The 112,733-nt window shown below is 56.0% G+C and carries 81 protein-coding genes and 8 pseudogenes; 46 read left to right on the plus strand and 43 right to left on the minus strand.

Going from position 1 to position 112,733, the window contains the following annotated elements; genetic code table 11:
* The first annotated feature begins 547 nt into the window (after positions 1-547).
* From P3C29_RS23875 to P3C29_RS23895, 5 genes are read left to right on the plus strand one after another with little or no spacing between them, the layout of a single operon-like run.
* Positions 548-2,197, plus strand: coding sequence for an AMP-binding protein (locus P3C29_RS23875; protein ID WP_201124168.1), 1,650 nt, complete (start codon positions 548-550; stop codon positions 2,195-2,197).
* A gap of 21 nt (positions 2,198-2,218) precedes the next feature.
* A complete protein-coding gene (locus P3C29_RS23880; protein WP_169388520.1) occupies positions 2,219-2,986 on the plus strand; it encodes an SDR family NAD(P)-dependent oxidoreductase in 768 nt (255 codons plus the stop codon).
* Positions 2,987-2,997: 11 nt separating this feature from the next.
* On the plus strand, positions 2,998-4,182 hold the full coding sequence (locus tag P3C29_RS23885; protein ID WP_275965613.1) for an acetyl-CoA C-acyltransferase: 1,185 nt from the start codon (positions 2,998-3,000) through the stop codon (positions 4,180-4,182).
* Positions 4,183-4,191: 9 nt separating this feature from the next.
* Positions 4,192-5,319: an acyl-CoA dehydrogenase gene (locus tag P3C29_RS23890; protein WP_275965614.1), complete on the plus strand. Its 1,128-nt coding sequence runs from the start codon at positions 4,192-4,194 to the stop codon at positions 5,317-5,319.
* Positions 5,320-5,328: 9 nt separating this feature from the next.
* Positions 5,329-6,102 carry an enoyl-CoA hydratase gene (locus tag P3C29_RS23895; protein WP_010171088.1) on the plus strand — a complete coding sequence of 258 codons (774 nt, stop codon included), beginning with the start codon at positions 5,329-5,331 and terminating at the stop codon, positions 6,100-6,102.
* 51 nt (positions 6,103-6,153) lie between these two features.
* On the opposite strand, the gene P3C29_RS23900 is transcribed toward P3C29_RS23895, so the two are convergent.
* The 12 genes from P3C29_RS23900 to arnC form a co-directional block, all read right to left on the minus strand.
* Positions 6,154-7,305: an acyl-CoA dehydrogenase family protein gene (locus P3C29_RS23900; protein ID WP_201124164.1), complete on the minus strand. Its 1,152-nt coding sequence runs from the start codon at positions 7,303-7,305 to the stop codon at positions 6,154-6,156.
* A 3-nt stretch (positions 7,306-7,308) separates the two neighbouring features.
* Entirely contained in the window at positions 7,309-8,412 is a 1,104-nt protein-coding gene (locus P3C29_RS23905) for an enoyl-CoA hydratase/isomerase family protein (RefSeq protein WP_275965615.1), read from the minus strand.
* 142 nt (positions 8,413-8,554) lie between these two features.
* Entirely contained in the window at positions 8,555-9,253 is a 699-nt protein-coding gene (locus P3C29_RS23910) for an HPP family protein (protein WP_275965616.1), read from the minus strand.
* A 177-nt stretch (positions 9,254-9,430) separates the two neighbouring features.
* A complete protein-coding gene (locus tag P3C29_RS23915) occupies positions 9,431-9,610 on the minus strand; it encodes a type VI secretion system contractile sheath small subunit (protein WP_272903156.1) in 180 nt (59 codons plus the stop codon).
* A 510-nt stretch (positions 9,611-10,120) separates the two neighbouring features.
* Entirely contained in the window at positions 10,121-11,743 is a 1,623-nt protein-coding gene (locus P3C29_RS23920) for a glycosyltransferase family 39 protein (protein WP_275965617.1), read from the minus strand.
* Positions 11,744-11,746: 3 nt separating this feature from the next.
* Positions 11,747-13,126, minus strand: coding sequence for a UDP-glucose/GDP-mannose dehydrogenase family protein (locus P3C29_RS23925; protein ID WP_010171078.1), 1,380 nt, complete (start codon positions 13,124-13,126; stop codon positions 11,747-11,749).
* On the minus strand, positions 13,123-13,536 hold the full coding sequence (arnF, locus tag P3C29_RS23930) for a 4-amino-4-deoxy-L-arabinose-phosphoundecaprenol flippase subunit ArnF (protein ID WP_275965618.1): 414 nt from the start codon (positions 13,534-13,536) through the stop codon (positions 13,123-13,125). Before arnF ends, P3C29_RS23925 begins: the two co-directional genes overlap by 4 nt.
* Complete coding sequence (gene arnE / locus P3C29_RS23935) at positions 13,533-13,880, minus strand: 4-amino-4-deoxy-L-arabinose-phosphoundecaprenol flippase subunit ArnE (RefSeq protein WP_201124156.1); 348 nt, start codon at positions 13,878-13,880, stop codon at positions 13,533-13,535. Before arnE ends, arnF begins: the two co-directional genes overlap by 4 nt.
* Positions 13,877-15,532 (minus strand): lipid IV(A) 4-amino-4-deoxy-L-arabinosyltransferase, encoded by a 1,656-nt coding sequence (gene arnT / locus P3C29_RS23940; protein WP_275965619.1) that lies wholly within the window; start codon positions 15,530-15,532, stop codon positions 13,877-13,879. The genes arnE and arnT overlap by 4 nt, the downstream gene beginning before the upstream one ends.
* Positions 15,529-16,413: a 4-deoxy-4-formamido-L-arabinose-phosphoundecaprenol deformylase gene (gene arnD, locus P3C29_RS23945; RefSeq protein WP_029615914.1), complete on the minus strand. Its 885-nt coding sequence runs from the start codon at positions 16,411-16,413 to the stop codon at positions 15,529-15,531. The genes arnT and arnD overlap by 4 nt, the downstream gene beginning before the upstream one ends.
* On the minus strand, positions 16,413-18,404 hold the full coding sequence (gene arnA / locus P3C29_RS23950; RefSeq protein ID WP_010171068.1) for a bifunctional UDP-4-amino-4-deoxy-L-arabinose formyltransferase/UDP-glucuronic acid oxidase ArnA: 1,992 nt from the start codon (positions 18,402-18,404) through the stop codon (positions 16,413-16,415). Before arnA ends, arnD begins: the two co-directional genes overlap by 1 nt.
* The gene (arnC, locus tag P3C29_RS23955) at positions 18,401-19,435 is read right to left on the minus strand and encodes an undecaprenyl-phosphate 4-deoxy-4-formamido-L-arabinose transferase (RefSeq protein WP_032881941.1); all 1,035 of its coding nucleotides are present in this window, start codon (positions 19,433-19,435) and stop codon (positions 18,401-18,403) included. The genes arnA and arnC overlap by 4 nt, the downstream gene beginning before the upstream one ends.
* 469 nt (positions 19,436-19,904) lie before the next feature.
* On the opposite strand from arnC, the gene P3C29_RS23960 reads away from it, so the two are divergent.
* The 3 genes from P3C29_RS23960 (at position 19,905) to P3C29_RS23970 (ending at position 22,052) form a co-directional block, all read left to right on the plus strand.
* Positions 19,905-20,693: a hypothetical protein gene (locus P3C29_RS23960; protein WP_201124150.1), complete on the plus strand. Its 789-nt coding sequence runs from the start codon at positions 19,905-19,907 to the stop codon at positions 20,691-20,693.
* Positions 20,694-20,796: 103 nt separating this feature from the next.
* Positions 20,797-21,711 (plus strand): tyrosine-type recombinase/integrase, encoded by a 915-nt coding sequence (locus P3C29_RS23965; protein WP_201124148.1) that lies wholly within the window; start codon positions 20,797-20,799, stop codon positions 21,709-21,711.
* Positions 21,712-21,827: 116 nt separating this feature from the next.
* Positions 21,828-22,052, plus strand: a complete 225-nt coding sequence (locus P3C29_RS23970) for a DUF2188 domain-containing protein (RefSeq protein ID WP_201124147.1) — start codon at positions 21,828-21,830, stop codon at positions 22,050-22,052.
* Positions 22,053-22,110: 58 nt separating this feature from the next.
* Here the strand turns inward: P3C29_RS23970 and P3C29_RS23975 are convergent, their stop codons facing one another.
* Together P3C29_RS23975 and P3C29_RS23980 are read right to left on the minus strand one after the other, a co-directional pair.
* A complete protein-coding gene (locus P3C29_RS23975) occupies positions 22,111-22,968 on the minus strand; it encodes an SDR family oxidoreductase (protein ID WP_275965620.1) in 858 nt (285 codons plus the stop codon).
* Positions 22,969-23,067: 99 nt separating this feature from the next.
* Entirely contained in the window at positions 23,068-23,340 is a 273-nt protein-coding gene (locus P3C29_RS23980; RefSeq protein WP_010171062.1) for a DUF2790 domain-containing protein, read from the minus strand.
* Between the two features lie 276 nt (positions 23,341-23,616).
* Here P3C29_RS23980 and P3C29_RS23985 point away from each other — a divergent pair, with 276 nt between their 5' ends.
* From P3C29_RS23985 to P3C29_RS24035, 11 genes are all read left to right on the plus strand, one after another.
* Positions 23,617-24,123: a sigma-70 family RNA polymerase sigma factor gene (locus P3C29_RS23985; RefSeq protein WP_275965621.1), complete on the plus strand. Its 507-nt coding sequence runs from the start codon at positions 23,617-23,619 to the stop codon at positions 24,121-24,123.
* Positions 24,120-25,067 (plus strand): FecR family protein, encoded by a 948-nt coding sequence (locus tag P3C29_RS23990; protein ID WP_275965622.1) that lies wholly within the window; start codon positions 24,120-24,122, stop codon positions 25,065-25,067. The genes P3C29_RS23985 and P3C29_RS23990 overlap by 4 nt, the downstream gene beginning before the upstream one ends.
* 101 nt (positions 25,068-25,168) lie before the next feature.
* Positions 25,169-28,090, plus strand: a complete 2,922-nt coding sequence (locus tag P3C29_RS23995) for a TonB-dependent receptor (protein WP_275965623.1) — start codon at positions 25,169-25,171, stop codon at positions 28,088-28,090.
* Between the two features lie 172 nt (positions 28,091-28,262).
* Positions 28,263-29,024: a GntR family transcriptional regulator gene (locus P3C29_RS24000; protein ID WP_076013439.1), complete on the plus strand. Its 762-nt coding sequence runs from the start codon at positions 28,263-28,265 to the stop codon at positions 29,022-29,024.
* Positions 29,021-30,751, plus strand: a complete 1,731-nt coding sequence (locus P3C29_RS24005) for a fumarate reductase/succinate dehydrogenase flavoprotein subunit (protein WP_169388507.1) — start codon at positions 29,021-29,023, stop codon at positions 30,749-30,751. The genes P3C29_RS24000 and P3C29_RS24005 overlap by 4 nt, the downstream gene beginning before the upstream one ends.
* A 40-nt stretch (positions 30,752-30,791) precedes the next feature.
* Positions 30,792-31,037, plus strand: a complete 246-nt coding sequence (locus P3C29_RS24010) for a ferredoxin family protein (RefSeq protein WP_003217650.1) — start codon at positions 30,792-30,794, stop codon at positions 31,035-31,037.
* 122 nt (positions 31,038-31,159) lie between these two features.
* The gene (locus tag P3C29_RS24015; protein WP_275965624.1) at positions 31,160-32,566 is read left to right on the plus strand and encodes an ABC transporter substrate-binding protein; all 1,407 of its coding nucleotides are present in this window, start codon (positions 31,160-31,162) and stop codon (positions 32,564-32,566) included.
* A gap of 12 nt (positions 32,567-32,578) precedes the next feature.
* Positions 32,579-33,361: an ABC transporter permease gene (locus P3C29_RS24020; protein WP_010171047.1), complete on the plus strand. Its 783-nt coding sequence runs from the start codon at positions 32,579-32,581 to the stop codon at positions 33,359-33,361.
* Positions 33,361-34,200 (plus strand): ABC transporter ATP-binding protein, encoded by an 840-nt coding sequence (locus P3C29_RS24025; RefSeq protein WP_275965625.1) that lies wholly within the window; start codon positions 33,361-33,363, stop codon positions 34,198-34,200. Before P3C29_RS24020 ends, P3C29_RS24025 begins: the two co-directional genes overlap by 1 nt.
* On the plus strand, positions 34,197-35,150 hold the full coding sequence (locus P3C29_RS24030; protein WP_275965626.1) for a HEAT repeat domain-containing protein: 954 nt from the start codon (positions 34,197-34,199) through the stop codon (positions 35,148-35,150). The genes P3C29_RS24025 and P3C29_RS24030 overlap by 4 nt, the downstream gene beginning before the upstream one ends.
* On the plus strand, positions 35,147-35,431 hold the full coding sequence (locus P3C29_RS24035) for a gamma-butyrobetaine hydroxylase-like domain-containing protein (protein ID WP_275965627.1): 285 nt from the start codon (positions 35,147-35,149) through the stop codon (positions 35,429-35,431). The genes P3C29_RS24030 and P3C29_RS24035 overlap by 4 nt, the downstream gene beginning before the upstream one ends.
* An 8-nt stretch (positions 35,432-35,439) precedes the next feature.
* On the opposite strand, the gene P3C29_RS24040 is transcribed toward P3C29_RS24035, so the two are convergent.
* Both P3C29_RS24040 and P3C29_RS24045 read right to left on the minus strand, forming a co-directional pair.
* Complete coding sequence (locus tag P3C29_RS24040; RefSeq protein ID WP_275965628.1) at positions 35,440-36,642, minus strand: multidrug effflux MFS transporter; 1,203 nt, start codon at positions 36,640-36,642, stop codon at positions 35,440-35,442.
* A gap of 82 nt (positions 36,643-36,724) precedes the next feature.
* Positions 36,725-37,096 (minus strand): helix-turn-helix domain-containing protein, encoded by a 372-nt coding sequence (locus tag P3C29_RS24045; protein WP_275965629.1) that lies wholly within the window; start codon positions 37,094-37,096, stop codon positions 36,725-36,727.
* Between the two features lie 103 nt (positions 37,097-37,199).
* On the opposite strand from P3C29_RS24045, the gene P3C29_RS24050 reads away from it, so the two are divergent.
* Positions 37,200-37,937, plus strand: coding sequence for a glucose 1-dehydrogenase (locus P3C29_RS24050; RefSeq protein WP_201124130.1), 738 nt, complete (start codon positions 37,200-37,202; stop codon positions 37,935-37,937).
* 67 nt (positions 37,938-38,004) lie between these two features.
* Here P3C29_RS24050 and P3C29_RS24055 read toward each other — a convergent pair whose 3' ends face one another.
* Positions 38,005-38,364, minus strand: a complete 360-nt coding sequence (locus P3C29_RS24055; protein ID WP_275965630.1) for a helix-turn-helix domain-containing protein — start codon at positions 38,362-38,364, stop codon at positions 38,005-38,007.
* Positions 38,365-38,466: 102 nt separating this feature from the next.
* Between P3C29_RS24055 and P3C29_RS24060 the strand changes: the two genes are divergently transcribed.
* The 5 genes from P3C29_RS24060 (at position 38,467) to P3C29_RS24080 (ending at position 49,585) form a co-directional block, all read left to right on the plus strand.
* A complete protein-coding gene (locus tag P3C29_RS24060) occupies positions 38,467-39,216 on the plus strand; it encodes a glucose 1-dehydrogenase (protein ID WP_010171031.1) in 750 nt (249 codons plus the stop codon).
* Positions 39,217-40,609: 1,393 nt separating this feature from the next.
* On the plus strand, positions 40,610-42,616 hold the full coding sequence (locus tag P3C29_RS24065; protein ID WP_275965631.1) for a hypothetical protein: 2,007 nt from the start codon (positions 40,610-40,612) through the stop codon (positions 42,614-42,616).
* A complete protein-coding gene (locus P3C29_RS24070) occupies positions 42,616-43,581 on the plus strand; it encodes an ATP-binding protein (protein WP_275965632.1) in 966 nt (321 codons plus the stop codon). Before P3C29_RS24065 ends, P3C29_RS24070 begins: the two co-directional genes overlap by 1 nt.
* Before the next feature lie 2,410 nt (positions 43,582-45,991).
* A complete protein-coding gene (locus P3C29_RS24075) occupies positions 45,992-46,279 on the plus strand; it encodes a helix-turn-helix transcriptional regulator (RefSeq protein WP_275965633.1) in 288 nt (95 codons plus the stop codon).
* A 735-nt stretch (positions 46,280-47,014) separates the two neighbouring features.
* Positions 47,015-49,585: an AAA family ATPase gene (locus P3C29_RS24080; RefSeq protein WP_275965634.1), complete on the plus strand. Its 2,571-nt coding sequence runs from the start codon at positions 47,015-47,017 to the stop codon at positions 49,583-49,585.
* 336 nt (positions 49,586-49,921) lie between these two features.
* On the opposite strand, the gene P3C29_RS24085 is transcribed toward P3C29_RS24080, so the two are convergent.
* The 3 genes and pseudogenes from P3C29_RS24085 to P3C29_RS24095 all read right to left on the minus strand — a co-directional run.
* Positions 49,922-50,140, minus strand: coding sequence for a transposase (locus P3C29_RS24085; RefSeq protein ID WP_275965635.1), 219 nt, complete (start codon positions 50,138-50,140; stop codon positions 49,922-49,924).
* Between the two features lie 360 nt (positions 50,141-50,500).
* Positions 50,501-51,457 carry a hypothetical protein gene (locus tag P3C29_RS24090; protein WP_275965636.1) on the minus strand — a complete coding sequence of 319 codons (957 nt, stop codon included), beginning with the start codon at positions 51,455-51,457 and terminating at the stop codon, positions 50,501-50,503.
* A 406-nt stretch (positions 51,458-51,863) separates the two neighbouring features.
* Positions 51,864-52,080: pseudogene (locus P3C29_RS24095) on the minus strand (site-specific integrase); the annotation flags it as partial.
* A 163-nt stretch (positions 52,081-52,243) separates the two neighbouring features.
* Here P3C29_RS24095 and P3C29_RS24100 point away from each other — a divergent pair.
* Positions 52,244-52,429 carry an AbrB/MazE/SpoVT family DNA-binding domain-containing protein gene (locus P3C29_RS24100; RefSeq protein ID WP_275965637.1) on the plus strand — a complete coding sequence of 62 codons (186 nt, stop codon included), beginning with the start codon at positions 52,244-52,246 and terminating at the stop codon, positions 52,427-52,429.
* Positions 52,430-53,010: 581 nt separating this feature from the next.
* Here the strand turns inward: P3C29_RS24100 and P3C29_RS24105 are convergent.
* Entirely contained in the window at positions 53,011-53,406 is a 396-nt protein-coding gene (locus P3C29_RS24105) for a hypothetical protein (RefSeq protein ID WP_275965638.1), read from the minus strand.
* Between the two features lie 277 nt (positions 53,407-53,683).
* Between P3C29_RS24105 and P3C29_RS24110 the strand changes: the two genes are divergently transcribed.
* The 4 genes from P3C29_RS24110 to P3C29_RS24125 are packed head-to-tail and all read left to right on the plus strand — an operon-like array spanning position 53,684 to position 57,040.
* Positions 53,684-54,223: an AAA family ATPase gene (locus tag P3C29_RS24110; protein ID WP_275965639.1), complete on the plus strand. Its 540-nt coding sequence runs from the start codon at positions 53,684-53,686 to the stop codon at positions 54,221-54,223.
* A 3-nt stretch (positions 54,224-54,226) separates the two neighbouring features.
* On the plus strand, positions 54,227-55,900 hold the full coding sequence (locus tag P3C29_RS24115; protein WP_275965640.1) for an adenylosuccinate synthetase: 1,674 nt from the start codon (positions 54,227-54,229) through the stop codon (positions 55,898-55,900).
* 3 nt (positions 55,901-55,903) lie between these two features.
* The gene (locus P3C29_RS24120) at positions 55,904-56,554 is read left to right on the plus strand and encodes a hypothetical protein (RefSeq protein ID WP_275965641.1); all 651 of its coding nucleotides are present in this window, start codon (positions 55,904-55,906) and stop codon (positions 56,552-56,554) included.
* A 24-nt stretch (positions 56,555-56,578) separates the two neighbouring features.
* The gene (locus P3C29_RS24125) at positions 56,579-57,040 is read left to right on the plus strand and encodes an NUDIX domain-containing protein (protein ID WP_069556929.1); all 462 of its coding nucleotides are present in this window, start codon (positions 56,579-56,581) and stop codon (positions 57,038-57,040) included.
* A 178-nt stretch (positions 57,041-57,218) separates the two neighbouring features.
* Here P3C29_RS24125 and P3C29_RS24130 read toward each other — a convergent pair whose 3' ends face one another.
* Positions 57,219-57,431, minus strand: coding sequence for a hypothetical protein (locus P3C29_RS24130; protein ID WP_275965642.1), 213 nt, complete (start codon positions 57,429-57,431; stop codon positions 57,219-57,221).
* Positions 57,432-57,522: 91 nt separating this feature from the next.
* On the opposite strand from P3C29_RS24130, the gene P3C29_RS24135 reads away from it, so the two are divergent.
* Positions 57,523-57,858, plus strand: coding sequence for a hypothetical protein (locus tag P3C29_RS24135; protein WP_275965643.1), 336 nt, complete (start codon positions 57,523-57,525; stop codon positions 57,856-57,858).
* Positions 57,859-58,228: 370 nt separating this feature from the next.
* Here the strand turns inward: P3C29_RS24135 and P3C29_RS24140 are convergent, their stop codons facing one another.
* Entirely contained in the window at positions 58,229-59,380 is a 1,152-nt protein-coding gene (locus P3C29_RS24140; RefSeq protein WP_275965644.1) for a site-specific integrase, read from the minus strand.
* A gap of 78 nt (positions 59,381-59,458) precedes the next feature.
* Between P3C29_RS24140 and P3C29_RS24145 the strand changes: the two genes are divergently transcribed.
* Positions 59,459-60,337, plus strand: a complete 879-nt coding sequence (locus P3C29_RS24145; RefSeq protein ID WP_275965645.1) for a DNA-binding protein — start codon at positions 59,459-59,461, stop codon at positions 60,335-60,337.
* Positions 60,338-60,669: 332 nt separating this feature from the next.
* Positions 60,670-61,092 (plus strand): annotated as a pseudogene (locus tag P3C29_RS24150) (transposase); the annotation flags it as partial.
* Between the two features lie 227 nt (positions 61,093-61,319).
* On the opposite strand, the gene P3C29_RS24155 reads toward P3C29_RS24150, so the two are convergent.
* A complete protein-coding gene (locus tag P3C29_RS24155; protein ID WP_275965646.1) occupies positions 61,320-63,926 on the minus strand; it encodes an autotransporter outer membrane beta-barrel domain-containing protein in 2,607 nt (868 codons plus the stop codon).
* Positions 63,927-65,602: 1,676 nt separating this feature from the next.
* Here P3C29_RS24155 and P3C29_RS24160 point away from each other — a divergent pair.
* From P3C29_RS24160 to P3C29_RS24180, 5 genes and pseudogenes are all read left to right on the plus strand, one after another.
* Positions 65,603-66,817: an EAL domain-containing response regulator gene (locus tag P3C29_RS24160; RefSeq protein ID WP_275965647.1), complete on the plus strand. Its 1,215-nt coding sequence runs from the start codon at positions 65,603-65,605 to the stop codon at positions 66,815-66,817.
* Positions 66,818-68,643: 1,826 nt separating this feature from the next.
* On the plus strand, positions 68,644-69,270 hold the full coding sequence (locus tag P3C29_RS24165; RefSeq protein ID WP_275965648.1) for a response regulator transcription factor: 627 nt from the start codon (positions 68,644-68,646) through the stop codon (positions 69,268-69,270).
* The gene (locus P3C29_RS24170; protein ID WP_275965649.1) at positions 69,271-72,936 is read left to right on the plus strand and encodes a transporter substrate-binding domain-containing protein; all 3,666 of its coding nucleotides are present in this window, start codon (positions 69,271-69,273) and stop codon (positions 72,934-72,936) included. It begins immediately after the preceding gene.
* 900 nt (positions 72,937-73,836) lie between these two features.
* Complete coding sequence (locus P3C29_RS24175; RefSeq protein WP_275965650.1) at positions 73,837-74,253, plus strand: response regulator; 417 nt, start codon at positions 73,837-73,839, stop codon at positions 74,251-74,253.
* Between the two features lie 100 nt (positions 74,254-74,353).
* Positions 74,354-74,838 (plus strand): annotated as a pseudogene (locus tag P3C29_RS24180) (IS5/IS1182 family transposase); the annotation flags it as partial.
* A gap of 33 nt (positions 74,839-74,871) precedes the next feature.
* Here P3C29_RS24180 and P3C29_RS24185 read toward each other — a convergent pair.
* The 5 genes from P3C29_RS24185 to P3C29_RS24205 all read right to left on the minus strand — a co-directional run bounded on the left by P3C29_RS24185 (position 74,872) and on the right by P3C29_RS24205 (position 82,726).
* Complete coding sequence (locus tag P3C29_RS24185; RefSeq protein WP_275965651.1) at positions 74,872-75,930, minus strand: fimbrial protein; 1,059 nt, start codon at positions 75,928-75,930, stop codon at positions 74,872-74,874.
* Between the two features lie 179 nt (positions 75,931-76,109).
* Positions 76,110-78,704: a fimbria/pilus outer membrane usher protein gene (locus tag P3C29_RS24190; RefSeq protein ID WP_275965652.1), complete on the minus strand. Its 2,595-nt coding sequence runs from the start codon at positions 78,702-78,704 to the stop codon at positions 76,110-76,112.
* 35 nt (positions 78,705-78,739) lie between these two features.
* Positions 78,740-79,486, minus strand: coding sequence for a fimbria/pilus periplasmic chaperone (locus P3C29_RS24195; protein ID WP_275965653.1), 747 nt, complete (start codon positions 79,484-79,486; stop codon positions 78,740-78,742).
* Positions 79,487-79,554: 68 nt separating this feature from the next.
* Positions 79,555-80,097 carry a fimbrial protein gene (locus P3C29_RS24200; protein WP_275965654.1) on the minus strand — a complete coding sequence of 181 codons (543 nt, stop codon included), beginning with the start codon at positions 80,095-80,097 and terminating at the stop codon, positions 79,555-79,557.
* Positions 80,098-80,449: 352 nt separating this feature from the next.
* Positions 80,450-82,726, minus strand: coding sequence for a TonB-dependent siderophore receptor (locus tag P3C29_RS24205; protein WP_275965655.1), 2,277 nt, complete (start codon positions 82,724-82,726; stop codon positions 80,450-80,452).
* 258 nt (positions 82,727-82,984) lie between these two features.
* Here P3C29_RS24205 and P3C29_RS24210 point away from each other — a divergent pair, with 258 nt between their 5' ends.
* Complete coding sequence (locus P3C29_RS24210; protein ID WP_275965656.1) at positions 82,985-83,761, plus strand: helix-turn-helix transcriptional regulator; 777 nt, start codon at positions 82,985-82,987, stop codon at positions 83,759-83,761.
* Between the two features lie 151 nt (positions 83,762-83,912).
* Here P3C29_RS24210 and P3C29_RS24215 read toward each other — a convergent pair whose 3' ends face one another.
* From P3C29_RS24215 to P3C29_RS24245, 7 genes are all read right to left on the minus strand, one after another.
* Complete coding sequence (locus P3C29_RS24215) at positions 83,913-85,169, minus strand: OprD family porin (RefSeq protein WP_275965657.1); 1,257 nt, start codon at positions 85,167-85,169, stop codon at positions 83,913-83,915.
* Positions 85,170-85,265: 96 nt separating this feature from the next.
* Complete coding sequence (locus tag P3C29_RS24220) at positions 85,266-87,410, minus strand: malate synthase G (protein WP_275965658.1); 2,145 nt, start codon at positions 87,408-87,410, stop codon at positions 85,266-85,268.
* A complete protein-coding gene (locus P3C29_RS24225) occupies positions 87,403-88,548 on the minus strand; it encodes a hypothetical protein (protein WP_275965659.1) in 1,146 nt (381 codons plus the stop codon). The genes P3C29_RS24220 and P3C29_RS24225 overlap by 8 nt, the downstream gene beginning before the upstream one ends.
* Before the next feature lie 16 nt (positions 88,549-88,564).
* Positions 88,565-89,800, minus strand: a complete 1,236-nt coding sequence (locus P3C29_RS24230; protein WP_275965660.1) for an aromatic acid/H+ symport family MFS transporter — start codon at positions 89,798-89,800, stop codon at positions 88,565-88,567.
* Positions 89,801-89,880: 80 nt separating this feature from the next.
* A complete protein-coding gene (locus tag P3C29_RS24235) occupies positions 89,881-91,023 on the minus strand; it encodes a DUF5624 domain-containing protein (protein WP_275965661.1) in 1,143 nt (380 codons plus the stop codon).
* Positions 91,024-91,044: 21 nt separating this feature from the next.
* Positions 91,045-91,935 (minus strand): amidohydrolase family protein, encoded by an 891-nt coding sequence (locus tag P3C29_RS24240; protein ID WP_275965662.1) that lies wholly within the window; start codon positions 91,933-91,935, stop codon positions 91,045-91,047.
* Positions 91,928-92,761: an aldolase/citrate lyase family protein gene (locus tag P3C29_RS24245; protein ID WP_275965663.1), complete on the minus strand. Its 834-nt coding sequence runs from the start codon at positions 92,759-92,761 to the stop codon at positions 91,928-91,930. The genes P3C29_RS24240 and P3C29_RS24245 overlap by 8 nt, the downstream gene beginning before the upstream one ends.
* 101 nt (positions 92,762-92,862) lie before the next feature.
* Here P3C29_RS24245 and P3C29_RS24250 point away from each other — a divergent pair, with 101 nt between their 5' ends.
* On the plus strand, positions 92,863-93,774 hold the full coding sequence (locus tag P3C29_RS24250) for a LysR substrate-binding domain-containing protein (RefSeq protein ID WP_275965664.1): 912 nt from the start codon (positions 92,863-92,865) through the stop codon (positions 93,772-93,774).
* A gap of 75 nt (positions 93,775-93,849) precedes the next feature.
* On the opposite strand, the gene P3C29_RS24255 is transcribed toward P3C29_RS24250, so the two are convergent.
* Positions 93,850-93,984 (minus strand): hypothetical protein, encoded by a 135-nt coding sequence (locus P3C29_RS24255; protein ID WP_275965665.1) that lies wholly within the window; start codon positions 93,982-93,984, stop codon positions 93,850-93,852.
* A gap of 159 nt (positions 93,985-94,143) precedes the next feature.
* Here P3C29_RS24255 and P3C29_RS24265 point away from each other — a divergent pair.
* Positions 94,144-94,422, plus strand: a pseudogene (locus P3C29_RS24265) (transposase); the annotation flags it as partial.
* 108 nt (positions 94,423-94,530) lie between these two features.
* Here the strand turns inward: P3C29_RS24265 and P3C29_RS24270 are convergent.
* From P3C29_RS24270 to P3C29_RS24280, 3 genes and pseudogenes are all read right to left on the minus strand, one after another.
* Positions 94,531-94,740, minus strand: a pseudogene (locus tag P3C29_RS24270) (IS5/IS1182 family transposase); the annotation flags it as partial.
* A gap of 156 nt (positions 94,741-94,896) precedes the next feature.
* Positions 94,897-95,739, minus strand: a complete 843-nt coding sequence (locus P3C29_RS24275; protein ID WP_275965666.1) for a hypothetical protein — start codon at positions 95,737-95,739, stop codon at positions 94,897-94,899.
* Between the two features lie 103 nt (positions 95,740-95,842).
* Positions 95,843-101,710 (minus strand): YadA-like family protein, encoded by a 5,868-nt coding sequence (locus tag P3C29_RS24280; RefSeq protein WP_275965667.1) that lies wholly within the window; start codon positions 101,708-101,710, stop codon positions 95,843-95,845.
* A gap of 2,894 nt (positions 101,711-104,604) precedes the next feature.
* Here P3C29_RS24280 and P3C29_RS24285 point away from each other — a divergent pair.
* The 4 genes and pseudogenes from P3C29_RS24285 to P3C29_RS24300 all read left to right on the plus strand — a co-directional run.
* Positions 104,605-104,709 (plus strand): annotated as a pseudogene (locus tag P3C29_RS24285) (serine/threonine protein phosphatase); the annotation flags it as partial.
* 221 nt (positions 104,710-104,930) lie between these two features.
* Entirely contained in the window at positions 104,931-106,490 is a 1,560-nt protein-coding gene (locus P3C29_RS24290; protein ID WP_275965668.1) for a hypothetical protein, read from the plus strand.
* Between the two features lie 29 nt (positions 106,491-106,519).
* On the plus strand, positions 106,520-107,644 hold the full coding sequence (locus tag P3C29_RS24295) for a hypothetical protein (RefSeq protein WP_275965669.1): 1,125 nt from the start codon (positions 106,520-106,522) through the stop codon (positions 107,642-107,644).
* A 1,907-nt stretch (positions 107,645-109,551) separates the two neighbouring features.
* Positions 109,552-110,832 (plus strand): site-specific integrase, encoded by a 1,281-nt coding sequence (locus P3C29_RS24300; protein WP_275965670.1) that lies wholly within the window; start codon positions 109,552-109,554, stop codon positions 110,830-110,832.
* 70 nt (positions 110,833-110,902) lie between these two features.
* Here the strand turns inward: P3C29_RS24300 and P3C29_RS24305 are convergent.
* The 3 genes and pseudogenes from P3C29_RS24305 to P3C29_RS24315 form a co-directional block, all read right to left on the minus strand.
* Positions 110,903-111,163, minus strand: a pseudogene (locus P3C29_RS24305) (transposase); the annotation flags it as partial.
* A 185-nt stretch (positions 111,164-111,348) separates the two neighbouring features.
* Positions 111,349-111,525: pseudogene (locus tag P3C29_RS24310) on the minus strand (transposase domain-containing protein); the annotation flags it as partial.
* Positions 111,526-111,562: 37 nt separating this feature from the next.
* Positions 111,563-111,991, minus strand: coding sequence for an antitoxin Xre/MbcA/ParS toxin-binding domain-containing protein (locus P3C29_RS24315; RefSeq protein WP_275965671.1), 429 nt, complete (start codon positions 111,989-111,991; stop codon positions 111,563-111,565).
* Positions 111,992-112,507: 516 nt separating this feature from the next.
* Here P3C29_RS24315 and P3C29_RS24325 point away from each other — a divergent pair.
* Positions 112,508-112,733 (plus strand): transposase (locus tag P3C29_RS24325; RefSeq protein ID WP_275965672.1); only part of this gene is annotated, 226 nt, incomplete at its 3' end.

Here is a 112,733-nt window from a genome sequence, read left to right on the forward strand (position 1 = left end):
AGGCAAGAGGCAAGCCAGCTCCCACATTTGACCGTGCCCGCTGTAGATTTTGATCTTGATGTTGCCTTTGCTTCACACCACTCAAGCCGGCCTGTAGGCCGCTGTGCTGTTGATCTGCTTTTGATCTTGATCTTGGGCGCCCCGTTAAACCACGCTGGCCGAACGCAGGTAGTACGGAGCGGGTAAACCGGCAGGACGCCGGTTTAGCCGCGACGGGGCAGGGACGCCCCGTCGCGGCGGCCCGCGGAGTAGTACCGGAGAGAGGGCACACCGAGCCTGAGCGAGGTGCCGAGTGGTGGGGCAAGAGCGTTTTGCTTACTTTTGCGCTGTTCAAAAGTGAGCCGCTGTAAGAGCGGAACCATAAGTGGCCGTTACAAAAACAACGGATATGTACACCCACCCAGCCCACAAAAAAAGCCCCCCCTTTGGCCAAACCAGTCAACCAAGTTGAAAGCTTTGACCATTGCCCGCCCACCGCTCTAGAGCGACTATTTCACCGGTCTACGTACCCATCCTGAAAACAAAAAACACACAGGGATTTGAAGCGATGCGTGATTACTCGGCTGCCACCACCCAGTTCAACTACCAACACACCGTCGACGCCGCCCTGTCGGGCAACTTGCAGGCGCTCAACGCCTGCGTCGAATGCTGCGACCGCCACGCATTGCCCGGCCGCATCGCACTGTTCTGGGAGGGCAAGGACGGCCGCAGCGCCACGTCCACCTTCACCCAACTGCAAGACCAGGCCGCACGCTTCGCCAACTTCCTCCTGGCCCAGGGCGTCAAACGCGGTGACAAGGTAGCGGGCCTCCTGCCACGCACCGCCGAGTTGCTGGTGGTGGTACTCGCCACCTGGCGCATCGGCGCGGTCTATCAGCCCCTGTTCACCGCCTTCGGCCCCAAAGCCATCGAACACCGCCTGAACAGCTCCGGCGCAGCGTTGGTGGTGACTGACGCCGTCAACCGTCCCAAGCTCAATGAAGTGGCCGACTGCCCAACCATCGTCACCGTCTCCGGCCCCAACGGCGAAGGCATCGTGCGTGGCGATTTCAGCTTCTGGGCCGAGTTGCCCAACTATTCCAATGCCTGCGAGCCGGTACTGCTGGGCGCCGAAGACCCATTCCTGCTGATGTTCACCTCCGGCACCACCGGCCCGTCGAAAGCCCTGGCCGTCCCGCTCAAGGCGATCGTCGCGTTCCAGAGCTACACCCGCGATGCCGTGGACCTGCGCCCCGAGGACGCGTTCTGGAACGTCGCCGATCCGGGCTGGGCCTACGGCATCTATTTCGGCGTCACCGGCCCGTTGTCCATGGGCCACCCGATCACCTTTTACGACGGCCCGTTCACCCTCGAAAGCACCTGCCGCGTCATCAACAAATACGGGATCACCAACCTCACCGGATCGCCGACGGCCTACCGCCTGCTGATTGCTGGCGGCGAGCAGTTCGCCCAGTCGATCAAGGGCAAGCTGCGCATTGTCAGCAGCGCCGGCGAGCCGTTGAACCCGGAGGTGATTCGCTGGTTCGCCGACAACCTCGGCGTGACCATCCACGACCACTACGGCCAGACCGAACTGGGCATGGTGCTGTGCAATCACCACGGCCTGGAGCACCCGGTGCATGTCGGTTCTGCCGGTTTTGCCTCGCCGGGGCATCGCATCGTGGTGCTGGACGACGACCATCAGGAACTGCCCGCCGGCCAGCCGGGCATTCTCGCCATCGACCGCGAGCAATCGCCAATGTGCTGGTTCGCCGGCTACGACGGGGTCAAGACGAAGGCTTTCGTCGGCAAGTACTACCTCAGCGGCGACACGGTGGAGCTGAACCCCGACGGCAGTATCAGCTTCGTGGGGCGCAGTGACGATGTGATCACCACCTCCGGCTACCGGGTCGGCCCGTTCGATGTGGAAAGTGCCCTGATCGAACACCCGGCGGTGGTGGAAGCGGCGGTGGTGGGCAAGCCCTGCCCGGAACGCACCGAGATCGTCAAAGCCTTTGTAGTGCTCAGCGAGCAGTACCGCGCCGAGCCGGCCCTGGCCGAAGAGCTGCGCCAGCACGTGCGCAAGCGCCTGGCGGCCCACTCGTACCCACGGGAAATCGAATTTGTCAGCGAGCTGCCCAAGACCCCGAGCGGCAAGCTGCAACGCTTCATTTTGCGTAATCAGGAAATCGCCAAGGCCCAGGCGGCTACGGCGTAATCCCTCTTCAAGGAAACAATGATGCAGATTGAGAACAAGGTTTTTCTGGTCAGCGGCGGCGCTTCAGGCCTCGGCGCGGCAACCGCCGAGATGTTGGTAGCGGCCGGTGCCAAGGTGATGCTGGTGGACCTGAACGCCGACGCCGTCGCCGCCCAGGCGCAAAAACTCGGTGAGCAGGCGCGCAGCGTGGTCGCGGATATCAGCCAGGAAGCCGCTGCCGAGGCTGCGGTGCAGGCCACCGTTGCTGCGTTTGGTGGCTTGCACGGGCTGGTCAACTGCGCCGGCGTGGTGCGTGGCGAGAAAATCCTCGGCAAAAATGGCCCACACGCGTTGGCCAACTTTGCCCAGGTGATCAACGTCAACCTGATCGGCAGTTTCAACCTGTTGCGCCTGGCCGCAGCCGCCATCGCTGAAACCGAGGCGAATGCCGACGGCGAGCGCGGCGTGATCATCAACACCGCCTCGGTGGCGGCCTTTGACGGCCAGATCGGCCAGGCGGCGTATGCCGCCTCCAAGGGCGCGATCGCCAGCCTGACCCTGCCTGCGGCCCGCGAACTGGCGCGCTACGGGATTCGGGTGATGACTATTGCTCCGGGCATTTTCGAAACCCCGATGATGGCTGGCATGACCCCGCAAGTGCGCGAGTCCCTGGCCGCCGGTGTGCCGTTCCCGCCACGCCTGGGCAAGCCAGGCGAGTACGCCGCGCTGGTGCGGCATATCATTGAAAACAGCATGCTCAACGGCGAGGTGATCCGTCTCGACGGTGCCTTGCGCATGGCGGCCAAATAAGGAGATTTTTCATGACTGATCCAATCGTTATTGTCAGCGCGGTACGTACCCCGATGGGCGGGTTCCAGGGCGACCTCAAAGGCCTGACTGCCCCGCAACTGGGCGCTGCGGCGATTCGCTCGGCGGTCGAACGGGCCGGTATTGCCAGCGACGCCGTGGATGAGGTGTTGTTCGGCTGTGTGCTGCCCGCCGGCCTCGGCCAGGCCCCTGCGCGCCAGGCGGCCCTCGGCGCCGGCCTGGACAAATCCACCCGCTGCACCACCCTCAACAAGATGTGCGGCTCAGGCATGGAAGCCACCATCCTGGCCCATGACTCATTGCTGGCGGGCAGTGTGGACGTGGTCATCGCCGGTGGCATGGAGAGCATGTCCAACGCGCCGTACCTGCTGGACCGCGCCCGCAGCGGTTACCGCATGGGCCAAGGCCGGGTGCTCGACCACATGTTCCTCGACGGCCTCGAAGACGCCTATGACAAAGGCCGCCTGATGGGCACCTTTGCCGAGGACTGCGCCGAGCACAACGGCTTTTCCCGCGAGGCCCAGGACGCGTTTGCCATAGCGTCCCTGACCCGTGCGCAACAGGCGATCACCGACGGCAACTTCATCGCCGAAATCGTTCCGGTACAGGTCACCGTGGGCAAGGAGCAGAAAACCATCACCCACGATGAACAGCCGCCCAAAGCCAAACTGGACAAGATCGCCACCTTGAAACCGGCCTTCCGCGAAGGCGGCACGGTGACGGCCGCCAACTCCAGCTCGATCTCCGACGGTGCAGCGGCGCTGCTGCTGATGCGTGAGTCTGAAGCGCAAAAACGTGGGCTCAAGCCGTTGGCGGTGATCCATGGCCACGCAGCCTTTGCCGACGAGCCAGGCCTGTTCCCGGTCGCGCCGGTGGGGGCGATCCGCAAGCTGATGACCAAGACCGGCTGGAACCTCGACGAGGTCGACCTGTTTGAAATCAACGAAGCCTTCGCTGTGGTCAGCCTGGTGACCATGAGCAAGCTGGAAATCCCCCACAGCAAGGTCAACATCCACGGCGGCGCCTGTGCCCTGGGGCATCCGATCGGTGCGTCCGGCGCACGGATCCTGGTGACCCTGCTCTCGGCCCTGCGCCAGAAAGGCCTCAAGCGCGGCGTCGCAGCCATCTGCATCGGCGGCGGTGAAGCCACGGCCATGGCCGTTGAATGCCTGTACTAAGGAACACCTATGCTCCCGAATGACGAACAACTGCAAATCAGCGAGGCTGCCCGGCAATTTGCCCAGGAACGGCTCAAACCGTTCGCCGCCGAGTGGGACCGCGAGCATCGCTTTCCCACAGAGGCCGTCGGCGAAATGGCCGAACTGGGCTTTTTCGGCATGCTGGTCCCGGAAGAATGGGGCGGTTGCGACACCGGCTACCTGGCCTATGCGATGGCCCTGGAAGAAATCGCCGCCGGCGACGGCGCCTGCTCGACCATCATGAGCGTGCACAATTCGGTGGGCTGTGTGCCGATCCTCAAGTTCGGCAATGATCAACAGCGAGAGCAGTTCCTCAAGCCCCTGGCCAGCGGCGCGATGCTCGGCGCGTTTGCCTTGACCGAACCCCAGGCCGGCTCCGACGCCAGCGGCCTGAAAACCCGGGCCCGGCTGGAAGGCGATCACTACGTGTTGAATGGCTGCAAGCAGTTCATCACCTCCGGCCAAAACGCCGGGATCGTGATCGTGTTTGCGGTCACCGATCCGGCCGCCGGCAAGCGGGGCATCAGCGCGTTTATCGTGCCCACCGACTCGCCGGGCTACAGCGTGGCGCGGGTCGAGGACAAGCTCGGCCAGCACGCTTCCGACACCTGCCAGATCCTGTTTGAGGACGTGAAAGTGCCGATCGGCAATCGTTTGGGCGAGGAGGGTGAAGGCTACCGAATCGCCCTGGCCAACCTTGAAGGCGGGCGCGTCGGCATTGCCTCGCAAGCGGTGGGCATGGCGCGAGCGGCGTTTGAAGCGGCCCGGGATTACGCCCGTGAGCGGGAAAGCTTTGGCAAGCCGATCATCGAGCACCAGGCCGTGGCGTTCCGCCTGGCGGACATGGCCACGCAAATCGCCGTCGCCCGGCAGATGGTGCATTACGCCGCCGCGCTGCGTGACAGCGGCAAGCCGGCGCTGGTGGAAGCCTCAATGGCCAAGCTGTTTGCGTCGGAAATGGCCGAAAAGGTCTGTTCGGCGGCCTTGCAAACCCTTGGCGGTTACGGTTACCTGAGCGACTTTCCACTGGAACGGATCTACCGCGATGTGCGGGTCTGCCAGATTTACGAAGGCACCAGCGATATTCAACGCATGGTCATTTCACGCAATCTCTGAGGAGCATCTATGAGTTACGAAACCATTTTGCTGGACGTCCAGGGCCGTGTCGGGCTGATCACCCTCAATCGCCCGCAAGCGCTGAACGCCTTGAATGCTCAACTGGTCAGCGAGTTGAACCAGGCGCTGGACAGCCTGGAAGCCAATCCGGAAATCGGCTGCATCGTGCTCACCGGCTCGAAAAAAGCCTTTGCCGCCGGCGCCGACATCAAGGAAATGGCCGAGCTGACTTACCCGCAGATCTACCTGGACGACCTGTTCAGCGACAGCGACCGCGTGGCCAACCGCCGCAAGCCGATCATTGCGGCGGTCAACGGTTTTGCCCTGGGCGGCGGGTGTGAGCTGGCTTTGATGTGCGACTTCATCCTGGCCGGTGACAACGCCAAATTCGGCCAGCCGGAAATCAATCTCGGCGTACTGCCGGGCATGGGCGGCACCCAGCGCCTGACCCGCGCCGTGGGCAAGGCCAAGGCCATGGAAATGTGCCTGACCGGCCGGTTTATCGATGCGGTGGAAGCGGAGCGTTGCGGGATTGTCGCGCGGATCGTGCCGGCGGATGAGTTGCTGGATGAGGCGCTGAAAGTCGCGACCCTGATCGCCAGCAAATCGGTGCCCATCAGCATGATGGTCAAGGAAAGCGTCAACCGCGCGTTTGAAGTGAGCCTGTCTGAAGGTGTGCGCTTTGAGCGCCGGGTGTTCCATGCAGCATTTGCCACACTGGATCAGAAGGAAGGCATGGCGGCGTTTGTGGCCAAGCGTGCGCCGGAGTTCAAGGATAAGTAAGGCCAAGGTGGGAGCCTGATGGCTCCCACTGTTTCAATTTAAATCAACTGGTTACAGCTGATAGTTCTTAAGCTCTCGAGCAATCACCATCCGCTGAATCTCGCTGGTGCCCTCGTAAATCTGGGTAATTCGCGCATCCCGGTAGTAACGCTCCACCGGGTAATCCTCCAGATAGCCATACCCCCCATGAATCTGCATCGCTGAGGAGCACACCTTCTCGGCCATTTCCGAGGCAAACAACTTGGCCTGGGAAGCTTCCGACAGGCACGGCTTGCCCGCACTGCGCAGTCTGGCGGCATGCAGGATCAGCAAGCGCGCGGCGTTCAGGCGGGTCTGCATGTCGGCCAGCAGGTTGGCCACGCTCTGGTGTTCAATGATCGCCTTGTCGAACTGCACCCGGTCACGGGCATAGGCCAGCGCCGCTTCAAAGGCGGCCCGGGCGATGCCCAGCGCCTGGGCGGCAATCCCGATGCGGCCACCCTCGAGGTTGGACAGGGCGATGGCCAGGCCTTTGCCGCGTTCGCCCAGCAGGTTGGCTTCGGGCACGCTGCATTGGTTGAGGGTGACGGCGCAGGTGTCCGAGGCACGAATGCCCATCTTGTGTTCGGTACGGTCCACCACGAAGCCCGGGGTGTTGGTGGGCACCAAAAAGGCCGAGATGCCTTTCTTGCCGAGGTCCGGGTCGGTCACCGCAAACACGATCGCCAGCTTGGCGCGCTTGCCGTTGCTGACGAACTGCTTGGCGCCATTGATCACCCACTGGCCGTCCCGCAGTTCGGCACGGGTGCGCAGGTTGTGGGCTTCGGAACCGGCCTGGGGCTCTGTCAGGCAGAAGCAGCCGATGGCCTGGCCGCTGGCCAGTTCCGCCAGCCAGGTTTCCTTTTGTGCTTGTGAGCCGTAGTTGAGGATTGGCCCGCAACCGACTGAATTATGGATACTCATCAGTGCGCCGGTCGCGCCATCGCCGGCGGAGATTTCTTCCACCGCCAGGGCGTAGGCCACGTAGTCGACGTAGGTGCCGCCCCATTCCTCGGGGACCACCATGCCCAGCAACCCCAGTTCGCCCATCTTGGCGACCAGGGCATCGTCGATCCAGCCGGCTTTTTCCCAGGCCTGGGCGTGAGGCGCGATTTCGCCTCGGGCAAAGTCCCGGGCCATGTCGCGGATCATTATCTGTTCTTCAGTAAATTCAATATCTTGCATGACTTAGTTCCCGTTCTTGTCGAAGTCGCGGAAGAAGCTCTCGACATGATCAGCCTCCAACGCCTGGAGGGTCGGAGGGTTCCAGCGAGGGGTTTTGTCTTTGTCGATCAGCAGGGCGCGTACACCTTCGATCAGGTCGCCGCGGGCGAACCATTGGCGGTCCAGGTGCAATTCCAGGGCGAAGCACTGCTCCAGGGGCAGGTGGCGACCCCGGCGCAGCATCTGCAGAGTGACGGCCATGGCCAGGGGCGAGCGGGTCTGCATCAGGCTGACGGTGGTCAACGCCCAGTCGTGACTGTCGGCAACGGTGACTTGCTGCAACTGCTCAACGATGCTCGGCACGTCCGGCAAGGCAAAAAAGTGGTCGATGGCCGGGCGCAGTGCCGCCAGCGGTGCGTCGGGCAATTGCTGTACGGCCAGGCCGGCCAGCAGGCCTTGCAGGTCCTTGAGCGGCGAGTCGTGCCATTGAAGGCGGTCGAGCCGCTGATCGAGCTCGCTGAGTTTGGCGCTGTCGAGGTACCAGTCGGCAAGCCCGCAATACAGGGCGTCGGCCGCGCGAATCTGCACCCCGGTCACACCGAGGTAGATCCCCAGTTCGCCGGCAATACGCGGCAGGAAATAGCTGCCGCCCACGTCAGGGAAATAACCGATGGCCACTTCCGGCATCGCCAGGCGGCTGCGTTCGGTGACCACTCGCAGGTCGGCGCCTTGCACCAGCCCCATGCCGCCGCCGAGGACAAAGCCGTCCATCAGCGCCAGCACCGGTTTGCGGTAGTGGTGGATGGCGAGGTCGAGGGCGTATTCCTCGACGAAGAAGTCTTCGTGAAGGGTGTCGCCGTTCTTGAAGCTGTCGTACAGCGAGCGAATGTCGCCGCCGGCGCAGAAGGCTTTTTCCCCGGCACCGCGCAGCACCACGGCGTGCACCCGGGGGTCGTCCGCCCAGGCCTGCAAATGCCGGCTGAGGCTGCGGACCATGTCCAGGGTAATGGCATTCAGGCCGGCGGGGCGATTGAGCGTCAGGTGGCCTATGTGGTTGCGTACTTCAGCCAGGACCTGGTCTTGCAGAATCCCGGCGCTGCTTGCCTCGGATGAAACCTGAGCAGTCATCTCTAACTCCCTGCTTTTATTGTTCTTTATCAAGATGTTCGGGGGCGAACGCTCTCGCGATCGTACCAGTGCAAATTTGCCCAGTACAAGTCGGAATCCTGCAGGTCGTTTTTGCATTTTTGCACGATGGGCTGCATCGGCCCTAGCGTTGGAAAACCGCCCCGATAGCGCGTCGCCGGGCGTACCGTTCGCTGGCCTGGATCAGCTCTTCCAGTTCCTGTGGGGTCACGTCCAGGAACTGCTCGCGCTCGGCCAGCGCCTGCTTGAGGTCTTCTGCACTGATACCGGGGTTTTCGCTGGCGGTCAGCATAAAGCTCGGTGCCGCCGGTTCGCTGGCGCCCTTGGGGTAACGTGTGCGCGTCGCATTATTGTAGGCCAGGGCGCACGCCACCATGACGGCGGCACCCAGCATGACTGCGCCCATTTCCTGCCAACCCAGGGCGATGGAGGCGGGGTCTGCCAGCACCAGGCTCATGGCCAGCCCACCCGCCGGTGGGTGCAGGCAACGCAGCCAGCAGATCAGGATCACCGTCATCCCGGCGGCCAGGCAGGCGCTGCCCAGGGTGCGCCCCAGTACCCGGGCCACCAGCAAGGCAACGACCCCGGCGCACAGGTAGCTGCCGATGATCGACCAGGGTTGGGCCAGTGCGCCGGATGACACGGCAAACAGCAGCACCGCCGAGGCCCCGAGCGGGCCGATGAGGTGCAAGGCCACCTCCATGCCGAACACCTGGGCACACACCCAGACACTGAAGAGCGTGCCCAGGGCCATGCCGATCGCGGCACGGCTCCATTCGGCGGGGCGGGTATTGATGGCAGCGGGTAACCAGCGAGCGAGCATTGACAGACGGTCCATAAAAAGCGGGCGAAAAAAAAGGCCTGTCTGGTTTCCCGGAAAAGCCCTTCAAAAAAAGTTCCTGCATTTGGGGGAGGAACCTGCGCAGTGTGCCCATCGGGCAAAGTTGCCGCCAATGCATATTAATGCAGGTCAAGTGCAGTATTTTTGCAGTTAACCGCCTCAGCCGAAGGGTATCAGCCGCGTCGGGGGTGGCAGGGGGCTGCTGACCTTGCCCAGCACCCGGTCATTGGTTTCTTCGTTGATCAGCAGGTTCTGCACGTTTTCCCGCAGTGACGGGTTGTTGGCCAGCGGCCCCTTGAGCACCACCAGCGCATCGCGCAGCTCCATCAGTCGATCCAGCTTGGGAACCGGAACATAGCCAACGCTTGCCTGTGAAGAGGGTGTTTGAAGAGTGGTTGTAAAACCTGTCGCAGAAGAGAGGGCGGGCAATGGTTGGTCGGACACGGAGCATTCCTCTAGAGTAAATAAACGGCAGGATTAAGTGCTGTTTAAACTTGTTCATTGTTATTGCAACTCTTTCTATAACCGGGTGAGCAACGATTTGAGCTGGTTTCTTTCAAAATTGCCAGGAAGGCCCTGAGTCGAGCCTCTGGTGCTGTTTTAAATAGTGGGGAAGGTAGTAATTAATTAACTCACTTGGCAGGCGAGTCTACAGTTGGGGACTTTAAGCGGGAAGGGGAGTTGCATCGGTGGTTACGGATAGAAGCGTAGGATTTTTCTTGATAGTTACTGTCTGGAAATTTACAGAAGTTATCGGATAAAGAAGATTCTTACATACACCGGAGTTTTAAACTACGGATAGCACCGACATGGGATAAGCGGGTTGCCCGCTTATCCCATTGCCAGGTATCAAGGCTGTGGGTTTTTGACCAAATGCAGCAACACATACGGGTTCTTGTCGAACTGCCCGGTCAACACCGGCACCAGTGAGCGAAACCGTGGATCGCTCAACCCTTCAAAGTCCGCCTGGCTCATGATCAGCCAGGCAGGTGCCTGAATCGGTGCCAGCTCGGCGGTCAACTGGGTAAACAGCGGCACCCGGTCGCAATCGAGGTTGACCATGAACTTGATGGCTTTCGCATCCTTGCCCAGCGCGTGCAGCACCAGCGGCGCCCGTTCCTGCTGGATGAGCGTCTGGGCCTGGAGGGTAAAGGTGCGCGTGTCATACAGCCGGCGCTCCAGGGGTTCGACCATCACGATATAGGCGAGCCATACCGCCAGCACGGCGGTGAAGGCCGGGCCCAGGTAGCGAAGGCGCGTCTTGAACAGAAACCCCAGTGCCAGCGTCTGGAGGGCTATCAGGATCCCGAACACCGGGTTGAGGCTGCCAATCTCCCCGGGGAAGCGATGACGCGCCACGAACAAGCCAGCGATCAGCAGCCCGGGAATTGCCGTCCAAAGCGCCAGCATCAGCCAGCGCAGCCCGGCGAACAGTCGCCCCCGATCAACCTGGAACGGATACGCGGCGATGATCGCCGCCATGGGCAGCATCGGCAGTACATAGCGGGCCTTTTTCGCCTGGGGCACCGACAGGCCGATCATCACGATCAAACCTGCGGCGAGGCAGTACAGCACCAGCTTCAGCGCCGGCCCCTGGTCTTCGCGACCACCGCCAACGATCGCAATCAGCGCCAGTATGGCCAGCGGATACGCCGGAGCGTAGTTGCCCAGGGAACTGCTGAAGTAATACAGCACGCTGCCGGAGCCTTCAGTCCCGTCCATGCGGCCGAGGAACTGCATGCGGATCACGTCCTGCATGAACCCTTCGCCGCCGCTGAGCTTGGCCAGCAGCAACAGCAGGCCGACACACGCCGCCAGCAATGCCAGGGCCAACAGGCCGAAACTGAACAGCTGCCGCCACTGGCGATTGATCAGGTAGTAGCTGCACAGCATGCCGGTGGGAATCACCAGGCCGATCGGCCCACGAATCGCGAACCCTGCGATCAGCAGCGCAAACAGCCAGTGCAAGCGCTTGCCGGCGCCGAAGTGATCATGGGCATACCCCAGGTAAAATACCGCCAGGGCCACCGCGGCCAGCATCTGGTCGAGGGACACTGCGCGGGTTTCGCTGATGAAGGTGCTGCTGAGCAGCATCACCGCGATGCTCAGCAGCGCCCAGCGCCGGGAGTAGGGCGCCGTCAGGCGATAGACCAGCACCACGATCAGCGCCGACGCGATGGCCGTCGGCAACCAGGCCGTCAGGCTGGTGACCTGCCCCAGCGGCAGGGACAGCAGCCACGTCAGCAGTGTCGAGGTGGCGAGGTAGTCGGCATAAGGCTGCCCGTAGGTCGTCGGGAAGAACCCCGGCCCATGGCGCAGCATCTCCTGGGCGAACAGCACGAAGCGCGAATCAAAGCCAATGATTGCCTGGTTCCAGTTGCCCGCGATAAACAGGATGAGCGCCAGGAGCCCCAGCAACCATGAGTGTCGGCGAATCGTCGGGCTGAGCAGGGGCGGATGAGCTCTGTCCACGTCTTAGGCTTCCTCGGCCTGAGGTACCCAGTTTTGCTGGGGGATCGGCAAATTGCAGGAGTCGCCGCGGCCCATCGGGAAGTACTGGATGCCTTTGCGTGCCAGGCGTTCGCCGTCGTACAGGTTACGGCCGTCGAAGATCACCGGGGTTTTCAGGCGCTGCTGGATCAGGTCGAAGTCCGGCGCCTTGAACTGCTGCCATTCAGTGCAAATGATCAAGGCGTCGGAACCGCTCAGGGTCGATTCCGGGGTGCCCATCAGCATCAGGCGCGGGTCATCGCCATAGATGCGCTGGGTTTCCTGCATGGCTTCCGGGTCAAACGCGCGCACATTGGCGCCGGCGGCCCACAGGGCTTCCATCAGCACACGGCTTGGTGCGTCGCGCATGTCGTCGGTGTTCGGTTTGAACGCCAGGCCCCACAAGGCGAAGGTCTTGCCCTTGAGGTCGCCCTTGAAGAACGCGTTGGCGCGTTCGAACAGCTTGCTCTTCTGGCGCTGGTTGATCGCTTCCACGGCTTCCAGCAGGTCGCTGGAGCAGTTGGCGGCCTTGGCGCTGTGGATCAGGGCACGCATGTCCTTGGGGAAGCACGAGCCGCCATAACCGCAGCCCGGGTAGATAAAGTGATAACCAATGCGCGAGTCGGCACCAATGCCCAAACGCACGGCTTCGATGTCGGCGCCCAGGTGTTCGGCCAGTTCGGCGATCTGATTGATGAAGCTGATCTTGGTGGCCAGCATGCAGTTAGCGGCGTACTTGGTCAGTTCGGCGCTGCGCAGGTCCATGAAGATGATGCGGTCGTGGTTGCGGTTGAACGGTGCATACAGTTCACGCATCACCTCGCGCACTTCTTCACGCTCGCAGCCAATGACGATGCGGTCCGGGCGGCGGCAGTCGGCAACGGCCGAGCCTTCCTTGAGGAATTCCGGGTTGGAGACGATATCGAATTCCAGATGGCGGCCGGCCAGGTGCAGGGCTTTTTCCATGTGGGCGCGCAAGGTGTCGCCAGTGCCGACGGGCACGGTGGATTTTTCCACCAGGATCACCGGTTGTACCCGGTGACGGGCCACCGCATCGCCTACCGACAGCACGTATTTCAGGTCGGCCGAGCCGTCTTCATCCGAAGGCGTGCCCACGGCGATAAACAGGACTTCACCGTGCTCGACCGCGAGTTTTTCGTCATAGGTAAACGTCAGGCGCCCGCCTTCGAGGTTTTCCTTGACCATGGCCGCCAGGCCCGGCTCGAAAATGCTCACGTGGCCCTGTTGCAGTTGCTTGACCTTGTTCTCGTCAACGTCCATGCAGATGACATCGTGACCGACTTCGGCCAATACGGTGGCCTGCACCAGACCGACGTAACCACTACCAAATACACTGATTTTCATGGGGCATTCCTGGGACTTGTGGTGCTAGCACGACGAGAGTTGATAGTCAGGACTCCGAGGATGACCAAGGCCACTCCCGCAGTTTTTGAAACGGAAAAATGTTCGTTGAACACCGGCAGGCTGGCGGCCAGCAGGTACACCAGCGCGTAGCTGATGCTGAGCAGCGAATAGGCGCGCCCCAGCGGCAGGTCTTTCAGCGCGCCCAGCCAGCAGAGCATCGACAGGGCATAGGCGATGATCGCCAGGATCACCACGCCCAGTGCGCCGAGGTCGATGGCACCGGTGTTGAGCGCTGCCAGCCATTCGGCGGGCAGCGGCAGGCGCGTCATGCTCCAGCGCATGCCCAACTGGGCGCCGCTCACCAGTGCAACGCTGCCCAGGGCCAGGGCAAAACCGCGAGCGCGACTCATACCTGACGCCCCAGCAACACCACACCGGCGATCACCAGCAGCACGCCGAACCAATGGCGGCCGTCGATGTGTTCGTGGAACACAAAGCGCGCCACCAGGGTCACCAGTACAAAGTTGAGGCTGAGCATCGGGTAGGCGATGCCGACTTCCAGGCGTTGCAGCACCAGCAGCCACACCAGCAAACCCAGGCCCAGGCATATCAGCGCCGACCACAGCCACGGCGAGCGCAGCTTCAAGGCCCAACCGTCGGGCTGGTCACGCCAGCCTTCCACGGCAAACTTCTGGGACACCTGGCCCATGCAGGTCAGCAGGCACGCGCCCAACAACAGCAGCAGTGTGGTCATGGGGCACTCTGCGGGAAAATCAGAATCACGATATTGCCTTGCTCGTAGCGTTTGCCGTCTTTGGGCAGCAGCTCCACTTCCTGGCGCTCGTCGTCACCCTTGACCCGCATGACCACGCCCACCGAACCCTGTTTGCGCGCGTCGGTCATCCATTGCTGGACATGGGCGGCATCGATCTTGCGGTAAGCGGTGTCCGGGAAGGCGATGCCGTATTTCACTTCGCCAACGGTGTTGTAAAGCATCACTTCGGGACGCTGCAGGCGCCATGACAAGGCTGAGGCCGCACCCAGGTCGTTGCTCAGCAACGCGGTGGTGGGTTGCAATTCCTGGAGGTGATCGATGATGAACTGGTCCGGGGTCTTGTTATAAACCACCGAGTGCGGCAACGCGGCCGGCACCAGTGCCACCAGCAGCCAGCTACCGATCACCGGTGCAGCCCACAGGTGGAGCGGGCGGGCGGCTTGCAGCAGATTGGCGATGATCCAGCCGAACAGGAAGATGAACACCAGCACCAGGCTCAAGGTTTCCTGGCCGTGCTCATACACCGGTTTCTTCAATTGGAACCAGGTCAGGGCCAGCAGCCCCAGCACGCCGAGGATCAGGTTCAGCCAGCCGTTGATGCGCAGTACGCGGCCACGGGCCTGGGCCAACTTGTCGGCCAGGGTATGGCCCATCAACAATGCCAGCGGCAGCAGGCACGGCATGATGTACGACGGCAGCTTGCCCTTGGCCAGGCTGAAGAACGCCAACGGCATCAGCAGCCACAGCAACAGGAAGCCGATCTTGGCACTGCGCTTTTCCAGCCACGCCTGTTTGACGGTGGACGGCAGCAGCGCCATCCACGGCAGGGTGAACGCAACCAGCAACGGCAGGTAGTACCAGAAGGGTTCGGAGTGTTGGGCGTCTTCGCCGGCAAAGCGCTGGATGTGCTCGTGCCAGAAGAAGAAATTCCAGTAATCCGGTTCCTGGGCATGCACCATCAGCGCCCACGGCAGGCTGACGACAATCGCGACGACCACGGCCACCAGGCCATAGGTGAGCAGCTCACGAAAGCGTTTTTGCCAGACCATGTAGGGCAGGGCGATCAACACCGGCAGCAACCAGGCGAGGAACCCCTTGGTCATGAAGCCCATGCCGCAGGCGAACCCGAGCAAGGCCCAGGACCCCAGGCGGCCACGGGGGGTGGTGCTGTCGAAGCAGAACCACAGCGCAGCCCCGGTCAGGTTGACCCAGAAGGTGAACTGCGGATCGAGGTTGGCGTAGCCCGCCAGGAACGCGACGCTGACGAAACTCATGTACAGCACGGCGCTGACCAGGCTCTTGCGCGGGTCGTTCCACACACGCCGGGCCACGAAGTACACCAGCAGGATGCTCAGGCCGGTGCTCAAGGCCGAGGCAAAACGCACGCCGAACAGGTTCTGGCCGAAGATTGCCTGGCCCAGCGCGATCATCCAGTACCCGGCAGCCGGTTTTTCGAAGTAGCGAATTCCCATGAAGTGCGGCGACGCCCACTTGCCGGTCAGCAGCATTTCCTGGCTGATCTGCGCATAGCGGGTTTCGTCGGGAATCCACAGCCCGTGGGTGGCCAGCGGGATCAGGTAGAACACCCCGAAAGCCAACAGGAGCAGGGGCAGGGCCCAGCGCCGAATCATGCCTTTTGCACTCCGAGCCAGCCTTCACGGCCGCTCAGCACACCGCGCACCAACTGTTGCTGGGGCAGGGTGGTCACGTCGGCGGGCAACAGGTCGCCCAACGGTTTGAACGCGATGCCGCGCTGCCCTGCCTGGGCGAGCAACTGGCGAAAATCATTGGCCATCAGAATCCCTTCTACTTCTGCGTGGATCGTATAAACGTTGAGCTTCGACGGCTTGAAGCGGTCGAGGATGAACGCATTGAAATCCTTGGCAGCCACTACCGGGCCCACGACTTCGTCGAAGGTCGGCATGTCCACCGGAATTTGTGGCGTGCCGGCACTGCCATCCGCCAGGGTCGGTCGGAACAGGCTGGTACCACGGCAATCGCTGTTGTAACGGAAGTTGAACGGTTGCTTGGCTTGCACCACGCGCTCATCGGCACGCCAGCCGGCGGCGGCGGAACAGTCGATGCGCTCACCGAGGATGTCGCTCAAGGTGTCGACGCCACGGCGGATCTGCTCGACCAGCTGTTTGTCGCTCCAGCTTGCGGTGTTGGCCTGCCAGCCATGGTGATCCCAGGCGTGCAGGCCGACTTCATGCCCGGCTGCCTTGGCCTGGCGCATCAGGTGCCCCAGGTCGCGGCCAATGGGTTTGCCTGGCCAGGCGGTGCCGGCCAGCAAAATGTCCCAGCCGTACAAGCCGGCAGCATTGGAGCGCAGCATCTTCCACAGGAACTGCGGGCGGATCAGGCGCCACAAGTGGCGCCCCATGTTGTCCGGCCCGACGCTGAAGAAGAAGGTCGCCTTGACCCCGGCTTCGTCGAGCGACTCCAACAACCTTGGCACCCCTTCGCGGGTGCCTCGGTAGGTGTCGACGTCGATGCGTAGACCCGCTTGCATCAACGCTTGTCCGCGATTTCGAGCATGGCTTCACGCAGGAAGAAATCCAGGGTGTTGCCGATGGTTTCGCTCATCTCGACGGTAGGCTCCCAGTTCAGCAGGCGCTTGGCGTTTTCGATGCTTGGCTTGCGGTGTGCCACGTCCTGGTAACCGGTGCCGTAGAACGCCTTGCTCTCTACGTCGCGGAAACCGGCAAACGGAGGGAAGTTGCTGCGCAGCGGGTGAGCTTCGAACTGACGCAGCAGTTCTTCGCCCAACTGACGGATGCTGGCTTCGTTTTCCGGGTTGCCGATGTTGATGATCTGGCCGTTGCAGTTATCGTTGTCGTTATCAATGATGCGGGCGAGGGCTTCGATGCCGTCGGCGATGTCAGTGAAGCAACGCTTCTGCTCGCCACCGTCGAACAGACGGATTGGCGTGCCTTCCACCAGGTTCAGGATCAGCTGGGTGATGGCGCGGGAGCTGCCGATACGGGCCGAGTCCAGGCGGTCGAGGCGCGGGCCCATCCAGTTGAATGGACGGAACAGGGTGAACTTCAGGCCTTTGTCGCCGTAAGCCCAGATCACGCGGTCCAGCAGTTGCTTGGAGACCGAGTAGATCCAGCGCTGCTTGTTGACCGGGCCCACCACCAGGTTGGAGGTGTCTTCGTCGAAGTACTGGTCCTGGCACATGCCATACACTTCGGAGGTCGACGGGAAGATCACGCGCTTGTTGTACTTCACGCAGTAGCGAACCAGTTTCAGGTTCTCTTCGAAGTCCAGTTCAAATACGCGCAGCGGGTTGCGGGTGTATTCGATCGGGGTGGCGATGGCCACCAGCGGCAGGACCACGTCGCACTTCTTGATGTGGTACTCGATCCACTCGGAGTGAATGCTGATGTCGCCTTCCACGTAGTGGAAGTTCGGGTGGCTGCGCAGGCGCTCGATGGCGTCGGAACCGATGTCCAGGCCGTAGATTTCGTAACGGTCGTCACGCAGCAGGCGCTCGGACAGGTGGTTACCGATAAAGCCGTTCACACCCAGGATCAATACGCGGGTACGGCGTGGCTTGCGGCCGGACTCGGCGCCGCGCAGCACGGAACCGTCCACTAGGCCCAGCTCATCCGCCAGGGACGGGCCGGCCAGGTACAGGCCGTTTTCGTTGCGCTGGCCGAACTTGACCACCAAGGAGTCTTCACCGCAGGCGATGCGCAGCGGGTTGACGCTGATCACGCGGCCTGGCGCCAGGCCTTCGTTGCCCTTGACGACTTCAGCGCTCCAGACGATCAGCTTGTGCTCGCCCACGGCGCAGAAGGCGCCCGGGTAAGGCTGGGTCACGGCACGCACCAGGTTGAACAGCTCTTCAGCCGGTTTTTTCCAGTCCAGCTTGCCGTCTGCTGCGGTGCGGCGACCGAAGTAGGTGGCCTGGCTTTCGTCTTGTGCGGTTTCAGCCAGCTTGCCTTGAGCCAGTTGCGGCAGGGCGTCGCGCAGCAGGTTGGTGGCCGCCTCACGCAGTTTGGCGTGCAGGGTCAGGCCGGTGTCGGTGCGGTCGATCACGACTTTCTGCTGGGCCAGGATCGCGCCGGCATCGGCACGCTTGACCATGCGGTGCAGGGTCACGCCGGTTTCGGTTTCGCCGTTGACCAGCACCCAGTTGGCCGGTGCACGGCCACGGTACTTAGGCAGCAGGGAGCCGTGCAGGTTGAACGCGCCTTTTTTGGCGGTGGCCAGCAGGGCTTCGCTCAGCAGGTTGCGGTAGTAGAACGAGAAGATGTAGTCCGGGTTCAGCTTGGCGATGCGCTCGATCCACAGCGGGTGGTTGGCGTCTTCCGGGGCGTGCACCGGGATGCCATTGCGGGCGCACAGTTGGGCGACGGAACCGTAGAAATTGTTTTCCTTGGGGTCATCGGCATGGGTGAACACGGCAGCAATTTCGTAACCCGCATTGAGCAGGGCTTCGATGCCTGCACAGCCAATATCGTGGTAAGCGAAGACAACAGCTTTTGAATTCATGACGAAACCTGATCGGAAGGAGAAGTAGAGGTGTGGGAAGACGTCAGGCCATCGACCGTAAAGGTCTCGGCCGGTGCTGCCGGTTGGTTGCGCAGCACTTTTTCAATAAAGAACCGTGGGCGGGCCCGCACATCGCTGTACATGCGGCCCAGGTATTCACCCAAGAGGCCCATGCCGATGAACTGGCCACCGGTGAACACGAACAGCACGGCGAACAGCACGAACATGCCGTCGCCGGCCCAGCCAGAGCCGAAGGCCAGGCGCAACACAATCAGTGCGACCGCAAACAGCATGCCCAGCGCCGCCAGGCTGAAACCGACGATGCTCAACAGGCGCAGTGGCGTGGTGGTCATGCAGGTCAGCAGGTCGAACATCAGGCTGATCAGGCGCATCGGGCTGTACTTGGACTCGCCGTGTTCACGCTCGGCGTGATGCACCAGGATTTCCGTGGTGTGGCGCGCAAAGCTGTTGGCCAGGATCGGGATAAAGGTGCTGCGCTCGCGGCAGGCCAGCATGGCGTCGACGATGGTGCGGCGATAAGCGCGCAGCATGCAGCCGTAGTCGCTCATGGCCACGCCGGTGGAGCGTTGCACGGCGAGGTTGATCAGCCGCGACGGCCAGCGGCGGAAGGCCGAGTCCTGGCGATTGTTGCGCACGGTGGCAACCACGTCGTAGCCCAGGGCGGCCTGTTCGACCAGGCGCGGGATTTCTTCCGGCGGGTTCTGCAGGTCGGCGTCGAGGGTGATCACCACGTCGCCCCGGCAATGCTCGAAGCCGGCCATGATCGCGGCGTGCTGGCCGTAGTTGCGGTTGAGGATCACCGCGACCACGTTGCTGCCTTCGAGCGCGGCGGCGTCTTCCAGCAATTGCGCAGAGTTGTCGCGGCTGCCGTCATCCACCAGGATGATTTCGTATTCGTAAGCCAGCTGCTTGCAGGCGGCCATGGTGCGGCGCAGCAATTCAGGCAGGCTTTCTTGTTCGTTGTAGACCGGGATAACGATCGACACGCAATGAATTGGATAGGGTTTCAAAGATTCATTACCTCGGGGGTTAGAGCAACTTGGAGCGTAAACACAGCAGTAATCACAAGCCTGGAACAGCAGGCGCCTGATTAAAAATAACGTGGATTCATGGCATTCATTCGGTAGTCCTGACAGGTCACAGTGGGTCTTCCTTGGCTTACGTGAGTAAAGACCAAAATGCTCAAAGGTAAAGCGGAATCAACGAGTTAACCTGCAAAGTACGGTTCGCTCTCAAGTCGTGCCGCCAAGATTAAGCGCAAAAATGTTCAACGAATATGAAACGCAGATGAAAAAGTCGTTTTTTTGGCAGGTAGACAGCTAGTGTTCAGCTAAACAGCAGGAACACGGACAATGCCGTCCTGGCCGCGCGTAGACAAGGATTGGACTTTTTCTGAGTGTTATTTCGCTCCTGAAGAATCTTCTCTGCATTGCCGCGCAAGTGCCGGTAAAGTAAGCCATCTCTTGCCAGGGCAGTCGGATGAATAGCGTGCAGCGTTTACGGCCAATGTTGATGGTGTTGTTGATGTCGGTGGCGTGGGCCACGGTGGTGCGGGCCGATAACGGTGTGGCACTGACGGCCATCGACCCGGTGCCCGATGGCGTGGAAGTGCGGGGTAAACAGGTCGGGGCCTACACCTGGAGCGATAAACAGGGCAAAAACCTGTTGGTGCTGGCGGAACAGGTCAGCGAGCGCGACGACGACGGCGCCCAGTCGGCCTTTGTCTATGCCGCCCAGTACCTGCTCGACGGCGACCGGCCCAAGCGGGTGTGGATGCTCTACGACGACGTGCAGCACTGTGAATTTGACGCTGGCGCGCACTTCAACACCGACGCCACCCAGGTCACCGACCTGCTGGGCGATGGCATCAGCCAGGTCACGGTGGGCTATAGCCGCACCTGCACCAGTGATGTCAGCCCCAATGACTTCAAGCTGATCATGCACATCGGCAAGTCGCAGAAGTACCGCCTGCGGGGCATCGACCGCTATGGGGCCAGTTGGTGGGATGAAGACGCCGGCGCCCTGCAAGGCATGCCGTTGCCCAAGGATTGCAGCGTTGCTGCGCAACAGGCACTGGTCAGCCAGTACAAGGAGCAGGGCACCGAGCTGCCGTTGCCGGGCTGTTATGGCGACGAGCAGGACTTCGCCAAGGCGCCCAAACCCTACCTGGATTTCATGCGCCAGCACTGGTTTGCGTTGATGCAGAAGCAGGACACCGACTGGAGCCAGCAGCAGACGCCGGCCCCGGCAGAGGACGATCAGGAATAGCCCCGAGGATTGACCTGCGCTAGACTTCGCGCTCGCCAATTCACTAAATAGATCGATTAATCAGATGGTTAGTCGATCTATTTAATCCAAAGGCTGATCTACCTTGACTGAGTCTACCCGCAACCCGCTGACCCTCTACCTCACCCGCCTGGCGCCCTCCAGCCAGCTGACCATGCGCTACGTGCTGCAAGACGCCGCCGACCGCCTGGGCTTTGAAGACATCAACCTCGAAGACATCGACTGGCACCTGTTGCAGCCCGAGCAGGTCATGGCGCTGGTGGCCGTACTGCGTGAAGACGGTTACGCGCCGAATACCTCTTCGCTGTACGTCAACGCAGTGCGCGGGGTGATGAATGAAGCCTGGCGCATAAGCCTGATCAGCCAGGATCACCTGCTGAAGATGCGCTCGGTCAAGGCCATGGCCGGCACCCGGCTGAGCCAGGGGCGCAACCTGCGGCGTACGTTGATTCGTGAGTTGATGGAAGTCTGTGCCGCCGACCCACGGCCCCAGGGGCTGCGGGACGCGGCGGTGATCGGGATCCTGTATGGCTCGGGCATGCGCAAGTCGGAGTCGGTGAACATCGAGCTGAACCAGGTCAGCTTTGCCGAGCGCAGCCTGCAGGTCACCGGCAAGGGCAACAAACAACTGATCAAGTACGCGCCGGCCTGGGCCTTTGCCAAGCTGGAGGCGTGGCTGGAGTTTCGTCGCAGCCAGTTGAAAGAGGGCGAGCAGGACGACACGTTCCTGTTCAACCGCATCCGCCGGGGCAGCCATATCACCCGGGAACGCATCACCAAGCACGCGATTTACTACATCGCCCGCCAGCGCGGGGAACAGGTCGGGGTCAAGATCATGCCCCATGATTTCCGGCGTTCGTTTATCACCCGGGTAATCGAAGAGTACGACCTGTCCATCGCCCAGAAGCTGGCGCATCACACCAATATCCAGACCACCGCCACCTACGACGTGCGCGACGACAATGAGCGGCGCCGGGCGGTGGATCGGTTTGACCTGTAGGGCCGCCTGTAACCTGGGCGGCCAACTGCCTTGAACTCTGCCAGGCGCCTGCGCTCGCAATAACTAGGGCGCGGGTTTTGCCCCGTGCCGTGTTCATTCAGTCAAGGGAGCAGACCATGGATACCTACAACATCAACAAGACCGGCACCGGTTGGGCGTTGACCAAGCAGGGCTCGGCACGGCCGTCGAAAACAGCGGAGACCAAGGAGGCGATCGTCGAGTTGGCAAGGGAGTTTCTCAGCGACAAGACGGCGTCGCTGAGAATTCACAGCATGGATGGGCGGATTCAGGAGGAAAGAACCTATCCGCGCAAGGCTGATCCGACTCGATCTCCAGGTTAACCGAGTCACACATGTGGGAGCGAGCAAGCCCGCTCCCACCCTGGATTTGCATCCGACCCTAGAGAATCGGCTTGCCACCTGTCACGGCATACCGCGAGCCGGAGATGTAACTCGCCTCATCCGACGCCAGCAGCACGTAGATCGGTGCCACTTCCACCGGCTGGCCGGGGCGGCCCAGTGGGGTCTCGCTGCCAAAGCTGTTCACGTCCTCATCCGGCATGGTCGAGACAATCAGCGGCGTCCAGATCGGCCCAGGCGCTACGCTGTTCACCCGGATGCCCTTGTTGCCCAGCAATTGCGCCAGGCCACCGGTAAAGTTGGCAATCGCGCCCTTGGTGGCGGCATACGCCAGCAACGTCGGCTTGGGCATGTCGGAATTCACCGAACTGGTATTGATGATCGACCCGCCGGCCTTCATATGTGGGAGCGCCGCCTTGCAGAGGCGAAACATCGCGGTGATGTTGATATCGAAGGTCTTGACCCATTCCTCGTCGGGGATGTCTTCCAGGGTCTCGTGGGTCATCTGGAAGGCTGCGTTATTGACCAGCACATCGATCCGGCCGAACTGCTCCACGGTCTGGTCGACAATCGCCTGGCAGGTGGCCTTTTGCGCGAGGTCCCCGGGCAGCAGCAGGCACTGGCGGCCGGCTTCCTCCACCCAGCGAGCGGTCTCCTTGGCGTCCTCGTGTTCATCCAGGTAGGCGAGGGCCACATCGGCACCTTCGCGGGCGAAGGCAATCGCCACGGCGCGGCCGATACCGCTGTCGGCGCCGGTGATCAGGGCGATCTTGTTGGCCAGGCGACCAGAGCCGGTGTAGCTCTTCTCGCCGCAGTCGGGGTAGGGGTCCATCTTCTTCTGTGAACCGGGAACGGATTGGGCCTGGCTGGCGAAAGGTGGGCGTGGGTAGTCAGTCATCTCAATCTCCATAGATCACAACGGGTTCTATGGATTAGTGATTTTCAGCGGCCCAATAGTTGTAATCGATGCCGGTCAGGCCCGACGAATGGTGTGCGATCAACCATGCTGGCAGGCATCGCCCAGGCGCATGTAGTCCAGTTCGTGACGTACGCCATGGCTATCGATATAGACCATGTGGCCCTTGACCGGACCGCACTCGGTGGAAGACTCGGTACTGACGCGCACCACCTTGGCGATATCCAGGTCCTGGGAGTAGTCGTAAGTCTCGTTGGCGGGGGCGCTGGCACTCACAGCGGGCGCCGTGGTTTCGCCCTGGGCGACGGCAAGTGTGCTGAACAGGCCCAGCACGGCGATAAGCAGATAACGCATGGGAACCTCCGGCACCACGAAGGTGGTGAGTTGACTGTGGGGCTCATTCTACAAAGCGCTTGCTGCGGGGATGAACGCCTGCGGGGCAATAGAAGACATCAGCCAAATCGATGACTGCGGCCCTTATATTCATTTGAAAGTTAAAGCGGATTTTTAATTACTTCCAAAGCTCCGCACCTCTGCTGCACAGTCGCTCCCTTTATTCCAAGCCACTTACAGGGTGGTGTTGGCGGATGATTTTCGAGGCAGGTGAAATGCCTCGTAAGGGAGCAAGGCATGGGTGTCAGTCAACCCCTCGGTTACCCATTGATTGGGCAGATGTTCCAAAAGGATTACCAGTGGTTGTGCGGTTCGGTCAGGCGAACGTTGGGGTGTCATCACAGCGCGCAGGACATTGCCTCGGAAACGTTCCTGCGGGTGCTGTCGCTACCGGACCCGGCCGCCATTCGCGAACCCCGCGCACTGCTGACGACCATCGCCCGGCGCCTGGTGTACGAGGGCTGGCGCCGGCAGGATCTGGAGCGCGCCTACTTTGAAAGCCTGGCGCATGCGCCGGTGCATCCGTCACCCGAAGAGCGGGTGTTGGTCATCGAGGCGTTACTGGCCGTGGATCGCCTGCTTGACGGGCTGTCTGCCAAGGCCAAGGCCGCATTTCTCTACCACCAACTGGACGGCCTGACCTACAGCCAGATCGGCGAGCGCTTGCAGGTCTCCACCAGCCGTGTGCAGCAATACATGGCCGATGCCTTCAAGCGCTGCTACCTGGCGATGGCGCAACCATGAGCCTTTTACGCCCGGAAGATGCAGTGGTGGAGGAGGCTGCGCGCTGGATGGCGCTCCTGCAATCGGAGCAGGCCAGCGTTCAGGAACGGCAGGCATTCGAGGCGTGGTGCGCGGAGGACATTCGTCACCGCCAGGTGATTGATCAAATGAGCGGTGGCATACGGCTGTTGCGCAGTCAGACGTTGCACGGGGTACCCAGTGAGCGCCTGTTGCACAGCCTGAAAGCGCCGTCCAGCCGCCGGCGGTTTGTCGCCGGCAGCCTGGGTGTCGTCGCGCTGGCCGCGCTGTTTCTCGGGCGTCGCCAGGGCTGGCTGGGCGATACCGGGGAGCTGTATACCGGCACCGGTGAGCGCAAGCACCTCACGCTGGAGGATGGCAGCTTGCTGACACTGAACGCACAGACTCGGGTAATGGCGCGCTTCGACGCCCACCAGCGCGTGCTGGAGCTGAGGGACGGCGAATTGCTGGTGGATGTAGCCAAGGACCCGACACGGCCTTTCGTGGTGCAAACCCGGCATGGCCAGATTCGTGCCCTGGGCACCCGGTTCCTGGTACAGCATGACGAAGCGTCCACCCGCCTGGCGATGCTGCATTCGCGGGTGGAAGTGGTCACCCGGGACGGCGCGCGCCAAATTGTGGAGGCAGGGCAGAGCCTGCGTTTCGATGAGCAGCACACCTTCGGCACTGGCCCGCTCAAGGGCGATGAAGCGGGCTGGACCCAGGGACGCCTGGAAGTCCACGACCGCGCCTTGAGCGAAGTGATCGATAGCCTGCGCAGCTATCGTCGCGGGATTCTGCGCTTGAGCCCGGACGTCGCCCGGTTGCGCCTGAGCGGCATCTATTCCCTGGACGATACGGATCGAACCCTGCAATTGCTGCAGAACTCATTGCCGATTCGCGTGACTTACCACAGCGCTTACTGGGTGAGCATCGAGTCGCGTTAAACCGGTTATAAACTCATAGCTTCTTTGCCTAAACGCCGCCCTATAAAAATCCGCAGGCTGCTGCTCATCCCCTGTAGACACATTCAACAGGGAGATCCTCGATGTTCTTATTCAAACAACAATTACCACGACTGACGCTGGCGGCGGCGTTGGCGATGGGTGTCTGCACAACATCGGTGATGGCCCAGGAAGCGGCCGCCCAGGTGTTCAGCCTTGATATCGCCGGCGGCCCACTCGATACGGTGCTGCTGGATATCTCCCGGCAGACCGGGGTGATGATTTCGTTCAGTCAACAATTGGTCCAGGGCAAACGCAGCGCCGCCATTCGGGGAAATTTGGGCAGCCTGCAAGCGGTGGACAAAGCGTTGCAGGGCAGCGGCCTGCAAGTGAGTGACAGCGAGCAGGGCCTGACCGTACAGGCGGCGCCCGTGGTGCCCACCCAGGCAGCCCCGGCAGCAGGAAAAAGCACCGACTACCGCCTCGAAAAAGTCACCGTGACCGGCTCGGCGATTCGCCGGGTGGACGCTGAAACAGCCGTGCCGGTGACTATCCTGCGGGTCGAGCAACTGCGCGAACAGGGTGTGAGCACCACCGAAGAGTTGATCAACCGCATCTCTGCCAATCAGTCCTCCGTTGGCTCCGGGCGCTCGGTGGGTTCCAGCAGCGGCGGTGCGGCCTTTGCCGATTTGCGCGGGATTGGCGCGAACAAAACCCTGGTGTTGCTCAACGGCCGACGCCTGAGCAATAACGCGGTCAACACCACCAACGGCTCCGGGGTGGATTTGAACACCATCCCGTTCGCTGCCATCGACCGTGTGGAAGTCCTGCGCGATGGCGCGTCGGCGCTGTACGGCACCGACGCGATTGGCGGGGTGATCAACTTCATCACCAAGACCAGCCTGACCGGCGGCCAGCTGTCGACCAATTACGACTCGCCGACGCGCTCCGGCGGCGGCGACAGCCATAACTTCAGCGGCAGCTACGGTTTCGGCGACCTTGAAGAGGACCGCTTCAACGTGTTCGGCGTGGTCAGCTATGACAAGCAGACGCGCCTGGCGGCCAAGGACCGGGACTTCACCTACAACTATCAGCCCGGTCGCGGCCTGGATTTCACCTCCGGCACCGCCGCGCCGGCTAACTGGAGCCAGGGCAGCAACGCGACCAACCCGCTGGCCGGCTCCGGCTGCCACTCGCCGGGGCTGTTGTCACGCAATGGCATCTGCCGCCAAAGCCTGTGGAGTTACCTGGACCTGGTGCCTGAAACCGAAAAAACCTCGGCCTTTGCCAAGGCCACCGGCAAGCTGGCCGATGACCATAACGTCAGCCTTGAGTACTTCTGGGCGCGCAACGAAAACCGGACGCAGATTGGCCCGGGCACCCTGATGGGCGCCCAGGTCAATCCGGGTACGCCTTTCTATCCTGGCAACGGCATCACCCCGGGCCCTACGGGGTTCGCCCTGGACCCGACACAGCCGGTGGACGTGAACTGGCGCGAATCCGATGCCGGCGCGCGCAAACACGAAGATGACAACACCAGCCAGCGCCTGCTGCTGAGTTTCGAAGGCAACGTGGCGAGTTGGGACTACAACGTCGGCGCGTCCTACAACCAGAACAAAGTGGTGCAAACCATTCTCGACGGTTATGTGAACGACCAGACCATCAGCCAGGGTATCGCCAGCGGCGTGATCAACCCGTTCGGCCCGCAGAGTGAAGCGGGCAGGGCGTTGCTGGCGTCCAGCCGCGTCGATGGCGACTACGCCACCGCCGTTGGCCGGGTGAAGAGTATCGACGGGCGCGTGAGCCGTGAAATCGGCGACTGGTTTGGTGCAGGCCCCACGGGCCTGGCGCTGGGAGGTGAATACCGCAAGGAAGATTTTCACCAGGATTTCGCCCAGTTTGCCGAGACCGTGCAGAGCCTCGGCGTAGACCCCAATGGCGCGGTGCGCGGCAATCGCAGCGTCTCGGCCGAGTACGCCGAGGTCAACGTACCGGTGCTCGAAAGCCTGGAGCTTTCCGCCGCAGTGCGGCATGACAAATACAGCGACTTTGGCAGCACCACCAACCCGAAATACTCGTTCCGTTTCCAGCCGTTCAAGGAGTTGGTGGTTCGTGGCGCCTACAGCGAAGGGTTCCGTGCACCGTCGCTGTATGAGTTGTACAACCCGACCTACACCAGCTACACCGTGGCCAACTACAACGACCCGCGCTTGTGCCCGGGCGGCACCCCGGCCAATGGCGGGATCGGCAACCGCGACTGCGCCCAGCAGTTCCGCCGGCAGACCGGCGGCAACGGCAGCCTGAGCCCGGAGACCGCCCGTAACGTGACCTTTGGTTTCGTATTCCAACCCATTGAACGCTTGAGCGCCGGCCTGGATTTCTGGTGGATCACCATCGCCAACCAGATCGCCGAGTTCCCGGAGTCGTCGGTCTTCGACGACCCGGACGCCTATGGCGACCGCTTGATTCGCAAGGCTGACGGCTCCATCGATCACATCGTTACCGGCCTGGCCAACCTGGGTAAAACCAAAACCAACGGCGTCGACGTGAGTTTTGACTACCGCTTCCCGAGCACCGCCATCGGTGACTTCGGCATCGGCCTGCAAGGCACCTACGTCAACGAATACAAATACCAGCAGGAGCTCAAGGGCGCCTACATCGACAAACTCGGTGATTTCCGTGGCGGCGAGTTCTCCACCGCGGGCGCCGTTGCGCGCTGGCGCCACAGCCTGACCGGTACCTGGGCGCGGGGACCACTGGGCGTTAGCCTGACCAACCGCTACACCAGTGGTTATCACGACTCGGACCCCGAAACCCACGACGCCGTGGGCTCCTACAACGTCTGGGACCTGGCGGGCACCTACAACTGGAGCAAGTCCCTGGCCGTCACCCTGGGCGCGAAAAACCTGTTTGACCGGGCGCCGCCTTTCAGCAACCAGACCTACGCCTTTCAGAGCGGGTACGACCCGAAATACGCCGACCCGTTTGGTCGGATCCTGTATACCCGAGTCAGCTACAACTTCTGATTTTTATAATCATCCAGTCTAACGCTGCTCTATAAAACAGGCTGATCCACTGCACATACCGGGTAGGTGCAGCGGATCAGCCTGTCCATAACCTTATTCCAAAACGGTATTTCCACGTCTTTCATAAGACTCCTTATGATCACGTCATAACTCGTTATGACAAGTGGTCCTGATGAACGAATCAACCGTCGCCTTATCCCCTCTGTCCAGCGTTCCGCTGCATGCCCAGCTGCGGGATCTGCTGCGCAGCCGCATCCTCGATGGTGAATACGCACCAAACACCCAGATGCCTTCCGAAAGCGAACTGGGTGCGCGCTTCAAGGTCAGCCGCATCACCGTGCGCCAGGCGCTGGGTGATCTGCAAAAGGAAGGCCTGATCTACAAGATCCACGGCAAAGGCACCTTCGTCTCCAAACCCAAGGCTTATCAGAACGTCAGCACCCTGCAGGGGTTGGGCGAGTCCATGACCGAGCGCGGCTATGAAGTGATCAACCGCCTGCGCAGCTACCGCTTTGTGCCCGCCGACAAGCTGGTTGCCGAGCGCCTGGGTGTGGAGGAGGGCACCACGGTCACGCAGATCAAGCGCGTACGGCTGATCAACCGCGAACCGGTGTCGCTGGAAATCACCTACCTCAGCCAGGCCCTGGGCGAACGCCTGGAAAACGCCGACCTGGTGACCCGCGACATCTTCCTGATCCTGGAGAACGACTGCGGCTTGCAACTGGGCCACGCCGACGTGGCGATTGACGCGGTACTCGCCGACAGCGAGCTGACCCAGGCGCTGAACGTCGAGGCCGGTTCGCCGATCATGCGCATCGAACGCCTGACCCACACCGCCGACGGCCAGCCGGTGGACTTTGAACACCTGTATTACCGCGGCGATGCCTTCCAGTATCGACTGCGTATCGACCGTCAGCGAGGTAGCCGCCCGTGAGCCGCAAAACCCTGGAACTGGAATACGACATCGTGGTGATCGGCGGCGGTACTGCCGGCCCCATGGCGGCGATCAAGGCCAAGGAGGCCAACCGTGACCTGCGCGTGTTGTTGATCGACAAGGCCAACGTCAAGCGCAGCGGCGCCATCAGCATGGGCATGGACGGGCTGAACAACGCGATTATCCCCGGCCACTCCACGCCGGAGCAGTACACCAAGGAAATCACGATTGCCAACGACGGCATCGTCAACCAGGCGGCGGTGTATGCCTACGCGACCCACAGCTTTGAAACCATCGAGCAACTGGACCGCTGGGGCGTGAAGTTCGAGAAGGACGAAACCGGCGATTATGCGGTGAAGAAAGTCCACCACATGGGCGCCTACGTATTGCCGATGCCGGAAGGGCACGACATCAAGAAGGTGCTGTATCGCCAGCTCAAGCGGGCCCGGGTCACGATCACCAACCGTCTGGTGTGCACCCGTTTGCTGACCGACAGCGACGGCGCGGTAAATGGCGTGATGGGGTTTGATTGCCGCACTGCGGACTTCCAGGTGATCAAGGCCAAGGCCGTGATCCTGTGCTGCGGCGCGGCTGGCCGCCTGGGCTTGCCGTCGTCGGGTTACCTGATGGGCACCTATGAAAACCCGACCAACGCCGGCGACGGCTACGCCATGGCCTACCACGCCGGTGCCGAGCTGGCGAACCTGGAGTGCTTCCAGATCAACCCCCTGATCAAGGATTACAACGGCCCGGCCTGCGCCTATGTCACCGGGCCCCTGGGCGGCTACACCGCGAACAACAAGGGCGAGCGCTTCATCGAGTGTGACTACTGGAGCGGGCAGATGATGTGGGAGTTCCACCAGGAGCTGGAAAGCGGCAACGGGCCGGTGTTCCTCAAGCTCGATCACCTGGCCGAGGAAACCATCCAGAACATCGAACAGATCCTGCACAGCAACGAGCGCCCCAGCCGTGGCCAGTTCCACGCCAACCGGGGCACTGATTACCGCAGCCAGATGGTCGAAATGCACATCTCCGAGATCGGCTTTTGCAGCGGGCATTCGGCGTCGGGTGTGTGGGTCAACGAGCGCGCCGAGACCTCGGTCAAGGGCCTGTATTCGGCGGGCGACATGGCCGCCGTGCCGCATAACTACATGCTGGGTGCGTTCACCTATGGCTGGTTCGCCGGCACCAACGCCGCCAGCTTTGTGGCCGGGCGCGAATTCAGCGCTGTGGATGCCGGGCAAGTGGCCGCCGAACAGGCCCGGGTGTACGCCCCGCTGGACCGCGAAACCGGCCTGCCGCCGGCCCAGGTCGAGTACAAGCTGCGGCGTTTCGTCAACGATTACCTGCAACCGCCCAAGGTCACCCGCAAGATGGAAATCGGCTTGCAACGCTTCGCCGACATCGAGCGCGACCTGGACCAGATGAAGGCCCACAACCCCCACGAGTTGATGCGTGCCATGGAAACCAGCGTGATCCGCGACTGCGCCGAGATGGCCGCCCGCGCCTCGCTGTACCGTGCCGAAAGCCGTTGGGGCCTGTACCACCACCGGGTCGATCACCCACAGCGCAACGACGCCGACTGGTTCTGCCATTGCCACCTGAAAAAGGGCGACGACGGGCAAATGGTCAGCTTCAAGAAACCCGTCGAGCCCTATGTGATCCCACTGGACGCCGAAGAGATGCAGGCTTACGACCGCCTGCGCGTAGGGGCTGACGCCGCCTGAATGTGCCTCCCCAAGCTCGCTCACCACAGGACACCGTGAAATGGCCTATCAGCCCCAGGAAATATTCTTCCGCTCCAACGCCCCGGTGACGGTGGACGAAGACAAGTGCATCGCCGAAAAAGGCTGCACGGTCTGCGTCGACGTGTGCCCGATGGACCTGCTGGCGATCAACCCGGCAACGCAGAAAGCGTACATGGCGTTCGATGAGTGCTGGTACTGCATGCCCTGCGAAAAAGATTGCCCCACGGGCGCAGTCAAGGTCGAGATCCCGTATCTGCTGCGCTGAGATCTGCCGCAAAAGCCATCCGCCAACCCCGGACGCCGCCCGAGCAACACCCCCTCGTTTCCCACCACGCCAGACCGTGGCGGAGACGACTCTTTTAACCATGATTCGAGGGGAAATACCCAATGTTATTGCGCGCAACGTTGGCCGGCCTGGTGCTGGCTTCCTTGAGCCTGTCGGCTCAGGCACAAACGATCCGGGTGGCCATCGGCACCCAGGACACCACCATCAACTGCGCGGCCGGCGGCTTGCTGATCCGCGAGCTGGGGCTGTTGGACAAGTACCTGCCGCACGACGGCAAGTACAAGGACGCCACCTACGACGTCCAGTGGAAAAACTTCACCAGTGGCGCGCCGCTGACCAATGAAATGGTCGCCGGCAAACTGGACTTTGGCGCAATGGCCGACTTCCCCGGCGCCTTCAACGGCGTGGCGTTTGAGGCCGCAGGCAAGCACAGCCTGTTTATCAGCGTGCTGTCGGGCAATATCAAGGGCAGCGGCAACGGCATCGTGGTGCCGGTCGCTTCCAGCGCCCAGTCGTTGGCGGACCTCAAGGGCAAGACGATTTCCGTGCCGTTCGCCTCGACGGCCCATGGCATGTTGCTGCGCGCCGTAGCGGCCCAGGGTTGGGACCCGCTCAAGGACGTCAACATCATTGCCCAGGCCCCCGAAGTGGCGGGCTCGGCGTTGCAGGCCAACAAGATCGACGCCCACGCCGACTTTGTGCCGTTTGGCGAGTTGTTCCCCAACCGTGGTTTCGCCCGCAAGATCTACGACGGTTCGCAATCCAACACCCCGACATTCCACGGCGCACTGGTGGACGAGAACTACGCCAAACAGTACCCGGAAGTCGTCGTTGCCTACCTGCGTGCGAGCATCGAGGCCAATCAGTTGCTGGCCGCAGAGCCGGAGAAGTACAGCGAGCTGATCGAAAAAGTCACCGGCGTTGAAGCCGAGGTCAACTACCTGTTCCATGGCCCGCTGGGCGTGCAAACCCGCGACTTGAGCTGGAAGCCCGAGTACCGCCAGGCCGTCGGCACCGCCATCGACACCCTCAAGTTGCTGAAAAAGGCCGACCGTGGCCTGGACCTCACGACCTTTATCGATGAACAGTACATCCGCGCCGCGTTCAAGGCGTCGGGCCTGGACTACCAGGCGCAATTGGGCAACTACGCCCAGTCGCCGCTGAAGGCCAACGATGCGCTGACCGGTGCGCCGATCACTGACTGGAAGCATGTCGCGCAAATCTGGGTCAAGGGTGAGCCCAAGGTGCGGGATTACGCATCGGCCGAGGCGGCATTCACCGCACTGGACAGCCTCAACAAACAAGGCAAGGCCGTGCGGGCGGTGTATGCCCAGGCCGAGGACAGCGGCATCAAGTTGCTGGCGAGCCAGGCCTGGTTTGCGACCAACAAGCAAGGCCAGCTCAGTGCATTCCTGCTCAAGGGCCAGGCGCAGCAGTTCGCCCAGGCCCAGGGCGGCAAGGTGTTCAACTTTACCGACGCCGGCGCGCAGGCCGTTGCCGGTCGCTGAGGGAGCGCGTTCATGACAAGCACCCCATGGCGCTGGCTGCCCAAGGCCGCTTCGCTGCTGTTGTGCCTGCTGTTCTGGCAGTTGGCGGCCAGCCTGCATTGGAACCTTGGCCTGGTGACCTTTGCCAATGTGCCCACGCCGGGTTCCGTGGTGCAGGCCGCCCTGGGCCTGGTGGACTCGGGCAAGCTCGCCCGGCACTTGAGTGCGAGCCTGACCCGGGTGTTTGAAGGTTACCTGGCGGCGGCAGTGGTGGGGATCGGCCTGGGCATCGCGATAGGCCGCTGGAAGTGGGCGGAAGACCTGCTGTTGCCGCCGCTGGAGGTGATCCGGCCGATTCCGGCGGTGGCCTGGATCCCGTTGGCGATCCTGATGTTTCCGTCGTCGGAGTTGTCGATGATCTTCATCACCTTCACCGGCGCGCTGTTTCCGGTGCTGCTCAATACCGTGCATGGCGTGGAAGGCGTCGACCCGCGCCTGATCGCCTCGGCGCGCAGCCTGGGGGCAGGGCGCCGGGCAATCCTGCTGGAGGTGATTGTGCCGGGCGCCGCACCGAGCATCATCACTGGCCTGGCAATTGGCATGGGCACCTCCTGGTTCTGCCTGGTGACGGCGGAAATGATCTCCGGCCAGTACGGTATCGGCTATTACACCTGGGAGTCCTACACCATCCAGAACTATGCCGACATTGTCGTCGGCATGCTGTTGATCGGCGTGCTGGGCATGGGCAGCAGCCTGTTGGTCAAGCGCCTTGGCGCATTGTTCACTCCCTGGCATCGACCACGAGGTAAAGCCTGATGAGTCATCTTGAAGGCTGTGTCGACATACGCGGCTTGTCCATTGTCCTGGGCGAACAGCAGCAGGCGTTCGAGGCGGTAAAGGCCCTGGATTGCAGGATCGAACCGGGGCAGTTCGTGTGCATCCTCGGCCCGTCCGGGTGTGGCAAGTCGACCTTGCTCGGCGCGCTGGCCGGGCACCTCACCCCGAGCCTGGGCACCCTGGAAATGGACGGCCAGCCGGTGGTGGGGCCGTCACAGCAGCGCGGCATGGTGTTTCAGCAACACACGCTGTTCCCCTGGCGCTCGGTGCGCGAAAACGTCGCCTTCGGCCTGAAGATGCGCGGCGTGGGCAAGGTCGAGCGCCTCGCCGCCGCCGATGAAATCCTTGAGCTGGTGGGCCTCGAAGGCTTTGCCGAGCGTTGGCCAAACCAGCTGTCGGGCGGCATGCAGCAGCGGGTGGAAATTGCCCGGGTGCTGATCAACCGTCCCGGCCTGCTGTTGATGGACGAACCCTTCGGCGCGCTGGACGCCCTGACCCGCATGAAAATGCAGGCCTTGCTGCTCGACATCTGGACACGTATCCGCACCACCGTGGTGTTTGTCACCCATGACATCGACGAAGCGTTGTTCCTGGCCGATCGCATTCTGGTCATGAGCCCGCGTCCCGGACGCATCATCGAAGACTTCCAGCTGACTTTCCCGAGACCCCGCAGCACCGAGCTGATGACCTCGCCGGAATTTACCCACCTCAAGCGCCATTGCCTGGAGCTGCTGCACCACGAAGATGGCCGCCAGTTGCCCCGGCTGAACCCGCTCGGGCTGCCCAACGATCACCCAAGACCGCGATTTGCCATATGACCTATGAAACCGAAAACCCCGACATCGAAGCCCTGCGCCCACGGCTCCAGGCGGCGGATGCCGGCATGCGCCGGATCGCCCTGATTGACCTGGCCGACCTCGAAGACCCCGACGGCCTGGTGTGGTTGGTGGACAGCCTGAGCAACGACCCGGCCACCGACGTGCGCGCCCAGGCCGCCAGCCTGCTTGAAGCCTGGGAAGAAGATGAGGTGGTCGAGGCGCTGTGCCAGGCACTGACCGACCCTGAAGCGTCGGTACGTGACGCTGCCGCCCAGAGTTTGAGCGTGCTCAAGACAACGCAGGCGGGCCGGTTGCTATTGCCCTGGACCACCCACGCCGATGTCAGCGTACGCACCGCGATATTCCGTGCCCTGCGCGAGCTGCGCCTGGAGGCCGCGGCACCTTCGGCGTTGCTGGCGCTGAACGATGCCGATGCCGGCGTACGCCGTGAAGCAGTGGGCGTGCTCGGCTGGCTCAAACACCTGCCAGCCCTGGAGGCGTTGGCGACATTGGCCAGTAGCGACCCGGATATCGAAGTCCGCCGAGCTGCCACCGGTGCCCTTGGCCTTGCCAGTGATGATCGGGTACTGCCGGCGCTGTATCAGGCGTTGCAGGACGCCACCTGGCAGGTGCGAGAAGAGGCGGCGACCACCCTGGGCAAAGTCGGTAGCGCCAGCGCTGGCGAAGCCTTGATCCACGCACTGGCCGACGACTACTGGCAAGTGCGCCTGCGCGCCACCCGCAGCCTGGGGCGCCTGCGGTACACACCAGCGTTGCAGGCGCTGATCCTGACGTTGGGGCACAGCATCAGCAACCTGCGCAAAGAAGCCGCCCTGGCGCTGGGCGAGTTGGGCGACCGGCAAGCCCTTGGCCCGTTGCGGGACGCTGCCGACGACGGCGACCCGGAAGTGCGCAAGGCCGTACGCATTGCCCTGGCCCAACTGCAATGAACAGCGCGCCTGAACGCATTGGCCGGGATGACGAAGGGCGCTTGAGGCTGGAGTGGCGTGAGGGCGTGCAATGGATCGACCACGCTCGCCTGCGCCGTGAATGCCCGTGCTCACAGTGCCGGGCCTTTCGGCTGAGAGGCACGCCGCCGCTGGTGTCGGACGGCGTGCGGGTGCTGGAAGTCCACCCCCAGGGATATGGCGTGCAGTTGATCTTCAGCGATGGGCACCAGCGGGGGATTTACCCGTGGGCTTATCTGGCCGGGTTGGGGGAATCAAAATGACCTGAGCGCTATGAAGAGGTCCCGGCCAGGTGCGGAGGCAAACGGCGGAGCGTCCATAGCGTGGTGAAGAGTGCCGCCACGGCGCTCAGGGCGATGCCGATCAACATCGGCGCCGGCGTATGGTCGGCAAACACACCCACCACCGCCATGCACACGGCGGCGGTGATCATTTGAATGGCGCCCAGCAGTGCTGATGCAGAGCCGGCCACGGCGCCGTGGTCTTCCAGGGACAACACCCCGGCTGCCGGCAGCAGCAGGCCGAGAAAACCAAAGCCGATAAACAGCAACGCCATCATCAACGGCAGGCTATTGGCCCACAGGGTGGTGAGCGCCAGCACGGTCATGACCGTCGCCACGCCCGTCACCGACCAGCGAATCAGCGGCGCCAGGCCAAAGCGTGCGCTCAAGCGCGCCGTGAGTTGGCTGAGGGCAAAAAACGACGCGGCGTTGAGGGCGAAGCACAGGCTGAATTGGGTCGGCGTAAGCCCGTAGTACTCGATGTAAACGAACGGCGCGCTGCCGATGAACACGAAGAAGGTCGCCAGGCCAAAACCGCCCACCACCGACAACCCGGTAAACACCGGATCACGCAGCAGCGCGCCGTAGCTGCCGAACGCATTGCCCAGGGTCTTGCCCAGGCGCCGTTCGGCGGGATGGGTTTCCGGCAGTTGCACGGCGGTCATGATCAGGCACAGCACCGCGGCCACGGCCAGCGCCCAAAACACTTCACGCCAGCTCCACACTGCGATCACCAGGCTGCCGGCCAGCGGTGCGAGGATCGGTGAAATACTCACCACCAGCATCAGCAACGCCATCAACCGGGCGGCTTCATGGCCGGTGTACAGGTCACGGACAACCGCCCGGGGAATCACCATCCCGGCGCAGGCGCCAAAGGCCTGCAAGGCCCGGAAGCCAATCAGCACCTCGATGTTTGGCGCCAGGGCGCAGCCAATACTGCCCACGATGAAAATCACCAGGCCGGCATAGATCGGCGGCTTGCGCCCGAACACGTCGCTGATCGGCCCGTAAAACAACTGGCACACCCCGATGATCATGAAGAACACCGTGAGGCTCATCTGCACGGCAGCAGGCGAGGCGTGCAGGCTGGCGCCCAGCGTCGGCAAGGCCGGCAGGTAGCTGTCGATGGCAAAGGGGCCGACGGCGGTGATCAACCCCAGCAACAGGGCGAGGTGGGCGATACTTCTAGGCATGGGGGTTCCGGGCGGCATCAAAAGAGCGGCAAGCTTAAGTAGCGCGGCCCGGGTATACAAGCAGGTACGGCAGAGTAACCGGCTAGGTGTTGCGCAGGTCCTCGTCCTGCCACTTAAGCGACAAATCGCGCATTTGCTGCATGAACTCGCGCATGTCGTGCAGGCGCGCCGTGGGGTAATACGTGACTTCGGGGGATTTGCTCGATGTGGCCCTGCGGACCAACAGCCCGCGATCTTCGAGTGAGCGCAAACGCACAGTCAACACCCGCGCAGAGATGCCTTCGACCCGACGCCGCAAAGCGCCAAACCGGGTAGGGCCGTCGGCCGTCAGTACCAGCAGGATATGCAAAGTCCACGGCGCGGTAATCAGCTCCAGCAGCACCCTCATTGCACACCGCTGGGTCTCGGATTCGCCCGTTTCGCAGGGTGTTTTTTCGATTTGGATCGATGACATCGGCATGGCTCCAGGGCACCCAGTTACTTGAAAGTGCCTACTTACAATGATTTTTCGGGCGACTTACTGTGAACGCATTCGAGTGACATTCAGAGGATTCGTCATGGGCCGTTTGGTCAATAGAGTAGCCATTGTAACGGGTGCATCCAAGGGCATCGGTGCGGCGATCGCCGTCTTGTTCGCCGCGGAAGGAGCCTCGGTTGTCGTCAATTATTCCAGCAGCCAGAGCGGTGCGCAGGCCGTGGTCGCGCAGATCCATGCGTCGGGTGGCAAGGCGATTGCGGTCAAGGGCGACGTGTCCGTTGGTGCCCAGGCCGTCGGGATTGTCGAGGCGGCCATTTCAAGCTTTGGGCGGCTGGATATCCTCGTCAACAACGCCGGCGTTTATGAGTTCGCGCCACTGGCCGGGATCACCGAAGGGCACTTTCATAAGGTGTTCAACATCAACGTGCTGGGCCCGCTGCTGATGACGCAAGCTGCCGCGAAGTATCTGGGGGAGGGCAGCAGCGTGATTAACATCGGTTCCAATGTCACTCACATGAAACCCCCCACGTCTGCGGTGTACACCGCGAGCAAAAGCGCAGTGGAGGGCATCAGCGGCGTACTGGCCAAGGAGTTGGGTGGGCAAGGAATACGGGTTAACACGCTCAACCCCGGCCCGACACGTACCGATGGCACGCGGAGCATGATGGAAAGCGAGATGAGCCAGGTACTGATCGACCAGACGCCATTGGGCCGGATGGGGTTGCCCGAGGATCTTGCGAAAGCGGCGTTGTTCCTGGCATCGGAAGAGTCGGGCTGGGTTACCGGCGATGTACTGGTGGTCAGTGGGGGGCTGTAAGGCCGCTCGAAGGGTGATAACTCAACTAAATATCCATTTAGTTGAGTTGGGTATCAGGGGCAGGGGATCAGGGTTGGGCGAGGGCAGACGTGCGTCGTTCAGCAATGCGCTCCACCGTTTGCATATGTTCCGTGCCCCACTGGCACAGCGCACCCAGCGCTGTGGCCAGGGATTGCCCGAAGGGCGTCAGGGAATACTCGACTTTGGGCGGTATTTCGTGGAAATCAACGCGTGCAATGATCTCGTCACGCTCCAGTTCCTTGAGTTGCTGGATCAGCACCTTATCGGTGACACCGCCAACTGCGCGCCTTAATTCGCCATATCGGTGAACATTCTGCGCCAGGTTGAACAGAACGAGCGGCTTCCATTTGCCACCAATCACCGCCAGAGCGGCTTCGAGACCACAGTTGAAAGAGTTGTTGGCCATGGTTGTGCAGGCTCCGGAGGGTACTTACTAAAAGGTGCATACTATTCAAAAGAATAGCGCAGTTCTACAGTTGGGCCTCAACGTTATTCTTTGGAGTTAATCATGAGCAGGCTCAACGGGAAAATTGCGGTGGTGACCGGCGGCAACAGCGGCATCGGCTTGGCAACGGCCATTCGCTTTGCGGCTGAGGGCGCGCAGGTGGTGATCGTCGGACGGCGGCAGGAAGAACTGGATAAAGCGCTGCAGCTGATCGGACCTGATGCTGTCGCTATCCGAGGTGACATTTCAAATCTGGAGGATCTGGAGCGAATCTTCGCTCAAGTGAAAGCCACCAAAGGTCGGGTTGACGTGCTGTTTGCCAATGCTGGCCTGGGGGATTTCCAGCCGATCGGGTCGATCACCGAGGAATCGTTTGACCGTACCTTCGGCATCAACGTCAAAGGCACACTGTTCACCGTGCAAAAAGCCTTGCCACTGATGAGTGCTGGCAGCTCAGTCATCCTTACCGGTTCGACCACAGGAACCATGGGAACACCGGCTTTCAGCGTCTACAGCGCCACAAAAGCGGCACTGCGTAACTTCGCAAGGAGCTGGGCGCTTGACCTGAAAGGCACGGGCATTCGTGTCAACGTACTTTCGCCCGGACCGATCGCGACACCAGGCCTGGACCTGGCGCTTTCAGGTACCGGTCAAAAGGATGCGATCGTTGACAGCATGGTTGAACAGTTGCCGCTGGGACGCATCGGTCAGCCGGAAGAAGTTGCGGCGGCGGCGTTGTTCCTGGCGTCGGATGAAAGCAGCTTCATGACCGGCAGTGAAATGTTTGTGGACGGTGGGTTTGCACAAGTCTGAGACGCAGCGTTTTGAGGGGCGGTAGTCCCCAGAACTAAAGTATTGACATTTTTACCGCCTAAAAATAGCAAAAAAAACAGTCCGTTAGCAAAATCTAGCATCAGCGTGGTGCCAAGATGTGAAAAGAAATTAGTCCCGGCTTTGGAAGTGTTTATTTTCCTAAGAATGCGTAGGAACTAAATTACTGTCGGTGCTGCAGCAACACTATAGGAGCCCGAACGCCGGCTGAAAGGGGAGGTCATTACCCACTGCGTATAGGTCACAGAGGCTATTGTTGGATGGATGGCCCCAATCTGAGTTTGCCTCCTTCGACCTCAGTAAATGCAGATTATGACAAGGGGGGACGTATTTGACCAAGGGCCGTTTTGTCCCGGTCAGTGTGTTATTGGGTTTGGTGATAACGCGTTAATCACGAGCAAAAATTAAGCGCACTAATTGGCTTATTTTTTAATTGGGGCTCGCTGAAAAGGTAAGGGGTTTTGCCTATTTCTTATAGGCCAGCATACGAGGGCGGATCTCAGGTTGACAATCTCTAAAGCGCGGAAGCTCTGAATATTAATACACTACACGTATGCATATGGCAGGACTGAAAGCCTTTGCATTAATTCGATACTAAACACGTAGCTGTATTTAAGTTGAAGAACACCTATTTGACCGCAGGCTGACCTTTTTGCAGGACCACTATATGGCAATTAAGCGATAAAAATTTATGATTAATTGATATAACAAAAAAAATATTCTGGGGGTAGATTAAAGCCTAATGAAAGCGGAGAGCTGGTATGGCTTCGGGCAAGCAATCTCTCAAGCAAGCGCATAGGAAGCGAATTATTCGAGAGGTAAGAGCGCGCGGTCACAGTAATAGAAATCTCTGGTATGTGTACAGTGTCAAGCTCAAACAGGACTTGGTGTTGTCTTCTGATCTAGCGTTAGTCTACTGGCTAGTATTTCTTGAGATTGATCTAGATGTGGTGTCATTTCGGCAGTCTGAGGGAAGCGAAACTTTTGATTTTCTAGTTCGAAAAAGGTCAGGAGATCTAGTTGAAGTTGAACTCTCGAACTTGGAAGAGTCTGCGGATAACAGTAGTGAGAAAAGTGTTCGACTTTCATCAGTGCAAATTATGAAGGAGGCGCCTTTCGCGATAAAAATTATGAAGGCTTTGGCATTCGCCGCGGCTATCAGATCGCTCGATTGTGTAGCAGCTTCGAATGCCGTACGTGCAATTGAGGTGTCGCTTGGGGAGGGGGACATAAAGAGTGTACTTTCAAAGGCTCCGCTTGTTGCCCCTCCGATAATTTGCGGTGTTTTAGTACGTCACTTTATCGCGGGGCATATCGAAATTGATTTTGCGGGTAAACCCTCGTTCGGTTACCACACTCAATGGAGATGTCGGTCATGACTACGATAAATAATGAGTCTAACAATTGGGTAGAAAGCTTAAGCAAGCGGGCGATAGCACTGGGCACTTTTCATGACTGGCCAAAACCTGAATTGGTGGGGTTGACAGATCAAGAGCGAGAGGAATTTCAGCTAAAGTTTTTGGCAATGAAACTCTACTGTGAAGGCCTACCAATAAAGAGCATCGTTGCTGCAACAGGTATAAGTAGGCAGTGTATAAATTATTATGCATCACGGTGCATGCAGTTAGCTCCTGATGGCTTGTGTTGGGGATGCCGCGCACTGCTTCCATACTTGCATACGAAGAAATATAGCAGGTCTAAGCCGGTGGTCTCAAAACTTCCTGAAGCTCAAGGCGGATACTCGGGGCTCCTGGGTGCAGCTTTAAAAAAGTATCCAGAATTAGAAGATAGGTTTATTAGAAAAGTTCTTTCTTATTCAGATTCAGATTCTGAAAGCGAGTATGCCATCCGGTCAAAAACGTTACATAAGATATTTCTTACCTTGCTTAAGGAGTTCGGTGCTCAAAAAAATGAATGGCCCTTTAACACTTTGTATCAAGGGCAGCGCACGATATATGACTACATCAAAAGTATAAAAGAAAGCAATTTTAGTCGTGTTATACGCCTTGAAGGAACGCGCGAGGCGAAAGCACATATGGCAGTCGGAAAGGGATTAAGGCCTAGATTGGTCTATACTGAGCCATTCGACGCTGTTGAGATTGATTCTTATAAAACCGATTGCCACTCCTCAATTCTAATGAAATCGCCGAATGGAACTTATGTCCCTAAAAGAATTAGCCGAATATGGGTAGTTCTCATGATTGATTGTGCATCGGGGGCGGTGCTGTCTTATAAGTGTGTTTTCAGATCTGAGATTTCAGCCACCGACGTGGTTGATGTCATGCGCTATTCTGTTGTCGGGCAGCAAAAACCAGAACCAGTTATTGAAGGACTGATATATCCCGATGGCAGTGGGGTACCTAATGAGGTCATTCAGCAGTGTAAAGGAGCGTTATTTACAGTCGTAAAATTCGATGGAGCACTGGCTCACTTATCGGAAAAGGTTACAAATGCTGCAAGAAAAGAGTTGGGCTACTTCTGGACGGTGGGTGCTCCCGCGCACTTTGAAGGGCGACCATATGTAGAGCATTTATTTGGTTTGCTTTCCAATAACGTATTCTGCCGGCTTTTAAGTACAACGGGCCACGGCCCCAACAATGGCCGCGCGGAAAATTGCGAGGAGATGGCGACGCAAGCCCCGATTCTTGTTGAGCACTTACTTCATCTACTTGATGTTGAAATAGCGCAGCATAATACAAGGATGAGCGAAGGTTTATTTTTCTTGTCACCGTTAGAATTTATCAGACAAAAACTGGAGAAGGATAACCATCACTTTATGGTGAGGATGTTACCGGATGCCAGTGTCAAGGGGGATACTATATTGCAAATGAAGAAAACAGTTAATGTTCGTGGTAGCAAAAAAAATGGCCGCCACCCTTATATTCAGTTTATGAAAGTTCGTTACACGTCAAGCTATTTGCACGATGCATGGGCAATGATTGGATCGAAGGTTGTACTGCACATTGACGAAAACGACTTAAGGTTCGTAACAGCATTCACGATGGAGGGTTTTTTGCTCGGAAATCTTATTGCAGTTGGGAAATGGGCAGATACCAAGCATGATTTACGAACCCGAAAAGCCATCAACTCAAAGGTGGCGGATAGAACGTTGCAAGTCAGCCTTGAGCAAGATCCAGTTCTAGCTTATCTGGCTTTCTTAAGTAAATCGAAGAGCAAAAAAACCATAGCTATTTCGGCCGACTCTGCAACCGAGGCGAAGCGCGTAGCGAGCGAGGCGGGAGCGCCATTAGTAGTTTCCGACTCCGTTAATAATCCAATCCCTTCTCTGGAAGGGAAACCGTTGGAGTTTTCGGACTCATTAATCATTGGAAGAAAGACTCCTGACCTAAACGAGCTGCTCAGGAAAAAAAGGCTAAAATAATGACATCTAAACAAGAGTTTGATAGGGAGGCTCATCTAGAGAGTCATCCGATTGTGAGTACTTTTTATACACTGATTACACCGATGATTGCCAAAGTCTATTCTATTTTTCGTGAAAGAGTCTTCTCAAGACACACAGGCACCTTTTTGTATGCTCAGCCGAGAATGGGTAAGACAAGGTGCGCTAATGCCGTTAGAGACCTACTGGCCACCGAGTTTCCCAAGAAGTATGTCCTGTACCATACCGCAGATGGAAACAAGTCAGCTCATTTGACTCGCGATTTAATTTTTGGAGTAGGGTTGTACAAAAACCCAAAAGAGTCATATAGCGCCTTGATTGAAAAATTTATCCTTCATGTACGTGTTGAAGTGGAATCAAGAGGGGGTAGGCACTTTGTAATAATCATTGATGAAAATCAACTTTTGTCGATAGACAGTTGGAATGAGTTGCTGGTCATTCATAATCGTTTGGAGGAGCATGGTATCAGTATGACGACGCTAGGGTTCGGACAGGAGGAGATACTTGAAAGACGAAATTTATTTTTCGGTCTTGGAGCAACCAACTTGGTGGCTCGATTCTTAAGTGAGCCAATTCATTTTGACGGTTGCTTGTCTGAGGCCGACTTTGAAAGCATACTCAACGAGTATGATTTGAATAAAGAGTACCCGCTTGACTCAGGATGTACTTATACTGATTTCTTTTTGCCTAAGGCATTTGCAGCAAATTTTCGAATGACCAGTTGCAAAAAGATCATCTGGGCCGAGTTAATGAATATAGCAGGGGAGAATGGACCGCGCGTATTACCTCTCGAACATATCTTTCGTGTGATTGAAAGGATTTTAATGCGCTCCCGCCATTTGGATAGCTCGGAGTTTAAAGTCACGGAAGGTATCGTGAAGGAAGCTGTGGGTGCAAGCTTAATTGCTGAATTTGTATCGTTGATGCGACAGGCCCCAAAGAAATAATCCATGAAACTCACATATGGACACTTTAACTATATTCCATTTGAATCATCGTGGGGGATCCTGCTAAAAGCAAGCGCCTTAAATTTTGCGCGCCCGTTACAACTACTCAACGAGATTTCACGATTTCAGCAGTCTAGTCGTCCTGTTCAGTACTGGAGGGGGCGTGACATTGATGACTCCAAGCTGGCCGAAGCGCTTTCCCTGCCATATCCTGCAGTCAGGCGGGCTTTTATCGATAACTTGGTGGAATGTACGCCATTCAATTCGATGGTTTATATACGACACTGCGCAAAGTGTATCGCTCTAGGTTACCACTCAGTGTTCTTTCTTCTCCAAATGATAAAGCGGTGTCCTTGGCATAATCTACCACTTGAGCTATGCGTGCCTTGCAGCAATGCAATGAGGCTAGGACTATTTTTTTCTCCATCAACTGGAGGATTCGGCGCCAAGACGCGCTGCGATCATTTTGTTTTTGAATCTTCCGGGTCCGTCTACCTGAATAGCACTACTCCAGAGCAGAGGAATAAGTATGCGGAAGTTGGCTTAAGGATCGAAGCATGGCTTCATGCTGCGAGTGCAATGAAGGATCCTGTAGTCGACTACGCGGTGTCTCTGCTTCACGCCGCCAAAGTAGAAAGCACGGACTTTAACGAGCAAGCGCAGTTCGTCAATATCGGTCTCAATTTCGCGATCACCGAATTACGAGGATTCCCCTTTCCTAACGCAATCACTATTCGACCCATCCCTCCTTATAGAAAGATCGGCGCTATATACAGCCCTCAAGAGGCTACAGATTTTGATCTCAGTGCGCGAGCAGTATACGTTCGATACCGGTGTGTTCGTCGATACCTATACAAGACGTATGTGAAACCGCATTTGGATTGCTATAGGTATCTGAGTTCCCTAGATGCTCAGAGTCGACATGGTCTCGACTGCCAGTGCGCCTGTACGGTGTCTGCGGCGTTTTTGGCTTGGCGTTTAGCGTTGCACTATCGATTTCCTGCTGATGGGCGCGCGATCAATCTTACTACACCGAGTTGGCGTTTCCGTCCGACCTCTCCACGTCAGATTATGACTCTCTGGATAACGCAGTTTTATGCTATCTGGACCGGTATTGAATCCAGGTGCGCAAATTGCAACCGAGACCGGGACCGTTTTTCGGTTGAGCTGTCGGGTGGAGATTCCCTTATGTTGGGGGCGGATGTCATCAGCATAACCAGCGTTGACGTAGATAAAAGTTCTGATGTGACCTGCTTGCACGTTTGCTCCGACTGGCTATCTCGGCAGAGCGATAAGCGATGCAGTATGAGGTTACGCGTTAGCGACCAGAGTAATTTTCACGCAACTGAAGCCGTCAACAGCTGGTCCTACACACCCGAACCGAAGACTTTTCTACGCTTTTGGTATGGCAAACACAACAAAATAGGGCGCCCATCGCCATTTGTAGCCGCAGGTTGACGTAGATTCACCTGCTTTAAAAGACGTTTGTCGTTCATCCGATAAGGGTGGCTGCAGGCAGGTGTGACGGTTGTTATGAAATGCCTTCAAAACTGCATTCCATTTCTCACCTATGGCTCTAGGATAGCCATTTGCACATCGATGCCAGCCTCGCTAGTCTAGGAGACTTTTTTCACTTTTTTCACTTTTTTCACTTTTAACCGCAGAGCGGGGTTAGTGCTTAGCGTTGTGTTTTTTGGGGCGACGACTGATCGATAATTGCCTGGTTAGCCAAATCAACGGTGCCCAATATAGCTTCCAGCAATCCAATATGTACCGTACTAGCGATTGTATAGTGCTCGGTTCCTTTAGACTTCCCATTAGGCTTTACCCCCTACACTGGTCTTTTTGAGGAGTACGTATTTCACGCCGAGTATTTCTTTGCAGTGTCTTTTAGCCCTTCGCTAAGTAGATGGTACACACAACCTGATCTGTGACGTCGTCCGTTTGCCCTTGTGTGTAGAGGCGGTCACCTAGCACTCTATAGATGTAGGATTTCGCTTTCCCTGGGCCGTTCCCCACCTCCGTCAATTCCAAGAGAGGCTCCATCAGCCATCGATCGGATTTGTTGACATAACTTGGGCTGACCAACTGAACATCTTCCACCCATGCTGTAGATGTTTTCTCAGTCAAAACGTTCTGCAAGGTCTCTACCTTGGACAGCATCAACATTTGGCTCATCTGCAGTCCATCCTCATGATGAACCAATCGTACGTAGAACCAAGGCACATGCAAGCCATGCTCGATGTACGACCATAGCTGTACGTCCTCGCCGAGAAATGCCGGCCTGGGTATTGCCGCATCCCGTGTCGTTCTAAACATACCACCGAAACCCTAGCGAAAATGAACACTATAGATTGTAGCTCTAAAGTGGTCGTTGCTGCCTTATAGTTCCTTTTGCGAGTTGTGCAAAATGGAGCTAAACCAAGCATTCGGACTGGCGCTGCAGCGCCTCAGGAAAAGCAGCGCGCTTACTCAAGAGGACTTTTCGACCGTCAGCAGTCGTACGTATCTCAGTACGTTGGAGCGCGGTCTCAAGAGCCCTACGCTGGAGAAAGTAGGGGAGCTGGCCTCAGTGATGGAAATCCAACCGCTGACGCTACTCGCGTATGCCTATTTGCTACGCGATGAAACGTGCAGTCTTGAAGGAATGCTGGCTCAGGTCTACGGTGAGCTAACGGCGCTCGCATCTGAAGGTTGAGCGAGGCGACCGATCAGGACTAAGTCAATGGCGACGCTCCTGCATGCGGAGGAGGTCGGTGCCTAGCATGAGGTTGCGTGGGTCGAGCCGATATGGATGCACTTGCCCAGTGGAGCGCGGATGCCGGTGAAGCCTTCGGGTGAGTGGCCATGCCGCCAAGCCTTAAGGCTTGGTTCCGCCAAAGCATATTTATTTATGTGGAGGAATACGATCTTATGATTTAAGAGTTCCTGCGCCTATTTTCTCTTGCTAAAACAATCATCCAGCGCACATTTCTAATGGCAATGCATCATTGCTGTGCTTGGTGACATTTGACATCGCAGCGGGGTTTTAAGTCGCCCTATCCAAGTCTAGAGAGCTCTAAAGTCAGGTATCAACGTCAAAATTTGACTAGACATATCCAAATCAATAAGCTTAAAGAGCTTGCTCTGAGGTTCGTGGGTGAAAACCTCCTCTCGGAGACACTTGAAATAAAAAAAAGCCCATCAACCGATGGGCTTTTTTTTGCTAGCAAACTTCTGGAAACGTTCGGTTCTACTGGGCGATCAAGTGTAAGCGTCCGGCGAACACACCTTGAGTAGTTAAACGAACGCCCACCTGTGCGGCAGCAACTGCGTCAGCCAGCCGCACATCATGGACGCAGCGCGAAGACTGCAATTTTAAAAGAGCGCGCTAAATTGCTTAGCTAATGGCACTCTGCTAGCGTCTCCTTACTTATAATCTGAAGGGAATCGTATGGACGCGCAGGGACAGGTACGCATCTGGCTACTTGAGCAGCCGGACTGGCTTCAGGAGGCTGCTGATCGGCTGCTTAAAAATGGTGATCTCACCCAGGATGACATTTCCCAGATTGCCGCACTGTTAAAAACGCCGTCAGGGCAGGCCGTCTCGAAACATCGAACATTCGATGAGCTAATGTACGCTCCAGCTGGCTCTGTGCTCCGATTGCGAAGCATTGCAGACGTCACAGGAATTGAGAGCCTTGGTCCCAGGGTGCCTTTAGACTTTGGCACCGGCAATTTAACGGTTATCTACGGGCATAATGGCTCCGGCAAGTCCTGTTACACGAGGATTCTGAAAAAAGCGACAGGCAAAGCTCGCGCCAGCGATCTCAAACCAAACGTTTTCCAAGCGGCTCCAGCTTCCAGCAAATGCACCCTCAGCTTTGAACTGGATCAGTCATCGGAAAGCGTTGAATGGCATATCACCCACGCCGCGATTGAACAATTGCGGGAAATAGACATCTTCGATAGTGAAGAGGCGCTCCATTACCTGAAAAGCGAAAGCGCGGCCACGTACAGCCCGCCCATCATGGGTTTGTTTGAGAAGCTGGCCAATGCGACTGATTCGATTAGGGACACGTTGCAGGCTGAACAAGATCAGCTTGTGAGCCAGCTCCCGGCTATCCCCGCTACCCTCAAAGACACGAGCGTCGGTAAGAGCTATCAAGGCCTTAGCACGTTGGCACCATCAGCTGTCGATAATCTTTTACGCTGGACTCCAGAGAACGCAGGTAGCTTAGAAGCGCTCAATGAACGACTGAAGACCAGTGATCCCTCATCGCTTGCGAAACAGAAGCGCGACACCTGCGTCCAAGTAACCAATATCGTCAAAGGCATCAAGATAGCCGTGGCGGCGTTCGGCGCTGAGCAGATCCAAACTATCCGCACTCAACGATCGAACTCCCGTGATAAACGACGTATTGCGATCGAAGGCGCGCAGGCCAAATCAGCGATTCTAGAAGGCGTCGGTACGCCGACATGGAAAGCAATGTGGGAGGCGGCTCGCGCATATTCCCAAACGCCGTATCCGGATCATCATTATCCGGTGACCGTGGACGGGCGCTGCGTGCTCTGCCATCAAGAACTATCGGCTGAAGCCCAAGACCGACTCAACGATTTCGAGCTGTTTGTACAAAGCCGCCTGGAAACAGATGCAAAGGCTGCCGAGCAAACGTACAGCGAAACTCTCCGTACGCTTCCTAACAGCCCGACGGAGGCCGAGGTACAGACTCAGTGCACTGCAGCAGCTTTGACCACGCCTGAGTGGATGGCAGCAGTGTGGGGCTTTTGGAGAGGTGTCGGAGAATCGAGGAAAGCCCTACTGGATCACGAGCAGTCAGGCTTGGCAGGTACGGTTCCCGATGTAGCCGCGAATCTCCTTGTACTTGAACAATTCGCGCAGCAGTTGACTTTGGAAGCAGACCAATTCGATCAAGATGCGCTTCAGTTCGACAGGCCGAAAGCTGTCGCTGATAAAACGGCATTGGAAGCTAGCCAATGGGTTTCGCAGCAAAGTGAAGCAGTCAGGAAGGAACAGAAGAGGCTCAAGGACCACAAGCTGCTCGACAAGCTGAAGACTAGTGCAAGCTCTCGTCGTATCTCTAACAAGGCAACCGAAATCTCCGAAAGCGTGGTTACCGAGTTATACGTCAAGCGCTTCAATGATGAGCTGCGTGCCCTAGGTGCCACCCGAATTCAGGTTGAGTTGATAAAGACCAGAACCACTCGGGGTAGAGTGCTTCATCAGCTCAAACTCAAAGCTCTCAAAAATGGTGATCACTCGCCTGACAAAGTGTTGAGCGAAGGTGAGCGTAGGATCATATCCCTTGCTGCTTTCCTGGCGGACGTTACCGACAAACCAGGTGTCGCCCCTTTCATATTCGATGACCCAATCTCGTCGCTAGATCATGATTTCGAATGGAAAGTCGCATGCCGCTTAGCTGAATTGGCTAAAGAACGGCAGGTCCTTATTTTTACGCACAGGCTCTCGCTTTACGGAGCGATGGATGACGCTGCCAAGAAAGTTGGTGATTCTTGGAAGAAGGATAACTTCCAGCAGATGTGCATCGAGTCCTTTGGTGGAGCATCAGGACACCCTGCTGATCAAGCAGTGTGGAATAGCTCGACGAAGACCGCAAACAACATCCTGCTGACTCGCGTCAGGGATGCCAAGAAAGCGGGCGAAGATTCAGGTGCAGCTGCTTACTATGCGTTAGCTCAAGGTATCTGTAGCGATTTCAGGAAATTAATCGAAAGGTCGGTTGAAGATGACCTTCTGTTTAAAATCGTCGTACGCCATCGGCGCGGCATTTCCACAGATGGTCGTCTGCCTGCCCTTCTCGGGATCACCCGTGAGGATCTTCAAAAAATTGACGAGCTGATGACCAAATACAGCTGCTTTGAGCACAGCCAGTCTGATGAGATGCCGGTACAAGCTCCAGAAGAGCCCGAACTGAAAGCCGACATTGAATCGCTAAAGCAGTGGCGAGATGACTTGGAAGGCCGAAGGAAAAAGGCAGCTTAAATTCAGAAGCCACGCAGTACAATTATCTGATTGCGCCGTTTGGCGAGCGGCGCAATCAACACGATTAACGGATCAACCGTTCGCAGATGAGGACTTGGGGTAACCGTCCGGGCATCCCACCTTGAGCAGAGGTGCTAACGATTTACTGATCGTTGCGCTCCGGCGACTCACCGGAATTGCTTACCAAAAAACCAGCTAAGTCCTTAGCAGCTTCCTCCGCCAGTAGCATTGACGCGAATCATTGGGCAAGGCCACGAATGAAACACGCGCAGCCGTCTGGATCCGAGGCTGGCCGCTTGACGGTGATGGATTTATCACCCAGACGCAGCGAGATGATCACATCTCTTCTGATGCTCGCCTTGGTACCGCTTTTACCGGAACGAAAGCCGGCAAGGTTGCAGGCGATTGATCCCGGTAGGTCGGTAGCCACTTGCGGATCACGTTGGCATTGATGCCGTAATGGATGGCTACGCTGGAAATCGTCGCTCCGGGTTGGAGGCATTCCTGGACGACCTGGGCTTTGAATGGTTTGGGGTAGGAGCTTCGTTGGCGCATGGAAATCCTGGCGATAAGGGCGATCGCGTCCGCTTAAAAATACGCGGACACGATCGTCCTTAATGCTGGGATTTTGAAGGTGTGTTCGCCGGGCGCTGACGATTTACTACTCCCAGACAGACGCTGAACATTGAGCAAGATGTGTTGGGCAGACGCTTACGCCTGGGCTGGCTTGGGCCTAATCTTAACGGGCTCAACCCACGCGGTCCGGTTCGCCGGGCCATCAAGGAAACAGGAACCCGGCTAAGAAAAAACGCAACCCGTACGTAGTAAAGACTCTGGAAGAAAAATGCCAGGCAAAGATACTTCGACTGGCCAGATTTACGGATTGCATCTAAGACACGCATAAAGGAGGGAGCGTCAGAACGGCATCCAGTCTGTGTGGGTCATTTGTTCACCTTCAAGTGTCAGAAAGCACTGGGTAAACATATCGGAGCCAGGCTGCACCGTGTTAGGCACCTCAAGTTCGCTCCATGGAATGACCAGCTGGATCAGTACGCTTTCCCTATCAGTGGACGGGGTCGCCGTGCTACCCACAGTGACGTAGCCATTCGGATCGTTAAAACGATTTTGGGTGTCGACGAGGTAGGACGCCTTATCGGTTGCAAAATAACAGGCTATACCAGCCTCCTTGTCCTTCATCCTGGCTAAGTCTGCTCTTCCCAAAATCTGGAGCCAGAGTTTGTTGTTCGTATCTTTTACACGACGCGTGTAAAGGTCGTGAAAGAAAAGTGACGGTGGAAGCTTCCCCGCGGGGGTGGCGCTGCCGGGATTTTTAAAATCAAAACCTTCAGAAAATTCCTGGGGCTCCCAATTAACGATTGGGCCACCGTCCAAATCAGAAAAGTTCAGCCCGCCACCCTTGTTTGGTTTTCCGGCAGTTGTTGAGCTAGCAGCTTCAGTGGTGATGGATGGCTTGCCTTCACCAGGTTTAACCGGTGGTGGCGGCACACCTTGATAGCCTGCCTCGGCCAAAACTTTGATTTGTCGCTCAATGAAATCTGGTGCACAGGTCATCACATCACCGGTCGTCCAAACACACGCCCCCTGTGCGAGCCTTAGTTTTAGTTTGCCGGTTTGAACGGTGATACCTCCCATCTTGATCATTGCCGTGTCTTGGCCAATTTTGATCTGGGTGGCGCCGGAGGAAACCTTCACGTAGTCCTTGATTACGATCGGCCGCTCACCGGTGATGGTGGGCACGACCTCTTTCTTGATCCATTTGAAGATGCCGGCCTGGGCGGTGCCAGTTGCAGACAGTGCAGCAAGCACTACGAACGCAGTAGTCCAGTTGCCGATTTGTTTTTTGCTAGCCATTCAAACTCCTGGTCAATCGTCTGGTTGGTCGGCCCGCGCCTGCAGTCAGTTCGAGTGTAGCTGGCCAAATGTGCTGGGGAGAAAAGGTGTCGGCTTCTGAAATAAATGCGACATCTGACTGGCGAAAGCCTCAATCGACGGCCTAAGATTTTCGAAATACATCCGACGGCTGATGGTAATTAAAGCCACTTGCTTAAGTCCTGACCGTATTTAGTTACGACAGCCTAAGGAATTTTCCATGATGCAACGCCTAACCGACGAGGATAACCCTAGGACAACCCTTCTCCTAAATGGTGATGGACGCGCAGTTGGCCTTTTTGGGGCCTGCGAGGATCAGCAGTTGCAGGTCACGCAGCTGATGCGTGCGACCTTCCTGGCGGTGCAAGAAAAGCCTGGGACTTGAACCTCAGTACTTCACCTTGTAAGTGGGTGAATCATCCAGACGCTGGTCGCGTCGATCATAGATCCGCGTCGTGCTGATGTTGGCATGCCCCAACCTTGGCGATATGGGCCCAATGCTCCAGGGCATTGGTCGCAGCCGTGGCACGCAGCCCGTGCACGCCCAGCCCTTCGACGTGAATACCCGCCGCCTTGGCCCACTGCGCAACCACCTTATATATGCCAGGTACAGGGCTGAATCGTTCCAAGCATAGTCGATACTTGAGTGTGTGCTATTGGCCGGCTGCTGCCGTTCACCAGAGGCAGCGTTGGATCGATAGCCTGTCGTGCATTTGTCGGCGTAGGGTTTCGGCTAACTACCTGTGTCGAGATTGGAGCTAGTGCCTGATGAATGACTCATTGCGAACGACTGAGATATGCCACGATCCAGACGACGACAGTGGCGACCTTATCGTCGATTTTTCCCCCGATGTCCCGGCGTATGATCTCAGCCTTGGTGAGTCACAGGATCTTGAACTGGTCAATGAAGCTATTGTGCTCAAGACTATCCGCCATGGAGATAGCGAATCCTGAGTAATTTTTAGCCCTAGTGACGCTTGCAGTGAGCGGTTTGGATTGAAGGCCATCAAGAGGCAAACCCAAGACAGATCTGGCGCGGATTTTCACTTGCACCTTACAGTCCAAAGCTGGTCAGTCTCGCGGTGTAACTCTGGTTCATCAAATCGCGCCGCTTTGCCCAGCCATGATCTTTAGGGACGCTTGCCATTCGAATCGTACCCCGCCCGTCGAAAGTTGACCCCATCCAGTACGCCTAGCCACTTATTGGCAGTGACCGGCTGTAAGAGGGGAAAAAAGGTCGTCTTTGAGCTCACCAGATCGTCTCAAAACCATCAGAAAAACCTCAGCTTTACTGTATTAAGCCCGGTCGGAAAAGAAGACTATCCGCCTCAGTAGAAGCCTTGGTTATCAACCGAACATCGTTGGTGGATACCACATCCTGCTCGAAATCGCGCTCACTATCTTTAAGGTCAGCGCCCCCCCTGATTAGGCGGGCCGAGAAACGCAGCGTCAAGCAGGCAAAAAGCAGTACTGGAGCGTGAGTGGTCAGAGCTATGCAGTTAGTTGCAAAAAGGCCCAGGCCTGACAGGCCGAGGTCAGTCGTCAGCATCTGATTCAAGGGCCTTTGCTTCTGCATCCCCCGGCAGCGTATCAATGACGCTTACGCTCGTGCATGCTTTTAATAAGCGCTCCACATCCTTTGCGCTGTATCCATTGGCTTCAATGACGACCGAGCCATCTTTTACTTGGACCATTACGCGTCGGCTTTTCCGAGCCTCGACCCAAGAGATGATCACTTTAGCAATGCCGTTCCAAGGCATAGCATCGCTCAGCGCTGAGATCATCTCGGCAAAACCCGAAGCCTGCGGCTGTCCTGAAAACTGCATCACGCTGGAATGGCGAATGGAGGCATCGTCCAACGCCGCAAGAAAAGAATCCCTACTGTGCTTAAAAAGAGTGAAGCGGATCGCGATTACAGTCTGGTCACTCATTGGTACCGTCCCTTCAGACATAATTTTAGAAGCGGCATTCCGCGTCCATGGCAATGGTACTCGGGCACTCAATCTCTAACAGTACTCAATCGCTTCTATACGCTCAATCTGGGTTTAGGCTATGGCATTGGCTATCTATCATCGGCAGCAGCGGTATTTACTGCAAATTTCAGCTAGTTGGTGCCTAGCTTCGGTTTCACGAAAATCCCGGCTAATTTCACCAACTAAGCTACGCTTTATCGTTATATTGGTTTCGCAAGACAGGGATCGTCAAAGCATGAAGCGACTACTTCTCCTAAGTGGCCCGATGGCCAGTGGCAAGACGTCGGTTTCCGCCGTCCTCCAAAAACTCCATGGATTTGTTCCGATCAGCAGCGGCTCCTTTCTGCGTGCGCACCTGGCTGCCCGGAGTGAGCCACTTGATCGTCATAACCTCCAAGAACTCGGCGACTCTCTCGACAACGCCACAAACTTCTCTTGGCTCATAGACTCTGTAGCAAACCCAGCCATCCAAGCTCGGCCGGACGTCGAAAACTGGCTCCTGGATGCTGTCCGCAAGCCCCGGCAGGTTGAACTGTTCCGACTCCGTTTCGGCAGTGCGGTGAGGCACCTGCACATCATTGCGCCCGAGGCTGTCCTGCAACAGAGGTACGCTGCACGAAGCGCTTCCCATCTTGACGAATATAACGCCAGCGTTTTGCATCCCAACGAGCAGAGTGCCCGTTCGCTCTCAGGTTTTGCGGACAAAGTTCTCGATACATACACGCACACCCCGTTTCAAATTGCGGATCAAATATTAGGAATCTGGGAGATGTAGCGCATGGAAACTCGTCAGATCGTAGTGATCAGTGGCAAGACCTGTAGCGGCAAGAGCGGTTTGGCCAGTTTGTTGGAGAAGGAATTTGGCTTCGACGTGGTTTGCGATCGTCGAGCCATTGAAGATTCCGAGTGGCGCCTTCGCGTGGCGCAACCCGACATACCTGATCGTCGTCACGAAGCGAAAGACGCTGACCAGTGGATGCTTCGGGAAACCCAGGTAGCGTGCGAGGCGGAGAAGGATGGCCGACCGTTAGTGGTGGATCACCTGAATACGCTTGCGCAGGTGCTGCAGTTTCGACAGGTCTTCGGTGCAAACCTGGTGCATGTACACCTCTACGCAAGTGACCCTACGCTCCATGGCCGTTATGCAAAGCGAATAGAGGGTGAAGCCAATCCTTTGTCCTATGGCGAGGTCAATCAGCTCAAGGATCAGACAGAGATCCAGGCGCTCAAGGATGATGCCGACGTTCGTATTTACACCGAACGCTCGGACTCAAATGACACGCTGGTGCGGGTTGCCGCTCGGTTGCATCTGTACACACCGCCTGAAATCAGATGCGTGGATGTGCTGATTGGCGGGCAGTATGGAAGCGAGGGGAAGGGCAACATCGTCGCTTATCTCGCGCGCGAGTACGACGTGATGATTCGCGTCGGTGGGCCCAATGCCGGACATACGGTAGCCAGTTCTGCCGGCCCTTACACTTACCACCATCTGCCTTCTGGGTCGCGGGACGTGACAGGACGACTGCTTCTCGGCCCGGGCATGACGATTCATTTGCCAGGGCTTTTGAAAGAAATCGAGGAGTGCGGTATCGGCAACGATCGACTATTCATTGATCCCCAGGCCACCATCATTGAGGAAGAAGATATCGGGACAGAGAGAGGCGGGCATCTGGTCTCAACAATTGCATCAACAGGGAGCGGTAGTGGAGCAGCCGCTGCTCGGCGTATTTTGAGCAGGGGTAAAGAGATCCGGCTCGCACGAGATGTTGATGAGCTTCGTCCATACGTCGGTACTCCTGGGAACTATCACGGCTGCACGTCAGACCGTTTGGAAGAGGCCTACCGCAGCGGCCATTCCATATTGCTGGAGGGAACGCAGGGCAGCGGGCTGAGTATTTTTCACGGAGATTATCCTCACGTGACGTCCAGGGACACGAATGTTGCGGGATGCTTGGCTGAGGCTGGTATATCGCCCAGCAGGATCCGCAAAATCTTGATGGTCATTCGCCCCATGCCTATTCGTGTAGGCGACCCCGATGGTGAGGATGGACATACCTCCGGGACGCTCAAACATGCGACGACCTTTGATGACATCGCAGCGTTTGCGGGCCTTGAAGCGCAGGCGCTGAACACGGCAGAGAAAACCTCCACCACCAAACGCAGCAGGCGAGTCGGATGGTTCGAATGGGATCAATTCCGAAAAGCATGCGCCCTGAACGCTCCGACGGATATTGTTCTGACGTTTGCCGATTACTTGAAGTCATCCAATAGCAAGGCGCGCAGGTTCGAGCAGCTCGATCCGGACACGATCAAATTCGTCGAGGAACTCGAGCGCGTTTCTCAGGCGCCTGTCTCGCTTATCAACACCCGCTTTTCCAGAGACCCCCACGCGAGCGATTTACGCTCTCTGATTGATCGGCGGAATTGGACTGCACGTTCTGACAGGAGATAATAGATGGATCTGGACAAGCTGATCGAGCTGTACCCTCGGGTTTATCACATGGCCGAACGCGGCGCTTGGGACAGTATTCGCACACGCGGATTGATGAGTGCCACTGCAGTTCTGGATCACCTCGCAGTGGGAGAAGGTGAGCGCGCCCGATATGAGAGTAAGCATCGTGGACAGAAGATGGATGTGAAGGCAGGCGACCCCTCCAACATCGTGCTTCGTGATCAGAAACCCATGCCTGAAGGCCGGTTGGTTAGAGCGCTTACGGGGGGAACAACACCACGCCAGTGGTATGAATTGATCAACGGCAAAGTTTTCTTCTGGGCCGAGGAAAAGCGCCTCCACGGCCTGCTCGGAGCTCGCGATTATCGCAAGCTGGAACATGACGTCCTGACTCTCGACTCGTCGATTTTCATCCCAGCATATGCCGAAGCCATCTGGCTGTGCCATATGAATTCGGGTAATACCTGGCCCATGCCACACCGTCGCAGCACGGACATCTTCTGCAAGATTGCGGACTACCCGGTGAAGCGTTCTGGCAAGCCCGTGAAAAATGTCGTCGAGCTAGTTGTCGATTACGCCGTTCCCAACATTGCTGATTATGTGGTGGACGTTCGCAGGATGCAGGGCAGCGAGGTATTGGGCGTCATTGGTTAGTTGTCATCCATGGAGCGGGGAAGTATGCCGCGAAAGCGTTTAGCCGCTCGTTTATTGGTGATCAGTCCAAGCGACCGACTGCTGCTTTTTAAGATTCACTATCAGGCTGGTGTTTTGGCGGGCATGAGCTATTGGGCGACGCCCGGTGGAAAGCTCAAGGATGAAGAGTCGTTTGAAGCGGCGGCAATACGTGAACTCTACGAGGAGACTGGCATTGAGGTACCTTTCGTAGGTCGCTGTATCGCACACAGGGAGTTTCTGTGGCAGATGCCTGATGGCGAGCATGTGCTTGCGGTCGAAAATTACTTTACGGTGTACACAGGTACCGAGCAGTGCTCCTGCGCCCAGTGGAGTGACCGGGAGCGCGAAGCGGTATGTGAAGTGAGGTGGTGGTCTTCAGGAGAGCTTGCGGCTTGCCATGAAAAGGTTTTTCCGTCGGATCTGAATAACCTGTTTGGCAGGGCTCTTGATCATAGCGTCGGGTGAGTCCTGGCAGCCAGATCCCCGATGAGTGTTATGGTGAAGCAGATGTTTGAATCGCCCCGATTTTCGTAGGCACTTTTGGTGGTCCGCTCTTGGCTGATAGCTGCCCCCCTGAATGATAGCGCTAGGCGGATAAGACGTCTTCAAAGTGCGAATATTTGGTTGTTCAGCACCACGACGATCAAAGATTTCTAGATCTGAGCTTTGCCAAGCCCTGCTTGATGTGGCCGGCATTTTCTCCCAAAACATATAACGCACCGCGGACATTTTCGCCGACGTCGCGTGATCCCTGGTCCTCGGCGTGGATTACCAACTCCATCAGCGCCCCCTCCAAGGCCAATTGGTTTTCATACATCCTTTCCAGCAAGTCTGAAAGTGAGTACTCCATCGCCATTTCGTTTAAATTCCTGCCGAGAAAATTCAAGCATAGCAGTCGACCGGGTTAGAATCGGCCACGTGATGTATCACGCTCAATGAGAACAGTGATGAGTACCGAACTTACAGAAGAAGAGATACGCCGAGCATTGTTCGGTGACGTCGAGCCGTCTGCGCCAGGCGCCATTGTGCATCAGCAAAATATCGCCCCGGATGATGTACCGGCACTGCCTGTTGCGCGTGCAAAAAAGAAGGCCCCAATCTCAAAAGGTTTTACGCCCAGGCTGAGGGTCACGCTGCGCGTGGGGAACGATTTTGAGGGTCAAATGCACGAACTGGTGCATGAGGCCGACACGCTGAGCTCTCTGCTCGCAGAGCAAGAGGCAATCAAGGCGGCGCGGAAGAAATTCAGGTACGTGGAGGTGGTATCGGTCAAGTCGATGTAACTGCGTACCACCGTATCGTTAAAAACCTGCCCGGTGTGATCGAGGCGGATTTTAGGTGCCAGGGTTGCGATTGTTACCTCATCCCGCTGGAAAAAGGGGATCACGCTGACACGCTTTAAGATTGTGGCCACTGCCGGCGTCTTAGCGCTGATAGATGACGGGTCTCAGGCGAAGGGTGAGCCACCGCCATTGCAGCGGCGGCCGTCTCTTTTTTTGATCGGTCTCATCCTGCTTGAAGCGCGTCGGGTGAAGGCACAAGGCGAGCGGCTGCTAGGGGACGGCCAGGCGATGAACCGTGGTGCTGCGCTAGCATTCGACACACAATCAAACTCAAACAGACCCGCGCGCAGTGCGCGCGCGTACCCAGCAACTAAGGTGGCTCGGTAGCTTCGGTTGCCCCAATGTCCTGGCCCTGCGGGGGCTCTTGGTCATCAACGGTCGATGACTTAAGCAGAGTCGTGGCTCGACTTTCGAGCAGTGCACCGGCTTGAAAGTAGCCCATGACCGTACTCACGCTGCGGTGCTCGGTCATCGCCATGACTTCACCCAGTGGCACCCCCTGACGGCCGGCCTCGGTCACGAACCCTGAGCGTAAACTGTGCGCCGCCCAGTCGCCGTCCAAGCCCGCGAGTTTTGCACGACGCTGAACGATGCGCGCCACCTGGTCAGCTGATAAGCCTGCCGTTCCCACGTTGTCGCCCTTATACAGGCGCCGAAACAGCGGTCCCGACGCTGCAGGCGCAGCCTTTAGCCATTCGGTCAGTGCTTGAGCGGCGGGGCCGCGCAACGGTTTTTCACGACGGGTGCCGCTGGTGTCAGTCTTGGTGGTGCCTAAGGCATACAGCCAGGTGTCAGCATCCAGGCGACGCACATCGCCGATCTGCAAACCAACCACCTCGGAACGCCGTCGACCACCCCCACTCCAGGCTAATAGGAGCAGGGCGCGGTCACGCTTCCCGCGCACGCCATCGGTGCAGGTGGCCAACAGTGCCTGCAGCGGCTCAAGCACGATCGCGGTTTTCTTGCGCACGGTCACACCCTGGCGCGACTGGGCCTTGCGTGCGTCGCGCAGCAGGATTTTTAGGGCTGGCGCTTCGGTGGGGCTGTCCCAGCCCTGCAAGCGGTGCCATTTGCCGAGCACCGAAAGGCGATGACTGACGGTGTTATAGGCCAGCGTCCCCAATCCGGCCTTGACCCGTGCGGCCACCAAGGCGGCATCGATCGCCGGCGGTAGCAGGTGCGCCCATGTGCCGTCGCCCAGCGGTCGGGCCAGGTGATCCAGGACGAACTGTACCGCCATCGTTGCCGGCAGAGGGGCGTCGCCCAGCGTCTGGCCATAGCGCAGTTGCAGCCAGGCGGACCAATAGGCGAGGGCGCTGCGATAGCTGCGCACGGTGTTGGCCGCCGTGCCGGCGGCGATAAACGCCGCGGCCGCGTGCTGCGCGTTTGTGGCCAGTAAATGCGGATCCAGCGGGGTTTCGTCGACTAGGGTTAACTGATCTGTAATATTTAATACGTTCAACGTATGATAATTCCATTATTCAGAAAATAACGTCGGATAATCTTTCATTATCAGACCTAATATACCCGGAGACGAACCATGGCAGTAGGGGTGCCGGAACACGAGGTGTTTGCCGCGGCGGATGCGGTCTTGGCCCGTGGCGAACGGCCGACGGTCGAACGTGTGCGTCTGGAGTTGGGTCGTGGTAGTCCGACGCGGGTCGGTGGTTTGCTTGATCAATGGTGGGCGCGTCTGGCCGAACGCCTGAATGGCGAAACGCGACTGCCAGCATTACCTGGTGAGGTATCGCAGGCATTTGTCGCGGTGTGGCAGCAGGCGATCCACCTGGCTCAAGGCGTGGTCGAAATGGCTCTAATTGAGCAGCGTGAGGTGCTGGATGCCGAGCGCGAACGGTTGGCGGCGGTCGAGGACCAAGCGCGTCAGGATGCGGCGCAGTTTCGTCAGCAAGCGGCGGAGGCTTTGGCCGGGCACCAGTCAGCCGAGTCGCGCCTGGCAGATCTGGAACTGTTGCTGGCCCAGCGCCAGACGCAGATCGAGGACCTGCAGCAGCAGCGTGAGGGCTTGCTGCGCGAGCGCCGCGAAGCTCAGCAACACAACCAGGCATTGCAGCAGGATCTGCAGGCGCTGCGGTTCAAGGCCGAGCAGGAGCGCCTAGCGCAGGAAAGCTACGTGCGTGGAGTTGAGGATCGCGCGCACCGCGAGGTCGACCGCGCCCGGGAGGAGGGCAAGGCTTCGGTAACTCAGCTCAAGGAGGTCGGGCGACACGTGGAGCATTTACAACGGCGTCTGGAGTCGATCCAGACCGAGCTGAGTCAAACCCAGCAACGTACCGCGGCACAGCACGCCCGCGCTGAAACACTGGAGCAGCAATTGACGCAGGTGCATCAGGTTTCTGCCGCCAAGCGTAAGCCGCGGATTCGAAAACCCACGGCGTCGAAGAACGGTCCCGCAGACTGATGGATGGCTACGAGGCTTCTGGCGGGTGGGAACAGGACTGTTGAGACAAGATTGGACGCAATTTCGAGATTGCCACTCTCGTATTCAGCGCTCGCAGAAAAGGTAGGGATCAGCCCCATCGGTAATCGTAATGCTGCCCGTGTGGCGCCGCTTTGCCGGTTGGTAATCGCCAAATTTTGTTTTTCAAACGATGCCCAGATCACCATCAGTCATATACCTTCCGACTAGGTCCGATGGCTCTCGACTTCGGAACAAGAAATAGTAGCGGCCGCGGCCGGAAAGCTTTGGTTCAAGATGAACCATGGTGAGATGCGAATTTGCGATTCTGAAATATCTACGACGCGGCAAATAGTGAGTATGTGTGTCCAGTTAGAGAAAAGTTGATATGGCGTTTCTCCAGCGTCGAGAAAGGCATGAAGCTGCATCGCTATTGGAGTTCAAGGTGCCAGGACTGCGCCTTGAAAATGCAGTCCACACAGAGCAAGCAACGGCGTGTTCGGCGCTGGGAGCATGAGGCAATATTGGAAGAGATGCAGGTCCGGCTGAGTAACACGCCGGAGATGATGCGAATTCGCAAACGCACGGTCAACCATCCCTTCCGGTCCATTAAACAGGGGGTGGGCGCGAAGCATTCTTTGACGCGAAAACTTGAGGTCGTGGGTGCTGAAATGAGTCTGAACGTACTCGCTTACAACATGAAGCGGATTATGAAAATTTTTGGCTCCAGAAGCTTAATGAAGGCGCTGACCACCTGAAAGGGTCAGTTTAGTTGTCAACTCGGTACGCTAGAAGCATCGATGAGCTACTATGGAAGTAGTGGTAACCGGCAGGACTTGCCGTGAGCAATATCGAAACCAACAACCGCCGGCGCGGGTTTACACACCCTGGGCAGGAAGCGGCCCTCGGAGGATGGCTGTTTCAGCCAAATGCCTCCATTCAAATATGCTTATGAGCCCGGTGGCAATTCAATGAGCTTTATCACCTACCAACTCACCCTCAGGCCCAGGTTACCGCTGACACCCTCCATCGTATTGGCATCGAGGTTGGTATTGTAGTCCGCGGAAAAATACACACTGACGGTGGGTGACAACTTGGCGACTACACCTACGCCCAAGTCGGCGGTGGATGACTTGTGATCGGTTTTAACCCGATCGACATCCGCGTAAGTTACCGTGTCGCTGCCGCCGAACGTGCGCCACGCATTGGCCCGAACATACGGCTCAATAGGTGTGTTCTGCACCAGGTAACGCCCCTTCAGGCGCGCGCCCAGGCGGCCGGTCCAGTAGTCCTGTGAATCGAATGAGACCTTGGAGATGCCGTCGTTCTGGTTGTCCATGTCAATCTTCTGGTTGATCACTTGCACCTGGGGTTCCATCACCCAGTGTACAGAGACAGCAATCGGGTAACCGGCCTCTGCGGACAGGGCAAGAGCGTGGCCCTTGTTGTCGATCTTCACGTCACGGTCGGATTTGCTGTCACCGTCGAAGCGTGTACCCATGGCCACCAGGTCCACATACCAGCCTTTGGGGTCGGTAAGGGTCCAGTAGCCACCGAAGTTTTCGCCATCAAGTTTCACCCGCCCGGAGCGGGTGTCCTCAAATCCCATTGCAAAGCCTTTGATGTCACCTTGCAGGCGGCTTTGGCCTATAAACAGGCCGAAGCGCTGGGTCTGCCCGCCGCTGGTCTCGGAGGCGTAGAGGTCATGGCCCACCTGATAGCCTGTGATGGAACCGTCGAAACTCGGCGACACCGTGCCCGACCAGCTTTTGTTGAAATTGCTGCCATAAGCACGGCCCCAGCCTGCGGGTATCGGCCCGGTTTCGCTGAGCAGGCTTTGTTCGCCCTGGCGGTCATGGAACGTGCCCAGAGCTTGCAGCGTCATCAACTGCGCGGCCGGAACGACGACGGAGTACACCGGCACCTCCAGGCGATACAACGGAATTGGCTCCGCACCGGCGATGGCGGTTGGCAGTACGGGATTGCTTGCCGCCGACTCCGGCGAGGTTGCCGCCGCGACCTGGCTGGGCGGTGGGGCAGGGAGTTCGACCGGCGCGACGGGTTGTGAAGTGGGTGGTTGCACGGGCGGTTCATCCGGGGCAACCACCGGAGGCGCGGCCGGGATAGGTGGCACGGGCACCACCACAGGTGGCGTCGGTGGTGCCGGTGGAACTGCCGGCGGCTGCACGGCAACCACCGAGGAACGCAGGTACCAGTTGTTTTCCGTGCCCGCGGTGACGCCGCCCTTGAACAGCAGGTATTCGTAGGCCCCGGCAGACACCGAGCCTTTCAGGGCAAAGGCGTCCGTGCTGCTGACGGCGCCGTTGAGCGCCTGCACCACCTCGATCCCGTTATTTTGTGTAAAACCGCCCGCGCCGCCGAGGTTGGTCACGGCGAGTTGGGTGTGGCCACTGATGGTGCCGTCAGAAACCACCAGCTTGTCGCTGGCTGAGCTGTCGTCACCGAGTACCGATTGCAGCCACAGTTGGCCATTGTTGCCGACATAATTGCCATACACCGTCAACGTATCGGTGGCGCTGTTGCTGCGTGTGGTCATGTCGATGGTGCCGGCGTTGTCCAGGGTGGCCATGGAGCCCGCGGTATAGGGGCGGATGCTGCCTTGGGTCACCCCCAGGGTGCTGCTGCCATCGATGTTGAACGTACCGGTGTTGCTGGCGCTGTCGCCGAGGAAAAAGTCCCCGGCTAGGTCAAAGCGCGAATTGTTATTGAGGTTGACCGTCTCCCACCCGATATAGCGCGCGGCGGTGCTGGAGGTGGTGTTATCGAAGGTCAGTTGATCGGTACCTAGGCCGCCGTCGATCAAAGGCGTGGCGCCGAGCAGGGTTTCATTGAGGCCACTGAGCAATGCGGTATCGTTACCCTCGCCCATCAGCACGGCGGACTTGATCTGGCCGCCATTGAGCCAGTTGAGTGTGTCGTTGCCGGCGCCGGCACGGATCTCGCCTGAAATGACCCCGCCGCTGACAGTAATGCTGTCGGCGCCGCTGCTGGTGCTAATATTACCGCCGATGGTGCCACCGGAAACGATGATTGTGTCGCTACCCAAACCGGTAACTAAGTTGCCGACAATAGCACCGCCGGACATATTGTAGATGTTGTTGCCGAGCTCCATGTCGACTCTACCGATGATGCCACCAGTCTGTTGCGCCAAATCGCCATCTTCAAACGCGCCAACTATGGTGCCGCCGGTCATCAGGAAGGTATCGTTGCCATCTCCTTGGGCGAGGGACTGAATCTGCCCACCGCTCATCACAAAGTCATCTATGCCAGCTCCTTCTTGTACCGCGCCCGTAATGACGCCTGAGTGGATTTGCACCGAATCCGCACCTGCGCCAAAGGTGATATTGCCATTGATGGTGCCAGCGCCGCCGACTGGTAACGTCAGGGTGTTATTGCCTTGCAGATCGGTGAGGCCGCCACTAGTGCCACTATCACAGACATAGGTATCGTCGCCCGGGCCGGCAGTGAGCACGCAAGCCGCTTGTACCTTTTGTAGTACCAGACTCAAAAGTAACAACGCTCCTATTTGTTGGAGGATGCCATTTTTCCTGGCTAGCAGCGCTTTATTCATAAGGTACCTTCTCACTGTATTGATTTCGTTATAATGATGCGCGAAAAATTCCACTACATAATAATATATTGGTTATAAATTTTTGCACAAAAAAAGGTATTTTTTGCTAGCTAGTGGCTAGCGAAAAAATCCAATGCCACGTTCCTAGCGGCGTTTTGGTGTCGTATTGACCCATAAAATTTTCCGAATTAAGTTATATTGCTATTATAAGCTAATAGGAAAGAACCGTTGTCCCCGTTAGCGGGATGCTAAGGCGGTTCGGCCGGCCGGGCGCTTGAAAGTCATAGCTTCTAAGGAGCGAGGAGAAGAGGTTTTTATATATTTGAAAGCACATCCAGAGTAAAGTATTTTAAACTTGTGCATATGGATGAATTGAATTTTTAAAGTACTGCCTAAACCTTGGTTTTTGTAGCGTAGATAAGTACAGCTGAAGAACGGGTTTAGCAACTAAAAATAACTCTAACAAGGTTGATCCCGAAGCGGGTGCGTGAGTTTAATAAATTTAAGCTCGCGCTGACAGACATGACGAAAGCCATATGATTGATGTTTTTCAGCTCGCCAGCAGTGGGACATTTCACTAGGACCACGGGGAAATTTCACCTATAGTAAGATGCTGCTAGCTCAGACCTCACGCAGGCGCATGCACTAATGCGCGCCTCACAAAAAGAGTTCTCATGGTAGTTTCGCATACCCTGCGGGTCAAACTACGATCTTTCCCATCTCGGTATTCGGCATTTGAGATGCTTGAGGTTCTAATATTTGTCTAAGTCTAAGTTGTTCTGGTTGTGAGTAGCTTTAGCAACGGCACCTTTTCTACATGCGTAGGGGTCGCAAATGCTCGAGGGCAGGCTTTCCGCTTGCAAATTAGTGACGTTGCTGCATGGTAATATACTAACAGTTCGGCTAGGTCCTCAATGATAGGGCGGCTAGCAACACTACCTTAGTGCGCCAAAGTACCCACAGACAGTTCTCCGTAGTCGTGATGTTCATCACCCGACTCGAGATGCTGAATTGATTATCCCGACCACCGTGGTAGGGCTGATGCAGATGCCACATTTGCGATGGGGGAGTTCCTTATCCGTGACGAATTACAAAGCGTCGGCGATGCTACATCGCTCAGGTATCTATGGGGGGGGGGGGGGCGGGGGATTTGAGATGGCTACCAATCTGGTTGGCCGTGATGCTGCTGAATCTCTGTCCTTTCTTGATAATGATGTCGTAGGTGCGTCGGAAACGGGACATTTTACAGTTCGGTACGTATTGACTTCCGTCGTAGAAGGGGGCTACCAAAAAGCACTCACTGATCTGGCTAGGGCTGACTGAACTCGTACGCGAATCAAGGGCTTGGGCAAATTATCGATGTGCAAACGTACTGATCAGTTGCGCCGAGTAGGCGTCGACAACGCTCTCGCGCATCTGCGATATTGGAGTGGCGATTGAGGTGTCGCAATAGACGGTGTATTCACTGAAATCGGAGCTGGGTGAATTGGGTTGACGCCGAGTGTGGCTTCCCTCTTCAAATAGCGGGTTATCGGCCAAAGTTTTTTGTTCGTCAGAAATTTCCGGTGTGCCTGTGAAATTTCCACTTGCTCCTGATGATAATTCCCAAATACACGCCAGATGGCGAACCGCATAATCTGCTCGCCCCCCCCACCCCCATAACGTGTGTATCTGCTATGCCTTACTTATCACTGCGTGTTCTGGTTATCGAGGAACGCCCTTTCAAGCGCCTTATCGCAACTCGTATTTTTCAGAATCTGGGTTGCGACGAGGTCATGGCGGTCGCCGATAGTGCTGACGCGCTGGAGCTGCTTAAGCACATCGGCCCTGTAGACATAGTATTATGCAGCTTGAAGTTAGATTGCACCCAAGGACTAACGGTCATTCAAGATCTCAGTCGGGCCGGATTAGCTCATTCGATCATTATCTGCAGTGTGCACCCCTCTGACCTGCACAGCGCTATCGAGCGCATGTTGTCAATGCATGGTGTGGCGGTGCTGGGCTTTGTCGATACGTTGGTCAGTTCTCATGCAATTACATTGCTTATGAAGCGTTTTGTTGAAATGGAGAATATTCAGGGAAATGATGTTTCACGGCCTGCCTGTTTCAATACCTCTAGTAAGTTAGAGTTGAAGCAGGCAATTAAGTGTAACGAATTTCAAGCATTTTTTCAGCCAAAATTTAACCTCATAACCGGGGATGTAGACAGCATGGAGGTTTTAGCTCGGTGGCAGCATCCACGGTATGGCTTGTTGTGTCCAGCCGACTTTTTGCCGCTGCTGAACGGATTTAGATTGATGGATGAACTGTTTTTTTCGCAACTGGAGCAGGGCTTAGTACTGTTGCGGAAAACCGCAGCAACAGGGCGTCGACTGAATCTTGCGTTCAATCTACAGGCTGAACAATTTTGTAATCCGATTTTAGTTACACGAATCAAAGAACTGATTGAGATTTATCAAATATCAGCGTCCTGCTTAACCTTTGAAATTACCGAAAGCAGTCAGATTGAAACATCGCCCACGGTTTTGGAAAATCTGATTCGCTTACGAATGATGGGTGCCGGGCTGTCTATCGATGATTTCGGCGTAGGTTTCTCCTCGTTGGAGCGTCTATGTCAGCTGCCGTTCACCGAGATCAAACTCGACGCCAGCTTCATCCGGGACTTGGATATCAACCCGCGCAACAGAGCTATCGTTGAGAATATCCTATCGCTGGGTAGTGCCTTGAAAATGACAGTAGTGATGGAGGGTGTCGAAACTGAAGCTCAGCGCCAGTTGCTAATCAAGCTTGGGTGTTCCCTAGCTCAAGGTTATTTGTGCGCACGCCCTATGAGTGCCATTGGGTTGTTGGCGTGGCTTGAGTTGAAGCGTGCATTCATTAATAGCGCTTGATCTATCTTAAGGGGGGGGCTTCACGGTCTATCCAGAGGTGAGCATATGAGGACGCTCCAGGCGTATGGATATCGAGCCTGAACCATGCGCATCTGCGTTTGAGTAACTTCGGTCAAGTGAATGGGCAAAATGCCGTGGTCCCTACTGGCCATGTTGCTATCTCTGGCCGATTTGTGGCTTGGCTTGGCGTGCCTCCCTATACCAGAAAATCTCTTCACTAAGGTATGCGTGCGGTTTGGGCTGTTAGGTAATCTGCTCCAGAGACCAAAGCAGCGTCCTACCGGTCTTCCATGCCCGCCGCCCCCCTACGGTAGGTGGAGGGGGCATTCTGCGTGCCTAAGCGCTCCTTACCTTGCTATTTTTGCGCAGGAGAGCCTCCGATCTTTTTGCCCGGTTTGATCAACTACTTTTTGGATGCTGGCCAGGAAGTGAAGCAGGTTTCCATCCTTATGCCCCAGCAGTGGTAACGCGCTAAATGGCTATCTCCAAGCACAGCTCTAATGTGACGGCGGTAACGTGTCGTGGGCATGTGGGTATTTCTCAATTACCCGCTTTGCCCCCATAGATAGTGGTTAATTACAGAGAAATGCGCTTGAGCACGATATCGTGAGTTCTCACTCTTTCTTTTGGTGAATTTTCCCTATGCTTTTAGGGCAAACTCCTCGGCTTGCTCAGAGGAAAATCTGTCACGATAGACCGCGTGGTTTACAGGGGAGGAGGATGCAAGGCGGATCTAGTGATGCGAACCGCTCCTTTTTGCGTTGAGTGCCAATCAGAGTATTTCCACCCTAAGCATCCTATATTTTGATAGCCAGTAGTGCCAAATAGCTCCAATTCGAGAAAGAGTTCGCATTGATTTTTTTCGATTTCAGCGGTTAACATTAGGCGCCCTCAAATTTGGAGATTTTTTGTGCATTCAAACGCATTTACATTGAAATAAGAAATTGGGGAGTCACTAGTGTTCAGCTTGTCGGATGTTAATTGGATGAAGCTGTTGTCGAAAGATAAATTGCTGGTTTACTCCTTCATGACAAAAAATTGATTGGCTGCATCGCGCCGCGTTATACGCGGATGCACTTCGGTCAAGTATTAATTAATCTGTATTCGTTCTGGCGATAGAGCATGATTATTTTCCTACGGTGATTATACGGATCTCGATTCAGGAATCATGTGGTACAAACGTCATTGTTTCCCAACTACCTGCTTGACACCATACTGCTTCAGGTGCTGATTCATGGAATACGTTAGCAACTGCCCGAAGGTTCTATAAAAGTACAGCTAAATCTGAGGCCGTGGAGTGTACGTTAGGGCTAGCGTTCTAGCTTGCGGCTTCGTATCATAAATGTAGTGGGTTTGCTGGCTGTGTTGCAAAACAGATACAAGCGGATGAAACCCATACTCTGTTCTTATGTTCAAGTAGAAAAGGTATGCTACTTGACTTGCTGTAGAGTCTAGGATTTCATTACGTCAAGCTACATGTCGCTTGATGACTTAGGTATCGAATTTCCCCCATGAGGTTATCAGCTCAGCGCCTTTCCCTATGCTTAAGTTGGAGGTTGCCGGAGCTAAAATGTACTTGGTAATCAAAGGGATTAGTAATCGCTCCATGCACGATGCGCTTGTCGGCTCTGGATGCGCAGTCGCTCAAGAGGCATGTGTCTCTGCAGGTGAGCCCAGGACACTTTTATGAGTAGCCAGAGGTTACCGTATTTATCGGAAACGAAGCTGACGCTGGACAAAAAATCTGGCCATTTTAAGCTACTGTTAGGCAGCGAAAACTGATTTTACGTAGCTTATTACTGATTTATCTTTCAAACAGAGGTTTTATGTTCAAAGCGTTGGTGGTAGACGATCATCCCTTTATCCGTGCCTCGGTCAAGATGGTGTTGACTGCCGCGGGAGGGGACGTAGTAGCCGAGGCGGGTAACGGCGTCGACGCCCTTCAGTTGGCGCGCGAGCATAAGCCTGAGCTGATTCTCTTGGATATCTCCATGCCGCTACTTGATGGTTTAGGCGTAATCAGTCGTATCACGGAACTTCGGTTGCCCAGTAAAATATTAGTATTGACCGGTCTTGAACCGATGTTTTATGCCAAGCGCTGTATGGTTGCTGGGGCACATGGTTATATATCTAAATCTGACGACTTGAAAGAGCTGAGCAACGCGATCAAGGTCATTATGGGGGGCTATACTTACTTTCCCATATTAGCCACCAGTTCGGTATGTGATATCAACATAAATAGCTCAGAGCAGGAGTTGGTGCAGAAGCTTTCAAATCGTGAGCTGGCAGTCCTTCAGCAGTTAGCTCGAGGCTTCAATAATAAGGAAATTGGCGAAGCCATGCTGCTTAGTAATAAAACTGTCAGCAACTACAAAAATCGTCTGATCGAAAAATTAAACGTGAAGTCATTGATCTATTTGGCCGATTTTGCTAAACGCAATAAGTTGATTTAAATGAGTCGCCTTCCAAGCTGCTTGGCATTGATGCTGGCATTCAGTTCTTCAATTTACGCCGATCAAGACGAACGTGCTTTCGAAACGTTAGTCTTGCAGGGCCGCTCTCATGCTTCGGGAGCGGCGCTAGATTTGAACGAGATTGATGTACAATGGCTGCTTGCAAAGGGCTCATTGATCTTGGGGACTTCGAGGGACGGCGCGCCTCCTTTTGAGTTGCAGTCGAGTAAAGATGATTATGAGGGGTTGGCGGCGGACTACGCTGAACTGCTTGCCGATATGTTGCATATAAAGATAGAGGTGCGGCGTTATCGAGACAGCGCCGAAGCTACTCTGGCGCTCAAACGAGGAGAGATTGATCTCTTGGGGAGTGGGGGGCCAGCAGAGTCAGGTGATCCGTTATTGGTCTTGTCAAAGGTTTATGCCGACGATCAACCCGTATTGGTGACTCGACGTGATATTGACCAGCCGTTACCCCTTCAACTCAAAGGTATGCGGTTGGCAATGCCCGACAACTATTTAGCTTCCTCTGAGGTCGCTAAACTTTACCCCGACGCGACTCTCAGCCGCTACTCTTCGTCTGATGAGGCGTTGAATGCGCTAGCCTTCGGTAAAGCGGATGTTTATGTAGGCGGTGGCATTGGCGCGAACTACCTGATCAATAGAAACCGGTTCACCGATCTGCATCTGGATGCTTTTATAGACACGAGGCAGGGAGGACTTGGCTTTGTCATTCTGCGAGAAAATGAGCAGCTGCTCAGAGTGGTCAATCGTGCGCTGGATGCTGTTTCTCCTCAGGAAAAGATGGTAATTATTCAGCGCTGGGGTGCGACTCCTGTTGTCGTGCAGGGACGTGCACTGATTGCTTTCAGCCCAGAAGAGCAGCGTTGGCTTGCCGACAACCCGAAGTTGAAAGTTGCCGTTTTAGACGGGGATCCTCCGCTTACATTCTTCGAGCAGAAAAATAAATATCGGGGCGTCAGCGCTGACATATTAGATATAATTAGTAGTCGTGCTCCCTTGAAGTTTGACGTGGTCGTTGGCCGCTCAAACAAAGAGTTATTAAATATGGTGTTTAGCGGCGAGGCCGATATGGCAGCCACTTTTCATGAGGGCAACCCAAAGCTAAATTATACTCGCCCGTATTGGTCGAGCCCATACGTCCTAGTCGGACGTGTAGGTTCAAGTGTCTCAGGTAGTCTCGTTGAAATGGGGGGTAAAAGATTAGTCTTGTTTAAAAATAGTCGGATGAAGAAGTACATAATAAAAAACTATCCGGATATAAAATTAGTTCTGGCATCTAACGCAACGGAGTCAATGTCGAAACTTGCCGCCGGCGATGCTGATGCTGCCATCAGCTCTTTGTTAAGCGCTCAGTACTTTATTTCGAGCTACTACACGGATCAGTTGCGCATTATCGGTGCAGTCGGCTCTAGGCCTGCACAGCTTGCTTTTGGTACCAGTCGTGAGGAAACGGTGCTGTCTTCGATTCTCGATAAGGTGCTGATGAGTATCCCTCCGGAGAAGATAGACGAAGTAACTAATCATTGGTTCGGTAGTGGGGAAGTGGAAAGCGGGTATTGGCAGAGCCACTGGCGAGCGATTATTCAAACTCTTGTGATTGCGTTTTCTTCGTTGCTGTTATTGTTATGCGCATTCTACTGGTATGTCTATACACGACGGCGATCGCCGCGCGGCAGGCGTAATGTTGCAGAAGGAAAGCTTAGCGAGCAAATAGCCTTTATGCGGGCCGTTATCGATAATTTACCTTGTCCTATTCTTGTGCGTGATCGTCAAGGTAGTTTGTTACTATGTAATAGTCCGTATTTGCGTGCTCTAGGCGGTGTGGCCTATGAGCAGGTGATTGGCACTCGCGTGATCGATTATGAGGGCTTTAATCCTCAAGAGGCGTTGAGGCTCGAGGAAGAGTACTTCAATGTTATGCAGAGCGGCGAGCCTCAGATTAAGGATGGTTTTTTGTCCGAGTTGTCCGAGGTAAATGACGACGCGATCGCAGGATTTCATTGGGTTCTACCATTTCGCGACAGTGCCGGAGAGGTCCAGGGCGTAATCGCTGGCTGGATTGACATCAGTGAGCGGGAGCATTTACTCGCGGATCTTAGGAATGCTCAGCTGGAGGCTGAAAATGCGAACCGCGCCAAGACTACCTTTCTGGCAACCATGAGCCATGAAATCCGCACGCCAATGAATGCAATTGTGGGCATGCTCGAGTTGGCCATGAGAAAGGCTGACAAAGGTGAGCTCGACCGTTTTGCCGTTGAAGTCGCATTTGGGGCTGCGCAGGGACTGCTGGGCTTGATCGGCGATATTCTAGATGTCGTGCGCATCGAGTCAGGGCACCTTACGCTGACACCTCAGAGGACGGCCTTAAAGCTGCTGGTTGAATCCGTCATGCGAATGTTTGAAGGGTTGGCTCGGCAAAAGTACCTGGATCTTTTGTTGGAGTTCGATACTCAGGCTGACCGGGAGGTATCCGTCGATCCGCTGCGTTTCAAGCAGATCCTGTCCAACCTGATAAGTAATGCTATCAAGTTTACAAAGGAGGGCAAAGTCGTGGTCAGTGTGCGTGCTACGCTTGATGCGGACGGTACTCATTTGACGGTTGGGATTCACGTACGCGATACCGGGATTGGGATCTCTAAGGAGGACCAGGCACGACTATTTACGCCATTCAGCCAGATCGACGCTGACAATCAGGAGCAGCGGAGCGGATCAGGTCTAGGACTGATGATTAGTCATACCTTGTGCGCGATGATGCAGGGTGAGTTGAATTTACACAGCGTTCCGGGAATTGGCACTCGAATCGATGTGGCGCTAACGTTGCCAGTCCTCGAGCCTTTGCCACTGGTTGAGGACTCGATGGTAATAGACCTGCCAGATAGGGTGCTGAATGTACTGGTAGTAGATGACTATCCAGCTAACCGTCTGCTGTTGCAACAACAACTGAATTATCTTGGCCACAATGTCAGCGATGAGTCGGATGGTGCGCAAGGGCTCAGAGCCTGGCGTAGCGGTCGTTTCGATGTAGTGATTACTGATTGCAATATGCCGGTCATGAGTGGCTATGAATTGGTCAGGCAGATTCGTGCGGAGGAAGACCTTTCCGGTGCGGATCCCTGTTTAGTGCTCGGCTTCACCGCCAACGCGCAAGTAGATGAAGTCGATCGCTGTCTGGCGGCTGGTATGGATGATTGTCTTTTCAAGCCCATAGGCATGAAGGCCTTGGCGAGTCGCCTTTCAAGCGTAGTACCTGTTTTTGCACAGGCCCCTCTTGAAGAAGGAGCACCAAAGGCACTCGATGGCATTGATCTGACAAGTCTCGAACAATTGACATATGGTGACCGTGCTTCAATCGTGCATTTGCTGGGCGATCTCGCTAAAAGTAACGAGGAAGATATGTCGCGTCTGGTCAAGTTGTTCAGCGAAGGTGATTTCCCTGGAATCGCTGATCTTACGCACAGGATTAAAGGGGGGGCTCGAATTATCAAAGACCAAGGGTTAATCCAGTGCTGTGAGCTAGTGCAGCAGGACTGTGGGGATCGCAACTATGTCAAGTTGACTCAATCTGTGGATGCGCTTCACCAAGCAATGGAGGCTCTAGCGAGAATGATAATGGCATACATTGATGAAGCTGTCCGCGAATAGAGTGGCCGTGAAGCTATCAATAAATAGACTGGTGAGTGGAGTCTGTCTCGGGGCAGGCTCTTCTATATGGGGAACGCCTAGAGCTCGCTCACAGGGAGATCGAGTTGGCGATGGCTAAGGGCTTTTACTAATGCACCATTGAATTATATTGCAGAAATTTTTTCAGCATCAGTAGTATCTAGCAAATTTTTGAAATGAAGCGTAACAGATGTGCCAAGCGCATGCATTGACTAGCGTGGCAATAGCGGCCTCCTTTACGGCAGTTGGTGAAAATTCCCCGCGCTGTTAGTGAAACGTCCCGCTTCACATGGGATGTCAAAATAAGACTATATCAATTTCACCCATATCTGCCAGCTAATGGGGCTTAATTTCATTTTGTTTTCTTCTCGCTTTTAATATGTGGGTTTTTTGCAGTGGTATTTGCTATGTACGTCCAGCTCTGTAGGTGAAACTATCAATTTCGATGTTTTACTGCAGGCAATGCTGCAGGTAATGATCGGCACAAAATAACAAACAATTTTTTAATATTTGCGACAAAACAATGTGCGCCAGCATACGCATGCTGTCGGCGCTCAATACTCACGCTGCGTACCTTGCGATCAACGTATAGCTAGTATGTGGCGACAGTAACGGTATTCTTTTCTAGTGCCACAACATCCAGATTGGAAGCGGTATCACTACCTGGGCTGTTAACAGCACGAGCTTTATCTGCACATCGAAATACAAAGGTATAACTATTTGTTCCCTCTGCCTATGCTGGAAATACTTTTTGTTGATTGGGATCTAGGGGCGACAACGGTGAGAAGCACTAATACCGAAGGGGCCTAGCTCACCGCGAAATTTTACACATCAGTATGGACTGGTCAACGGTCCGTCCCGCGCCGAACATAAGGATGAAAAATGTCAACGCCCTCTTTACGCATCTTAATTGTCGATCCTAAGCATTGGCGGCGTTTATGCATCGAAAAAATGCTCAATCATTTGAGCTATTACCGAATAGCGCCGGTCGAGTCCTTCGAGGAATTTTTGCTCATAGTAGAGAATTCTGTTCTTCCGTTTGATTTAGTATTAATCAATAGTGTGCTCCCTATTAACGCAAGGTTTAATATGGATGACTTATTTCAGCACAGCACCAACATTCGCCATGTATTGGTGTATGAAGGGCAGCCAGCAGAGGCGAAAATGGTGGCCGGAAGGTTTAGTTCCAAGGTTATTCAAAGTCTATCAAGCATGCCAGATGATGAGATAATCAAAAGGCTCATGAACCTGGTTGATCCACCGAGGAAAGACTCTGTGCGTCGATCGTTCGCGTACTAATGTTTTGGACTGCTCCTTTGGGGCGCCCTAACAAAGACTTCGTGATTTCGTGAAAAAGCTGCCTGATCCCAATACGGCGGGTTGAACCCCAATGAAATAGATATCCTTCGTGGATGCAGAATATGCGGGCAAACGTAAGTAAACCCGCCGTGAGTGCTTCCTGATCGCGATGGATTAGGTCGAGCCCTGGAAGAGTTTGATCACCTTGACCTAGCCGTATTATCTGAAAGCGCTGTACGAGACCACGATCCAGTGTCAGTTCTATCGCGTACATCTGGATCGCATTCCTGACGAGGCCGTCATTCTCAACTTTCGGTGTCTGTTGGAAAAGTACGAGTTGGCCGGCGGGATTTTACAGGTCATCAATGACTATCTGGGCGATCGGGGCTTGATGCCTCGGCAGGGCACGCTGGTCGATGCGACGATTCCAAGAACAACGACGGTAAACGCGACTGCGAAATGCATCATGCCAAGAAGAACTACATATTATTCTTCGGGATGGAAGCGCACGTCGACGCCGGATCTGGTCGGGTTCATAGTCTATTGGGCACGGCGGCGAATGTGGCGGACGTGACGCGGGTCGATCAGTAGTGTTTGGAATTACCTCAGTGTTCACCTTTATTGATAGCTCAGGGTGAAGGTTGCGGTGGCATTCGCAGGGCCTGCGCTAAGCGTATTGCCGATTTGAATATAACGGGCCATCAAAGGGATCGAGTAACTGGAGCCGGCTTGTGAGTTAAGCACCACGCCGCTTGCACGCAATGTAGCTAAAGGTAACGGTGTGCCTGAGCCATAACCTATTTGCAATCCCACGCCGGATGCTGCACTGGGCATTCCTTGAGCGCCGGCATTAATACTGAGAATCCCATTGGTGCTATTCACCGCAGTAATGGTAGTGGTGGGGTCGACGCGATACTGTAGCGAATTGGTACTCTGAAAGGCAGGGCAGTTGAGCAATGCTATGGTAAAGGGTGTCCATGCAGTGGTGCTGTTTATACCGCTAAGTTCCCCAACTTTATGAGTGCCCATATTCACTTGTACGTCGGGTGTTTGGCAGGTTTGCGAAACAATGTTGATTGACCCACTGAATCCTAATATGAACAATGAGTATAAAATGTTATTGTTGATGAAGGTGTTTCCGGAGATTGTGCCAAGGGAAGAGCCTTGGACAGTACCTGCTGAAATATTTCCGGTTTTTATCAAAATAAGTTCTATCTGAGAGTTTTGGGCGTTAATTGTGCAAGCAGCAATTGCAGCACACGCGACGCTTGGCGTTAGCCCTGATTGTGGTTGTGTTCCTGCAATAGTGATTGTCCATCCAATACCTGTAACACCTGTATCTGACACACCAATATATGACCCCGTGCTCCCAGTAGAGCTGGCCAATATTTGTTGGGCGCTGTATTGATTATAATAAGAAAACGCTGATAAGCCTGAGCATGAGATCGCCGTCGACGGTGTGCTAAGGCTTTGACGATAAATGACGCTTCCATTGGGTGTGTCCCGCGGGACCGTGAGGCTAGATATTTGCAGGGGTATATTGCCAGTATATGGGCTATTACTGCCTGTGCAAATCGGTGCAAACAATGCAGCGCCATAGGCAGCCGTGGCGCTCCCGGCCCAGATGCCGAGCATTCCACTCCCTATAAAAAATATCTTGATCGCTAAGCGCTTCATAGTCTGACATCCTCGGGGACTTAGTGATTTACAGTCCGATATTGGGGGTATAAATCAGTTTAAATTTTTACTTAAGCTAATAATGGGTGATCGCTGCCGACGGTGTGTCTGCAACTTTCCCCCCCTGACGAAATCTTGTTTAGCCAGATGCTAGGCTCGCTGAAAAGTGCGACACCCAATTATTGTTTTGTCGCACCCGATATTCCGGCAACAGGCCTTGCGCTCAGCGTTTCTGTCGAGCAAAGCGCATCCACTTCCTGCAGTTGCTTGCCGTCGTTTAGGGCGGGTGGCAGTGCCAGGGAGCATCGCTCAATGTCCTTACTACCCCAGGTGATCAAAAGAATGTGAACATCTTCATTGATCCTTGCGTATAGCTGTCCTCGCTGCCCAACTATCCCCACCGGCTTTCCGGTGATGTCTGTGACGCTAGACCCAAACGGAAGTGGATTGCTGTCGGAAAGTTTCACATTCAACAGCAGGGCTTTCCCTTTGCTGGTGCCGTACTTGATCGACACCACAGCGCCAGAACGCGGTGCGACCTGTTGGCTGGTTTCACTGAACTCAATATCCTTCGACGTGCCGATAGGGTCGATGGCCACCTCATTCAGTTCGTAGGGTCGCAGGTAAGGCACTATAGCGTTGCCGCCGCTGTCAAGTTTCAGTCCCGGATAGCCCACCACTTTTGCACCTTCAGCGCCAGGCGCGGAGACCACGGCCATGGTTTCACCGCGATAAGGCGTTAGCGTAATGCCACCCGGATGTGCGACTACGCTGCCGCTCGCATTTAGCGAAAGGCTGTCATATCCAGCACCATGGCTAATGGTGCCACCGACTAAAGCGCTGGAACTTGTGTATTGCCCGTTAAGTGAGGTGTTACTGGTGTTGCTGGTGCCATCCCTGTCGGCCGTTACGCTGTAACTATATTGACGATCTGCTCCGGCGGAACCGCTTACCGTGGCTTGTGGGCTGTAGTTGCCACTAGTATCCCGACTCAAGCGGGCGGTAAGTTGTGGCGTATTTGGCGTAGAAAAGAAATCCACCGGCATACTGATAGAAAACAGCAGATTGTTTTCCATTCCACCTTCACTGAAGCGACTACGTGTAGCGCTGAAGCTATAGTTGCAGCGTCTTAGCTGCTTACTGTAATTGAACTGGTATTGCATATCATTGCCTTGGCGGTTCCAATAGCTTTGAGTCGACCCGGAGAGTGCAACCTGCCCCCAGCCTCCAAGGCTTTGATCCGCTGTCAGTGACAGGCGGCTACGCGGGCGATCAACTTGGTTAATGTCTGTGCCATTGCGCGCTGCATCGAGAGTTTGCATTGCCGTGTCGAAATCCATGAACCCGCTGGTAGAGAAGCGGTATGCCGCGACAGAAAAATTGCTCCCACTGCTTAGAAAATTCTTACTGTAAGTCAGGCGCACGCTCTGTCCTTGTTGCGTCTTCCCTTCAAGGTCCGTGCTGGCATGAGTTATGTCTGCTGCCAGGGCACCGATTGGCGTGCCGAGCGCGAGACCAGCCAGTACGCCGCTATAATTGTCACTGGCTTGTAAGCCACTGTAACCGGTGAAGGTGTTACTCAGACCGTACTGCAGGGTGCCCTGGAAGAGCTTGGCCTGTTGTGTCACATAATTATCGCGAGTTTCTCCAATCGTGAGGCTGTAACGCGTAGTACCTGGACGCAGCAATTGAGCAACGGACGCGTAAGGCACAGTGAAGTGCTGCTCGCTCCCATCGGCTTCGTACACAGTCACATCCAGATCGCCGCCATAACCTGAAGAGTAAAGGTCGTCGATGACAAACGCGCCCGGGGCCACGGTGGTTTCCTGTAGCAGGTTTCCGGACTGACGGATTGCCACACGGGCGTTGGTACGAGCAATACCTCGGATAACCGGAGCGTACCCACGCATGGATTCGGGCAACATCCGGTCGTCACTGCTCAGGCGCACGCCTTTGAAACTCAGCGTATCAAATATCTCACCACTGGTACTGGCTTCTCCCAACGTCAACTGGCTTTTCCAGGCGGTGATATCGCGTTGTGCGTATGTGTCGAGAGTCTGGTAAGTGCGGCCAGTATTTTGCTGCCAGCTCACTGATCCGTCGTGGCGCAAGCGCCAGTCTGCGAGGTTAAGCCCTACGTTTAATCCCAGGTAGGCCGAATCGTAGTTGCCTGTGTTTGTCTTGCTTTGGTTGGTGTTCAGGTTGTAACCAAGGATGCCCGCAGTGACACCACGATCCCATAACTCAGGGCTGACATAGCCATGAGCGTCACGACGTAGCGCGACTTGTGGAATGCTGACATCCAGTGTTTGTGTCTCCGGCAAAAACGTTGCACTCGCGTCATCAATCAATGACGCAACGTTCAAACACACTGCGTTATTTTCCAGCGCCTGATTGGCTGAAGCGGACAGGTGGTTGAAGTCGACTCCCACCAGTTGTAGTAATACGCGATTGAAACACACTGTTGGCGCGCTACCGTCAGGCTGGCTATGGATACTAATGTTCTGTCGGCCGACGAGTTGGCCATTGATCGAAATGTCGGAGCGATAGTCGCCAGTTAATACTGGGTTGCCTTTTTGATAAGGCGTCAAGTCCAATGCGCGCGATCCCTCTGGTAAAAAGGCACTGTTGAACTGTGTGTCTTCCGCCAGCACGCAACGCACTTCGAACGCTAGCAAAAGTGTTACACCGATTTTTAAAAATGGGCGGGTACGTAAGTTTAAGGCAAAGCGGCGCCTTACCGGCAGGTCGTGCCAGCCAGATGTCATGATCATAAGTTACTCGTGAGTGAGGTCAGTCGCTATTAGGTTCAGGGCACGAGTGGTTTACGGGTTGCCACCAAAGCGCCGTAGTCGTTGATTGCGCTAAACTCAACCACGGCCGAACTTGAGGGGGGCTTCTTTAGCGTCGGTAGTGGGAACTGCCTGGTCTGCCCAGGATCGATCATGCCGTCTTCACTTGGTTCGCGAGTGACTCCATCCACCAGGGTAAGCGCAATCTGAGAAACATGGTAAGCGCTTGGGTTATATGCTTGCAGTGCGTAACTCTTACCTTGGTTGATGAGTACAATCTTCCATTGCACTTGTTCAATAGCTTCGGTGGCTGTGCCCGGTAAGTTGTCCGGGCGATAAAAAATTTTTATTCTTGACCGAAAGGCCATTTGTAAGACATTGGTCTCTGTATCATCTTGCACTTTAGGTGGTATCTCCAGGACGTTGAGCCAGTAAACCGACTCTCTATCGCTGGGCTGGGGAGGGCCGCTGAACATCATCCGCAAACTCTGACCCTTATTCGGATCAATACGAGCCACGGGAGGAGTAAGCACGAATGGCGCTTTGGCATTACTTGGGCTGGAGGTAAGATCACCACCGTCGATCCATGACTGTACCAATACAGGTTTGCTGCCGTTGTTATTAAGTTTAACTGTGATTTCCTGCTGCGCAGCCGGGTATACCAATCGAGTTCCGGTGATCACAACGCCGGCGTTGGCGTATGAGCAAACCATCATCGTCAGCAGCGCGAAAGCACTGTAGGGAATCGGGTTACGGTAGAGCATACACACCTCGGGTCCAGTTTGGAGCGCCCCGCATCAAGTGCATCCGGGACGTTCCAAGACATTGCGACTTACTGGTAGTCGATGGAGTAAGTTACAGAACTTACGACAGTACCCGCTGTGGTTGTCCCTGTCGCGTAGTACTGTACTGCGTAAGGCATAGTTGTCGCGCCAGTAGCGTTCAACGTAGTGCGTGAAGTAGAGGTGCGCTGAAGTGTGTCACCTGCCTTGATAACGCTGCCATTAACAGGGTCGACTAACTGAAAGTTCACATTTGAGGCTCCACCACTGACATTTTTCAGATTGCCGCTAACTGGATCAACACTAGAACCTGGCTCAAAGAATGCCGCAGCAGTTTTGGCTGTTCCGGAGCAGTTGCTGAGCTGGATATTAAACCCTGTTTTACCAGCAGTTTGACCTGCCGCGGTCAGATCGGCCGTCGTGACCGTCGGCAGCGTTACGGTAGCGACGGCAGGGGTGACGCTACCATTCACAGCAATCGTACACGTTTGTGCTGTCAATTCACCATTGAAGTTGATAGTGCCGTCTGATGCGTTTGCGAACTGCATACCAAAAGCGGATGCCAGCGCGAGGACGATTATTTTACGACTCATAAGATACTTCCAAAAGTTAGGGCTAATGATTGTCGTAAACGCGAGGGAGACCCTCAATATCTTCATTGAAACTAGCCTTGCACATTTACGACAACGTGATTTTCGTTTATCTGCGAAGCGTTTTATTGAGGAAATTTCACCTGGGCGAGGGGGGATTTTCACTAGTGCTGGGGCCTGGACTGGGAAATTGAATGTGATCTAACCGTAGGACAGTCACCGTGCATCCTGATACGCACAAACGGGTACGTCTTCCACGCGACCGGGCACCCTGTGTGATCAAGGTTCTTGAACGTAGAGCAGGCCTGTAAAACGCCGCAGGACATTTACCCCGTGGACTTCAGTGTGAGCGGCGTTAAAAGTTGTAATTAGCCGATAGTGTTGCGCTACGACCTGACCCCGGCGTTGCCCAGCCGACAGTCGTCGCGCTGCCGCCGCGAACGTTGGTGTAGTAATCCTTGTTGAACAGGTTGTCGACATTCAACTGCAGGTCCAGATTGCGATTGACCTTGTAGTCGACCATTGCCCGATGAGTGAAATAACCCTTTACCAGGATATGTGCATCCGCATCTGTACTGTCGACGCGTTGCGCGCTTTGACCGGTTAAGCCGTAACCTACTTGCCAGTCACGGGACAGGTCATAGGTTGTCCAAACGTTCAACGCGTTGCGAGGTGTAAAGGGCAGCGGGTTACCTTTGTTCGGGTCCCCGGCTGTTTCTGCCACGTAATCGGACACACCCTGGATGACCTCGCTTTTGAGGTAGGTGTAGTTGGCGAATACCGACCACTCTTTGGTGATAAGACCCGATGCGCCGAGAGTGACCCCGTCTACACGCGCCTTGCCCTGCAACTGTTGCTCGGGGATAAGCGGATCTCCGGAGCTGACCTTATAGTTGGTGCGTTCGTTGCGGAATATCGAGCCGGTCAAGGATAGCTTGTCATTGAGCAGGTCCCATTTGGTGCCGAGCTCATACAGCTTGGCTGTTTCCGGTGCGACGGAGCAGTTATCGGCGCTCGCCAAGGCGTTCAAGCATGAGCCGTTAACGGTGGCATCGGAAGGGGTTTTTGAATTGCTGTAAGCGAAGTAGAAACTTCCAGCTTCAACGGGTTTGTAAACCAACCCGGCGCGCCATGAAAACAAGTCTTCGTTGTTTTCGGACGTGGTTTGCGTCAGCAGTTTGCCGTTGGTGGTATACGTCGAGGCGACCATTTTGTCTTCGTTGCGCTCAAAGCGCGCACCGCCGTTGATTTCCCAGTGATCGTCGAGCTTGAGGGTATCGAACGCATAGACGGCGTTGTTCGTCAGGTCTCCATCGTTGTGTCCGGCGCGATAGTAGTTTTGCGGGCCGTCGTAATGTGAGTCCGGATTGCGGATGTCCATCGGTACATAGTTGTAGGTGCCACCGTTTGCAGTGCGTTGCGCATTCCCTGAATCGAGGTCATAGCGCTCTTTGCTCAACGTCAGGCCCAGCACTAATGTGTGGTCGATGAAGCCGGTGGAGAATTTTGACGTCAAATCCGTCTGGTTGAACAGCATCGTGTTCTGGGTATCCAGCACCGTGCCACGTGGTCCAGATGGAGTGAATTTTCCGGGAGTCGAGCATTTCACCCCGACAGCTGTCACGCCTGACCCCAGGCACCATGTACCTTGCGGGGGATTAACCGTGGCTTTTTGATCGGTCACGCTGTACCGCGTGAGGTTGCTTACTTTCAACGCGTCATTGAAGTCGTGCTCCAACTTGGCCGTCAGCGAGTTCACCTGGTCGTCTTGCTCGTCGACGTTGTTGTAGCCATAGAAATTGCTGCGTTTGACCCCTGGCAAAGTTCCTCCCTGGAAGAAGGGCACGCCGTAGTCGGGCGTATTTTTGTCTTCCTGATGCAGGTAACTCAGCGTGAGTCGCGTATCTGTGCCGAGGCCGAAGGCGATCGAAGGCGCAATGCCCCAACGGTTGTAATCCACGTCGTCGCGTTCGGACACATTGTTGCTGTGAGCCATCAGGTTGAGCCGGAACGCCGTCGTGTCGTCGATCTGATGGTTGATATCAGCCGTTGTGCGTTTATAACTGTCGGTACCAACGGCTGCGCTCAAGTGATTGAAGTCGGTAAGCGTTGGTGCTTTGCTCACCAAATTGATGTTGCCGCCAATCGATCCCACGCCTGAATACACAGAGTTCGCCCCGTTGATGACCTCCACCTGTTGCAGGTTGAACGTGTCGGAGCGGCTGTATTGAGCGCTGTCACGGACACCGTCGATCGTGATGTCGTTGCTCGCGGAAAATCCGCGCATGTTGATCGAGTCACCATAACCACCGCCACCTTCCCCGGCATTGAAAGTGATCCCTGGAACCGTGCTCAGTACGTTCTGTAGCGACAACAGGTTCTGCTGCTTAATCACGGTTTCCGGAACGATAGTGATGGTCTGTGGAATGTCGCGCAGTGGTTGGGTGTATTTAGGTGAGTTGGGTTGCGGGAGAGGAGACTGGGCATCTTCTTGGCCATCGACCGTGGTCACACCCAGTTCGAGGGGTTTGTCCACGGCGGCAGCCATTGTGGTTTGGCTGGCGAGCGCGAGACCGAGCGCACACGCCAACCGGCTCTGCGTTGGCGCGGGCAGCTTCAAAGCGTTTTGCATCGTGTTCCCCTTGTTCATTTATTGTGGTGCTATTGCCAACGATAATTATTACTATTGTCGTGACGTTCGAAACGCTCTCGCTCGCTCGGTATCACCGGGCGAATTCAGAAGGAGAGGGACGGGCATCTTCGAACGTAAGGCGCGTACTTTGGACGGGACTGTGGCGCTCCGATTCGTGCGTTGGAACGCCAGGAGAATCTAAACGCTCATGCGGCGGGAGGCTGCGGTGAATTAGTCAATCAGTACGGAGGTTCGGTCATGCACGATCCCATCGTGACGGCACATGAAATTAACTCGCCGTTGGCGCCCGTTCTGTTGTCCGTTGAAAAACAGCAGGATGGAATCCGCCATGTTCCGGCCCACAGTCATCCACAGGGTCAATTGTTGGGTACCTTCACTGGCTTGGCGACGGTGGGAATAGGTGAGCGCTTGCAGCAGTGGGTTGTCCCGGCTATCCACGCTGTTTGGATTCCACCCAACATGCCCCACTCATCGCTGTCTCACGGCCCGTTTCACGGATGGAGTGTGTTTGTTGATGAGCAGGCCTGCGCTCGTTTGCCAGCCATACCGCGTACGTTTCGAGCGTCAAGGCTGTTGCGTGAGGCTGTCGGGCGGGCGGCAACGTGGAGGAGGCAAGTGCTGGGCGGCGCCGAACTGCGTTTGGTGGAGGTGATTTTTGATGAAATCTGCAATCTGCCTGAAGAGCCACTGGGTCTGCCGATGCCGAGCGATAATCGGATACTGCGTATTGCCACTCAATTCCTGGGGGACTTGACCAGTCAAAGCACCCTTGAGGAATGGGCTGCATGGACGTCTATCGCGCCGCGAACCTTGACCCGTTTGTTTGTCGAGGAAACAGGGTTCAATTTTGGCGAGTGGCGCCAGCAGGCCAGGCTTATGCGGGCTCTGGAAATGCTTGCACGCGGCGAGCCTGTGACCCGCATTGCGATTGACCTAGGCTATGAAAATCTCAGTGCTTTTATTGCGATGTTCAAAAAGCGCTTTGGAGTGACGCCAGGCAAATTTTCCATTTAAAGAATGAGTAATTATGCGGCGCAGGGGGCGACCAACTGTTGGGAATACCACTCCTGCAACGCCTCTCATCCAAACTGCGGTTGCATATAAGGTGCTGGCGCTGGTTGTGATGAAGCGAGGCCTTCACACTGAGCGCCAGACACACCAGTCATCAAAATAACGAGACGGGATAGGAAACGGTGAGCCGGTTTTCGTCGAAGTTGTACGGCATCCAACTGCGGCGCTCGGTGCCGTTGCGCCAACGGATGTCCAGATCCTTCAGCGTTCCTTCCTGAATGGTGTATGCGAGCTCAGTTTCGCGCAGGTATTCACGGCCGCCGGTTTGGCCGTCAGCATGTACGTTGTCGCCCTTGATGTAGCGGTTCATCAGCACGAGCCCAGGCACACCTACAGCCGCGAAGTTAAAGTCGTAGCGCAATTGCCAGGAGCGTTCGCCCGCAGCGTCGAACTTGCTGTTAAAGCTGTGGTTGGCCAAATACTGGCTGGTTGAGCTGGTGCCATCGACACCCATCCAGTCGCTGCTGCCGCTGATCTTCTGAAGCCCGAGGAAGAAAGTATGTGGACCGTTCTGGGCAGAAAAGAACCCGGAGTAGGTCTGGTTGTCCAGCTTGCCTGCGCGGGCGCTGCCATCATCGCGTCCCACGTAATAGCCCATTTGTGCGCCGAGTAGCCAGTCAGCGATGGGCTGGCTATGAGAGAACTGCACGTATTGCTGGTTGTAGATGTCCTTAAGTTGGGCGTTCCATAACCCGATTAACGTACGCTTGTCGTTGAAGGTGTATTCACCCGCCGCATAGTTGAAGCGATCACTTCTGGCACCAAAGGCAGTCATGTCCTGCATGTCTGACGAGGCACGCAGGCTGGTGGCCTGCACCTGTCCGGCCAACAGGGTCAGGTTTTCGATGTCCTTTGAGCGGATCTCCCCGCCACGGAACGTTTGCGGCAGCGAGCGTCCCCATTGTTCGGCATACAGGATGGGATAACGCGGCACCCATTCGCCGATTTTTACCTCCGTTTTGGCAAAACGTATTTTCGGCGCAATCGCCAATCGTCCGAAATCTTTGGCTTGGCGCCCATCATCATGCACCGGCAGCAAATCGGTCCCCCCCGAACCTGCGCCGCCGTCGAGTTTCAACGCCCAGAGCCCAAGAACATCAACGCCAAACCCCAATGTGCCTTGGGTGAAACCCGAACGAATGTCGAGGATAAAGCTCTGCGTCCATGCTTCTGCCTGGCCTGTTCGAGCTTGCTTCACGTAGTTACGATTCATGTAGTAGCTGCGCAAAGTCAGCGTGCCCTTCGACCCGTCAATAAAACCTTCAGGTTCAGCAGCAGCGGCACCGGGAGCGAAGAGCGTGGCAGCCAGCGTCGGGGCCAGCAAGGTCAGTAAGTGATGCGAACATTTCATGGTGAATCTTCCTTTTTTATCTTTTTTGTGATGCAGGAAGCCCTACCGCACCCATCGAGGGGGCGGCCGGGTGGATTGGAACAGTTCGGTCAGCGGTCAGTCGGGGTTGGACGCCTTGAACTCTCGGCGGCGACGGTGCAGCACCGGCTCGGCGTAACCGTTGGGTTGTCGGGTCCCTTCGAGCACAAGCTCGACGGACGTCTGGAAGGCGATGTTGTTGTCGAAATCCCCAACTATCGGGCGATACAGCGGATCGTCGGCGTTTTGCTGGTCGACCACCGACGACATACGTCTGAAGCTGTCGATGATCTGGTGTTGACTGACCACGTCGTGACGCAACCAGTTGGCCATGTGCTGGCTGGAAATACGCAGCGTGGCGCGATCTTCCATCAAACCGATGCCATTGATGTCGGGCACCTTCGAACAACCAACTCCCTGATCGATCCAGCGCACGATATAGCCGAGGATGCCCTGGGCGTTGTTGTCCAGCTCATGGCGAATTTCGTCTTCCGACCACTTTACCGACGGCGCCAAGGGGATTGTGAGAATCTCGTCCAGCGACGCACGTGGGCGTTCTGACAGCGTGCGTTGTTGAGCGAATACGTCTACCTGGTGATAGTGCATCGCATGCAGCACTGCGGCTGTGGGCGAAGGTACCCAAGCGGTGTTGGCGCCGGCAAGTGGATGGGCTATTTTCTGTTCGAGCATCGCGGCCATCAGGTCGGGCATTGCCCACATCCCCTTGCCGATCTGCGCACGGCCTTGCAGGCCAGTACTCAAGCCGATGTCGACGTTCCAGTCCTCGTAGGCGGCGATCCACTTCTCGGATTTCATCGCTGCCTTGCGCACCATGGCACCCGCCTCCATGGAGGTATGGATTTCGTCGCCGGTACGATCCAGGAATCCGGTATTGATAAACACCACGCGCTCGCTCGCTGCCTTGATACACGCCTTCAGGTTCACTGTGGTACGACGTTCTTCGTCCATGATCCCGACCTTGAGCGTGTTACGCGGCAGGTGCAGCACTTCTTCAATATGTTCGAACAGCGCGTTGGTGAACGCGACTTCTTCGGGCCCGTGCATTTTCGGCTTGACGATATAAATCGAACCTGTACGGCTGTTGATCCGACTGCTGTGGCCATCAAGGTTATGCAGCGCCGCCAAACTGGTGATCAGGCCGTCGAGAATGCCTTCCGGCACCTCATGACCCTGTGCGTCCAGGATTGCATCGCTGGTCATCAGGTGGCCTACGTTGCGCACAAACATCAGCGCTCGTCCAGGCAAGGCCAGAGGGCAGCCGTTGAGCGCGGTATACGTACGATCAGGGTTCATCGTACGTATAAACGAGCCATTGTCTTTGCTCACGTGCGCCTGCAGGTTGCCCTTCATCAGGCCCAGCCAGGTGCGATAGACCTGAACCTTATCGTCAACGTCTACGGCGGCGACGGAGTCTTCGCAGTCCATGATGCTGGTCAGGGCCGCCTCCATCAGCACATCGGTGAGTTCAGTGGCGTTAAGTTGCAACTCTATATGCAGGCCGTTGTTTTTTAGTAACAGGGCCTGTGGGGCTTTACGGTCCCCTCGATAACCCAACAACTGATCCGTACGTTTCAGAAGCGCAGAAGCTCTATTCTGGAAGTCAGCAATCAACTGCCCGTGTTCCATACGGTAGGCACGGACCTGTGCATGGGAGCCGGACGCCAAGGGCACGGCCTCATCCAGAAATGCCGCGCTGAAGGCAATAACCTGCAGCCCGCGCGCCGGGTCGTAAGCCTGTCCTTTCGAGGATGCACTTACCTCACTGATAACATCGCTACCGTACAGCGCGTCATATAACGAGCCCCAGCGAGCATTTACGGCATTGAGGGCAAAACGTGGATTGGAGAGCGGCACAACCAATTGTGGTCCCGCCAAGTGCGCGATCTCTTCGTCGACGTTCTGCGTGGTGGCTTGCGCGTTATCGGGCTCTGGCTGCAGGTAGCCAATGCGCTCGAGAAACTGTTTGTAGGCGGCCGGATCATGCTGTGAGTGGGTTCGGTGCCAGTGATCAATGTGCTGCTGTAAAACATCCCGCTGCTGCAACAGGGCACGGTTAAGCGGTGAAAACGTTTCGATCAGTTGCGCGGCGCCCGCCCAGAATCGCTCGGATGAAATCCCTGTTCCAGGCAGGGCCTCGTTATCGACAAAATCCAGTAACACCTTGGCGATTCGCAGCCCGCTGACCTCTATGTACTCACTCATGGCTGCTCTCGATAGTGGCGTTGTTCAGGTCGTCCAGTCGGTAGATGACCGTGTCATTGTTGAAGCGCAGTCGCGCAGAAAGGCTGTTGGTGACCACCAGTAAAAGCTGGTCATCCTCGACTAACCAGTGAGTACTGGTGCCGCCGAAAGTGGCAAAGGTCGCAGCCAGGACGAAACCCTCGTGCTCCCAACGCCACACTTCAGAGGTCAAGACCGGTTGCGGGTTTTCCCGGCCGCCTGTGATAAAACAGACCCTGGCCAAGAACCGTTGAGCCTTATGTGTAATGACCGCCAAGGCACGGCCACCTTCACCACCGAGCACTTGTTTGAACTGCAATTGGTCCTGTGCCAGGCAGGCCAGTTGGGTTTCCCCGGTCAAGCTGGCGTACACCAGATACAACCGCTCTTGATCGGCAAAGAAACTGAATGCGCGGCCGCCAACGCCCGGTAACTCGAACAGAGGTGCGAAGTGATCGCCTTGCCAGCGCATCACCTGCGACGGCCCCAAATGGTCGGCATACGCCAAATAGTCTTGATCCGCGTGGTGGATGTGAGCCCATCCATAACCCCAACGCCCTTCGAGCACCTGGAACTCAACAAACTGCTGACCGTCCCACTCGTAGATGCGTGAGGTCACCGGATGCGCAGAACTGAGGCCTGGCACTTGAATACCCTGTGCCAGTGCCAGGAAGTGCCGGCCTTGAACCTGAAAGTAATGCCATTGCTTGGCACCAAAAGTGGCGATCGCTTGAAACGGTAACCAACGACCTTCCTGGTGTTCAAAGATGACGCTTTTCACGTCGTGTTCGAACGGGCCGTTACCACTGCGGATACTTGCGGTGGCTAGAAACCAGCGGCCGCCAATCGTAAAAAACTCGGCGTCTTCTGCGCCTGCGACAGGGATGCTGTCAGTCAGTTCAAAACCGGTTGAGTGATAGCGATATATCAAGCTGCATATATCGCTGTCGCCTGCATGCATCCCCGCCGGCTGTCCGGCGATGTCTTCTGCAAACTGGGCGATGGCCATGTAGCGTCTATCATCGCGTATAAAACTCTTGGCGCTGCGTGCGCAGTCGGTAGGCAGACGCTGGACTTCGCTCAGTTGAACACTGGGCATAAAGATAAGGGGGTTGTTCATGGGGTGTGCCTGTCGATCAATGGTTATCGGTGTGAGGACGAACACGGTCTGTCAGTACCACGGCCAGTGCCGCCAGCAGGACAGGGCAAGCGGCCACCAAATACAAGGAATTCCAGGGCAGTTGCATACTCAACAACGTGCCGCCGATCAGTGGCCCCAGGATTGATCCCATGCGGCCGATGCCCATTAAAAATCCCACGCCAGCGCCGCGGACATTGGCTGGGAACAAGCGGGCAGCCAACGCCGGAAAGGTTAATTGACCGCCGATCACGCCAAGCCCGGCAAAGAAAATCAGTGGCAGCACCGCATTGACGTTGTGCATGTTCTGCCCGATCAGCCAGACCATAAAACAGCCGAAAACCAAGGCGGTGGCAGCGGGAAAAAACAAGCTGCGGCGAGCTCCGATAAAGGACATGCCAATGGCTCCGAGGATCCCGCCAAGGTTCAGTACGACACCACCGATGGCGGCTTTAGCTGGGGACAGGCCGGCTTGCGTGAGAATGGTTGGGGTCCAACTGACGAGAAAGTACGTGGCAACCATGAGCATGAATACAGCGGCCCACATCAATAGCGCCGGCAACAGGCGACCGTCCGCAAACTGTATTGCTGCCGAGCTCAGCAGGCGCTGCTGAGGGGTGATGCCGCGCTCCTTTTGCAGTGTTTCCGGCAAGAGCATGATCACCGGCAAGATGACGCAGACAGCGCCAATTCCGCCCATCACAAAGACGACTTCCCAGCCATAGGTACTCAGTAGTGCGGAAGTGATTGTGCCGCCAACCACCGCGCCGAGAGGAAACCCGAGAAACATCAGCGTGATCATGGTGGAGCGTCGCGACGGCGGTACGTTTTCCGCGGTCAACGCGGTGATGGCCGGAATGGCCCCACCGAGTCCAAGGCCTGCTATGAACCGGTAGAACATCAGTTGATACGGCGACGATGCCGTGGCGCAGAGCAAGGTAAACACAGTAATCACGCACAGTGACGCGACGAGTGTCTTTTTGCGTCCGTATCGGTCAGCGGCTGAGCCAATGGTAAAAGCACCAATCACCGCGCCCAAATAACCGATGCTGAAGACCTGGCCCATCAACCCGTGAGGCATGTCCCAGGCTTTTACCAATAATGGTGCAATAAAAGACAGCATCAGCGTGTCGAAACCATCGACCATCGCCACCGCAAAACAGCACAGGACGATCAGGATTTGGCTTCTTTCAAGACGATCAGTCGCCTGTAATTTCATTGATGCAGAAGACATGTGTACTCCAGGGGGTTGGCGGCGCGTACGCTGCAACCCGTTATTGTTGTTGGAATGAGTCACGATCCGTCTTGCCCGTTTCAGCTCAAGGGCGGGTAGTCGATATGGGTGAACCCTGGTATCTCCAGATCTTGAGGGCGATTGCCATTGGCCCGTAATTGGTCGATGAGGATGTCGGCGACACAGTTGGAGAGCAGTTGGGTCGGGTCCTCCATGATCCGTCGCAAGCGCGCAGCCATTGATTCACGGTCATGCACTGACTTGAGCTCCGGCATTTCACTCATGCGCAGCGTTGGTAGTTGAATGGCGGAGTCGGGAAACATGCGCTGCGCTATATCGACACTGGCCCGGGTGTTGAGCCAGAGGTGGCGATACTGCAATTCAAGGGCGGCCAGTTTTTCGGGCTCCGCAGCAATCCCGGCGTCGAACGACGGCGCGTGTGGCGCGATGTACACTTGGTCATGATGCAACTGCCCCAGTGAAGCCGACCACAGCAAATGGCACATGTTGTTGCTCCCCCAAGTTAAGCCTGCGGTGGGGCGCCCCGATCGACCCGTGATCATGACCATCAATCGGCTCCAGTCGATGGCCTCGCTACGCAACCAGTGAGTGATGCGCACGATGATGTCGGTAAAGGCAAGTGCAAACGTGGCGAACATGGTGTCGTTGAGTGGCACTTTTACCTGGCATTGAGGCCCTTCTTCCAAGTACTCACTTCGCAGTACGGCAAAGCTCAGCAGTCTTGGGTCGACCAGCATGCGCTGCATGTACTCAATGGTTGTCGCGCAAACGTAATCAACCATTTTGGCGACGTGGTCTTCCTGGCCCGCAAAACTGCCAACCGCCACCACATCGCGCCAATACGCAACACTGTTGCGCGCACGTACCGCTTCGGCATCCTTGATCATGCGCTGAGCGTCAATCCGCCAGGTGTTCGATTTCGGTGCTACCTCGTGGGTTCTGATCAAGAAGGCCAATGCCAACGGCAAGTGCGAAATGGCCGTCAGTTCGATAAATCCCCGGGTACTTTTACGGAAGCTTTCAATCACCACAGGGCGGCCTTGGCCGGGGAACAACGCAATATCGGCGCCCGTGGTTACCAGTATAGGGTCGTGTGCGCGCTGCTCGTTCATGTGCTGGGTCAGGTGTGCTCCAACGCTTTGCGAGTCAGAGGTGAAGGTGTGAAACAGCGACCTGAACGCAGGATCTGGCGAGTAACTCATGGTGGCCTCCAACACTTGTATTTAGAATCCGAACAGGCGTTCAGGGTTGTCGACCAGAATGGCCTTGATGACGTCGGGATCGTTGGTCCACTGGCCCAACAACTCGAGCAACTCTCCGGTGTCGCGGGACAACCCTGGAATATGCGGCCAGTCAGAGCCCCAGATTACGTGAGTGGGAGCCTTCTCAATAATTGCTTTCGCCAGAGGCGTGACCACGGCCAAGCTTTTTTTCTTGGCAATCCGATACGGCGCGCTTAGCTTCAACCAGCAATACCCTGTTTCCAGCAGGCCAAGCAGTTGTTCGAAGTCGCTTGAGCCCAAGCCGTCCTCTTCCAGCATGTACCCCATGTGATCGATAACGAACGGCGTACTTAGTGTCGTCAGATACGGAATCAGGTTTTTCACCACCCAACCGGGCGCGTAGAACTGCAGGTGCCAGCCCCGCGCAGACACACGCTCAGCCATGCGACCGATGTAGGCGGCCAGCTCTTGCGTGGGCAGGTGTTGACGGCTAAACAGGTCCAGCCGAACGGCCCGAACGCCTGCGCGGTGATAGTCGTCGAGCGTTGCGTCTGCAACGCTTTCCTCAATCATCACTACTCCGCGTGCCACATCGCCGACCTTGCGCAAGGCGTCGATCATGCAGCTGTTGTCAGTGCCGTAATAACTCGGCTGCACGATGACAAAACGGCTCAGGCCGAGGCGCGACATCAGCTGTTGAAAATGCTCCACATCACCAAATGGCAATGTGTAATGCGGGTGCTCAACACGGGGATAGCGCTCTTGGGGACCGAAGACGTGCATGTGCCCGTCGCAGGCGCCCGTCGGGACGCGAAAGGTGGGACGGCTCACGGTCTCCAGTGCACGGATCGGCTCTGGTACCAGTGGCACCTCTTGTTGTGCGTTACTCATGGGACAGCTCCTTGGAAGACACCGCCTGGTAGGCCTCGAGTGTTTGCTGCGCTTTGCCTTGCAGCGAATGGATGAACAAATCGGTATCAATACCGGCGAACAGGTACGGTGCAGCACCGGCAGCATACAATTCGGACAATGCCTGCAGGTCGGCCAGACCGCCGACCACTGCCAATTTGCCGTGCGCCAGGGCGGCTGCAATGACGGCATGGCAGGCAGCGAGAACATCGGGGTGGGCTGGGTTGCCGGGATGACCCAGATCGGCGCAAAGGTCGTTGGCGCCTACGCCCACAATGTCGACCCCAGGCAAAGCGGCAATTGCGTCGGCATTGGCCACGCCCGCCGCGCTTTCGATCAGGATCTGAACCGTCATGGCGTTATTGAGGTGCTGATTCATCTGGGCCACCGGAATTTTTTTAAACCCGGTCTGTACCAGTGTTGCGATCTGAGAGCGTTGTCCTTGAGGTGCGAAACGGCATGCCAGTAAGTAACGCTTGGCTTGCTCGACGCTTTCAACCCGTGGCGCGATGATCCCCAGTGCCCCGGCGTCCAGCACTCGGCCAATGGCCCCAAAATCTTCCTCAGGCACCCGCACCCACGGCACTAGCCCGAGGTCCAGCGCGGTGGAGCAGATATGTCCGGTGGCATCCAGCGAAATGCCGCTGTGTTCAAGGTCAACCCACAGTGCTTGATAACCCGCCAGGCTGGCCCAGCGGGCGATGTCCGGGCTGCGTGAAACACGTATGCCCAAGGCCAGAACGGGCAGACCTCGGCGAAGGCTATTCCGGACATCAGGTAATGCTTGGAGAGTGGAATTTGAGGCCATGGTTTTTTGTTCGCAATGAGTTGGCAGTGACCCAACTATGCGACAAACTTCTGATTCATCAAATTTGCATATGCTAGTTTTCTGTTTTAAGAGATGAATCAATGAACGTACGACATTTGCGACAATTTATGGTCCTCGCTGAAGAGTTGCATTTTCGTAAGGCGGCAGAACGTCTGGACATGACTCAAGGGCCTTTAAGCCTCGCCATTCAGGCGTTGGAAGAGGATCTGGGCACTCGATTGTTTGACCGCACCCGGCGCTCGGTGCAACTGACCGCAGCCGGCCAAGCCCTGCTGGAAGACGTCCCAGGCATTCTTGAGCGCATTGAAAGCACGCGAAACCATGTCCGTCGTGTCGTCACGGGGGAGAGTGGGCGATTGAAACTGGGCTTTACATCGGCCTCGTCCTTGCTGCCGTTCTTTCCGCAGGCCATCAACGCCTACCGAGTATCGAGTCCGAATGTGGCGGTCAAGCTCAAGGAATTGCCGTCGAGCTTGCAAATCCAGGCGCTACTCGCCAACCAGCTTGATGCGGGACTTTTGCGTTCACGCGCCGCTGAAAAGGGATCAGAGCTGGTTTTTAAACACTTACTGGATGAACCATTGGTGGTTGCGATGGGGCAGAACCATCGATTGGCGCAGCAGCCCGACGTAAGCATTGACGAACTGCGCCACGAGCCGTTTATCGCGTACCCAAGCGACAGTGGCGTGGTGTTGTCAGAGACAATCATGATTCTTTGTGCCAAGCGCTCTTTTGCGCCCAGCGTTGTGCAAGAGGCACGCGAACCGTCAACCATTATTGGGCTCACGGCGGCGGGGTTGGGTATCGCGATCATTCCCTCGTGCTTGAGGTCAATCAATGTCCCTGGCGTGGTATTTCGTAACTTGCGCGACAGCGACGCCGTGTCCTCTCTCTATTTTGTCTATCGGTACGGGTGTGCGGCGCCCACGGTTCATAGCTTTATTGGCGAGTTGCAAGCGCAAATCCGTCAAAGTGTTTTGAGCTCACCGTGACACGCTACGGCACTTGGCGTGGCGACTCGCAGCCTGCTCATGCCATCAGCCAGCAAGGTCCTAGTTCGAATTGGGCTACCCAATGATGTTGTAAACCTGAGCGATGACTGCCGGGTCCAGCAGGTAGTTGATAAAGGTCAAGCCTTTGGCTTGCAAAACAGCGCCGGACCAACCGATGGCGATGCACAGGTCACGCAACTCTCCAAGCACACTGGGGTTTTGGCACAAAACATGATGGCGAACGCTGTGAACTTCACATCTGTGAGAACTGCTTCTTCGGAGCAATTGCTTACATAAAGCAGGAGCGGCGCATACAGCATCTATTCGATGAAAGTGACCATGCCGATACTGATGAACTTGGCTTGGTTGTGGGCAGCGCTGTGGCGCTACCTCAATGTCGGGGCAGTACCTATAGACAACAACTGGGGTGAGAAACAAATCCGGCCATGGGCCCTCGGGCGCAAGAACTGGCTCTTTGCCGGGTCGTTGCGCAATGGCAAACGGCCCGCCGCGATTATGAGTTTGATCCAGTCTGCGCGGTTGAATTGGCATGATTTGTACGCGTACCTGAAGGATGTTCTCACGCGCTTGCCAACGCAGCGGGCGAGTGAAATCGATGATTTGCTGCCGCATAGGTGGCAACCGGTTCAATCACGCTTTGCTTTCGGCCATTTCACATCACGGGTGGAGAATTGCACAGGCGCGCCCCTGTTTGCAGTCGACTTCGCACAACCGTCGCTCAGAGCGAATGCCCTAGCAATATCCCACGATCAGCATGCGGATCATCAGTTCAGGATCAATTGAAAGACACCCAGTCGGGCTTTAGACGTCGGCGACGTAATTGCGCAGGTCGCTCAGATCGAGACATTGAACAATGCTGCGCATAAAGTGATTGGCTGGAATGTGATCTTCAAGGTTGAACGAGTAAAACAGCCGCTCCTGCCCACTCGATAACTGTCCCATCATGCTGTGTGTTCCCCAGCCGGCCAATGCAGAGATCTTGCCGCATGCCAGACAGGGGAGCTATTTTTTCAACAGAATTGGCCAAATCGGCCATTCGAATAGTGTCTCCAAATCTAGGGGTGAATCAATTTTTAGTCGGTGCGCAACAAATATAACCGCTTATTTAACAGGGAGATTAGCAAAGTAATCGACATCCAACCGATAGGTTTTACCCAGCAATTTTCCTGCGCCATACCAAGGCGTTCGGTTGAAGCTCAGGTTTAGCCCGTCGTATCCGAACTCAAAAAAATAACCGTTGCTGCTGGTGAACTTGAAGTTGCTGTCGGAATACTCACCCAGCGTGTACTGGACATTCTGCCCCTGCGTATAGAGTTCCTTCACCCGTTGCAGGTACAGCGGGGCGATGTCCGCGAACTGTGTTTTGGCCTGCTGATTGTATTGCTCCAGCGTAAGGCCGGGGGTCTTCTCCAATCGGGTGGCAATCAGCGCGAAGAAATCAGCATCCGCCTTGGCGACGGCCAATTGTACACCTAGGAAATAATTCAGCTTTTGCGGCTCGATGCTCAGCTCTTTCTTACCCGAAACGGGAGCGGTGTTTGCTTCCACCATGAACTCGGAAGTTTTTGGCAGCATCATCACTGAGGTGGCGATGTAGGCCGCACAGGCGGTGATGCGCCGAGACAGATCCGGATCAACAAGTAACGACAGCGGGTGGCCTTGTTGAGGCACGCGACTTAAGTCAATACCTTGTTGTAGGAGGTTCTGAGCGACTTGCTGCTGGGTGCTTTCCCCCCGTGCTAGTGCACAGACTTGGTTCATCATGAGTTCATTGCGCTGTCCACTAGGCATTGGCACGAGCGCCATGACGGCACTTTGAATAATCGGGAGTGCAGGCAATGCAATCCCTTGCGAGGTTTTCGCGGCGACGGTGTGTGCGTTGTTATCACAGCCAACGAGCAACATCAGAGTGAGGATACATCCAGACATTTTGAACAACGCCATAGGGCATCAGCCTTGTGTTAATGTGAAAAAAGACAGGCTGCACGAGGCAGCCTGTTCGTCAATTTTTGAACAACGCCCACTCTAACCCGGGCGCTGAGCTTATTTACCATTGGTAGCCGACACCTACGCCCACACCCGCATCCCCCTGGGTATTGGTAGTAGCCTGAAGCTTCCCCACCCAATGACCATTCTTGGAGATAGTTGAGACGCCAAACGACAATGCCGATTGCCCGCGATAATTGGCTGCTGCGATTGACGTCATGCTTGCTCCAGGAGAGTAGGGCTGTGGCAGGCTTGCCATGGCCATAGCACCGGCGATGCCCGCGCTCAAGGTGTCGTCCTGTTTCTTCAGGTCGCGCTTGAGTTCGGAGTAACGCTGGTCAGTGTAGGCGTTAACGTTGTCGGTGATGTTCGAAACGCTTTTATTGAGCTGATCGAAGTTCACCGCGTCAGTGCCTTGGGTCGCGGCTGCCACATTGGTGATCTGCCTTTCGCTGCCCGCGGCACCCACCGAGACGCTGTTATCGCGGCTCGCCACCGAGTTGGCGCCCAGCGCAGTGCTGTTGCTCCCCGTAGCGCTGGCGCCGTTACCCATGGCCACCGAATTGGCGCCGGAAGCCTTGGCATTGGTGCCGACTGCTGCGCTGTTATTGCCGGAAGCCACCGAGCCTGCACCACCGGCCACCGCATTGGTACCGGTAGCGGAGGGCTTGGCGGCGGTGCTGGTGTTGTTTACCTGGAACATACCGTCGGTACCGTTCTGCACCTTGGAAACATTGCTTTCAACCTGAGTGACACGGTTATCAACGGCCGTGATGGCGCCAGTTACGTTACCAACGTTGGTGTTGATGGTTTTCAGCGAATCGTCGGTGTACTGCTTTGACTCGGCTACCGCGCCATCGAGCTGCCTCAAGTTAACTGCGTCGGTGGCTTGCTGGCCATCGGCAACGTTGCTGACCGTGCGAGTCTGCCCCGTGGCAGTATTACCCACCGAAACCGTACCCACACTAGCATTGCTAGCGTTGGAGTATTTGCCGTTGTAAGTCTCCGCACCGCGACCGTTGTCGCTTGAGCCTTGACCAACGGCTACGCTGCCATCGGCACTGGCTGTGGCGCCATTACCCACCGCCACAGCTCCGGCACCCGTTGCCTGCGCACCGTTGCCTGAGGCCACCGCCGCCGTGCCCGACGCCTGCGCACCAGTACCCGAGGCCACCGCGCCATTACCCGAAGCACTGGCGTTGCCACCAATCGCTACTGAGTCGGTGCCACTGGCCACCGAGTCGGCCTGGGTTGAATTGGCGTGGAAGTACTTCACGCCTCCACCGTTGGTGATGTTGTTAATATTGCCCTCAATGGTGGTGACTCGCCCGCCGAGGTTGGTGATGTTGGTGGTGTTTTGCGCCACCTGATCACCTACCGCCGTCAGTTGCTCTACGTTCACCGCATCGTTCGGCGCTGAGCCGGCGGCTACGCCTGTGATCTTGCGATTACCCGACGCGGTGCCAATGCCCAATTCGCCAACCGAAGTCTGCGGCGCGCTGAGGCCATAAGCTGTGTAGCCATTCTGGGCACCAACCGTGGTGACCGAGCTTGAGCCCAGCGCAATGCTTGTGGCTTGACTGGCTACCGCACCGGCGCCGAGTGCCAGGGACTGTTCACCCTGAGCCTCGGCTTGGGAGCCGATGGCAATGCCCGAGGCCAGCAGGACCTGAGTATTACGACCAATCGCGATGCCGCCAGCAGCAGCCTGCCCGACGGTGGCCTGGTTGCCGATACCGATACCGTTATCGCCATTGACCACGGTAGCCGGGCCTACGGCGATCGACTCTTGCCCGACAGACAGAGAGTCTTGCGGGTTGGTTGAATTAGCGTGGAAGTACATCGTACCGGTAGCGCTGATCGAGCCAATCGCACCCGTGAGTTGGCGCAAAGTTACGGCATCCTGGGAACTGGTACCGTCCGCTACGTTGGTGAGTTGGCGGTACTGGCCGGCTTTACCCAGTGACACAGCACCTAATAGGGTCGCGTCGGAGGTGTCGTAGCGAATGGCTCCATTGCCCACTGGAATCAAACCCGTGGACGGCGCGATGGCACGGTCCGAGACCGAGCCTTGGCCCAGCGCCACACCGCCCAGCACTTGCACGCTGCTCTGGTTACCCAGGGCAACGCTGCCCGCAGTGGTTGCCGCTGCACCGGCGCCGGCCGCGAAGGATTGCGCGCCACCCGCTACCGATTGCGGACCAATGGCCACGCTGTCGACACCCGTCGCGGAGCTGTCAGCCAAGGTCGAATTGGCATGGAAATACTTGATCCCCGTACCGTTGTTGACGATGTTGTTCACCGAAGTGCCAAGGCCGTCGACCGCCGTATTGGTGGCGAACAGTTGGCTGCCGTTGACCGCATCGGTGCTGGTGCCTGTGACTTGACCGGCCGCCACATTGGTGATCTGGCGTTCATTGCCTGCACTGCCCACACTCAAGACGCCTGTCGGCGCGCCTCCCGCATAGGTGTAGGCCGTGCCATTGACGGTGCCGCCAGTGGTGGCGTTAGCCGCAGCCGTGGTGGCGCCGCTGCCCAGGGCGATCGAGTTGGCGGTGCCTGCCGTGGCACCGTTGCCCAAGGCTATGGCATTGGTTGCGGTGGCACTCGCGCTAGGGCCGACGGCTACGCTGTCGGTGCCGGTGGCGGTGCTGTCGGCCAGGGTCGAGTTAGTGTGGAAGTATTTGATGCCTGCGCCGTTGACGATGTTGTTCACCGAGGTACCCAGCCCATCGACCGCCGTATTGGTGGCGAACAATTGGCTGCCATTGACGGCATCGGTGCTGGCGGCGGTGACTTGGCCGGCCGCCACATTGGTAATTTGCCGTTCATTGCCCGCACTGCCCACACTCAAGACGCCTGCTGGCGCGCCTCCCGCATAGGTGTAGGCGCTGCCGTTGACCGTGCCGCCGGTGGTGGCATTAGCCGCGGCGGTGGTTGCGCCGCTGCCCAGGGCTATCGAGTTGGCGGTGCCTGCCGTGGCCCCGTTACCCAAGGCCATGGCGTTGGTGGCCGTGGAGCTCGCGTTAGGGCCGATGGCCACACTGTCGGTGCCGGTGGCGGTGCTGTCAGCCAGGGTCGAGTTAGTGTGGAAGTACTTGATGCCTGCGCCATTGACGATGTTGTTCACCGAAGTGCCAATGCCGTCGACGGCGGTGTTAGTCGCAAACAGTTGGCTACCGTTAACCGCATCGGTGCTGGTGCCTGTGACTCGGGCTGCCGCCACGTTGGTGATCTGGCGTTCATTGCCCGCCGATCCCAGGCTGAGCACACCAATCGGTGCGCCGCCGGCATAGGTGAAGGCCGTGCCGTTGATCGTGCCGCCAGTGGTGGCGTTGGCTGCGGCGGTGGTGGCGCCACTGCCCAGGGCCACCGAGTTGGCAGTTCCCGCCGTGGCACCGTTGCCCAGGGCCATGGCGTTGCTTGCTGTAGCACTGGCGGCTGGGCCGACAGCCACACTGTTGATCCCGCTGGCGGTACTGTCGGCCAAAGTCGAGTTAGTATGGAAGTACTTGATGCCTGAACCGTTGTTGACGATGTTGTTGAGTGTTGTGCCGACGCCATTGACAGCTGTGTTGGTAGCGAACAGCTGGCTGCCGTTGACCGCGTCGGTGCTGGTGCCCGTGACTCTGCCCGCCGCCACATTGGTGATCTGGCGTTCATTACCCGCCGATCCCAGGCTGAGCACACCAATCGGTGCGCCGCCGGCATAGGTGTAGGCCGTACCGTTGATCGTACCGCCAGCGGTGGCGTTAGCCGCAGCCGTGGTGGCGCCGCTGCCCAGGGCTACCGAATTGGCAGTTCCCGCCGTGGCACCGTTGCCCAGGGCCATGGCGTTGGTCGCCGTGGCACTGGCGGTCGGGCCGACAGCCACGCTGTTGGTGCCGGTGGCGGTGCTGTCGGCCAGGGTCGAGTTAGCGTGGAAGTACTTGATGCCTGCACCGTTGTTGACGATGTTGTTGACCGAAGTACCCAGACCGTCGACGGCAGTATTCGTCGCAAACAACTGGCTGCCGTTAACCGCATCGGTGCTGGTGCCTGTGACTCGGCCTGCCGCCACATTGGTAATCTGGCGTTCATTGCCCGCCGATCCCAAGCTGAGAACACCAATCGGTGCGCCGCCGGCATAGGTAAAGGCGGTACCGTTGATCGTGCCGCCAGCGGTGGCGTTAGCTGCGACGGTGGTGGCGCCAGTGCCCAGGGCCACCGAATTGGCAGTTCCCGCCGTGGCGCCATTACCCAGTGCCATGGCGTTAGTCGCCGTAGCATTGGCGGTCGGACCGACCGCCACGCTGTTGGTGCCGGTGGCGGTGCTGTCGGCCAGGGTCGAGTTAGTGTGGAAGTACTTGATGCCTGCACCATTGGTCACGATGTTGTTGAGCGTCGTGCCCACGCTATTGACTGCGGTGTTGGTCGCAAACAACTGGCTGCCGTTGACCGCGTCGGTGCTGATGCCCGTGACTTGACCGGCCGCTACGTTGGTGATCTGGCGTTCATTGCCCGCTGTCCCCAGGCTGAGAACACCAATCGGCGCGCCGCCAGCGTAGGTATAGGCGGTTCCGTTGATAGTGCCGCCGGTGGTGGCGTTAGCCGCGTCGGTGGTGGCGCCACTGCCCAGTGCTACCGAGTTGGCAGTTCCCGCAATGGCGCCGCTACCCAGGGCCGTGGCATTCGTTGCCGTGGCTTTCGCGTTGGGACCTACGGCTAACGAATTGTCGGCATCCGCTGACGCGCTGGTGCCAAAGGCTGCGGCATTGAGGCCCAGCGCTTCAGAGTTGTAACCGAATGAAGCGGAGTTATCACCATTAGCCCATGAGTCGCGACCAACCGAAACCGCCCGCGAGCCAAAAGCTTGTGTGTTGCTGGCACCAATGGCGATGGCATCAGCGCCGGTGGCAGTGGGCTTAAAGCTGCTGTTCAACGACCCTGTGCCACCGATCGCGATGCTACCGTCACCTGCCGCAGATGTATTGCCCACCGAGATCGATCGTACGCCTGTCGCCGAAGAGTTGGCGCCCAGAGCCGAGCTTTCGGCAGCAGCGGCGGAGGCGTTGCTGCCTACAGCAGTTGAGGTGGCGCCGTTGGAGACAGCCAAGGGGCCCACCGCCACACTGTCGATACCGACGGCGCTTGAGTCAGCGGCGGTCGAATTGGCATGGAAATACTTGATGCCCGCACCGTTGCTGACGATGTTGTTAAGCGTGGTACCGACGCTATTGACCGCCGTGTTGGTGGCGAACAGCTGGCTGCCGTTGACCACATCGGTGCTGGTGCCTGTGACTCGGCCTGCCGCCACGTTAGTAATTTGCCGCTCGGTCCCCGCTGTACCCAGGCTGAGAACGCCAATAGGAGCGCCGCCGGCATAGGTATAGGCAGTACCGTTGACGGTGCCACCGGTGGTGGCGTTCGCCGCGGCCGTAGTAGCGCCGCTGCCTAGGGCTACCGAGTTGGCGGTTCCCGCCGTGGCTCCGTTGCCAAGTGCCATCGCATTGATCGCCGTAGCGTTGGCGGTCGGACCGACAGCCACGCTGTTGGTGCCGGTGGCAGTGCTGTCGGCTAAAGTAGAGTTAGCGTGGAAAAACTTGATGCCCGCGCCATTGTTTACGATGTTGTTGAGTGTGGTACCGACGCCGTTGACTGCTGTGTTAGTGGCGAACAATTGACTGCCGTTGACGGCATCGGTGCTGGTGCCCGTTACGCGACCTGCCGCCAGGTTGGTGACCTGGCGCTCGTTGCCTACGGCGCCGACGCTGAGCACCCCGCCAGCTGCTGGCGCCGCGCCAGCAAAGGTGTAGGTCACGCCATTGATCGTGGCATTGGCGGTAGGTGTCGAGGCAGCTACCGTGGAGTTGTTGCCCAGTACAACGGCGCCATCCAGTCCCGTCGGTATCGTGATGTTATTGCCCAGTGCAAAAGCATTGTTAGACACGATCGTGTTGTTGTTACCCAACGAGTACGAGTTAGCCCCCGACACCGTGCTTGGGTCGCCAATGGCGCCAGAGTTATTGCCGCTGACGGTATTGCCAAGGCCGATACTGATGCTTGCAGTCCCCGTCGCCTTAGCCCCTCGACCAACAGCGATTGCGTTGGCGGCTGCGCTGGCTCCATCGCCTGCAGCCACTCCATAAGTGCCCGTGACGGAACTGCCGCGTCCTATCGCGATAGCGGAGGTTGCACCTGCCGTGGACTCGCCACCTATTGCAATCGCATCGGTCGCATTCGTTTGAGCGCCGCGCGTGGCGTTACTACCAATGGCAATCGACCCAATGCCGCTGGCAATCGTGGAGTTGGCCGCAGTCAGCGGCGTTGTACCGTTACCGCCCGCCCCACCAATTGCGACAGAGTTGTTACTGACTGCCTGTGCTCCGAAACCTAACGCGGTACTGCCGATACCGGTCGCCGTACTCGACAACCCAAATGCCGAGGCCCAGGTACCCGCCAGCGAGAAAAAGCCATAGGCAGCGGCACCCTGGCCAGTTCCCTGGGCAAACGTACCGAAAACGGAAACAGATGATTGACCGTTACCGCTGGCGTTGCATCCCAGGACATTTGAAAACGTTCCGGAGCCATCCACAGGGCCTACGGTAGTTCCTCCCGTCGTAACTTGACCCACCGTAGTATTTCCTACTCCTGAAACGCAGGTAGTAGTAGGAGGGTAGGCTGATGCTTCAACCGTTTGAAAGCAGCCAACTGCCAGGAAAATCAACGCCGACGTGGCCGTGATGTACTCCTTTTGCAGCAGTAATCTGTCTGTTTTTTTTACCTTTACCCCCTGTATTAATAAGTTTGGCGAACGATCGGAGCTAACATTAAAATTTTTTACTTTTCTCATCTCAACACCGCCCTGTACTGTTGAGTAACAAAATCAATGGCGACCTACGAATCCGTCCATCACCACACACGCTTTATTAAGTCCTATATTCGAATCACACCCTCAGCTGTGATAGCAGCCAATAAAATACTTTACTTGCACTTCTCATGATTCAGTTGTGCATCAAGCTCATCCACCCAAGCAGCTTTTAGATAAGTACAAAATGCGTTTTCTCAAGTAATAATGTTGTTGAGCGGCATCTATGAAAAATAGTACAAATCACTTATATATGCATTTTTACCAACTCAAAATTTCAACGGGATAATGCCTATAAAACCAAAGCAACATCTAAAAGTAAGCTTGAGAGCCTCGGCAATAGGAATAGGTAAGGTCTCTTGAGATAGTTCAAAAAAGAAAGCCCCGGAAGATTTATTACTTACTAACGTAGTCGATAACGCGGCTACCAAAAGATGGCAGCAGGCACAAGTAAACCGGCTCTATAAGACTTCAGCGCGACTTTCCTGGCTAGTGAGCCGGTTGAGAGGACCTTACGATAAGCATTCTGTTCGACGGCAGATTCGAGTCAGCTAGGGGAGTCGCCATTGGACGACGCAGGACAGATGTAGAAATCATGAGCACTCCTTGGCGCCAAAAAAATGAGACATTTTTAAACTACAGATTGGTTAGCTTGCTTATAGACGGTAGCAAGGCCGGAGATATGCCTCATACTTTTTTGGCATATCAAAGCTGTTAAATAGTTATAATTCGCGACATTGAACCACGGCCGCCATTTAATCAGACTAATACTTGCTGAACGAGCATCCAGTTTCATCAGGGCGCTACCGATACCGTTGTGAAGAGAACATGAAAAACCAATAATGTAGTTGCCTTTGATAATTATACCAGCCTGTCTTCGAGTGTTTAGCACAGTGCTTTGTTGAGATCGAACTCTATGAGCGAGATCTTTTTGAGTTTCTTTGCATGTGCTGTTAGTACGTGCGATTAGGGCTTGGATTTAGATTGCGGGTATATTCGTTATGTTCGGCGCCTCAATGTCAGGGTTCAGAGTAATTAATATATTTAGAGCAGCGTCTCGACTTCACGTCCCTAGATACACATAGAAAAAATAATTGAAACGTTTTGGCGGGGAGGGGGGGGGAGGGGGGGCTTTTAGTTACCATGCGATACGTATGGGCTTCGCACTGTACTTTATGCAGGGTCAAAGTGGGCTGCTGCGCTGCTTTGAAATTACTTGCTCTCAGCGTCTGGTTTTTAACAAGCTGCGCGATCTGCCGCATCTAGCGATGCAAAACTCACAAAGCTGTTGATGTCGCACCGGCAGGTGCCTGTTTTAAATCACTAGGTACGTTGGTCGGACGCCTACGACAGGTCGTACCTTGTCTCGCATGGGCTACACTCAATATTCTGATCGAGCGGATATACCTTTCGTGAGACATCAGGCTCCCCCCTTAGACAGCACTAAATGTCTCGTTAATGCGCAGCAGCAAGCTTCTGAGAGATTATTTATCTAAAAAATTCAGCGAGTTATATGTATTTCGGCGTGATCCTCATAGTTTCGCGACGGGCTCAGCATAACCTTAGGGCGTACGCAGTTGCCAGGTGAGTTCGCCGAACTCTTACAGTTGAATGAGGCACAGGCTGCTCCTAATTTCCGAAAATCCTGATAGGCGGAAATTGGAGTTAAGGAGGAGGGCGGTGATCTGCTCTCAAAGAAGCACGAAACTGGAGCCCTTGCGAAGTGCCTATGAGCTTTTCAGCAACTGAACGGAGCCAGAATGGAAGGCATGAGAAGCTGCATAACTTAGGGGTCGAGGAGTTTTGGGCCTTCAGTTCCCATCGCTATACACTCACGGATTCTGAGCGATTGACCCAGATCAAGAACGGATTTTCCGCCCATCTTTTTCAGGCCATGCGCCGAATTTTTAACCTTCAAGAGCACGCCGCGAGCGTTCTCCTCAGCACCCTATTACAACGTTTGAACGACGGTAATTTGGGCCGGTGAAACCTTTTCCTGCCCGGTGATTTACGTCTGTTGTAGTCACGAACGCTACGGTGGGCACATCGATCAGACACTGCGGAAGATGAAGGAGGCGGCCTTCCGGGAGGATCAATAAAATGGTCTCACGAATGAAGGCTGGTGGTCGTGAAATCGAACAGATTTTTCTGCCAAATGCCATCATTTCGATGGCATGCCTGCTACGCTTTTGGATTCGAGCAAGTTTCAGCTCTTAGACCGAGAGTTGAATGCCCGAGACCGTCCAACTTAGGACATCTTTGTTCGACACCGTTTTCCAGAATGATGTCCAAGCATACGTGCATGCAGACAGCAGTTTTTACAATTAAAGGAATTGATATGAACGTTCAAAGCAAGGATACAGCGCTTGAAGACACCGCTCACTACAGCGGCCCCGCTTCTCTTCACCAAGGCTATGACAGCGTCACGGGAGCCGGACGTTCAACGTCCATTATTGGGGAGTCAGTGGAGAACGGAGCTGCAACAACTTTGAAATGCACTGTTTGCACATCCATTCAAGATCTGGCTCAAGCGCTTGAGATTAACGAATCTTTATCTGCCGCATATGGCCCGCTGGGAAGCGCAGATCAGAAGCTGGATTTTGTCCGAAATCTCGATGTCACCACCTCGAGTATCTCAGTCGTTGTCTATTGTCGTCATGTCGCACGTATACAAACGTTACAGAATCAACAGCTTGACCCCAGCGTGCCAGCGCCCACTGACGCGAAAAGTATAGCAGCGTTCTTCAACGCCTACGGTGATTCATTTCTTTCTTCTGTGACGTACGGTGGAGAATATTATGCGGTGTACACGTTTTACGCAAATGACAGCCAGCAACAATCCAGCATTAAGGCTAACTTGCAGGCGAGCGGTATTTTTAGTGGCGTAAGCGTAGATTCCCGTTTTCAAGCGCAATTTGATCAGGTGATCATTTCAGCGACCACCAGAACAAATTTTTCACAGAGTGTCTCAGGCATACAAAATCCGCTATTACCGCAGATAGAAAACATCGTCGATTACGCGATAAAGTTCCCTTCAATTCCTCTCGATATGCAGGCTGTTATCGAGTTTGGCATCATGGGTTATGAGAACGTAATTGGTCTCAATATAATGAAAGTACTTGTCACGAATCGCAAATATTTCAATGGGAGCACAACCCAACCAGGACTAGCAGCGAAGCTCGGAAGCTTGGTAGCTTTACGTAATAAAATAGAAGACCTAGCCGGTACTTACGCCACCTATGGGGCAACTCTTGACCCAAAGCTTACGTTAGTGCGAAGCGAGGTTAACGATGATATCGATGCTATATGCAATCAAATTGAAGGCTGGGAAGATGACCCAACGCAGGTTTTTCCCGCCATTTCTTTAGATTCATTGAAACAGGGAACTCCGATTCTTAGCATTTCTGTGAATGCCTTCGGCCCCTTTGGCGGAAGTGGGGGCGGTCTCTTCGACGATATTAATCCGAGCCCGCTTGAGTTCATATGCAGCCGAACTCAACTCGTATCTATATCACTATACGGTGGAAAATACGTCGACCGACTGACCGCTGATTATATGTGTGAAGGAAAAACGTCAACCTTTAACCATGGAGGTGAAGGAGGCGGGTATGCGGGTACGCTCTCGATATCGGTAAGCAACCCGATTACTGGAGTTTCGGGTGACAGTGGAAATGTTGTAGACAAACTTACGATCTCAGGCTCGACGGTCTTGAGTGTAGGGGGTAGTGGAGGCGGTTCGTTTCAAAGCAATATTCCGGCTAACAACTTCTTGCTCGGATTCCGGGGGCGCAGTGGCAAGTATCTCGATCAAATTATCATCATCTACGCTGGGTTTAATCCAGTGATCTGGCAGCAGGCCTAGATTATAGAGCCTTCGGAAGGATTCGGAAAATGTATAAGCTCAGTACATTATTATTGGTTTCCCTGCGCAGGGGAGTCTGCTTCCTAGCAAGTACGGTCGTCGTATTTATCAGTACGAGTGTCGCAGCGGAATGTAACTCTGTAACAATAAAAGGGGCGCCCCCCCTCTATATTAATGATGGGATATTGAGAACGGCTGCGCTCTTTGTTGCAAATACACGCATCAATGAGGCAACTGTTCTTTTGCCTGTAGATCCGCCCACAGATCCTTTACGCTGCTCCGGTGACACCCCCGGCATACCAGCCGAAGCTCCCACACGTCAAAATTACTTTGGGAACGTTGCCAGCAAACAGCGCTTTTTGCAGTTGGCTGCGAAAAGATGTATGGGCGCGGGCAATGCAAATCAATATTTCTCAATGAACAAGGCAATATACGTCCGCCTTTGTGGCGGCGGTGACTACTCGAACTACATTTATTTCTGGGGAAAGCAAGATTTAAATCCGAGCAAGTGTTTTAAATCTGACTACCCAAGCATGTTCGCAAAAGCGAACGCAAACAGAAAAGAACCCGTAACTGCTACAAATATGGCGTCGGTTTACGGGAAAGCAGGCCTATCGTCCGATACACAGGAGAGTTATGCGCTTGGCAATTCCATGGCTGCACTCTTAATTTCCGAGAGTTCGCGTGATCATCTCGTTCTCTTGGAAAACTATATGCTGATGGATCTGGCCGCTGCAAAGACAGTTCAGCCTGATCAGGTAATTGGGGGGCGCTGTGTTCCGCATGCGGATGTTTGCCAGAACCCAAACAAGCAAGATGGTGTGCACCCCATTGCATGGGGAGGTGCTAAAGAGGCGATGATGGCAGGCGAATGGGGAAGGAATCAGGGTGCAAATAGCGTATTTGGAGAGAGATATGAAAGCGAACTGATCGCCCGCTGGGCGCGCAAGTTTGCAGGTGTTTCAACAGCCACTGGCGATCAATGTCCTCCGATTCCCAAAACATGGGAGCAGCTGACACCCGTGCAAGTGGCCTTTCTCCAAAATCTTTATGCGCCGCTTTTGTCTCCAAATCCCCGTCCGCTCAGATCAATACGTACAGCGACTACTGCGATAGCCTCTAGTAAACCCGAACCTATAGCCACCGACCGATAACTGACCCAGTGAAGCTGAGCTGGATGCCCACCAGCTTGGTAAGACAGTTCCTACGTTGCATCGGCAGCCGGTATCGACAATTGGCCTTGGTTTTGCTCTCCACCTAAAGCTAGGATCAATGCAGCATGTGACCTCGGATACGAAACTGGCGATCGAGGCGAAGCCGAATAGCGAAATACCAAGGCGAAATACGTAGGAGTTGCTGCGGGGGAGAGCGGCTAGGATGGGGCTGGAATTGGTGTCTATTGATTACACTTCGATGTAACTCCACAGGAGTATGAAGAGCCACGTCGCCAAGGAAAGATAGCATTCAAAATGAAGTCATGTGGCCGATCCAGAGATTCAGCGCATGATTTGAGTAGTATACCTAACTCAACTAAATGACTCTTTAGTTGAGCTATCGTTCAGTGCACTGAAAAGTACCAAAGAAATCGATACGATATGAACCTAAAAATGCTACTACAAAGCTATAGATAGTAAAGCTGCGAGATCTCCAGGGGCGTGCCTGCTAGAGAGTAGGCAGCATATTGCGGCGCGTGAGCTAAATTTCTTCGAAGGTTTAGTAGTTTTCATTGTGAAAACCCTCCATATACTCACCCAAAAGCATTAGCGGGCGTATTCCCACTACTAAAACTCTAGGGGCTGCGTCCTTTGGAACGGCATACCGACCGCCGTCTCCTACATAGAAAGCTCGACAAGAGCTTAAGGATTTTTGAGACAGGAGTTCCTAAGCCTGCAAATGTCGGACTCCGAGAAGTGATCTCTCTCTACGTAAAATCTCGGCAACCAAGCAGAAGCTAATCACTCACATTATACGCAGCACGCTTATTGAATCTTCGCCGTCTGAACGCTACAGGGCGCCAGATCCTAAATCTGCAGGTAAAGCTGTACTCCGAGCTAGACGCTTCACGATCCAGTCAGTCACGTGCCGCGCTGATCGGCTGAGAAAGGTCGTCAAATTGAGCCCAGGACAATCAGGTGCAGGTTATCGGGCAGTCATACCGACGATAGGCTCATTAGGTAGAATGCGATTGCGCGAATTGACGGTAAATCCTTTTCCTGGCAGCAGAGCGCCCATGGAGGGAATTTAGTTCTCGAAATGAAAAGAGATTACTTCGGAGAGCTGCGGTGCCCGTTGAAATCTGACTGGCACTGCCCCTGATAACGGATCATATGATTGCGCATAATGTATATTATGTTAAATCATGTGAGCCCGTCGCGAAATTAGGAGAATCAAGCAAAAATACACATAACTGATTGAGTCTGTTGAATAAATCACTTTTATAGAATCTGCCGTTGCGCATTAATGAGACATTTAGTGCTGCCTGAAGGTGTTCCTGATGTCTCACGAACGGCCTATCTAGGCGTTACGGTTGGTTTTTTTATGCGATATCCGTGTTGGCTAAAAGGGAGAAATTCCGGCAAGAGACACAGAGATCTGACTTATATTCATAAAATCAATGACTTGTGAGTTGCAGATATTTGGAGAGTTTCCTAATTCTGAATTGTTTATTAACGAGACATTCCGGCCTTTTAATCCTACCTACGCCTCCGAGCCAGGGATATCATCGTAGACGTGCTTGTGAGCGGCCTGGATTTGGCGAACAGTATTATTTTTTAATTGCGAGAAAACCCCGCAGGCCTGAAATACGGGAAAGTCTCCGAATTAAAAAACTAATTAGTCTCAATTTTAATTCTCGCTATAACTTTTCGCCTTTCGATGTGCCTTTCTGTTGTCGGTGGAAAACCCAGCATGCTGCAACGGTGGGTTTTTCAGCGGTTGTTGCGTGTTGGGGGGCTTGTCGCTAACATCGGCAGATTGAAGCTATCCTTGCAGATAAGCTGCCAACTTCCGATTACTGTCATAACTGGAAGTCTTTAACGTATCATTAGAACGGCTGTCACCCATGGCTCGCGCACCCAAACCTTTGTTCGAAACTTATGATATTTTTATCGAGCAAGACTTCAGCATTCATGCACCCACGCTGGACTGCGTCAAAACTTATCTTGGCGAGTTTGAATCTGAACTGGAGGTCGCACGCGGTTACGCTGCAGTACGTTCATTTCTGCGTGCTTTTTCGGATAACGCACAAACGTTTAACTCGTACAGAAGCCACGTTGAGCGATTGCTGCTGTGGTCACTGCTCGTTAAAGGCAAACCGCTGAATCGGCTTAAACGACAGGATGCACAAGACTATTTGGATTTTTGCAGGAATCCACCTGGCAACTGGATAGGTCCGGTGACGCGAAGCCGTTTCGTGACCAACCCCGAGGCAACGGGACCCTTGGATGCGTACTTGCCTAACCCTAAGTGGCTACCTTTTAATCTTAAGTCGCGAAAAAATGACAGTGCAGAACATGTTGCCGAACAGCAATACCATGCTGCCAATGGCACTTTGAATCAGGTTTATACTGTGTGTAGTCGATTCTATGAATACTTGGTTGAAGATGGATTCTCCGAAACCAATCCATTTAGATTGTTAAAAAAAGGCAATCGTTTTTCCGGGCAGGAGTTTGAACTCTCATCCTCTCGCGCACTTACTCCATTGCAATGGGACTATGTGTTAGACACCGCTGAGAACATGGCGGACATAGAGCCATTGCGGCACGAACGCACTTTATTTATTCTAGCCACGCTCTTTGCTATGTATCTTCGCGTGTCCGATCTCGCAGGCAGAAAGAACTGGAAACCGACCATGGGCGATTTCCGTTTAGATGCTGAGGGAAACTGGTGGTATCACACTGTTGGCAAAGGCAACAAGGCGGCAAAGATTGCTGTGCGGGATGTATACGTAGAACGCTACCTTAAGCGCTATCGACGATTTCTGGGATTGCCAGAGTTGCCTGCTAAAGACGAAAGCACGCCTCTGATCAAAACACTCAATGGCCGTGCGGGTTTGTCAGATCGACAGATCCGCGCCCTCCTCCAAGCCGTTTTTGATAAGGCAACGGACAATATGCGTAACGAGGGTCGAGCCCTTCATGAGTTGGAAAGTCTGCGTTGCGCTTCGGCTCATTGGCTACGGCACACCTCCGCCACCTTTGATGCCCCTTTGCGCAATCCAAAAGACCTGCAGGAAGACTTACGTCACAGCAATCTTAGCACCACTCAGAACACTTACTATCACTCTCATGACCAAGAACGGGCGCACTCTGTTAAACGTATCGGCATGCGGGATCGCGGCTGAGTTGGCACGATATGCGTAAACGGGCGGAGGACACATCTTGCGTTTTATCGTCGTGAGTTTCGACCCTGGGTTTTAGTATTGATTTCTCTCGCTGAAGCCGAGCGATCCGGGCTTCCAGTTCCTGAATTTTCTGCTGCTCTGGGGTCAGCGCCTTGCTCTGCGGAGTGACGCCTTTATGTTCTTCCTGAACCTGGTCAACCCACCGGCGCAGCGCTGACTCACCAACGTCGAGTGAGCGGCGGGCTTCGATGTAGCTGTAGTTTTGCTTGAGCACGAGGTCGGCAGCCTCGCGTTTGAATTCAGCCGTAAAGGAGCGGCGTTGTTTGGTCATCTGACACCTGGATCTAGCGAGCATTCTCGACTAAATGGGTGCCCGGTTTCATTAGACCACTACAATTTTCGGTTAATATTTTCTGAGTGTTCGGCGCACATTTTAAGAAAATCTTGGCGCGGTTAAGAAAATCTAGCCAACGACAGGGGGAAAAATGGGAAATCTAGTGGGTTACGCCCATTAGATCAATGCGATGGAGCTACCCACTGGTGCGGCAGCAACTGTCCAATTTCACTGGCCCTCTGTGTCGGCAACCGCGTAAGTACATCCTTGAGATAGCCATACGGGTCATGCCCGATCATGCGTGCCGACTGAATCAGGCTCATGATTGCCGCAGCCCGTTTTCTGCTGTCACGCACCGACGGCTTATAGCTGCTCTCGTAGTCGATACGGATGCAATTATACTATGCCTCCAGAGCCCAAAGCACGGAGTGCCCGGCGGACTTGCCGAGCACCAATTTCAGTCTCGCACAGCATAATTGGTAAGCTACCGCCGATGGCTTTATTTGGTCTTGCCATCCATTGAGCCGCGGCATCTCTATTCTCAAAGACTTTTTCGGCCAGGTGTGAAACGGTAGCGATGCGATCCAGCCGCTCGGACGCGGCGGTACCAAGGGTTCGCTGCTCTCGTACTCTCTGTTCAAACGTTGCCATTGATATATTGAGGAGAACGGCCAAGGCGTGTTCTTGAAGGTTAAAAGTCCGGAGCATGGCTTGAAAAAGATGGGCGGGAAATCCGTTCTTGATTTGGAGCAATCGCTCTGAGTCCCTAAGTGCATAGCGAACGGAACTGAAGGCCCAAAATTCCTTGGCGCCTAAGATACGCAACCTTTCACTCCTTTTATTTCGGTGCTGTTCAGTTGAAAATCTCAACGGGTCTACTCCTCCAAGCCGGAATAGCAAGATTTTGACGATCCTATCATCAGGTTACGTCGACATTTTGTTAAAATACCCACTTGCAAATGGCGAGAGTTTCCCTACCTACTGCCTGGAGTCACCAAAAAAGTCACCTCTGACAACCAAGCCAAGTTCTTCAGAGTTAGTTTGGTCACGTTCATCGAAAAGACTCTGTATGCGCCGCTCTTGCTTTATGTAAGCAATCGTTCCGAAGAAGCAGTTCTCACAGAGATGGAGCTCATACCGTTCGCCATCATGTTTTGTGCCAAAACCCCAGTGTGCGTGGAGAGTTGCGAACTGAAGTCCATCGATCTCCGATCGGGTTGAGCACCTACACACGTCGCACTTTACGTCGGTTACTACCTCTATCTCGACTCGCTCAATATGAATCGCCCCGGGTTTCGTAGACACCTCTTTGCCTTAAACTGAGGTCAATTAGGAGGTGCCATGAGCAACCCGCGTTACCCCGAAGAATTCAAAATCCAAGCGGTCAATCAAGTGACCGAAAAGAAGCTGCCTGTCGCTGATGTGGCGGCGCGTCTTGGCGTGTCGTCGCATAGCCTCTATGCCTGGATAAAGCGCTACAGCAAACCTCAAGGAGAACGGAAGCAAGACGATGATCAGCACGCTGAACTGCGTCGTCTGCGAGCCGAACTCAAGCGGGTCACCGAAG

It is taken from the genome of Pseudomonas sp. 1912-s, from assembly GCF_029269205.1.
Classification (GTDB): domain Bacteria; phylum Pseudomonadota; class Gammaproteobacteria; order Pseudomonadales; family Pseudomonadaceae; genus Aquipseudomonas.

Bases quoted from the DNA above. Each gene is read 5' to 3' on its own strand.
- P3C29_RS23875 (WP_201124168.1), top strand. From the start codon at position 548: ATGCGTGATTACTCGGCTGCCACCACCCAGTTCAACTACCAACACACC.
- P3C29_RS23880 (WP_169388520.1), top strand. From the start codon at position 2,219: ATGCAGATTGAGAACAAGGTTTTTCTGGTCAGCGGCGGCGCTTCAGGC.
- P3C29_RS23885 (WP_275965613.1), top strand. From the start codon at position 2,998: ATGACTGATCCAATCGTTATTGTCAGCGCGGTACGTACCCCGATGGGC.
- P3C29_RS23890 (WP_275965614.1), top strand. From the start codon at position 4,192: ATGCTCCCGAATGACGAACAACTGCAAATCAGCGAGGCTGCCCGGCAA.
- P3C29_RS23895 (WP_010171088.1), top strand. From the start codon at position 5,329: ATGAGTTACGAAACCATTTTGCTGGACGTCCAGGGCCGTGTCGGGCTG.
- P3C29_RS23900 (WP_201124164.1), bottom strand. From the start codon at position 7,305: ATGCAAGATATTGAATTTACTGAAGAACAGATAATGATCCGCGACATG.
- P3C29_RS23905 (WP_275965615.1), bottom strand. From the start codon at position 8,412: ATGACTGCTCAGGTTTCATCCGAGGCAAGCAGCGCCGGGATTCTGCAA.
- P3C29_RS23910 (WP_275965616.1), bottom strand. From the start codon at position 9,253: ATGCTCGCTCGCTGGTTACCCGCTGCCATCAATACCCGCCCCGCCGAA.
- P3C29_RS23925 (WP_010171078.1), bottom strand. From the start codon at position 13,126: ATGAAAATCAGTGTATTTGGTAGTGGTTACGTCGGTCTGGTGCAGGCC.
- arnF (WP_275965618.1), bottom strand. From the start codon at position 13,536: ATGAGTCGCGCTCGCGGTTTTGCCCTGGCCCTGGGCAGCGTTGCACTG.
- arnE (WP_201124156.1), bottom strand. From the start codon at position 13,880: ATGACCACACTGCTGCTGTTGTTGGGCGCGTGCCTGCTGACCTGCATG.
- arnT (WP_275965619.1), bottom strand. From the start codon at position 15,532: ATGATTCGGCGCTGGGCCCTGCCCCTGCTCCTGTTGGCTTTCGGGGTG.
- arnD (WP_029615914.1), bottom strand. From the start codon at position 16,413: ATGCAAGCGGGTCTACGCATCGACGTCGACACCTACCGAGGCACCCGC.
- arnA (WP_010171068.1), bottom strand. From the start codon at position 18,404: ATGAATTCAAAAGCTGTTGTCTTCGCTTACCACGATATTGGCTGTGCA.
- P3C29_RS23960 (WP_201124150.1), top strand. From the start codon at position 19,905: ATGAATAGCGTGCAGCGTTTACGGCCAATGTTGATGGTGTTGTTGATG.
- P3C29_RS23970 (WP_201124147.1), top strand. From the start codon at position 21,828: ATGGATACCTACAACATCAACAAGACCGGCACCGGTTGGGCGTTGACC.
- P3C29_RS23975 (WP_275965620.1), bottom strand. From the start codon at position 22,968: ATGACTGACTACCCACGCCCACCTTTCGCCAGCCAGGCCCAATCCGTT.
- P3C29_RS23980 (WP_010171062.1), bottom strand. From the start codon at position 23,340: ATGCGTTATCTGCTTATCGCCGTGCTGGGCCTGTTCAGCACACTTGCC.
- P3C29_RS23985 (WP_275965621.1), top strand. From the start codon at position 23,617: ATGGGTGTCAGTCAACCCCTCGGTTACCCATTGATTGGGCAGATGTTC.
- P3C29_RS23990 (WP_275965622.1), top strand. From the start codon at position 24,120: ATGAGCCTTTTACGCCCGGAAGATGCAGTGGTGGAGGAGGCTGCGCGC.
- P3C29_RS23995 (WP_275965623.1), top strand. From the start codon at position 25,169: ATGTTCTTATTCAAACAACAATTACCACGACTGACGCTGGCGGCGGCG.
- P3C29_RS24000 (WP_076013439.1), top strand. From the start codon at position 28,263: ATGAACGAATCAACCGTCGCCTTATCCCCTCTGTCCAGCGTTCCGCTG.
- P3C29_RS24010 (WP_003217650.1), top strand. From the start codon at position 30,792: ATGGCCTATCAGCCCCAGGAAATATTCTTCCGCTCCAACGCCCCGGTG.
- P3C29_RS24015 (WP_275965624.1), top strand. From the start codon at position 31,160: ATGTTATTGCGCGCAACGTTGGCCGGCCTGGTGCTGGCTTCCTTGAGC.
- P3C29_RS24020 (WP_010171047.1), top strand. From the start codon at position 32,579: ATGACAAGCACCCCATGGCGCTGGCTGCCCAAGGCCGCTTCGCTGCTG.
- P3C29_RS24025 (WP_275965625.1), top strand. From the start codon at position 33,361: ATGAGTCATCTTGAAGGCTGTGTCGACATACGCGGCTTGTCCATTGTC.
- P3C29_RS24030 (WP_275965626.1), top strand. From the start codon at position 34,197: ATGACCTATGAAACCGAAAACCCCGACATCGAAGCCCTGCGCCCACGG.
- P3C29_RS24035 (WP_275965627.1), top strand. From the start codon at position 35,147: ATGAACAGCGCGCCTGAACGCATTGGCCGGGATGACGAAGGGCGCTTG.
- P3C29_RS24040 (WP_275965628.1), bottom strand. From the start codon at position 36,642: ATGCCTAGAAGTATCGCCCACCTCGCCCTGTTGCTGGGGTTGATCACC.
- P3C29_RS24045 (WP_275965629.1), bottom strand. From the start codon at position 37,096: ATGTCATCGATCCAAATCGAAAAAACACCCTGCGAAACGGGCGAATCC.
- P3C29_RS24050 (WP_201124130.1), top strand. From the start codon at position 37,200: ATGGGCCGTTTGGTCAATAGAGTAGCCATTGTAACGGGTGCATCCAAG.
- P3C29_RS24055 (WP_275965630.1), bottom strand. From the start codon at position 38,364: ATGGCCAACAACTCTTTCAACTGTGGTCTCGAAGCCGCTCTGGCGGTG.
- P3C29_RS24060 (WP_010171031.1), top strand. From the start codon at position 38,467: ATGAGCAGGCTCAACGGGAAAATTGCGGTGGTGACCGGCGGCAACAGC.
- P3C29_RS24065 (WP_275965631.1), top strand. From the start codon at position 40,610: ATGACTACGATAAATAATGAGTCTAACAATTGGGTAGAAAGCTTAAGC.
- P3C29_RS24070 (WP_275965632.1), top strand. From the start codon at position 42,616: ATGACATCTAAACAAGAGTTTGATAGGGAGGCTCATCTAGAGAGTCAT.
- P3C29_RS24075 (WP_275965633.1), top strand. From the start codon at position 45,992: ATGGAGCTAAACCAAGCATTCGGACTGGCGCTGCAGCGCCTCAGGAAA.
- P3C29_RS24080 (WP_275965634.1), top strand. From the start codon at position 47,015: ATGGACGCGCAGGGACAGGTACGCATCTGGCTACTTGAGCAGCCGGAC.
- P3C29_RS24085 (WP_275965635.1), bottom strand. From the start codon at position 50,140: ATGCGCCAACGAAGCTCCTACCCCAAACCATTCAAAGCCCAGGTCGTC.
- P3C29_RS24090 (WP_275965636.1), bottom strand. From the start codon at position 51,457: ATGGCTAGCAAAAAACAAATCGGCAACTGGACTACTGCGTTCGTAGTG.
- P3C29_RS24100 (WP_275965637.1), top strand. From the start codon at position 52,244: ATGAATGACTCATTGCGAACGACTGAGATATGCCACGATCCAGACGAC.
- P3C29_RS24105 (WP_275965638.1), bottom strand. From the start codon at position 53,406: ATGAGTGACCAGACTGTAATCGCGATCCGCTTCACTCTTTTTAAGCAC.
- P3C29_RS24110 (WP_275965639.1), top strand. From the start codon at position 53,684: ATGAAGCGACTACTTCTCCTAAGTGGCCCGATGGCCAGTGGCAAGACG.
- P3C29_RS24115 (WP_275965640.1), top strand. From the start codon at position 54,227: ATGGAAACTCGTCAGATCGTAGTGATCAGTGGCAAGACCTGTAGCGGC.
- P3C29_RS24120 (WP_275965641.1), top strand. From the start codon at position 55,904: ATGGATCTGGACAAGCTGATCGAGCTGTACCCTCGGGTTTATCACATG.
- P3C29_RS24125 (WP_069556929.1), top strand. From the start codon at position 56,579: ATGCCGCGAAAGCGTTTAGCCGCTCGTTTATTGGTGATCAGTCCAAGC.
- P3C29_RS24130 (WP_275965642.1), bottom strand. From the start codon at position 57,431: ATGGCGATGGAGTACTCACTTTCAGACTTGCTGGAAAGGATGTATGAA.
- P3C29_RS24135 (WP_275965643.1), top strand. From the start codon at position 57,523: ATGAGTACCGAACTTACAGAAGAAGAGATACGCCGAGCATTGTTCGGT.
- P3C29_RS24145 (WP_275965645.1), top strand. From the start codon at position 59,459: ATGGCAGTAGGGGTGCCGGAACACGAGGTGTTTGCCGCGGCGGATGCG.
- P3C29_RS24155 (WP_275965646.1), bottom strand. From the start codon at position 63,926: ATGAATAAAGCGCTGCTAGCCAGGAAAAATGGCATCCTCCAACAAATA.
- P3C29_RS24160 (WP_275965647.1), top strand. From the start codon at position 65,603: ATGCCTTACTTATCACTGCGTGTTCTGGTTATCGAGGAACGCCCTTTC.
- P3C29_RS24165 (WP_275965648.1), top strand. From the start codon at position 68,644: ATGTTCAAAGCGTTGGTGGTAGACGATCATCCCTTTATCCGTGCCTCG.
- P3C29_RS24170 (WP_275965649.1), top strand. From the start codon at position 69,271: ATGAGTCGCCTTCCAAGCTGCTTGGCATTGATGCTGGCATTCAGTTCT.
- P3C29_RS24175 (WP_275965650.1), top strand. From the start codon at position 73,837: ATGTCAACGCCCTCTTTACGCATCTTAATTGTCGATCCTAAGCATTGG.
- P3C29_RS24185 (WP_275965651.1), bottom strand. From the start codon at position 75,930: ATGAAGCGCTTAGCGATCAAGATATTTTTTATAGGGAGTGGAATGCTC.
- P3C29_RS24190 (WP_275965652.1), bottom strand. From the start codon at position 78,704: ATGATCATGACATCTGGCTGGCACGACCTGCCGGTAAGGCGCCGCTTT.
- P3C29_RS24195 (WP_275965653.1), bottom strand. From the start codon at position 79,486: ATGCTCTACCGTAACCCGATTCCCTACAGTGCTTTCGCGCTGCTGACG.
- P3C29_RS24200 (WP_275965654.1), bottom strand. From the start codon at position 80,097: ATGAGTCGTAAAATAATCGTCCTCGCGCTGGCATCCGCTTTTGGTATG.
- P3C29_RS24205 (WP_275965655.1), bottom strand. From the start codon at position 82,726: ATGCAAAACGCTTTGAAGCTGCCCGCGCCAACGCAGAGCCGGTTGGCG.
- P3C29_RS24210 (WP_275965656.1), top strand. From the start codon at position 82,985: ATGCACGATCCCATCGTGACGGCACATGAAATTAACTCGCCGTTGGCG.
- P3C29_RS24215 (WP_275965657.1), bottom strand. From the start codon at position 85,169: ATGAAATGTTCGCATCACTTACTGACCTTGCTGGCCCCGACGCTGGCT.
- P3C29_RS24220 (WP_275965658.1), bottom strand. From the start codon at position 87,410: ATGAGTGAGTACATAGAGGTCAGCGGGCTGCGAATCGCCAAGGTGTTA.
- P3C29_RS24225 (WP_275965659.1), bottom strand. From the start codon at position 88,548: ATGAACAACCCCCTTATCTTTATGCCCAGTGTTCAACTGAGCGAAGTC.
- P3C29_RS24230 (WP_275965660.1), bottom strand. From the start codon at position 89,800: ATGTCTTCTGCATCAATGAAATTACAGGCGACTGATCGTCTTGAAAGA.
- P3C29_RS24235 (WP_275965661.1), bottom strand. From the start codon at position 91,023: ATGAGTTACTCGCCAGATCCTGCGTTCAGGTCGCTGTTTCACACCTTC.
- P3C29_RS24240 (WP_275965662.1), bottom strand. From the start codon at position 91,935: ATGAGTAACGCACAACAAGAGGTGCCACTGGTACCAGAGCCGATCCGT.
- P3C29_RS24245 (WP_275965663.1), bottom strand. From the start codon at position 92,761: ATGGCCTCAAATTCCACTCTCCAAGCATTACCTGATGTCCGGAATAGC.
- P3C29_RS24250 (WP_275965664.1), top strand. From the start codon at position 92,863: ATGAACGTACGACATTTGCGACAATTTATGGTCCTCGCTGAAGAGTTG.
- P3C29_RS24275 (WP_275965666.1), bottom strand. From the start codon at position 95,739: ATGGCGTTGTTCAAAATGTCTGGATGTATCCTCACTCTGATGTTGCTC.
- P3C29_RS24290 (WP_275965668.1), top strand. From the start codon at position 104,931: ATGCAGACAGCAGTTTTTACAATTAAAGGAATTGATATGAACGTTCAA.
- P3C29_RS24295 (WP_275965669.1), top strand. From the start codon at position 106,520: ATGTATAAGCTCAGTACATTATTATTGGTTTCCCTGCGCAGGGGAGTC.
- P3C29_RS24300 (WP_275965670.1), top strand. From the start codon at position 109,552: ATGGCTCGCGCACCCAAACCTTTGTTCGAAACTTATGATATTTTTATC.